Origin of the sequence: Marivivens marinus (assembly GCF_035969385.1) — a bacterium.
GTDB lineage: Bacteria > Pseudomonadota > Alphaproteobacteria > Rhodobacterales > Rhodobacteraceae > SELP01.
Genome location: NZ_JAYKKJ010000005.1, coordinates 57021 through 170006 on the forward strand (window position 1 = coordinate 57021; position 112986 = coordinate 170006).

The window sequence follows — 112986 nt, forward strand, 5'->3', positions numbered from 1 at the left end:
CTCGCCGCTCAAATGGGTGGTGATGTTCGCGCCGCTGGCCTTCCTCTGGTTCGGCATGGGCGCCGCGATGAACCGTCTCTCCGCCGCCGGGGTGCAGGTCGCCTTCTACGTCTTTGCCGTGCTCATGGGCATCTCGCTCAGCTCGATCTTCCTCGTCTTCACCGGCTATTCGATCATTCAGGTCTTCCTGATCACCTCGATCGCCTTCGCTGGTCTGTCGCTTTACGGCTACACCACGAAGAAGGACATCTCGGGTTGGGGCGCGTTCCTGATCATGGGCGTGATCGGCCTTCTGGTCGCGATGGTCGTGAACATCTTCCTCGCCTCCGAGGCCGTGGCCTTTGCGATCTCGGTGATCGGTGTGCTGATCTTTGCCGGTCTGACCGCCTATGACACCCAGAAGATCAAGGTGACCTATCTGGCCCACGCCCATCACGGCGACCAGGAATGGCTGGGCAAGGCCGCGATTTCGGGCGCGCTGAACCTCTACCTCGACTTCATCAACATGTTCATGTTCCTGCTGCAACTGCTGGGGAACCGGGAATAATCCCAACCTGAACGCGCATGATCAGGCCGCCCTTCTGGGCGGCCTTTTTCGTCTCAGGTCGGTGGGTCAAGACCCACCTTACCCGGGGGCGCTTCGCTCCCCAATCCTGAAAACTCTTGGCCCCCAGAGGATATTTATTGACCCAAAGAAGAATGGACGCTGAGTCCAGCCTCTTTCTTTGGGTCAATAAATATTCTGGGGTGAGTAAACCGGCAAAGGAAACCAATTCAGCTAATGCGGTTAACCCCCACTGGAACTTGAGACAAAGATGCTTCGAGAGCAGCTTGACAGAGAACGCGCCACGGCGGACGATTTACGGAAACGCCTAGATGGGGCGGAACGTTTGATTGAGGACCATAGGCCAGCGCGAGTTAAGGCTCGAAAGAGGTTCTGGCAGACATAGAAACTAGGACACATGCATCTTTTCAGAACCTTGGCCGCCCTTCTATTTGCCGCGTGCACGCCAGCTCAAGCGCAAGACGTGGCGTTATTGCTGTATGATGCTGAAACCCGCAGGCAATTCGCAGGATGTCTAAATTGCAATCGTCACGACGATGGTTCTGTTTGCAATAGATACGGCGACTATGGTTCGCGTTATAGCGACACGAGCATCTGGAACCGCTATGGGGGTTTCGGCTCGCGTTATGAAGATAACAGCCCATGGAACCGTTATGGTGAGGGCTTGATTATTGTTGATCCTAACGGAAACTTTTACGGGCACTTTTCTTTGAACAGGTATGCCCGGCATGGACAATCCAGGGTTCCATTAGTCCAGTCCCTTTTGCAGCTATACGAAGAGGGGGTTGAGCTAGACGAGATTAGAGACCTTCTTTGCGAATGACGACTGATCTGCAATGTCCCAAAGGGCCAGAGGGGCAGAGCCCCTGAAACGTAAGGTGGGTTTCAACCCACCATCCCCTGACGCAGCGTCGCCGCTTGTCAGAGGGACGACCGTGGCGCACGCTCGGCCCCATGATCGAACACCTCGCCCTCCCCGTGACCCTGACCGCCGCCGTGATCAACGGGGCGCTGTTCCAGCTCTTGACGTGGCGTGTGGTGCGGGGCCGCAGGCGGCACAAGATTGTTCTGGGCGACGGCGACGACCGGGCCATGGCCAAGGCGATCCGGGGGCAAGCCAATGCCGCCGAACAGATGCCCATTGCCCTGATCCTGCTTGGCCTAGCCGAAATGAACGGGGCCGCCCCCGGCCTTTTGTGGGGGCTGGCGGGGCTGTTCACGCTGGGGCGGATGTCCCACGGCGCCTATTTCGCGATTCACGGGCTGCACTGGCGGCTGCGTTTCTGGGGGATGCTGGCGACGCTTCTAGCACAGGCGGGGCTGATCCTGACCGGCGCGGCGCTGCTGATCTTCTAACACGAAAAAGGCCGCGCCCTGCGGCGCGGCCCTGATCCGTTACCGGGATCGGCGCGATCTTACTTGATCTTGCCTTCCTTGTATTCAACGTGCTTGCGCACCACCGGGTCGTATTTCTTGACGACCATCTTTTCGGTCATGGTGCGGGCGTTCTTCTTGGTGACGTAGAAATGCCCGGTCCCCGCGGTGGAGTTCAGGCGGATCTTGATGGTGGTCGGCTTCGCCATGTCTCATCTCTCCTGATCGCGGGCCCGTCGCGGGCACATCGCGTAAATCTCGTATGAAGCCCGCCTTTTACCGGGGCGCGGGGCGGAGTCAACCACGAAACCCGGCCTTGGGGATAAAATTGCCGGGTGATCTGCGCGGATGGCCTGTAAGCCGGATTTTGTTCCCCGGGTTGCCCCGGTTCGATGGCCATTCGTCTGAACGGCGTGTTGCCACGCCGCCTCTGGCTGCCAACCCGGGCCTCTCGGGTCAGGCGTCCCTGCCGGGATATCGGTTGCCCGATCACACCGGCGCGAGGCCCCTATTTGGCATTGCTCCGGGTGGGGCTTGCCGTGCCGCTCTGGTTGCCCATCGCGCGGTGGGCTCTTACCCCACCGTTTCACCCTTACCCCGGTCAAACCGGGGCGGTCTGTTCTCTGTGGCGCTTTCCCTGGGGTTGCCCCCGCCGGGCGTTACCCGGCACCCTTGCCGTTTTGGAGTCCGGACTTTCCTCGACCGGGCTTGCACCCCGCCGCGGCCATCCGGCCATCCGCGCGGCCCGACTGCTAGGCGCTTGTCCGGTCCACGTCAACGGGAAAGCGGGTGGCCATGTCGCGGGCCAGCGCCAGATCGGTCAGGTCGCACGGGCCTGCAGCGGCCGGACGCGCGCGCAGGCGAAAGGCCGCAAGCCGCACCTCGGCCGGGACATCGGCCGTGTATCCGGCCCGCACCAGCGCGGCGTCCGTGGCCGTGGCAAGGTCCTCGGGCGGGGCGTCGACAGCGACAGCCTCGGGCAGCACCGCCAGCCCCTGCCGCGCCAGCCTGCGCCAGTCGAACCGCGCGCCCGGGTCGATCTTGCGGCCCGGCGCGCAATCGGAATGGCCGATCACCCGCCCGGCCGGCACCGGCCAGCGGGCCATGATCCCGCGCAAGAGATCCTCAAGCGCGTCCATCTGCGGCGCGGCAAAGGGGGTGGCGCCGGTGTTGGACAGCTCGATCCCGATCGACCGGGAATTGATGTCCGTCACCGCGCCCCATGCCCCCGCGCCCGCGTGCCACGCGCGGTCAGCCTCGGTCACCAGCTGGGTTACATCCCCCTGTGGTGAAATCAGGTAATGGGCGGAGACCTCAGCCTCGGGCGAACACAGCGCCCGTTCCGCGGCGGCGCAGTCGGCCATCGCGGTGTAGTGGATCACGACCATGTCCGGTGTGGCCCCGTCGCGCCGGGGCCCGAAGTTCGGGCTATCGACCCTGCGCAGGGTCAGTTCCCGGCCTCTTGCTGGGCCGCGCGCACGGCGGCGCGGAAGGGTTCCGGGTCCCAGCCGCAGGCAAAACCGTCACCATCCGGGTCAATGCCCCTCGGGTCACGTTCCGGACCGCCCCGCGACAGGAAATCGCGCTGTGCCTCGTCGGGAGACGCGTATTTGGCGCAGTTCCGCTGGAACCGGCCCTGTCCCGACATGATAAAGCGGGAATACCATTCCTGCCCCTTCGCATTCGGCGCGTTCAATGCGTATTCGACAATATTCGGGCCCGCGTCCCCGTGCCGGGTCGGCACCGCGCCGGGATCGACGATCTGGTATTGATCGGCCATGCGGCTCAGGCGTTCGGCATCGGATTCGATGCTTTCACGGCCCGCAACCGCGTCGAAATCCTGTTCGTCGGAAATGCCGGAGTTGTTGATGACCGTGGGCGCCGCATTGGTGGGCGAAGCGTCGATGCCCTGCGTCCGGCCTGTTGCGGCGGCAACTTCGTCGATCTGCGCGCCGATCCCGGCGCTGGCAAGGTCGGACGACGGGATCGCCCCTTCGGACACGGTAGGTGCGGCAGGCAGGGCGCCCCGGCCTTCGGCGGCGGCGCGCTCCAGCTCGTAGGCAGTGTAATCGTCAAACCCCACGCCGCGCCCGCTGTCGGGCACTGCCGTGTCACAGGCGGCCAGCGCAAGCGCGGCTGCCCCCATCATCAAGAACTTCTTCACCGGTCTTCCCTACCTCGGGTCTGTCTGACCTTTGCCTTTACCACCACTTCTGCGGTTTGGCTACAAAGCCGGCGGCGCCTTCCAGCGCATAGGCGATGTTCAGCAAATCGGCCTCTTCCCACGGACGGCCAATCAATTGCAGGCCCAGCGGAAGCCCCTTGGCATCCAGCCCGGTCGGCACGCTGATCCCGGGCAAACCGGCAAGGTTCACCGTGACGGTGAACACGTCGTTCAGGTACATCTCGACCGGATCGGCGTGGGTCGTGCCCAGCGCGAAGGCCGCCGAGGGGGTAGCCGGGGTCAGGATTGCATCCACGCCTTCGGCAAAGACCGTTTCGAAATCCTGCTTGATCAGGGTGCGGACCCGGCGAGCGCGGTTGTAATAGGCGTCATAGAACCCGGCGGACAGCACGTAGGTGCCGACCATAACCCGGCGCTGGACCTCTGGCCCGAACCCTTCGGCGCGGGTCTTTTCGTACATTTCAGTGATGCCGTCGCCCTGCGCCAGCTTGGCGCGGTGGCCAAAGCGGACCCCGTCATAGCGGGCAAGGTTGCTGGACGCCTCGGCCGGGGCGATCACGTAATAGGCGGGCAGCGCGTATTTCGTGTGCGGCAGGCTGATATCGACCAGCTTGGCACCGGCGTCCTTCAGCATCTCGGCCCCATCGGCCCAGAGCTTTTCAATCTCGGCGGGCATCCCGTCCATCCGGTATTCCTTGGGGATACCGATGGTCTTGCCCTTGATGTCACCGGTCAGCGCGGCTTCGAAATCCGGCACGGCCAGATCGGCGCTGGTGCTGTCCTTCGGGTCATGGCCGCACATGGCCTGCAGCATGATCGCCGCATCGCGCACGTCCTTGGTCATCGGGCCGGCCTGATCCAGGGACGAGGCAAAGGCGACGATACCCCAACGGGAACAGCGGCCATAGGTCGGCTTGATCCCGGTGATGCCGGTAAAGGCGGCAGGCTGGCGGATCGACCCGCCGGTGTCGGTTCCGGTCGCGCCAAGGCACAGGTCGGCGGCCACGGCGGCGGCGGACCCGCCCGACGACCCGCCGGGGGTCAGGGCCACGTCGTCCACCTTCCACGGGTTCACCGCATTGCCATAGCAGGAGGTCTCGTTCGACGAGCCCATGGCGAATTCATCCATGTTCAGCTTGCCCAGCATGACCGCGCCATTGGCGAAAAGCTGGCTACTGACGGTCGATTCATACTCGGGCTTGAAGCCCTCCAGAATGCGGCTTGCCGCCTGGCTGGCGACGCCCTTGGTGCAGAACAGATCCTTGATGCCAAGGGGGATGCCGTTCAGCGACGGAGCATCAACACCCTTACGGGCATCCGCCGCGCGGGCCTGCTCCAGCGCGATCTCGGGGGTCTTGTGCACGAAGGCGCCCAGCGCATCCGCGGCGTCGATGGCCGACAGGCAGGCTTCGGTCAGTTCGACACTCGTCACGTCACCCTTGCGCATCGCGTCGCGGGCTTCGGAAATCTTCAGTTTGGTCAGGTCGGACATGGGGCTCACTCCACCACTTTCGGCACGGCAAAAAACCCTTCGCGGGCATCGGGGGCATTGGCCAGAACGGCGGCCTGCTGATTGCCGTCGGTCACAACATCGTCGCGCCGCTTGAGCCGCTGCGGCGTCACACTGGTCATCGGCTCCACGCCGTCCACGTCCACCTCGTTCAATTGCTCGATAAAACCAAGGATCGCACTGAATTCCTGCGCCAGCGCCGGTAGGCGATCCTCTTCCACCTTGATCCGGGCCAGCTTGGCCACCCGGCGGGCGGTTTCGATGTCGATGGACATGGGGGCATCCCTTACGTGTCGATTTCGTCGTTCCGCCCGCGTTTAACGCGCAGGACGGGGCGGAGCAAGAGAGCGCGGGCGCACGGCCCGTCTTAACCGCCCGTTAACCAAGCTTGCGCAAACCTTGCCGCCGGGACAGGTGAAAGGGCGCGGCTGGATGCTGCATCTTCTGACAACGATCGGTGACCGGAAGGACGCCACCAAAGGGCCGCAGCCCCGGACAGCGCTTGGCCGTGCGGTGTTGCGCCAGGGTGTCAGTTCCGCGCGCAAGATCGCGGATGCTGAACGGGACGCTGTCCGGCGCGACGCGCGGCTGGCCGATGCGTTCCGGCTGGGCCTTTATATCCCGGCCGCCACCATCGCCGCGGCCGAGGCCGAGGTCGCCGGAGCGGGGGTCATCGACCCCGTCGAGACCCCGCCGGATCCGCGCCTCCCGCGGCAGTTGTCGCCCGAGATTTGCCAGGCCGCCCGCGTTCTGCCCTGGCGGCGGATCGGGGGGCAGGCCGTCCTGTTGACCAGCCAGCCGGATCTGCTCGACCGGTATGGCGACCTGTTGCAACAGACATTCGGCACCTTCCGCTTTGCCGTCACGACGGACGAAGGGTTAGACGCGGCCCTGGAACGGCTTGCCAGCGGCCTGCTGATCAACCGGGCCGAAGCCCTGGTTCCCAGCCCCGAAAGCTGCCGGACATGGAACCCGGGACGCGCCACGCTCTGGACGGTATCCGTTCTGGCCGCCTGTGTTGCGTTCTGGCTGGTCGCACCGGGGGTTGCAGTGGCGGCGCTCTACGGTTGGGCGATCCTGACGCTTGTCCTTCACATGGGCCTAAAGCTGGCCGCGCTCGCCGTCATGCGCCGGGACCGGCGCGATGAGGCCTCCGCCGCCGCCGAACCGCTTCGTCTGCCGATCGTGACGGTACTTGTCCCGCTATTCAAAGAGGAAGACATCGCGGGCCATCTGGTGGCGCGGCTGGCGAAACTGGACTACCCGCGTGAACTTCTCGATATTTGCCTGCTGTTGGAAGAAGACGACCAGACCACCCGCAGCGTGCTGCGCGAAACGAACCTGCCGCGCTGGATGCGGTCCATCGTGGTCCCGCCCGGCACGCTGAAAACGAAACCGCGCGCGCTGAACTACGGGCTGGGCTTTGCACGCGGGTCGATCATCGGTGTCTACGACGCCGAAGACGCCCCCGCCCCCGACCAGATCCGGCGGGTCGTTGCCCGATTTGCCCAACGCGACCGGTCGGTCGCCTGCCTGCAGGGGGTGCTGGATTTCTACAACGCCGGGACGAATTGGCTGTCGCGCTGTTTCGCGCTGGAATACGCCACATGGTTCCGCATCGTCCTACCCGGGCTTGAACGGTTGGGGCTGGTGATCCCGCTGGGCGGCACCACCCTGTTCTTCCGGCGCGATGTGCTCGAGGAATTGGGCGGCTGGGACGCGCATAACGTGACCGAGGACGCCGATCTTGGCATCCGGCTGGCGCGGCACGGCTACCGGACCGAGTTGATCCAGACCGTCACCGGGGAAGAGGCGAACTGCCGCGCCTGGCCCTGGGTCAAACAGCGGTCACGCTGGCTCAAGGGCTATGCCGTGACCTATGCGGTCCACATGCGCAGCCCAAGGCAGCTTTGGCGCGATCTTGGGGCGTGGCGGTTCTTCGGGGTGCAACTGCTGTTCCTGGGCACGCTCACACAATTCGCGCTGGCCCCGGTGCTCTGGTCGTTCTGGCTGTTGCCCTTGGGGTTCGGTCACCCGCTTTTGGGGCTGATCCCTGGCTGGGCCTTTGTCGTGCTGGGGTCGGTGTTCCTGATGGCCGAGGTGCTGAACATCGCAACGGCGGCAACGGCCGTCACGCGGGCGGACAAGCCGTGGCTGATCAAATGGGCGCCCACCCTGCATTTCTATTTCCCGCTGGCCGCGCTGGCTGCCTGGAAAGGGCTGGGCGAATTGCTATGGAAACCCTTTTACTGGGACAAGACCAGTCACGGGATATTTCCCGGCAAGGCGCCCTGATGGCCCCCTCTTCTTTGGGTCAATAAATATCCCGGGGGAGGCCGCAGGCCGGGGGCAGAGCCCCCTTCCCAGCTATCCCTTGCGCTCAACCTCTGCCGCATCCAGCTTCAGCCGGGTCACGAAGGCCTTCGAGATATGGGCCCGCAGCGCCTTGTCGGCGGCATCGCCGTCCCCTGCCTCGATCGCGGAAACAATGGATTCATGTTCGGCCAGCGCATCCTCGCCCCGGCCCTCCGCCGCCAGCGATGTGGTGGCCAGAAGCGCCATCGACCGATGCACAAGGTCCAATTGCTGGACAAGGAACCGGTTGTGGCTGGCAAGGTGGATCTGCTTGTGGAACCGCTTGTTCGCGCGGCTCAGCGCCGAAGGATCGCCCAGAAGCGCCCGGTCCGCTTCCAGCATGTCCCGCAAGACGCGGACCTCTTCGGGTGTGGCGTGGGACGCGGCAAGGCGGGCCGCCAGCCCTTCCAACTCGCCCCGGACCACGTAAAGCTCGGCCATCTGGGTATGGTCCAGCGAGGCCACAATCAGCGACCGCCCATCGCGGGTCAGGAGGCTCTGGGTCTCAAGCCGCTGCAGCGCCTCGCGGATCGGGGTGCGGGACACGCCAAAGCGGTCGGCAAGATCGCTTTCCACCAGCCGGTCGCCCGGCTTGTAGACATGGCTGTCGATCGCTTCGAGGATCAGCGCATAGGCGTCCTTTTGCGTGGGCTTCGGGTCTTGCATGACGTCCCTTCCTACAGGTCGCGGGATGTTGCCCCGAAGGGGCGCGGCGATCAAGCGGCGATGTTGCGGCGAAACGTCAGGGGGCGTGGGTCAAGACCCACCTTACTCTGGGGGGGGCGCCGCCCGGCCCCTTCCGATGTCGTAAGGTGGGTTTCAACCCACCACGCCCGACGCTATCACTTGCGCATGGTTGCCGCGTCCTTCTCTCATGTCCGCGTCTGGGTCTTCGACCTCGACAATACGCTCTATCACCCCTCCGCCCGGCTGTTCGATCAGATCTCGGCGAAAATGTCGGTCTGGATCCAGCGCGAATTGCGGGTGGACGAGGCCCATGCCGATCGCCTGCGCGCCGATTACTGGGCGCGCTACGGCACCACCCTGTCGGGGCTGATGAATGAACACGGGGTGGACCCGGTGCCCTTTCTGGAAGAGGTTCATGACATCGACTTTTCCGGCCTGCCCGCCGATCCCGACCTAGCGGCCCGGATCACGGACCTGCCGGGTCGCAAAGTCGTTTTCACCAATGGCGACAGGCCCTATGCGCAAAAGGTTCTGCGCGCCCGTGGGCTCGAGGGGATTTTCGGTGCGGTCTACGGCATCGAACACGCCAACTACCGCCCGAAACCCGAACAGGCCGCGTTCGAAGCGGTCTTTGCCCTTGATGGGCTGTCCCCGGTCGAAGCAGCGATGTTCGAAGACGACATCCGCAACCTCGCCGTTCCCCACGCACTGGGAATGCGGACCGTTCATGTCGGCCCCGATCCCCTGCCCGCGCCGCATATCCACCACCACACAGCCGACCTGTCGGATTTTCTGTCGCAGCTGGTCTGACGGGCCTTTCGGCCGTCCCCGCGCGGGCGTAACCTGCGCCACATGACACGCATCGACACCGATATCCTGATTTCCGGCGGCGGGGTTGCCGGGCTGACCGCCGCAGCGGCCTTTGGCACAGCCGGGTTCCGGGTGATCTGCGTTGACCCCGCCCCGCCCGTCACAGCCGCCGATGCCGAGGGCGCGGACCTGCGCACCACCGCCTTTTTGCAGCCGTCGCGCGATTTTCTGGACCGCGCGGGCCTCTGGGACCGGCTGGCGCCCCATGCCATGCCGCTGGAAACCATGCGCATCGTCGATGCGGGCGGCGCGGAACCCACCCCGCGCGTCACCCGCGATTTCGTGGCCGAGGAAATCTCGGACCTGCCCTTTGGCTGGAACCTGCCCAATTGGCTGTTGCGCCGGGAAATGGCGGCGCGGCTGGCGGAATTGGACACCGTAGATTTCCGCCCCGGCACCGGGTTCAAATCCGTCCTGACCCGCACCGGAGAGGCGATTGCCACCCTGACCGACGGCACGCAAGTCCGCGCCCGGCTGCTGATCGGGGCGGATGGACGCGCCTCGCCCGTGCGGCAGGCCGTGGGCATCGGGGTGAAGACCCTGCGCTACGGTCAAAAGGCCGTGGTCTTTGCCGTCACCCATGAAGCACCGCACGGCAATGTCTCGACCGAGGTGCACCGCAGCGGCGGCCCCTTCACGCTTGTGCCCCTGCCCGATCACGGCGGGCGGCCCTGTTCTGCCGTCGTGTGGATGGATCACGGGGCCGAGGCACTGCGCCTAACCGCCCTGCCCGAGGCTGACTTCAACGCCGCCGCCACCGAACGGTCCGCCGGGGTTTACGGCCCGCTGACGCTGGCCTCGCCCCGTCAGGTCTGGCCGATCATCGGGCAGATCGCCGACCGGATGGTGGCCGAACGGGTCGCGCTGGTGGCCGAGGCCGCCCATGTGGTGCCGCCCATCGGGGCGCAGGGGCTGAATATGTCGCTGGCCGATATGATCTGCCTGCTGGACCTTGCCACGGCCCGGCCCGAAGGCTTGGGCGACGCGCAGATGCTGGCCGCCTATGACCGACGCAGGCATCCGGAGGTGGTTTTGCGCGTGCGCGGTGTCGATGCGCTGAACCGGGCCTCTATCGCCGGAAGCCCCCTACTGCGCGACCTGCGGGCCAAGGGGATCGAGGCGCTTTACGGCGCGGCGCCGATCCGCAAGACGCTGATGCAGATGGGGCTCGGGGCGCGAGGCTAGGAGCGTTCTTGTCCCCGCCGGGACACGTGCGGCCAGGCACACGCCTGCCCACCCGGGCGGCCTACACACGCCAGCCAACTGGCACATAGAGCCCCGGAACCAGCCCCTCTGCCGCGGCTTTCAGAACATCGGGCGCTGTCCCCGGCGGCAGGGGTGGGCCATAGTGGACGTCGTAGGTGCCCCCCAGCTTGGCGATCAATTCGGACCCGTAGCGCAGGGTCGCAACCCTATGGCCCACCTCTTCGTTGCCACCGCTCAGCACCTTTGCCAGCGTCCGGGTCCGGTAGAAATGCCGCGAATTGCGCATATCGGCCGAGGCCGGGACGATCAGCGCCCCTGCCTTTTCGGACACATGGGTCACCCCGGTGCGCCACGGACGTTCGACCAGAAGGCCGCCCTTTTGCCCCGGCACCCGGCCCGAGCCAAAAACCAAAAGCGCCCCGCCCGCCTGCAAATGCGCCAGCATCCCGGCCCGGGTCTGCCGCGCGGTCAGCACCTTGTCGCGCTTGTCGAAATCCACGGCAACGATACGGTCGGGGCCCAGAAACCGCTCTGCCTCGCGGCCCGCGACGACCTTCAGGTCAGGGCGATGATCCAGAAGGGCGGCGGCATGGGCGATGAAATCGAATGTGCCGATGGGATGGGTGGAGCCGATGACGACCGGTCCGGCGGTTGGCACATGTGACAGCCCATGCGGCCGGACGGTCGTGCCGCCCTTCATCTCCAGCAGGGCGCGGATCAGCGCGTCGCCAGTGCGGCCATCCAGCTCGGTCAATATCTCGGCGGTTTCGCGAAGGGCAAAGAACGGCTGCCCGGTCAGGCCCCGCGACAGACTATCCACCCCCTGCAACAGGCGGCGCAGCGCGGTGATCCGCCAATCGTTCGGGTCGGCCATCCGCAACCGGGCCTGAAGCAATTCGTTGATCGGGTGTGTCTTCCGCTCGCCTGCCACGCCTGCCCTTTCGTCGGGGTTTTCCTTATGGGCCAAAGCTATCACTGGCGAAGACGCCCGCCTATCGCTTTTGCGCGGAAATCCTTGGAGTTTTGGCAAAGCTGTATCACAGTTGCCCCTGCAGACGCTGGCCCGATCACAAGAAAAGGAACGCCAATGGACCCCACCACCCAAGCCATTGACGAGGTTGTCCTGAACTTTTCGCCGACCAGCCTGACGATCCTGAACGCGGTGCTGGCCATCGTCATGTTCTCCATTGCGCTGGAGCTGAAACCGGCGGATTTCAAACGGATTCTGCAAACGCCAAAGGCGCTGGTGACCGGGCTTGTGTCGCAATTCCTGCTTTTGCCCGCGCTAACGCTGCTTCTGGTCATGGCGACTGCGCCCCGGCCCTCTATTGCGCTGGGGATGATACTCGTGGCCGCCTGCCCGGGCGGGAACATTTCGAACTTCATCACCCATCGGGCGGGCGGGAACGCGGCGCTATCGGTGTCGATGACCGCCTTTTCAACCGTCAGCGCCATCGTGATGACCCCGCTGAACATCGCCTTCTGGGGGAGCCTTTATGCACCGACGCGGGCGATCCTGCGGGAAACCTCGATCGATCCGATGTCGGTGGCGATCACCGTGGGGCTGATGCTGGTGCTGCCGCTGTGTATCGGAATGGCGGTAAACGTGCGACGGCCCGACCTGTCGGCCCGGCTGCGGCGGCCCATGCAATATGTGTCGATGGGGATCTTCATCGCCTTCGTCGCCCTGTCGCTGGCCGCCAATTGGGCGCTGTTCCTGCAATACGCGGGCGTGGTCGCGGCGCTGGTGCTGGCGCACAACGGGCTTGCGCTGGCCACGGGCTATACCGCGGCAACCGTCGCGGGGCTGTCCTCTTTCGACCGGCGCGCGATCACCATCGAAACCGGCATTCAGAATTCCGGCCTTGGGCTGATCCTGATCTTCGGCTTCTTCGGGGGGCTGGGGGGCATGGCCGTTGTCGCAGCCTTCTGGGGCATCTGGCACATCCTGTCCGGGATCGGGCTTGCAGCGGTCATGGCGCGCAGACCCGCTGCGCGCCCCACGGCCCCGGCCTAGGCCGAAAGCGCCTCGCCGGTGGTGCTGTCGAAATAGCACAACCGCCCCGGATCAAGGTCCAGACCCACCTGATCGGCGACCTGGAAATGCCAGGGCAGCCGCGCGGTCAACGTGGTTTGACCCAGCCGGAACGACAGATAGGTATCCGACCCCGTGTTTTCCGACATGGTCGGGGCCACGGTCAGGGCGGACCCGGCGGTAAAGGTTTCGGGGCGGATGCCCAGCGTGACCCGGCCAGCCTTGCGCGCGGCTTCGGGCAGGGGTAGCCCGGCGATGCTATGGCTGTCATCCAGCCTGAGCGTATCGCCGCCCACCACCTCGGCCGGAAGCAGGTTCATCGGCGGGGAGCCCATGAAATCCGCGACAAAGGTATTCGCCGGGCGATGATAGATATCTTCGGGCGTGCCGATCTGCTGCACGATCCCGTCTTTCAGCACCACGATCTTGGTCGAAAGCGTCATCGCCTCGATCTGGTCGTGGGTGACATAAACGATTGACGCGCCTGTGGTCTGGTGCAGGCGCTTGATCTCGGCCCGCATTTCGACCCGCAGTTTGGCGTCAAGGTTGGACAGCGGTTCGTCGAACAGGAACAGGGCCGGATCGCGGACAAGGGCACGGCCCATGGCGACCCGTTGCCGCTGGCCGCCCGACAGCTGGCTGGGCTTGCGGTCCAGCAGGTGATCGATCTGCAAGAGCTTGGCCACCTCATCCACCTTGGCATCCATGTCGGCCCTGGCGATCTTGCGGATCTTCATGCCAAAGCCGATGTTTTCGCGCACCGACATGGTCGGGTAAAGCGCGTAACTTTGGAATACCATGGCGATGTCGCGGTCACGCGGCGGCAGTTCAGTCACGTCGTGGCCATTGATGTGCAACTGCCCGCCGGTGGTTTCCTCCAGCCCGGCGATGCAGTTCAGCAAGGTGGATTTCCCGCAACCCGACGGGCCAACAAGGACAAGGAACTCTCCTTTTCCCATGCTGACGGAAATATCCTTCAGCACGTTGACCGGGCCATAGGATTTGAACAGGTGATCCACGGACAGGGCTGTGTCGGTTACCATGGGGTCTCTCCTTCGGTGGGAACGGGCCCGGTGGAATTCCGGGCGATCAGGTCGACAGGGGCAAGGGTTTGCAGGGTATTGGCCGGGGCACCTTTCAGCAGCGCCTCCATCTTGGCCGCCAGCGGCTTGCAGGCGTCGCGCAGCGGCGACCGGGTAACGGTCAGCGCCGGTTCAAAATTGACGGCGCGCATCTGCGGCACCGCATCGTCATGGGCGATGACCGACAGGTCACCGGGAATGGACAGGCCAACATCCTGCGCGGCGCGGTACAGCCCCGCTGCAACCGGGGTCGAGACGCAGAAAATCGCGGTCGGGCGCGGCCCGAACCGCCCCGACAGCAGGGCAAGCCCCTTGGTATAGCCGTGGTCCTCGTTCGCTGGTCCGTATTGCACCGCGAACTCCGGCACGGTCAGCCCGGCGCGGTCCATCGCGTCGCGATAGCCCGCTTCGCGGTCCTGGGCATAGCTGCGGCCTGCCTGACCGTTCAGCAATGCAATCCGCCGGTGCCCAAGGTTCAAAAGCAGGTCGACAGAGTCCCGCGCCAGCCCCCGGTTGTCGATATCGTAATAGGCATAATCATGCCCGGCTGCCCGGCCATGGACCACGAAAGGCACATCGCGCTCTTGCAGGAACCGGATCCTCGGGTCATCCTCCTCGGGCGCGTTCAGGATAAACCCGTCAAGGATGTTCTTGTCCAACAGCCGCTTGTAGGGTTCCAGCAGATCGTCCGACGACGAAGCATGAAACACCAGATCCATGTCGCGCTGCGCCAATTGGTCGGACAGGCCGAACATGATTTCGTGCAACGTCGGATCCGCCTGCGACGAGCCATCGGGCTTGAGGACCAGCCCGATCATGCCGGACCGCCCCGACACGAGCTTTTTGGCTAGGGGGTTCGGGCGATATCCCAAACGCTCCGCCGCCTCTTCGACAGTCGCGCGGGTTCGGGCCCCCACTTCGGGGAACCCGTTCAAAGCACGGCTGACCGTCGCAGGCGACAGCCCCAGCTCTTTCGCGATGTCCTTTAGCGTCGTCATGGAAGCTATATAAAACGTTTTGATCTCAGATTTCACCTGTTTTTTTGACCATTCCAAAACTTTTGCACTGCACCGCAATGCATTATTTAAAACGTTTTGAAATTTGAGGAGACACTGCTAAAAGCATTGGGAATCAAATTGGGAGGAGGAGAGGCCAATGTCCGATTGGTGGCGCGGCGCGATTGTCTATCAGATCTACCCCCGGTCCTATCAGGACACGGACGGGGACGGTCTGGGCGACCTGAAGGGAATCATCTCCCGGCTCGATCATGTCGCCTCGCTGGGCGTCGATGCGATCTGGCTCAGCCCCATCGCCACCTCGCCGATGAAGGACATGGGTTATGATGTGTCGAACTATACCGACATCGACCCGCTGTTCGGCACGGTTTCCGATTTCGACGCGCTGGTGGACAAGGCGCATGGCCTTGGGCTGAAGGTGATCCTTGATCAGGTGCTGTCGCACACCTCGGACAAGCACCCGTGGTTCGGTGAAAGCCGCGCCAGCCGAACCAACGACCGGGCCGATTGGTATGTCTGGGCCGATCCGAAACCCGATGGCACCCCGCCCAACAACTGGCTGTCCGTCTTCGGCGGCCCCGCCTGGGAATGGGAACCCCGGCGCAAGCAGTATTACCTGCACAATTTCCTGAACGAACAGCCCGACCTGAACATGCACAATCCCGATGTGCAGGACGCGATCCTTGACGTGATGCGGTTCTGGCTGGACCGGGGCGTGGACGGCTTCCGGCTGGACACCGTCAACTACTACTTCCACGACGCCGCGCTGCGCGACAACCCCGCCAACCCGGATGCGGCCAAGAACCCGCCGCGCGAAACCTATGGCTGGCAGCTTTACAACCGGTCCAAGAACCAGCCCGAAAACATCGCCTTCCTGCAACGGATGCGGGCCCTGACCGACAGCTATGACGCCCGGATGATGGTGGGCGAGGTCGGCGACGGCGGCGAATCCGGCATGAAGATCATGGGCGAATACACCCGTGGCACCGACCGGCTGCACATGTGCTATAACTTCGAAATGCTCTCGCCCGGGTTTTCGGCAAAGCATTTCCGGGGCGCGATCGAGGCCTATAAGGCGGCGGCCCCCGATGGCTGGCCTTCGTGGAGCTTTTCCAACCATGACGTGCCGCGGCATGTGACCCGCTGGGCCGAACATTCCGCCGATCACGACGCGCTGGCCCGGCAGTCGGTCGCGCTTCTGATGGCCTTCGAAGGGACCATCGGGATCTACCAGGGCGAAGAGCTGGGCCTGCCCGAGGCCGAACTGGAATATTCCGAACTGACCGACCCGCCCGGCCTGCGCTTCTGGCCCGAGGTGAAGGGCCGCGACGGTTGCCGGACCCCAATGGTCTGGGATGACGGTGCGCATGGCGGGTTTTCCACCGGCACGCCCTGGCTGCCGGTCAAACCGCCGCATCTGGCCCGCACGGTCGTCGCGCAAGAGGCCGCAAACGACAGCGTACTACACGCCTATCGCGACACCATCGCCTTCCGGAAATCCGCCCCTGCCCTGCACAGCGGCAAGACCGAATTTCTGAACCTGCCGGAACCGGTGCTCGCCTTTCGGCGGGTTGCGAAGGGACAAGCCCTGACCTGCCTGTTCAACCTGTCGGCCACGCCCGTCACGCTGAAGATCACCGGCACGGCCACCCCCGTGGGGCCGTCGCAGGATGTCACCATCGCCGGGGGGCAATTGTCCCTTGGCGCCAATGGCTTTGCCTATCTCGATGGGGCGGGGATCACCCTCGCCGCCGCATCGAATGGCTGAAGTGCAGACCGCGGGCAGCCGCCCGCAGCTTAACAACCCTGGGAGAGAGACCATGAAACCCGCAACCAAGACCTTTGCAGCCGCCGCGCTGCTGATGACCACGGCCCTTCCGGCCGCCGCATTCGAAGATGGCGTGATCACCATCTGGATGGGTGGCGACAAGGGCAACGAGAACCTCGCGCTTGCCGCCGAGGCGTTCACCGCCGACCTTGGCATCGAAGTGAAGGTCGAAGTCGTCGACCCGCTGACCGAGAAGTTCCAGCAAGCCGCAGCCACCGGTGACGGCCCCGATATCGTGCTTTGGGCGCATGACCGCTTTGGCGAATGGGCCGCTGGTGGCCTGATTTCCCCGGTCACCCCCTCGGCCGGCGTCGTTGACGGCATCCTGCCGACCGCATGGGACGCGGTGACCTCGGGCGGGAATGTCTGGGGCTACCCGGTGTCGGTCGAAGCCATCGGCCTTGTCTACAACACCGACCTGATCGACACACCCCCGGCGTCCTTTGAAGAGATCGCCGCGCTGGACCTGCCCGAAGGTGTGGCCCCGATCCTTTGGGACTACAACAACACCTATTTCACCATGCCGATGCTGATGGCCAATGGCGGCTTCGCCTTCCAGAAGGTCGATGGCGTCTATGACGGCTCCACCACCGGCGTGAACAACGAAGGCGCGATGATCGGCGGCAATGTCCTGCGGTCACTGTTCGACAACGGCGTTCTGCCCGAGGGCGTGGATTATGGCGTCATGGACGGCGCAATGGCCAATGGCGAGGTCGCCATGGTGATCAACGGTCCGTGGTCGTGGTCCGGCTACGAAGGCGCTGGCCGCAACATCGCCGTGGCCCCGATCCCGACCGTCAACGGTCAGGTCTCCCCGGCCTTCCTTGGCGTCTATTCCGCCGCCGTCAACGCCGCCTCGCCGAACCAGGATCTGGCGGTTGAACTGCTGGAAAACTATATCCTGACCGACGAAGGCCTGGCCACCTGGAACGCGGGTGGCAACCTTGGCGCGCTGGCCGACATCTCTGCCGGTTCGGCACAGGCCGACCCCAAGGTCGCCGCGACGCTGGCCAACGCTGCCGTCGGCGTGCCGATGCCGTCCAACCCCGAAATGGGCGCCTTCTGGAGCGCGATGGGTCCGGCACTGGGCAACATCACCTCGGGTGCGGCCTCGGTCGAAGACGCGCTGAACGACGCCGCTGCCCGAATCCTCGGCGAATAAGCCGCGCGGCACGATCAAACGGGCGGGCCAGCGCGGCCCGCCCCTTTCCCGAAGACGGATGGTTCCATGTCCCAGATTGATAGCGCACAGCCGCCTGCCCGGCCGTTTTCCATAGGCACACTGGCCTATATGGCCGCCGTGGGCCTGCTCACATTGGTCCTGCTCTACGCCGCATGGACGGTCTACATGATCGGCCAGCCGCTGTTCGGCGTGGTTCTGACGCTGGTTGCACTGGGTTTGTTCTTCATCTTCGGGTTCCGGCGCTATTACTTCGCGCGGTTCATCTTTCCCGGCATCGCCACGATGGCCCTGTTCGTGGTCTTTCCCATCCTCTACACGATCTACCTTGGGTTCACCAACTACGGGTCGTTCAACCTGCTGACGTTTGAGCGGGCGCAAGAGGTGATCCTGTCGCGCAAGACGGTTGATCCCACCACCGCGCAACCTTTCGCCGTCGCCCCCGATGGCGACGCCTACCGCATCTATTTCGGCGATGACACTGGCGGCTTCCTGTCCAATCCGGTCGCGCTTGACGGCACGCCAGCCAGCGTCGCCGCATCGTCTGTGTCCGCGCCGCCTGCCGACCTTCTGGAACGTCGGGCGGCGGTGCAACTGCGGACCGGGCTGGCCGAGGTCGAGGTGATCCTTCCCGATGGAACGCCGCTGCGCAACGCGGGCCTGCGCGAGTTCGCCAGCGTCACCCCGGAATACACCTTGCAAGAGGACGGATCGCTGCTGCAGGTCGCAACCGGCGCCATCCTGACTGCCGACCACGACACCGGCTTTTACGTCACTGACGCGGGCGAAACCGTGCCGCCGGGCTGGCGCACGAACATCGGCTTCGCCAACTTCGAACGTATCCTCACCTCGGAAGGGATCCGGGCCCCGATGGCGCGCATCTTTATCTGGACGGTGGTTTTCGCCGTGGCCTCGGTCGTGCTGACCTTTGCGATCGGGCTGACGCTGGCGGTGATCCTGCAATGGGAACACATGCGGTTCAAAGCCGCCTACCGGATCCTTCTCATCCTGCCCTACGCGGTGCCGGGCTTTATCTCGATCCTCGTGTTCAAGGGGTTGTTCAACCAGAACTTCGGCGAGATCAACATGATCCTCGAAGCGCTGTTCGGCCTGCGACCGGACTGGAACACCGACGGGACGCTGGCGCGGATCATGATCCTGACCGTGAATACATGGCTGGGCTATCCCTACATGATGCTTCTGGCCATGGGGTTCCTGCAATCGGTCCCGGCAGAACAGAAAAAGGCCGCCTATCTGGAAGGGGCCGGGCCGGTGCGGGTATTCTTCACCATCACCCTGCCGCAGATCCTGCCGCCCTTCCTGCCGCTTCTGCTGGCCTCCTTCGCGTTCAACTTCAACAACCTTGTGCTGGTGCTTCTGCTGACGCGGGGCGGGCCGGATATTCCCGGCACGATCATCCCGGCGGGCGAAACCGATATCCTGGGGTCTTTCACCTACCGGATTGCCTTTATCGACAGCGGCACCCAATTCGGTCTGGCCGGGGCGATCACGCTTCTGATCTTCCTGCTCGTCTCGCTGATCGCCTACGCCAACTTCGTGGCCATGCGCCGCGCCACAGCAAAGGTCTGACCCATGATCGTCGAACACAAAGGCACGCTGCGCACCCGCAAGATCCTCGCCCATGGGTTCATGCTGTTCTTCCTCGCGCTGGTCATGTTCCCCTTCCTCGTGGTGATCTCCATCTCGTTCCGCGAAGGCAACTTCACCGTGGGGGAACTGATCCCGCGCAACCCGACGCTGGAACATTGGTATCTGGCCTTCGGGTTGGACTATACCCGCGCCGATGGGACAGTGGTCGAACCGCCCTACCCCGTCCTGTTGTGGATGTGGAATTCGGTCAAGGTGGCGCTGATCGCGGCCTTCGGGGTTCTCGGGGTCTCGACCATCTCGGCCTATGCCTTCAGCCGGATCCGGTTCCGGGGGCGGGCCGCACTTCTGGACAGCCTGTTCATCGTCCAGATGTTCCCGACCACGCTGGCGCTGATCGCCCTGTTCGCAATCTTCGACAGCATGGGTGACATATCCCCGATCATCGGGATCGACAGCCATTGGTCGCTGGTTCTGGTCTACCTCTCCGGGGTGATGATGCACATCTGGACGATCAAGGGGTATTTCGACTCGATCGACCCGGCGCTGGACAAGGCGGCGGCAATCGACGGGGCCACGCCCTGGCAAAGTTTCCGCATGATCTTCCTGCCACTGGCCGTGCCGATCATGGCGGTGGTCTTCGTTCTGGTCTTCATCGGGGTGATCAATGACTACCCGCTCGCCTCGATCCTGATCCGGTCCGAAGACAAGATGACGCTGGCTGTCGGATCGCGGCTGTATCTGAACGAATTCAAATACCTCTGGGGTGATTTCGCAGCGGCGGCGATCCTGTCGGGGGTGCCGATTACCGTGGTCTTCCTCATTGCCCAGAAATACCTCGTTTCAGGGCTAAGCGACGGCTCGGTGAAAGGCTGACCTCCCTACTTTAGCTGGCTGTCCTTCGATCCGCGGCGGTTGATCCCGCCGCGGATCTTTTTCTGTCTGTCCCGCTCTTGCTGACACTCCACGCACAGCTTCACACCGGGGATCGCCACCCGGCGCTTCTCGGGGATCTCCTCGTCGCATTCGGCGCAATGGGTCAGGCTGTCGCCCACCGGCGCGGGCCGGGCCTGCATCCGTTTCAGCTCGTCCTCGATCGAGGCTTCGATCTGTTCGGACACAGCGCCATCCCTGGCCCAGCCGCCCGCCATCAGATCACCTGATCGACGACCGCTCGCAGCCGGGCAAGGGTGCCGTCCACATCATAAAGCTTGTCCAGACCGAACAACCCAAGGCGGAAAGTGCGGAAATCTTCCGGCTCGTCACAGGCCAGCGGCACGCCAGCGGCAATCTGCATCCCCAGCGCGGCGAACTTCTTGCCGTTCTGGATGTCGGGATCGTCGGTATAGCTGACCACCACGCCCGGCGCGCCGAACCCATCGGCCGCGACCGACCGGACGCCCTTGTCCGCCAGCATCGCGCGCACGCCATCGCCCAGCGCCCATTGCGCCGCGCGCAGCTTCTCGAACCCGTAGTCGCGGGTTTCCTGCATGGTGTCCCGGAAGGCGCGCAGACTGTCGGTGGGCATGGTCGCGTGATAGGCATGGCCGCCGTTTTCATAGGCTTCCATGATCGAATGCCATTTCTTCAGATCAATGGCGAAGCTGTTCGACGTGGTCTCGACCATCCGGACCTTGGCCCGCTCCGACATCATCACCAGACCCGCAGACGGGGTTGCCGACCAGCCCTTTTGCGGGGCCGAGATCAGAACATCGACCCCGGTCGCCTTCATATCGACCCAGGCGCAACCGGACGCGATGCAATCCAGCACCATCAGCGCGCCCACCTCATGCGCGGCGGCGGCCAGCGCGGTCACGTAAGGCTCGGGCAGGATGATCCCGGCGCTGGTTTCCACATGGGGGGCAAAAACCACATCCGGCTTGGCGTCACGAATGGCCTGCGTGACCTCGTCAATCGGGGCCGGGGCAAAAGGCGCGCGGCCGTCGTTGCCGGTCTGGCGGGCCTTGAACACTGTCGTTTCGCGGGTGAATTGGCCAGCGTCGAAAATCTGGCTCCAGCGGAAGGAAAACCACCCGTTGCGGACGATCATCGCGTGCGCCCCATTGCCGAACTGGCGGGCGACCGCCTCCATCCCGTAGGTGCCGCCACCGGGGACGATCGCCACATGATCGGCCTTGTAGACCTCTTTCAGCATGGCGTTGATATCCAGCATCACCTGCTGAAAGGCCTTGCTCATATGGTTCAGGGACCGGTCGGTGAAGACGACCGAAAACTCCATCAGGCCATCGGGATCAACAGGGGGGCGGACGGTTTCTTTGGACATGAGACTTCTCCTCTTTGATCGAGTGCTAGCGGGAACGCACCGCAAGAGCAAAGGGGAAGTGTCAGATGTGCGCTTTCGCGGGAGAAACCCGATTCCAGAACGCTAGCGTTCTAGAGTTTTAGAAGAGACACTTCATCATTAGATATATTGGCATTTACGAAGGTTCGACGAACAATCAAGGGCACTGTTAACGGCTCATCAACTGGCGCCCACCACACTGGCAGCAATCAAGACGGAGCCCGACGATGACACATGACGCCATGCATGCCCGCGCCTTTCGCGCCCTTTCCCATCCTCGCCGGATGCGCTTGTTCAGGTTGCTGGCCGAACAGCCCCAGGCAGGCGAAAGCATCCACTCTCTCATCGGTCTCAGCCGCATCCCAGAAGCGTCCTTTCGCCACCATTTGCGAGAAATGGAACTGGCCGGACTGATCAAACGGCAACGCAAGGGCCCGACGGTTCGCGTCATTGTGACACCGCAAGCGTTGCAGGCAGCCATGGAGACGGTTCGGCTTCTACTGCGCCACCGATCCCACAAGGCCACCGCAAGCGTTAGACCGGGCCCGGCCGCCTTTCCTCGGACAACAGAACATTCGCCTCGACATTGCCGACCCCCGGCAGGGTCATGATCCGGCGGCGCAGCACCCGTTCGAAGTCCGCCAGATCGCGGGCCACGACCCGCAGGCGGTAGTCATACAGCCCCAGCACATGTTCGACCGTCTGCACCTCGCGAATGGCGCTGACCGCGCGTTCGAAATCTTCAAGGCTCACGCGGCCCTTTGCGGCCAGTTTCACCCCCAGAAACACCGTCACCCCAAAGCCCAGCTTTTCCCGGTCCAGCACCAGCCTGCGGCCCGCGATCACCCCCGCCTCCTCAAGCCTGCGGACGCGCCGCCACGTGGCGGGCTGCGACAGGCCAAGACGGCGGCCCAGACGGCTGGCCGTCATCTCCGCGTCATCCTGCAAGGCCCGCAGGATCGCCCGGTCGATCTCGTCAACCTCGGTCACAGCGGCAATGCCTCCTCTGCCTTGACCGTGGCCACCAGCATCAGCGCCTCGATATCGGCGATATGCGGCAGGGTCAGAATTCGGTCGCGGTAGATTGCCTGCCAATGGGCAAGGTCGCGGGCCACGATATGCAGCCGCACATCGACCCGGCCAAGAAAGGTCTGGATCTCGATCACCTCGGGCACGGCGCGGGCCCCGTCGATGAAATCGTCGAAGGCGCGCGGGTCGGTCTTGTCCAGCGTCACCCGCAGGGACACCGCCACCTCGAACCCCAGAGCTTTCCAGTCGATCACCGCCTCCTGCCCCTGCAGGATGCCATCGGCGCGCAGCTTGTCGATCCGCCGGGTCAGGCGGCCCACGGTCAGCCCGCAGCCCTCGGCCAGGTCCGGCAGCGATTGCGCGGGATCGTCCTGAAGCAGACGCAGAATGCGGCGGTCGGCATCATCAAGCATGAATTTTTCACTATTTGATTCTCCGGCGAATAACAACTTCACAATTCGCGAAAATATCAGGCCACACCATCTCGCCATTCCTGCGTGGCCCTTCTAGGGTGCGCACCAATCGAAACCCGCATGAAGGACGAAACTGATGCGCGTCTATTACGATCGCGATTGCGATGTGAACCTGATCAAGGACAAGAAAGTTGCCATTTTGGGCTACGGGTCGCAGGGCCACGCCCACGCGCTGAACCTGCGCGACTCGGGCGCGAAGAACCTCGTCGTCGCCCTGCGCGAAGGCTCCCCCTCTGCCGCCAAGGCCGAAGGCGAAGGCCTGCAGGTCATGGGGATCGCCGAAGCCGCCGCCTGGTGTGACGTGATCATGTTCACCATGCCCGACGAACTTCAGGCAGAGACCTACAAGAAATACGTGCACGACAACCTGCGTGAAGGCGCGGCGATTGCCTTTGCCCACGGCCTGAACGTGCATTTCGGCCTGATCGAGCCGAAGCCCGGCGTTGACGTGATCATGATGGCCCCCAAGGGCCCGGGCCACACCGTGCGCGGCGAATACACCAAGGGCGGCGGCGTGCCCTGCCTCGTGGCCGTGCATCAGGACGCCACCGGCAAGGCCATGGAAATCGGCCTGTCCTACTGCTCCGCCATCGGCGGCGGCCGCTCGGGCATCATCGAAACCAACTTCCGTCAGGAATGCGAAACCGACCTCTTCGGCGAACAGGCCGTTCTGTGTGGCGGTCTGGTCGAACTGATCCGCATGGGCTTTGAAACCCTGGTCGAAGCCGGCTACGAGCCGGAAATGGCCTATTTCGAGTGCCTGCACGAAGTGAAGCTGATCGTGGACCTGATCTACGAAGGCGGCATCGCCAACATGAACTACTCGATCTCGAACACCGCCGAATACGGCGAATACGTGTCCGGCCCGCGCATCCTGCCCTACGACGAAACCAAGGCCCGGATGAAAGCGGTTCTGACCGACATCCAGACCGGCAAGTTCGTGCGTGACTTCATGCAGGAAAACTCTGTCGGCCAGCCCTTCTTCAAGGCAACCCGCCGGATCAACGACGAACACCAGATCGAACAGGTCGGCGAAAAGCTGCGCGCCATGATGCCCTGGATTTCCAAGGGCAAGATGGTCGACAAGTCGAAGAACTAAGTCGATCGAAAATCAACGGAACAGCCCGCCATCCGGCGGGCTGTTTTCGTTTGGTGTGTCGGGTGGGTCAACACCCTCCTGCCCCGGTCAGATCGCGTTGACGAACCGTTCGCCCAGCACGAAATCCCAGCCCTTGTCGTAATTGTCCCGGCGCGGCCCCGCCTGATCGGCCCAGACCTCCCACCCTGTGTGGGTCAGGGTCACGGCGCAACGCCCGTCGTCGGTGGCGGCAAAGCCGACCTCGACCCGGGTCGGATTGTCGGCATTGTTGCCGGGGTGCCATGTCATCGCCAGCCGCGTCCCGGGATCGTAGATCAGCACCTCGCCCCACTCGGCGCGGCCTCCGACGTGCATCGTCTCATAGACGGCACCGCCCACGCGCGGCTCGATCGTGACCGCCAGCGCCGCTTTCCCGGCGGCCGCCGATACCACATGCCCCTCCAGCGGCCACCAGTCGGCAATCCGGTTGGCAAAGACGTCGAAGGCGCGGGCCGGGTCGCAATTCACGATCACCGTCTTGATAATGGGGTCAGTCATCTTTGGGCTCCAGAGTATTGATTTCGCTTGCAAACCTATCCATCACGTCGGTCCAGAACCCATCCAGCCAGCGGCGCAACTCCGCCAGCCCCTGCGGGTCGACGCTATAGATCCGGCGGGTTCCGTCCTGCCGCGCCACGACCAGACCGGCATCCGACAGAACCTTCAGATGTTGCGACACGGCCGGTCGGCTGACCGGCAGGCCCTTGGCGATCTCGCCAACCGGACCGGGGGCGCGTGCCAGCGTTTCGAACACCTGCCTGCGGGTTGGATCGGCAAGCGCCGCGAGTGATTCTTGGTAAGACATGACTTACGGTAAGTCATAGCTTACACCTTTGCAATCCCCTGATGACAAGCCCTTTGCGGCGCGGTATGGCGCAGCATGACACAGGCACCGACCCCCGCGAACTGGCTTTCCGTGATCTCCCTCGGGCTGATCTGGGGCGGGACCTTCATGGTCGTGTCCATCGCCCTCGAAGGATATGGCCCGCTGACCGTCGCCTGCGCCCGTACCACGCTGGGCGCGCTGGCCCTTCTGTCCCTGATGGCGGTGATGGGGCGGCCCCTGCCCAGCCGGGCGGCGATGATCTACCTCATTCCCATCGGCGCATTTAATACCGCCCTGCCCTTTTCCCTGCTCAGCTGGGGCCAGCAATATGTGCCCTCGGCCTTTGCCGGGATTTCTATGGCAGCGTTGCCGCTGATCGTTCTGCCGATGGCGCATGTGTTCAGCGATGAAAAGCTCAGCGCGCAAAAGGCATTGGGGGTGGTAATTGGCTTTGCCGGGGCGCTGGTGCTGATCGGACCGGGGCTGATGGCGCTGGGACAGGGGGCGGAACCGCTGGCGCAGCTGGCCTGCATCGGGGCCTCCGTGTCCTATGCCGTATCCTCGGTCATGACCCGGCGCTGCCCGCCGGTAGACCCGATCACGCTGGCGGCCTTCACGCTGGTGGTGGGCGCGGCGATCCTGATCCCGGCGATGCTGTTGATCGAAGGGGTCCCGACATGGACCGGCGCGCGGTCGGGCTGGGCGATCCTGTTCCTTGGCTTCGTGCCCACGGCACTGGCCGCCCTGCTGCGGGTGCTGGTCATCCGCAGCGCCGGGTCGGTCTTCATGACGCTGGTCAATTATCAGGTGCCGCTGTGGTCGGTCATCTTCGGCTGGCTGGTCCTGTCCGAGGACCTGCCGTGGCGGTTCTTCGTGGCGCTTGGGTTGATCCTGTTCGGACTGGCGGTCAGCCAGTGGCGCGGCCGACCGACCCGGATACTTGGTCCCCGGGCCTAGCCCGCCGCGGCCTGCACCTCGGCCACGATCCCCTCGACCACCTGCGCCAGCAGCCCATCGTCTTCGCATTCGGCCATGACCCGGATCAACGGTTCGGTCCCCGACCGGCGGATCAACAACCGGCCCTTGCCGGACAAAAGCCCCTCGGACTCGGCTATCACTTTTCGAACCTTCTGGTCCGAAAGCGGGTCCTTGCCGTCCGAATACCTTACGTTTTTCAACATCTGCGGGACCGTCTCGAAAACGTGGCACAGTTCAGAGGCGCGCTTGCCGGTCTCGACCATCGCGGCAAGGAATTGAAGGCCCGCCAAAAGCCCGTCACCGGTAGTGGCATAGTCGGTCATCACGATATGGCCCGACTGCTCCCCGCCAAGGTTAAAGCCTCCCGCGCGCATCGCCTCGACCACATGGCGGTCGCCGACCTTGGTGCGTTGCAGATGCAGGCCCCGCCCCTCAAGGTATCGCTCCAGCCCAAGGTTCGACATGACGGTCGCCACCAGTGTGCCATGGGCCAGCCGCCCGGCATCGGCCCAGCGCCCGGCCATCAGCGCCATGATTTGGTCGCCATCGGCGACGCGCCCGTTTTCATCAAGGATCATCACCCGGTCGGCGTCACCATCCAGGCAGATGCCGACATCCGCGCCATGGGTGACAATCGCCTCGGCCGCCGTGCGCGGGCTGGTCGATCCGCAATTGTCGTTGATGTTGGTGCCATTGGGCGTCACGCCCACAGGCACCACATCGGCGCCCAGCTCCCAAAGGACTTCGGGGGCGATCCTGTAGGCCGCGCCGTTGGCGCAATCGACCACAACCTTCAGCCCGTCCAGCCGCATCCCCGCCGGGAAGGTGCCCTTGATCCGCTCGCCATAGCGGAACCGACCATCGTCGATCCGCTTGGCCCGGCCAATATTGTTGGCCTGCGCCGGTTCCGTCCCCTCCTCGGTCAGCCGTTCGATCTCGGCCTCGGCCTCGTCCGACAGCTTGAACCCGTCGGGGCCAAAAAACTTGATCCCGTTGTCGTGGTGCGGGTTGTGACTGGCCGACACCATGATCCCCATGTCCGCCCGCAGCGAGGTGGTCAGCAGCCCCACCGCCGGGGTCGGCACCGGGCCCAGCAGAAACACGTTCATCCCGGTCGAGGTCAGCCCCGCCGTCAGCGCGTTTTCAAACATGTAGCCAGACAGGCGGGTATCCTTGCCGATCACCACCCGGTGTTCGTTCGACCCGTCGTTGCGGAAATAGCGGCCCGCAGCAGCCCCGATCCGAAGCGCCATTTCGGCAGTCATCGGATATGTATTCGCGGTGCCGCGCACCCCGTCGGTTCCGAACAGCTTCCGTGTCATATGGTCTATGCCCCACTCAATGCCATGTGCAGGCTCAGCGCCTGTCTTGTTTCCCCGGTATCATGGACGCGCAGGATCTGCACGCCCTGGGCCACCCCGGCCAGCGCCACGGCAAGCGATCCGGGCATCCGGTCGCGCGCGTCGTCCACGCCCGCGATGGTGCCAATGAACCGCTTGCGGCTGGCGCCCAGAAGTATCGGGCAGCCAAGCGCATGATAGAGGGAAAGATGGCGCAGAAGCGTCACGTTATGTTGCAAAGTCTTGCCAAAACCGATGCCGGGGTCAGTGACGATCCGGGCACGGTCGATCCCCGCCGCCTCGGCCGCTGCGATCCGGTCTTCAAGGAAATCGTAAACGTCCAGCACCACATCGTCATAGCGCGGATCGTCCTGCATGGTCTGCGGGTCGCCCTGTGCATGCATGAGGCAGACCGGCAGCCCGCTGTCGGCGGTGATCCCCGCCAGCGCCGGGTCAAAGGTGAAGGCGGCAACGTCATTGACCATGCTGGCCCCGGCCCCGATGGCGGCACGGGCGACCATGGATTTGCGGGTGTCGATGGAAATCGGAATATCGCTGCCCGCCCGGATCGACCCGATCACCGGGGCGGTGCGGCTGATTTCCTCCTCTACCCCGATCTCGCGGGCACCGGGGCGGGTGCTCTCGCCGCCCACGTCAATGATATCGGCGCCTGCCGCCTGCATTGCGCGGGCCTGCGCCAGCGCCGCCTCGGGCGCGTTGAACAGCCCACCGTCCGAAAAACTGTCCGGGGTGACGTTCAGGATACCCATGATCCGGGGACGCTCCATGGACAGGGTCCCGACATTGGCACGTGGGGCGGTCAGCCGGGCCTTCACTGTATCGGGCAGATCGGCGGCGGCGATCATCTCGGCCGCGCGATCCCGGCGCAGCACTTCCACCCGATCGAACCAGCACCAGCCCCCGGCAAGGGTCAGCGCGCCCTCGGGGCGGTGCGGGTCGGTCATCGGGATCGGGCGAAAATACTCCTTGATCACAGCAGTTTCTCCGCATCGACGGGCAGCGCCCGGACCGGCATCTCGCTTGCGGGGGCCTCGGCCCCGATCACCAGCAGTTCCGCTGCCTCCACCTGCCCGGCGAACCAGCCCATCAGGGCCAGCGCGTCGCGCGGGCTGGCCGAAGGGCCATCGAACGCATCCAACACGATCTTGGACGGGGCCCAGACACAGATCTGGCCATTCTTCATCGCCCAATCCAGCTCGGTCCGGGTGGCCACCACCATGCAGCGGCGGTCCCGCCCGGCCAGCATCCATGCGTTCTGCTCCAGCGCCAGAAGGTCGATCCGGCGCTGCGGCAGGGCGGCGGCGGCCTGTGGTGCGGGCAGGTCGGGGGCGCCCACGCAAAAGATCAGGGGCGCGCTGTCGGCCGACAATTCGTCAATCCAAGCGCCAATGCGGTCCGATCCGATGGCCGCGTTTGACAGGTAGACAAGGCGCGGATGCGGCACCTGCACGTGGTCCTGACCCGCGCGGGCCTCTTCGCCCTGCGCCCGGACGATCTCGACCCCCAGCGAAAACGGACCCCGGTCCAGTTTCTCGATCCGGACAAAGACGCGCTGCGCAAGCGGCTCCAGCAGGATCCGTTCGGCAACGCGGGCGGCAAGGGTCTCCAGAAGGTTGATCCTCTCGACGCCCAGCTCATGGGCGATGGCCTCGGTCAGCACATCATAGGAAAGGATGCGGTCCACATCGTCCTCGGCGGCACCCTGCTGCGGCGCGACCTCGACCACGATGTTGAAGCGGACGCGCTGAAGATGGCCGCGCTCCTGCTCGAAGGCGCCGATTTCCACCTCGACCACGTAGTCACGCAGAGAAATGCGGTCGCAGGGCTGGGTGGCGCTTGCCTCGGCCCGCTCGGAGGGATGGGCAAAGGCCATGCGGATATCGTCAGTCATCGGGTCTGGGTCCGTCGTTGTTCTTGTCCGGGCATACTATCCGGGGGCGGGCGTAACAAGCGCCCCAAGGCGGCAGGCGGCGGTGGAAAACCGGCGAAGGTCAAGGGGTGGTGGGTTAAAACCCACCTTACCCGGGGGCGCTTCGCCCCCCGGACCCCCCGAGGATATTTTTGACCCAAAGAAGAAAGGACCCTGAGTCCAGCCCCTTCTTTGGGTCGATAAATATCCCGGGGTGAATGGCACGGAACGGGCCAGAGGGGCAGAGCCCCTGAAACGTAAGGTGGGTTTCAACCCACCATCCACCTTCCCCGCAATTCTTTTCTTGCCGCGAATCGCTTGCGGGCTATGGTGCGCCTATCCGGAGGATGCCGCATTGCAGCAAGACACGATCTACCCACCCGTGACACTGATCACAGCTGACGCGCCGATGTCGCCGTCGGTCCATGGTGGCCGCGCGAAATGCCTGCAGCGGCTGATCCGGCTGGAGATGCCGGTACCCACCACCGTCGCCCTGTCCTTCGACGCGGTGCGCGGGATCGCGCAGGGCCAGATGCCCGACCTGAAACAGGTGCTTGCCCCCTTCGGGCCAGACCCGCTCTTGTCTGTCCGCCCGTCGAGTGAAGACCCCGATTGGGGCGGGCCCGGCGCAATCCTGAACATCGGCATGACCGACGCCCGCCATGCCGAAATGTGCGCCCGCATGGGCGAGGCAGAGGCGACCGCCATCTATCTTCGGTTCATCCAATCCTACGCGGTCCATGTGGCGCGCCTGGACCCCGAAGTTTTCGACATCCCCGAACATCCCACCGGCGCCAATCTGCGCGCCGCGCTGGATGCCTATGAATACGAGATGGACGAGGCCTTCCCGCAGGACCCGGCCTGCCAGCTGGCCGAGGTCCTGCGATCCATGGCGCGGGCCTGGGACGGCACCTCGGCCCGGCTGTTGCGGCAGGCCAAGGGCGCCCCCGCCAACGCCGGGCTTGGCCTTGTCGTGCAGGCCATGGCGCTGGGGGTGGGTCCGGGCGAATGCGGCTCTGGCGTGATCCAGTTCATCGACGAGACGACGGGCGGCCAGCGGATCAAGGGCCGCTATCTTGCCCAAAGTCAGGGGCGCGAGGCATTGGGCGCCGGAACCGGGGCGATGTTCCTGACCCGCGATCCGCGCGGCCCGTCAGTCGAGGAAACCCAGCCCGAGATTTTCGAGGCCCTGACCCGCTTTGGCGAGATCTGCCGCACCCGCCTGCGCGAGGAAATGCAGATCGAATTCACTATCGAGGACGGCAGTATCGCGATCCTTGATGCGGTCCGCGTGCCCCGGTCGTCCCGGGCAGCGGTCCGGGTGGCCGTGGCCCTTGCCGACGACGGGATCATCGCCCGCGAAGAAGCGGTGATGCGGGTCGACCCCGCGGCCCTGTCGGAAATGCTCCACCGGCAGGTGGACCCCACTGCCCCACGTGACCGGATCACCAGCGGCATCGCCGCCAGCCCCGGCGCGGCATCGGGCCGGATTGTCTTTACCGCCAATGACGCGCAGGCCAGCGCGGCCCGGTCCGAGCCTTGCGTTCTGGTCCGCTGGGAAACCTCGCCCGAAGATATCCGCGGGATGCATGCCGCACAGGCAGTCCTGACCATGCGCGGCGGGATCACCAGCCACGCGGCGGTGATCGGCCGGGGCCTTGGCCTGCCCTGCGTCGTGGGGGCCTCGGACCTGACCATCGACCGCAAGAAGAAACGCCTGATCGCCCCTGACGGCCGCAGCTTTGCCGAAGGTGACGTGATTACCGTCGACGGCACCAGCGGCGACATCCTGGCCGGTGAGGCGCCAATGATCGAGGCGGCGCTGGATGAAGAGTTCCGCGCCCTTCTGGCCTGGGCGGACGAGTTTCGCGATATCGGGGTCCGCGCCAACGCCGACACCCCCGCCGACGCCCAGACCGCCCGCAACTTCAAGGCGCAGGGGATCGGCCTGTGCCGGACCGAGCACATGTTCTTTGAGGGCGACCGACTTGTCGTCATGCGCGAAATGATCTTTGCCGACAGCGCCCCCGAACGGCGCGCGGTGCTGGACCGGCTGTTGCCGATGCAGCGGGCCGATTTCGCCGCCCTGTTCGAGATCATGCAGGGCAAGCCGGTCTGCATCCGCCTATTCGACCCGCCGCTGCACGAATTCCTGCCGGTGGACAAGGCCGGCATGCGCGACCTTGCCGAACAACTGGGCCTTGCGCTGGCCGATGTGAACGCGCGGGTCGAGGCCCTTTCGGAATATAACCCCATGCTGGGGATGCGCGGCGTCCGGTTGGGTCTGACCTATCCCGAGATCTACGACATGCAGGCCCGCGCGATCTTCGAGGCCACGGTCGAGGCCAGCGCCAAGGGCGCCCCAGTGGTGCCCGAAATCATGATCCCGCTGGTCAGCGCCATGCGCGAGGTCGAGATCGTCAAGACGCGGATCGATGCGGTGGCGGCGGCGGTCAAGGCCGAAACGGGGGCCGAGTTCGACTACCGGCTGGGGGTGATGGTGGAAACGCCCCGCGCCTGCCTTCGGGCCGCCGATATCGCGGAACACGCGGCCTTCCTGTCTTTTGGGACGAACGACCTGACCCAGATGACCTACGGGCTGTCGCGCGATGATGCGGGCCGCTTCATGTCGGCCTATGTCAAGGCGCATGTCTACGAGGAAGACCCGTTCCACACCCTTGATATCGACGGGGTCGGAGAGCTTTTGTCGATGGCCGCCGAACGCGGCCGGGCCGGCCGTCCAGAGGTGATCCTGTCAGTCTGTGGCGAACATGGCGGCAGTCGGTCGGCCATTGCCTTCTGCCGGAAGCAGGGGTTCGACTATGTCTCCTGCTCGCCGTTCCGGGTCCCGCTTGCGCGGCTTTCCGCTGCACAACTGGCGATTGCGGACCGGCTTGATCCCAAGATTTCGTAGTTATATCAGGACTTTCCGCATCATATTGAATGTGCCCGGACACACATAGCGGAAATGCGTCTGACGCAGAGCCAAAAGGGTAGACGGATCGACACCTGTCGTTTAGGGGAAGCGGGCCTGCGTGGGGGCTGACCGCGCGGAACCTGGGATGGGCGGATGACCCTGCAACGCGGACTTCGGACACTCCGCACGGCGATGATTGCCGTGCTCGGAACTGGGCTTCTTGCGGCGCCTGTCGCGGCGGAAGAGCTTCTGGCGACCCGGTTGGGCGAGCTTCTGGGACAGGAGCGGCAGTCCATCGGGGTCGTGCCCTCGGCCCGATTGTCCGCACTGACCGCACCGCCCCGCACCGATGCCGCCGACACTGTCGTCGCACCCAGCGGCTTTGCCTATGACGAGGGCTATCTTGCCTCGGTCCCGGCGGCGAGCGGCGGCGACCAGTGGCAATGCCTTGCAGAGGCCCTGTATTTCGAAGCCCGCGGCGAAAGCGTCCGTGGTATGTTCGCCGTTGGCGAAGTGATCCTGAACCGGGTCGAAAGCTCCAGCTTCCCCGGGTCGGTTTGTGGCGTCGTGCATCAGGGGACCGGGCGGCGCTATGCCTGCCAGTTCACCTATACCTGCGACGGAAATGCCGAAACGATTCATGAACCCGCCGCATGGGTGCGGGTTGGCAAAGTGGCCCGGCTGCTTCTGGACGGGGCGCCGCGCAGTCTGACCGATGGGGCGACCCACTACCACACCCGCGCGGTCAGCCCGCGCTGGGCCCGCAGCTTCCCCCAGACCGCCGCGATCGGGTCGCACCTGTTCTACCGGCAACCGACGCGGACCGCATCGAACTAGGACGGTGGGTTAAAACCCACCCTACTTTTGAGGGGCTCTGCCCCTCTGGCCCTTTCGGGCCATTCACCCCGGGATATTTTTGACCCAAAGAAGGGGGCTGGACTCAGGGTCCATACTTCTTTGGGTTAGAAATATCCACTGGGGGTCCGGGGGGCGACGCGCCCCCGGGTAAGGTGGGTTTAGACCCACCGTCGCCAGTTCAGGCCGCCCTGCCCCTACCAGCAGCTCACCAGAACCGTCATATCGGCGGCCCGAAGGGTCAAGGTTTCGGGCGGCATATAGGCAAGGCTGTCGGTGGTCTGCACCTCGACCCCTGCAGCCTCCAGCGCCGCGACAATAGTATCGCTGTCGAGCGTAAAGCTGACCTCTGGCGGCAGCATCTGGCCGTTCAGCTCTGCCTTGGGCAGGAGCATCCCCAGCACCGCGCCGCCGTTGTCGAAGACCGGCCCGCCCGCGTCGCCCGGCTGCGCGGTCAGCGCCAGCCGCTTAAGTTCTTCTTCGCCGTTCAGGCCCCGGATGTCGGCCAGTTTGCCAAAGGTAAGGGTCGGCAGGGACAGCACGCCACCATAGGGGAAGCCGCCTACGGCGACCTGATCCTGCAGGCGCGGTATGGCGGTTTGGAATTCCGCCACGCCCATCGGTGCCAGATCGTCCCGCGCCCGCAATACGGCGATGCCAAGGCCCGCGTCCACATGGGTCACTTCGGCCTCGTGGGTTTCGTCGATGGTCAGGCTCGCGCACTGCCCGACCGCCTCTGCCGTGGTCAGGACCGCGCCGTCGTCGGTCACGTAGAACCCCGACCGCGACAGGCGCGGCTGCCGGATCTGTAGCCCCGACACAAGGTCGATCGCCTGATCGTCGTCCGCAGGCGCGATGGCGGGGTCAAGAACGCCGTCGATCGCCGCATAGCTGCCGATCATCTCGGCCAGAATGCGGCTGCGCCGTTCGTCGTCCCCGGCGGGCCAGACAAGGATGAACCCCTTGATCTGCCCGTCCTGCAGGCTGGCCTGGGCATAGCTGTGCAGGTCCGCGTCCTGCCCGTCGATGGTAAAGCTGTCACTGTCGCGGGACCGTGGGCCTTCTGTCGGGATGATTTCCAGCGTCTGCAGGATCTCATAAAGACCGAAAAGCCGGTTTTGGTCGCCTTCCTGGCTGATCAGCAGAAGCTGCGCACCGATATCGCCCGTCGGCCCGTATTTGGCGAAGGGCGGTTCGTATTCGTCAAAGGCCAGAACCCCGGCAGGCACCAGCATTTCGATCCCGGCGGCGGTGTCGCGGGTCAGGGTCAGGTTCATCCCGTTTAGAACGGCGTTATATTGCGCGAAAAGCTCGGCCCGTTGGCCGGTGGTCAGAACGCCAGTCGGCTCGTGGTTGTTGGCTTCCTGCCAGGACTGCATGGAGGCGCGGGTGCCGCGTCCGAAGGCTCCGTCGATGGCGCTGTTGTAGAAACCCGCCCATTGCAGGGCGACCTGCAGGTCCATCCGTTCTTCCCGTGTCAGTGCGGCCTCCGAGGCGCGGGCCTCGCGCGGGGTCTCATCCGGGATCGCAATTTCGGGCTCCGGCTCTACCAGTGCGACAGGTTCCTCCGCCGCGACGGGGTCATCGACGGTGGACGGCAGCGGCTGCGCGGTGGTCTCCGCGCCTACGCCCACCGGCCAGAACTGCTGCTGAAAGCGGCGCCCATCGGCGATGAAACTGTCGGTGGGAATCTGGCCGGACCGGCGCAGATCGGCCAGCAGCTGTTCGGCGTCCGCCGCCCCATAGGGCCCAAGCGCGATCCCGTACCAACCCGAGCCGAGGTAGTAGCCATTCACATTGTCCAGCCGCTGCGCATAGGCGCGCGCCCGGTCCTGTGCCTGCGCAAGGGTCGGCTGGGCCTCGACCTGGACCCAGGCGATGTCCTGCGCCAAGGCCTGCACGCCGAAGAAAACCGTCACAATGAAAACCGCGAATTTCCGTATCATACCCGTTCCCGAATGTCCTGTTTCGCCCCGTGCCGGGCGTTGTTCGCCGGACAAACTAGCAGACCAGACGGCCTGTGCAGCAGGAATCTGCCCCGCAACCGCATTTGCCTGTAATTTCACGGCGGCGCGTCCGATTGACCCCATCCGCCGCCCGTCCTATTGAGGCGCCAAGCAGAAGCAGGAAGCGAAAGCCCCATGTCCGACAAACCCCGTTCGTTCCAGGAAATCATCCTGCGGCTTCAGTCCTACTGGGCCGCCAAGGGATGCGCCGTCTTGCAACCCTATGACATGGAGGTCGGCGCGGGCACCTTCCACCCGGCCACAACCCTGCGCAGCCTTGGATCACGGGCCTGGGCAGCGGCCTATGTGCAGCCCTCGCGCCGTCCGACAGACGGGCGCTATGGCGAAAACCCGAACCGGTTGCAGCACTACTACCAGTATCAGGTCATCATCAAACCCAGCCCGCCGGATCTTCAGGACCTTTATCTTGGATCGCTTCAGGCGATCGGGATCGACGCGACCCTGCACGACATCCGCTTTGTCGAAGACGACTGGGAAAGCCCGACACTCGGCGCCTGGGGTCTTGGCTGGGAGGTCTGGTGCGACGGGATGGAAGTCAGCCAGTTCACCTATTTCCAGCAGGTCGGCGGCCACGATTGCCACCCGGTCTCGGGCGAGCTGACCTATGGTCTGGAACGTCTGGCGATGTATGTTCTGGGCGTCGATCACGTGATGGACATGCCGTTCAACGACCCCGACGCGCCCATCGCCCTGACCTATGGCGACATCTTCCGCCAGACCGAGGAAGAATACAGCCGCCACAACTTTGACGCCGCCGACACCGACCAGCTGTTCCAGCACTTCAAGGACGCCGAGGCCGAGTGCCAGCGCATTCTGGACAATCCCGTCGATGACCCGAAAACCGGCAAGCGGATCGTCATGGCCCACCCGGCCTATGACCAGTGCATCAAGGCATCCCACCTGTTCAACCTGCTGGACGCGCGGGGCGTGATCTCGGTCACCGAACGGCAGGCCTATATCGGGCGGGTCCGGGCGCTGGCCAAGCTATGCGCCGATGCCTTTGTCCAGACCACCGCCGGGGGCTACACCGCCGGGGCGGCCCAATGAACGCAACACGTCTAGCCATATCGGGGATCGTCTTGAGCGCGCTTATCGCTGGCCTTGCCATGTATTACCTGCAGGTCTACGCCTTTTATGACGAAGTCACCGCCGAAGACGCGGGCGGGGTCGAACTGACCCTTGTGGGCACCGATGCCCGCGACCCGATCAACTTTGACAACTTTCAGGCCATCGACAGCGACAGCAGCCCCCTGCGGTTCCGCGCCTGTTTCACCACCGGCCATTCGCTGGCGATGCTGACCGAAACCTATGAAATCTACGACGCCGCCGAACCGCTGGTCGCGCCCGCGTGGTTTTCCTGCTTCGACGCCCGCGCCATCGGCGAGGCCCTTGAAAGCGGCGAGGCTGTCGCCTTCCTGAGCCGCGAAAACGATCCCTATGGCTTTGACCGGGTCGTCGCCGTCTTTCCTGACGGGCGCGGCTATGTCTGGCCCCAAATGAACCACTGCGGAGAGGTCGTTTTTGACGGCGACCCGGCCCCCGAAGGCTGCCCCCCTGTCCCCGAAGGACTGCAATAATGCCCGATCTGCTGATTGAACTCTTCTCGGAAGAAATCCCCGCCCGGATGCAGGCGCGCGCCGCCGATGACCTGCGGCGGCTGGTCACCGATGGGCTGGTCGAGGCCGGTCTGACCTACAAAGGCGCCGCCGGCTTTGCCACGCCGCGCCGTCTGTGCCTGTCGATCGAGGGGCTGGACGCGGAATCGAAACCCGTGCGCGAAGAGCGCAAGGGCCCGGCAACCACCGCCCCTGACAAGGCGATCGAGGGCTTCCTGCGCGCGACCGGCCTGTCGAAGGAACAGCTGGAAGTTCGCCCGGCGGGCAAGGCCGAGGCCTATTTCGCCGTGATCGAAAAACCGGGACGCAAAGCGGCCGAAATCATCGCCGAGCTGCTGGAACCCACCATCCGCAACTTCCCCTGGCCCAAGGCGATGCGCTGGGGCGCGGGGTCTTTGCGCTGGGTCCGCCCCCTGCATTCCATTATCTGCCTGCTGACCGACGAGGCCGGGGCCGAGATCGTGCCGTTTGAAATCGACGGGATCACCGCCGGAAATACCACCCGCGGCCACCGCTTCCTGTCCGAGGGCGCGATCACCGTCAGCGGCTTTGACGACTACGAGGCCAAGCTGAAGAAGGCCCATGTCATCCTGCGGACCGAGGAGCGGGCCGACCACATCTGGCACGACGCCACCAACTTGGCCTTTGCGCGCGGCATGGAAGTGGTCGAGGACAAGGGCCTTCTGGCCGAGGTTGCGGGGCTGGTCGAATGGCCCGTGGTCCTTCTGGGCGAGATCGGCGCGGATTTTCTTGGGCTGCCGCCCGAGGTGCTGCAAACCTCGATGAAGGAACACCAGAAGTTCTTCTCGGTCCGCAACCCCAAGTCGGGACGGATCGAAGGCTTCGTCACCGTCGCCAACATGGAAACCGCCGACAAGGGCGCGACCATCCTTGCGGGCAACCAGAAGGTACTTTCGGCGCGGCTGTCGGATGCGAAATTCTTCTGGGAAAACGACCTGCGGGTGGCCAAGGCGGGCATGGGCGACTGGACCGACGGTCTGGCAAATGTGACCTTCCACGCCAAGCTGGGCAGTCAGGCCGACCGGATCGCCCGGATCGCCGCCCTTGCGCGCGAGATTGCCCCCGCCGTGGGCGCCGATCCGGACAAGGCCGAAGAGGCCGCAAAGATCGCCAAGGCCGACCTGCGGTCCGAAATGGTCGGCGAATTCCCCGAGCTTCAGGGGGTCATGGGCCGCTACTATGCGCTCGAGGCAGGGCGGGCGACGGATGTTGCCAATGCCGCCCGCGACCACTGGAAACCGATGGGGCAAGGCGATGATGTGCCGTCCGATCCCGTGGCCGTCGCCGTGGCGCTGGCCGACAAGCTGGACACGCTGACCGGGTTCTGGGCCATCGACGAAAAGCCCACCGGGTCGAAAGACCCCTTCGCCCTGCGTCGCGCCGCGCTGGGGGTGATCCGGCTGGTGCTGGAAAACGATCTGCGCCTCTCGCTGGACCGCTATTTCGATGCGCAACTTCTGCGCCTGCGGGCACGGCAGAATGGGCATGACGAAACCGCGCATCAGCTGTTGAACGAAATGCTGGACGAAATCGCCGATCATGGGGTCTTTGGGGCCGCCGTGCGCACGGTGATCGAACGGTTCGACGGGGACACCCCCGACGCAGTCGAACAGGCCCGGACCGAGATTCCGGACACTTCCGAAAACCTTCTGGCCTTCTTCCACGACCGCCTGAAGGTGTTCCTCAAGGACCAGGGCATCCGCCACGATGTGATCGACGCCTGCGTGGCCATGCAGGGCAATGACGACCTGACCCTCTTGGTCAAACGCGCGCAGGCCCTCTCGGCCTTCCTTGCGACCGAGGATGGCGAGAACCTGATCCAAGGCTTCAAGCGGGCCAACAACATCCTGTCTCAGGCCGAGGAAAAGGACGGGGTGGAATATTCCTTTGGCGCCGATGTGAAGTTCGCGGAAGGGCCCGAGGAAACAGCGCTCTTTGCCGCGCTGGACGGGGCAGAGGCCGCGATTGGCCCGGCGATGGAGGCCGAGGATTTTGGCGCCGTCATGGGGGCGATGGCCGGGCTGCGCGCGCCCATCGACGCCTTTTTCGAGGCAGTGCAGGTCAACGCCGACAACGCCGTGGTGCGGCGCAACCGGCTGAACCTTCTGTCCCGGATCCGGACGATCTGCCTGTCGGTCGCCGATCTGACCCGGATCGAAGGCTAGGGGTGGTGGGTTAAAGCCCATCCTACACTCAGCTTTTGTCACAGCCGCCGGGTCGCGTAGCGGCCCGGCACACGCCCGCCCGCCCCCAAGGCGGGCGTGTTCCACGCCCACCCGGGTGGGCGCGTGCCTGCATTGGAGATGTCCCGTAAGGTGGGTTTCAACCCACCCTTCCCCTATCGGGCGATCCGCACCGTGTGCAGCCAGAACCGCGCCGACAGGCTGATCGCCGCACAGCCCAGCCCGACGGTCAGACCCAGCCAAAGGCCCACCTCTTCCCACCCCAGCACGAAGGCCATGATGTAGGACGCGGGCACGCCGATCACCCAGTAGCTGAGCGTGGCCAGCCACATGGGCACATTGGTGTCCTGCACCCCGCGCAACAGCGACAGGGCCACGATCTGCCCGGAATCGACGAACTGGAACAGCGCCGACAGCAGGATCAGCACGATCCCGATCTCGATAATCGCGTCGCGGGCCGGGTCGGTCGGGTCCAGGAAGGCCCCGGCCAGCGGGCCGGGGATGGCGACGAAAATCACCACAACCGCGACCCCGAAGGTAAAGGCGATCAGATGGGCGGCCTTGCCCACGGTGCGCAGCGCCGCCTCGTCCCGCCGCCCGAATGCCCCGCCCGCGCGGATCGTCGCGGCCTGGCTCATGCCAACATGGAACATGAAGGTCAGCGCGGTGACCTGCAGCGCGATGCCATGGGCCGCCAGTTCCTTTTCTCCGATCCAGCCCATCATGATGGCAGAGGCGTTGAACAGCCCCCCTTCGGCCAGCGAGGTCAGCCCGATCGGCACACCCAGCACGAACAGCCGCCACAGTGCCTGCCAATCGGGCCGCCATATCCGCTGGAACAGGGCGTAGTCGGGCAGTTTGATCTGGGCATAGATGGCCAGCACGATCAGGGTGAAGCACTGGATCAGAACCGAGGCGATGGCCGCCCCTTCGATCCCCAGTTCCGGCGCCCCAAGGTTGCCGAAGATCAACGCATAGTTCACCACGGCGTTCAGGAACACGCCCGACACGGTGACCCAGAGCTGCACCCCGGTCAGCTGCAACCCCGACAGGTAGGATCGCAAGACCTGCGCCAAAAGCGCGGGCACCATGCCAAAGACCGCGATCCGCAAGTATTTCTGCCCTTCCGCCGCCACCTCTGCCGTCTGGCCCAGCCACAAGAGAACCGCCTCGGACCACCAGAGCGGCGGGAAGGCCAGCGCGAAATAGGCGACGGACAGCCACAGCCCCATGCGGGTGGCCCGCCGCGCCTGCGTCGTGTCGCCCTCGGCCTCGGCCGCGGCGACCAGAGGCATCACCGCATGGGCAAACCCCGCCCCCATGATGAACAGGATGAACCAGGTCGAGGTCGCAATGGTCGCCGCCGCGAGGCTGAGGATGGAATACCATCCCAGCATCACCGTATCGGTCATATGGATCAGGAAACCCGCGACGAAACTGCCCACCAGCGGCAGGCCAAGCCCCAGAAGGCTTCGGGTTTCGGTCCGAACGGAATGAGAGATCGCAGTCATCACCAAGCCTTAGGCCGGGACCGCGCCATGGTCCAGAGGCGTCGTGCCCCGGCTGTCAGATCACGCGCAGCGCGAGTTGCAGCGCAAGCACAGCAACAACCGCCCCGGCCAGAATCTCCACCCCGGCCATGGCCCGCGCAGCGCCCCGGCTGGCCGCGACCTGCGCCAGCGCGCTTTCGCGAAACCCCACCGCCGCGATGGCGACCACGACGGTGATTGTCGCCGTCCCCAGCCCCATGGCGAAGGCACCGATGATCCCGGCCCAATCCGCGCCGATCCGCCAGCACAGGATCAGAAGGAACAGCGCCCCGGTGCAGGGCCGGATGCCGATGGTGCCGATCACGGCCAGCGCGTCCCACAGGCTGCGCGTGTCCTGCGCCTGTTGCAGGCTTGGGCCGTGGGCATGGCCGCAGTGGTCGCAGGTCTCTCCCTCGCCGTGGTGGGCGTGGTCCGCCACGCCGCCCGCACGCCGCCAGTGCCGCAGCCCGCGCCAGACCAGCCACAGTCCCACCAGCCCGATCAGCCCATAGGACAGCGGCGCCATGACCCGGTCGGCCAGCCCCTGCATATAGGTCCGCGACCAGCCCAGCAGCAGGACACCGGCATAGACCAGCACCACCGCGCTGGCCGCCTGCGCCAATGATCCGCCCAGCGCCAGAAGCGACAACCGCCCGACCGGCACCCGGCTGCCGACGCCGACCCCGCCGATCACCAGCTTGCCGTGCCCCGGCCCCGCCGCATGGACCACACCATAGGCAAAGGCCACGCCCCACAACCCCCAGACAGCCGCCAGATCGCCCGCCTTCAGCGCCCGCAGCGCACCGGCCATCGCATCCTGCGCCTCGCGCTGACCGGACGCCGCCCAGAAGGCGACCCTATCAGCCCCACCAAAGCCCCAGAGCCAGACTGCGACGCCCAAAAGGGCCACGGCCGGTAGCGCGATCAGGGCACGCATGTGACCTCGACCCGGTCAGCGAATAGATGGCCCACCTCGGGCAGGTTTTCCTCGGGCCCGAACTGGTCGATCGACCGGCCGAACAGGATCTGTTCGGCCTGTGTCTGGGCAGCGGCGATATCGGCCGGGTGCAGCCGGGCGGCACAGCCCGCGCCGCCCTCCAGCCCGATCACCTCGTCCACGATATGGGCGGTGTAGTAATAGGGGTCATAGGGGGCGACGATCAACGGCGCGTCGCTGGCCGAAACCGGGGTTTGCAGCGGGCGGTAATGGCTTTCCTCCATCCGCCCGTCGACAAGACGCACCTGCGCCGCCTGCCGCGGTCCAAGGGGCAGTGCCACGCCCCCCTGCTCCAGCGTCAGGTCGCCGGCAAACCCCTCGGGCCAGTCCAGGACAAAGTCCGACAATTCCTGCAATTCCGCCTCGGTCAGGGCCATGTCGCCATCGGGATCAAGGCCCATATCCTCGGTCAGAAGAAGCGAGAAGAAGTCATCGTAAAGCCAGACCAGCCGGACCCCCGCGACACGGCCCGCGTCATCGAAGACAACGGTGACCGAGGTGTCGATGAAGACATGGGGATGCGCCTGCAGGGGCGCGGCCAATGTGGCAAGGGCAAGGGTGGCGGCAATCAGCGTTGGTTTCATGATGGGCAAGCTAGTGCCAAGCGCGCCGATCCTCAATGGACAGCGGGCGCGCGGTTGGCCATGATCGGCGGGGAACTGCCAGACGCCGGAAAGGGCGGGAATGACCGATTATGACCTGATGATCGACACGGGCCGGGCGTTTTATGCCCGCCTTGCGGAAAACAACACCAAGGACTGGTGGGAGGCGAACCGGCAGACCTATGACACGATCCTGAAACCGTCGGCAGAGGCGCTGTTAAAGGAACTTGCAGGGCCGCTATCGGACATCGCGGGGGCACCGGTCCGGCCCAAGCTGTTCCGGCCCCATCGCGACGTGCGGTTTTCAAAGGACAAGACCCCCTACAAGCCGCATCTTCACATGCTCTGGCAGGTCGAAGACGCACAGGCCCCCGCGTCGCCCGCTTATTTCTTCGGGCTTGCGCCTGACTACGTGATCGCGGGCGGCGGCATCCTCGGCTTTGACAAGCCAGTGCTGGAAAACTGGCGCAATTTCGTGGATCTGGACGCCGACCGCGTGGCCGACATTTTCGGCGGTCTGGCCAAGGCCGGGTTTACCCTGCGCGAACCCGCGCTGAAACGGGTGCCCCCGCCCTACCCTGCCGATCACCCGCAGGCCGATCTGTTGCGGATGAAGGCCTGTGTCGCCACCCGGCCCCTTGGGGTTGGTCCGGTACCCGACGCGATCCTGTCAGCCTTCCGCGACCTGAAACCGATGAACGATTTCCTGCTGCAGGTGGCCTGCGCATGATCGACAAGCTGGAAATGTTCATCGCGCTGGCGCGTGAGGAACACTTTGGCAAGGCCGCTGAAAGCCTCGGGATCACACAGCCGACCCTGTCGGCGGGGATCAAGGCGCTGGAAGCGCAGCTTGGGGTGCAGCTTGTCTGGCGCGGGTCGCGCTATGGCGGGCTGACGCCCGAAGGGGCGCGGGTGCTGGATTGGGCGCGGCAGATCGTGGGCGACGTCCGCACCATGCGGCAGGAAATGCGCGCCGTGAAAATGGGGCTGTCGGGCGACCTGCGGCTGGCCGCCATCCCCACCGCGCTGACCAAGGCGGCAGAGCTATCCGCGACCTTTCAGGCGCGCCACCCGGGCGTCCATTTCACCATCCTGTCGCGGACCAGCGCCGAGATCCTGTCGATGCTCGACAACCTCGAGATCGACGGCGGGATCACCTATCTGGACAATGAACCGCTGGGGCGGGTCACCAGCGTGCCGCTTTACCGCGAGGACTATACGCTGGTCTGCGCCGAGACTTCGGAATTCGCGGGCCGCGAGGGGGTGAAATGGGCCGAACTGGAAGGCCAGCCCCTGTGCCTGCTGACCCCGGACATGCAGAACCGCCGGATCATCAACCAACATCTGGCAGAGGCCGGGGTGACCCCCGGACCGACCGTGGAAAGCAATTCCACAGTGGTCCTTGTGGCCCATGTGGCGACGGGCCGTTGGATGACGATCCTGCCCACCAAGATGGCCGAATTTCTGTCGGTCGGAAAACCCTTGCAGGTGGTGCCCCTGACCGGGCGGCGGCAGCATCACGCCGTAGGTCTGATCGCCCCCTACCGCGAACCGCATACCCCGGTGATGGCCGCCCTGCTAACCGAGGCGCAGAAGGTCGCGGACGGATAGGGGGCGGGCGGTGGGTTGAAACCCACCTTGCGTTCAGGGGCTCTGCCCCTCTGACCCTTTCGGGCCATTCACCCCGGGATATTTATTGACCCAAAGAAGGGGACTGGACTGAGCGTCCGTTCATCTTTGGGTCTCAAATATCCTCTGGGGGCCATGAATTATCTGGTGTGGGGGCGAAGCACCCCCGGGTAAGGTGGGTTTTAACCCACCATCCCATCTAGCTTCCGGCAGAGCGGAATTTCTCCATCAGGTAGGGGCCGGACCGGACTGGCGGATAGGTATCCGATCCGTCAAGGGGTGTGATTTCTGCCTCCCAGTCGGGTTGGTGAAAGAAGGCAAGGCTTTGACGGGCAGGCTGATCCGGCAGCGCCACCACCCGGTGCAGCGTTGACACCCAGCGGTCCGCCGTCCAGCGCGCCATCAGATCGCCGATGTTGATGACGAAGGCGCCTGCCTCGGCCGGAACATCAACCCAGTTCCCGTCCGACATCACCTGCAATCCCCGCGACCCCGCCTGCGGCTGCAGAATGGTGAGCGAGCCGTAGTCCGTATGCGCCCCGGCTCGTTGCTGCCGGTCCAGCGCCGCGCCCTGCGTCGCCGGATAATGCAGCGCCCGCAGGGCCGAGATGGGGTTGCCGATGAAAGGCGCGAAGAACCCCCGGTCCAGCCCCAGCGCCTCGGCGAAGGCGGCCATGATCCGCGCGGCCAGCGCCTCCATTTCGGCGTAATAGGCCTCCCACGCAGGTCGGAACCCCGGCAAGTCGGGCCATAGCGTGGACTGGTAGCAAAAGGCATGGGCGTCCGGGTCTGTCACCCCGTCCGGCACCCGCAGCGGGCCGCCGTTGAAGCTTTCCTTCAGGTCGGGCGGCGTGTCTTCGCCCTTGGATTTCGCCAGCGCCTCCTTGTCCGGGCCAAGGTAGCCGTAGGGGTAGCCCGGATAGGGTGCAGCGACCGCCTGCTTCGCATCGACCCGCTGGGCAAAGAAGGTCTGCGCCGCCTGCCAGACCCCGCGGGTCACGTTTTGCGGCACCCCATGGCCGCGCAGGATCAGAAACCCGCTGTTGCGACAGATCGCATCCAGACGAGCGGCTTCCCCGGCGCGCTCTGCGCCGGTCGCGGCCTCGAACCGGGCCAGGTCAAGCGTGGCGAAGTCCACCGCCCTAGCCCTTCAGCACGTCGCGCCAGCTGTGGCGCGGCTGGAACCCCAGCATGGCCTTGGCCTTGGCGTTGGAATACATCGGCTCGGCCTCGCCCATTTCACGTTTGACCGGGACACCCTGATAATAGCGAGCCTGCACCTCGGCATTGGTCAGCCCGACGCTCATGTCGTCATTGGCCACGTTGAACACCTCGTGCCCCAGGCCATCCTTCTTCAGGCAAAGGTCAACCATCTGCCCAAGGTCGCGCCCGTCGATATAGGCAAAGAAGTTGCGGCGGCGCATATCGGGGTTTTCGATGAACTGTGGGAAGAGCGTGCGGTAATCGTCCTCTTCCATCACGTTGTTCAGCCGCAGCCCGTAGATATCCGCCCCCGACCGGGCCTGGAACGACCGGGCTGTCGCCTCGTTACAAACCTTGGACATGGCATAGCTGTCTTGCGGCAGGGTCGGGTGATCTTCGTCCACCGGGATATAGTCGGGTTGCTTGTGCCCATCCCAGAAACAGACGCCGTAGGTGGTTTCCGAACTGGCGTAGATCACCTTGCGCACGCCCATCCGCAGGGCCGCGTCGATCACGTTGTAGGTGGACAGGGTGTTGATCCGAAAGGTTTCATTATCCGGAACGATCATGATTCGGGCGATGGCCGCGAAATGCACGACCGCGTCGAAGCCCGGCATCCCCGTCCCCGCCTCAAGGTCCGGGAAATCGCCATAGGCCCGCATCGCGTTGAACACCTGGCCCGCGTCGGTCAGGTCCACCCGCAGGGTCGGAACACCTGGAATATCAAGTGGTTGCAGGTCAAGGTTGACGACCTCATGCCCCTGATCCAGCAGGTAGGGGATCACCTGCCGCCCTGCCTTGCCGCTGCCACCTGTGAATAGAATGCGCATGGTTTCGTCCTTTCGTTCAGGTCAATTGCCGGATCGGCGACCCGGCCTGATAGGCCCGGATCGCATCGACCGTCTGTTGGTAGAAAAGCTTGAAGGTTGCCGTTGTGGTATAGCCCAGATGCGGCGTCAGCAGAAGTCGCCCGTCGGCGATCAGCCCGGCATCGCGCAGCGGGTCGTCGGCTGGCAGCGGCTCGGTGTCGAACACATCCAGCCCCGCCTTTGCCGGCCGTCCCCGCCGCAGCGCCGCCAAGAGCGCCGCGCTGTCCACGATCGGCCCGCGTGAGGTATTGATGAACACCTGCCCCTCTTTCGCGGCGACCAGTGCGTCGGCGTTGATCAGGTGCCGGGTCCGGTCCGACAGCACAAGATGCACGCTGACCACATCCGACCGCGCCATAAGGTCGTGCAGGCTGTCCGCCTTTTCCACGCCCACCCCGGCGCAGCGGTCGTCGGTCAGATTCTGCGACCAAGCCAGCGGCTCCATCCCCAGCGCCCGGCCGATGGTCGCCATCTGTGCGCCGATATTGCCCAGCCCCACCAGCCCAAGTGTCAGCCCAGCCACATCGCGCCCCAGCCCCGCCTGCCAGCCAACCGGCCCGTGCAGCGCCGCCACCTCTGGCATCAGCCGCCGGTTCAGCGCCAGCATCATCAGGGTGGCCAGTTCCGAGGTGGTTGTCTTGCGGCTTTCGGTGCCGCAAACGGTGATCCCCCGGGCCCGCGCGGCGGCAAGGTCGATGGCGGCGTTTCTCGGCCCCGAGGTCACCACCAGCCGCAGATTCGGCAGCGCGGCGATCAGATCGGCCCCAAGCGGCGTGCGTTCCCGCATCAGGCACAGGCAGTCGAAGGGGGCCAGCCGCGCGGCCAGCGCCGCCGGATCATGCAACGTGTCGCGAAACACCGTCACCTTGCCCAGCCCCGACCAATCGGCCAGATCGGTCGCCACATCTGCGTAGTCATCCAGTATCGCGATTTTCATGCCACCCCACCCCCGTTTTCGACAGTTGACCCCGCCCGGACAAGAAATGCAATCGGCCGGGTCGACGGTGGGCGCAAACCGCTTCCCCCTCTGCAACCGACCTGCCATAATGACCGCCAATCAAGAGAAACAAGAGCAGCTGCCATGCCGAACGATCTCCTCTCCGGGGCCGAACCCACCGACTACGACGCCTCCTCCATCGAAGTGCTGGAGGGGCTTGAGCCCGTTCGCAAACGCCCCGGCATGTATATCGGCGGCACCGATGAACGGGCGTTGCATCACATGGTGGCCGAAATTCTCGACAACTCCATGGACGAGGCGGTGGCAGGCCACGCCAACCGGATCGAGGTGGAACTGCACGAGGATTATTCGATCTCCGTGCGGGACAATGGGCGGGGCATGCCTGTCGATCCGCACCCCAAATTTCCGGGCAAATCCGCGCTCGAGGTGATCCTGACCGTACTGCACGCGGGCGGCAAGTTTTCGAACAAGGCCTATTCCACCTCTGGCGGTTTGAACGGGGTCGGGTCGTCGGTTGTGAACGCCTTGTCGGACCGGATGGTGGTGCAGGTCGCCCGCAACAAGGAACTCTACGAACAAAGCTTTGTGCGCGGTGTGGCACAGGGGCCCATCGCCGTGATCGGCGCGGCCCCGAACCGGCGTGGCACGACAGTGACCTTCCACCCCGACCCGGAAATTTTCGGATCGCTGAAACTGAAACCGGCGCGGCTGTTCAAGATGGTCCGGTCCAAGGCCTATCTGTTCTCGGGGGTCGAAATCCGCTGGAAATCGGCGGTCGCGGATGGCGAAACCCCGACCGAGGCGACGTTCCATTTCCCCGGCGGACTGGCGGACTTTCTGAACGAAACCCTTGCCGGCATGTCCACCTATGCGGACAGGCCGTTTTCCGGGAAGGTCAGTTTCGAAGAGAAATTCAACGTCCCCGGATCGGTCGAATGGGCGATCAACTGGACCCCGTCCCGCGACGGGTTCATCCAGTCCTACACCAACACCGTCCCCACGCCCGAGGGCGGCACGCATGAGGCGGGGTTCTGGGCTGCGATCCTCAAGGGGATCCGCGCCTATGGCGAATTGGTGGGCAACAAGAAGGCGGTGCAGATCAACCGCGACGACCTTCTGACCGGCGGCTGCGCGCTTCTGTCCATTTTCATCCGCGAACCGTCTTTCGTGGGCCAGACCAAGGACCGGCTGTCGACGGAAGAGGCGCAGCGCTGGGTCGAATCCGCGGTCCGCGACCATTTCGACAATTGGCTAGCGGCGGATACGAAATCGGCGGGCGCGATCCTTGATTTCCTTGTGCTGCGGGCCGAGGAACGGCTGCGGCGCAGGCAGGAAAAGGAAACCGCGCGCAAGACCGCGACCAAGAAACTGCGCCTGCCCGGCAAGCTGACTGATTGTTCCGCCAAATCGCGCGAAGGGACCGAACTGTTCATCGTCGAGGGCGACTCGGCCGGCGGCTCGGCCAAGGGCGCGCGGTTCCGCGAGTTTCAGGCGCTCTTGCCGCTGCGGGGCAAGATCCTCAACGTGCTGGGCGCGGCCTCGTCCAAGCTGGGCCAAAACGCCGAGATTAACGACCTGTGCGAGGCATTGGGCGTGCGGATGGGGACCAAGTTCAACCTTGATGACCTGCGTTACGACAAGATCATCATCATGACCGACGCGGACGTGGACGGGGCGCATATCGCCTCGTTGCTGATGACGTTCTTCTTCACCCAGATGCGGCCCCTGATCGACCACGGGCACCTCTACCTCGCCTGTCCGCCGCTGTATCGGCTAACGCAGGGGGCGCGGCGGGTCTATGTGGCCGACGACGCAGAGAAAGAGGCGGTGCTGGCCCGCGGGCTGGGCGGCAAGGGCAAGATCGACGTGCAGCGGTTCAAAGGGCTTGGCGAAATGGACGCCAAGGACCTGAAGGAAACCACAATGGACCCGGCCACGCGCAAGCTGATCCGGGTGACGATCGACGAGGACGAACCGGGCGAAACCGGCGACCTGGTGGAACGGCTGATGGGGAAAAAGCCGGAACTGCGGTTCCAATACATCCAGGAGAACGCGCGGTTCGTTGAGGAGTTGGATGTTTGAGTATGGAGTATAAGATGACAACACTTTCAGATCATTACTTTGGCGACCTCGAAGCATTTGATGAGGCAACCTTGTATCCGGACTTCTTCAAAAGGACGTTCATTATACCAAAGTCCTTGGGGGTCAGCACGCTAAGAAACAATCGAAAATTCATTATTATTGGAAGAAAGGGGACGGGGAAAACTGCTATCCAAATGCATCTCGCAAGCATCGCCCGAGATGAAGGGTACATGACACATCATTTTAGATTTTTTTATGACTTAAGAAGCGACGACTACAAAGAAATATCTCAGACCCAGTCAAAGATTTCATATACGGGAACAATCAATGACAAAAGTCTATTCTTGAATTATGACTTTAGAGACGTATGGGAGAGAGCCTTTTTTCGTAGAATTGCAGAAACAATGCGCGACCGAGGTATTGAGAACGCCTTTACGGACCTTGTAGCGCCAAGAGCTTCTAGGTTTTCAAATATCTTTGCAGGCTTGTCACGATCACTTGGAATCAAAATCACCGCCAGCATGGGCCCCATACTAGCAGAGTGTAATATTGATCCGTCGGAATTTTCCGACAAGGAAGGCATGCCACTTAAGACATTTAATAGAATAGCTAGAGAACTTTTTATCAAGACATCCAAAGGCTCCAAGATTTACTTTTTTGTTGACGAGCTCGTCTTTTCGAAACTTGACGCCAAAGAAGACGAGATCACTCTCCGAGCAGCAATGGTTCGTGATGTCCTTAGGACGTCTTGGGAAATAAACGGCTTTTTCGCGGTCAACAAGGTTGACATACACTTCATTTGCTCCCTGCGACCGGAGGTTAAACAACTCATTAGCGATTTCGACACCGAGTCTGGAAAATTTCTCGACGGAAAAGATGTAGAGTTATCTTGGATGGCAGGCGATGGCGATGAAGCAAAGTTAATCCTTGAAGTTCTGCAATCCAAAGTCCGCTTTAGTTTGCCTGAGAAGGAAGTTGAATTCGAAGATTTCTTCGCGAAAACAATTAAATTTGGAAACAGAACTGATACGATTGAAGAATTTCTAACCAAGAACACTTGGGGGCGACCTCGCGACGTCGTGCGCCTATTGAATGCGATAGCGAAGAAAAACCCCAATGCCAACAAGATAGGCGAGGAAGAGATCAAAGCCTCAATACACGAGTATTCGAGATCGTCATCAAAGGAACTATTTGATGAACTGGGTGTAAAGCATGGAGGCGCAGTACTCGATGCGCTGCGGAAAGGCATACGCAAGCAAGTTTATCGAGACAGCAACCAGCTCTGGGAAGATATTTCTCCCTACTTGGTAAGTACAAATATCAAAGGACTTATTGAGGAATTGTTCTATTTGGGTGTGATTGGTGGATACGATCCAGACAAGAAGCGGCACTATTGGGTTTATCGCGGCAATACCTATCTTCATCCAAGTAGGAAAATTCGAATTCATCCTGCCCTATGGAGTGAGTTTCAGGTACAATAGCCTATTGGGTTTGCACCGCTTCCAGATAGGCCACCAGATCGGCGATGGCTTGTGTCGTGTTAATCTCTTGTCCGGTCTCGATCCGCAGCGTGGCGGGCGTTCCGGCCTCTTCGAAATAGCCGCCCCAGACCGGCATCGGCGATCCGTGCGCCACCAGCGGGTCGCGTCCGTCGATCCGCATCACCACCCGCAGCACTGGGAACACCCCGTCATTGGACAGCGCCAGCGTGGTCAGCGCGGGCGGTTGCAGGATCAGCATCGCGGCCATCGGCCCGCCGCCCGTGGCCTCGGCCCCGTGGCAGGTCGCGCAGGAGTTCATGTAGATCTCCGCCCCCCGCGTGGCCGCCCCCTCCTCGGCCAGTGCCGCGCCGCCCAGAAGCGCCAGACCAAGCGCCAGCTCGCGCATCACTCGGCCTCGCGCTGGATGGATTGCAGGTAGCTGGCCAGCGCCCAGAGCCGCGCCGGAACCGGGGTGGCGCCGACCATGATCGTCTCGCCCATGTCGCCCGCGCCAAACTCGGGCATGGCTGCCGAAAAACTGCCGTCGCGGTGGAACCCGTCAATCGTGCTCATGACGTAGTCGGTCGGGAAGGTGCCGCCGTTGCGGGCCGCCAGCGTGGTCAGGTCCGGGGGCTGCTTGATCAGCATTTCGCCGAACTCTCCGGACCCGCGCGCGTCGGCGCCATGGCAGGCCGCGCAATCCTCCATGAAGGCCTGCCGCCCGTCCACGGTTTCCTCGACACAGGCGCCAAGCGCCAGAACCCCGATCAGAACTGCTGTTTTCTTCATTTCCGGTCTCCCTGTTCGCTATGGTCATCCTGCGCCCCGGATCGACGGGACGCCTTGATCTGCGTCAGACAAGCCGCCCCGCATCAAGCCGCAGCACCCGGTCCATCCGGGCCGCGAGGTCAAGGTTATGGGTGGCGATCAGCGCGCCAAGCCCCGATCCCCGCACAAGGGACATGAGCGTGTCGAACACCACCTCTGACGTCGCCGGATCAAGGTTGCCGGTGGGTTCATCCGCCAAGAGCAGACGCGGCGCATTGGCCAGCGCCCGGCAGAAGGCCACCCGCTGCTGTTCCCCACCCGAGAGCGCGGCAGGCCGGTGGTCGGCCCGGTGTCCGACGCCCACACTGTCCAGAAGCCCACGCGCCCGATCCGCCGCCGCCCCCGGCGCCGTGCCATTGGCAAGCTGCGGCAGGGTCACGTTTTCCAGCGCGCTGAATTCCGGCAGCAGGTGGTGAAACTGGTAGATGAACCCCACGTCCGTGCGCCGGATCGCGGTCCGCTTGCGGTCAGACAATTGCCCGGCGGCGACCCCACCGATACTCACCTGCCCGGCGTCGGGCGTGTCCAGCAGCCCGGCGATGTGCAGAAGCGTCGATTTCCCCGCGCCCGAGGGGGCGACCAGCGCCACGACCTCGCCCGGATGGATCACCAGATCGGCCCCGGTCAGCACGGTCACCTCGTTCGGTTTGCCGTGGTTGTAGCCCTTGGTCACGCCGGACAGTTCAAGAATGGGTTCACTCATAGCGCAGCGCCTCGACCGGGTTCATGCGGGCCGCGCGGCGGGCCGGGAAGATGGTGACCGTCCAGGACAGGCCAAGGGACAGCGCGATGGAGGACAGGACGTCATCCAGTTCCAGTTTCGCCGGCAGGCTGTAGATGCCCCGGATCGACGGGTCCCAGACGCCGCCGCCCGCGACGTAGTTCACAAAGGAAAAGATCGGATCGATGTAGATCGCGAACAGGCAGCCCGCGATTAGCCCCAGAACCGTGCCCAGCGTCCCGATCCCAGCCCCGCAGATGAAGAAGATCCGCAGGATCGACCCTTCGGTCAGCCCCATGGTCCGCAGGATGCCGATATCGCGCCCCTTGTTCCGCACCAGCATCACCAACCCGGAAATGATGTTGAGCGAGGCGATGAGCACAAGGATCGACATGATGACAAACATCACGTTGTCTTCGACCGTCAGCGCCCGCAGGAACGACCCCGACGCATCCCGCCATGTCCAGACCAGCGCCCGGTCCCCGGCGGCGGCCACGATCTGCGGGATCAGGGTATCGACCGCGTCGGGATCGTCCACCATCACCTCGATCTCGTCGGCGACCCCATCCTTGTTGAAGAACAACTGCGCCTGATCCATCGGCATATAGATGCGGGTCCGGTCAATGTCCCAGCGCCCGGCGGTGAAGATATAGGCGACCTCATAGGCCGACACGCGCGGGCTGGTACCAAAGGCAGTGCGGGTGCCGTTGGGCGAAATGATCCGGATCTTGTCGCCCACGGTCACGCCCAGTTCCCGTGCGACACCGGACCCGATGGCGATCCCTTCACCAAAGTTTGCGATATCGCCGAGGCTGCTGATCGGTTCGACGATTCTTGGAATAGTGACAAGATCACTGGCAGAAATGCCGTAGACCTCTACCCCATTGTTCGAATTTTGAAAGTTTGCCATGACCTGCCCCTTGACCAGAGGGGCGGCGCGGGTGACGCCGGGGATCTCGCGCAGGGCGGCGGCCATGGTGTCATAGTCGGAAATCGCGCGGCTGGTGCGGCCGTTCTCGTCCACCTCGATCGACTGGTAAACAGTCACATGGGCGTTCGAGCCAAGGATCGTATCAACGAATTCGGCCCGGAACCCGGACCGGACGGCCAGCGTCACGATCAGGGCAAAGACCGCCAGCGAGACGCCGATCAGGCTGATCCATGTCATGACCGACACGCCGCCTTCGGCGCGGCGGGCGCGGATATAGCGCCAGGCGATCATGAATTCGAAACGGGCGAAAGGGGCGGTTGCGCCTTTTGACATTGGTCGTCCTGCTGCTCTTTGGCCAAGATATACCGCAGGCGCGGGCGCGGGACCAGTGGCAGCGGCGGCGGCGGTGCTTGCCCGCCTATGGCAGACCGGGGGCCCGTTCGCCCACCGATTGCGTTTCCGGCCCTATCGTGCAACCTGTTGTCCGGAAACGATTTGCCCCGGTATCAGCACATGCGCGTCATCTGGAAATTCTTTCGGTCGATCTGGGACCACTTCATGTTCTTCCAGATCCGCCTGTCATCGCATCCCCGCGCATTGATCCTGATCTGGGCAGGCGCAATCGCGCTGTCTTCGGTTTTGACACAATCGCGCGGGCCAAGCGCGCTTGGCCTGTTCGCAAGCCTTGGCATCGGTCTGATCGCCCTGCCCACCCTTCAGTTCCTGAAAAACCAGATGCAGGCAGGCACGGCGGGCCGGGTCGATTTCCAGGTTCCGCCGGGCCTGCTGGACGAGGTCGAGACTGCGCAGCAGGCGGTGACGGACAAACCCGACGGGATGGTGATGGTGCCGCGCGGACCGAACCCCGGGCCGATCATGCATTCGGTTGCTTTTGACAAAGGTCTGCGCAAGCCCGGGCAAGATTGGACCATCCAGACGACCGACGACAGCCCGACCTATGCCCGTGTCATTGACCATCTGCGCAACCGCGCCCCGCAATGGCGCAGCTATGGCCAGACCAAGTTTCTGGATCAACTGTTCACCAAGCAGCCGCTGATCAACGAAAATAAGATCATCTTCGAAACACCGCTGGACCTTGCGGCCAAGGAGATCACGCTGGGCAAGTCCGACTATTTCGTGGGCATGTGCACGGCCGATCTGTGCCTGCGCACGGGCTTCAGCATCGGCGGCGAACATGACGCGGTGCTGCCCGCGCGGGACCGCTGGGGCTATCAACGCCTGTCCGACCGGCTGATCGCGCCGGCGCTGGTCAATGCCACGACCCCGGCGTCGCTGCATCTGGGCGTTGACGTGGTTGTCGTGACCCGCGACAACCGAATGCCGCTGGCGGTTCAAGGCAAGCACAACCTGCAAAGCCCCAATCGCATTGTCCCCTTCGCCACCGGGTCGATGGATTGGGAGGACATCGGGGATAACACGACGCTCAAATCCGTTGTCCTGTCCGCCGCGCGGCGCGAGTTGAACGAGGAATGGGGCGGCCCCGATCACAATGCGGCCGCGTCGCGCGCCTGCAAATCGGCGCCATTGCAGGTGATTGGTATGTATCGGGAAATGCTGCGCGGCGGGAAACCGCAATTCGTGGTCGCGGGGCGGGTCGATATCGACTTTGCCCATATGGTGCCCGACGCGGCCGAGGTTGTCCGGTCACGCCACCCCGAAGCGGTCCCGATCGTCGAAAGCCTGCAAGATGTCCAAAGTGTCGCCTCTCAATTGGCAAATGGTGGCTTCGAAGACCTGCTGGGTCCGTCGCAAGCCCTGTTTGGGACGTTTCACTGTTTGAAAATGGCGGTCGAACATGACCCCAAGATCATGTCCGACCTGCTTGGATTGCCAGAGGCCTAGGCCTTTGCCAGCAGCGAGGCGATCTGGTCTTTCAGATGCAGCCGTTCCTTGCGCATTTCCTGCATGTGCAGATCGTCGGTCGGCTCGACATCGGTTTCGGCCCGGTGCACCGCGCGGTTCACCTCGTGGTATTTGTCCGCAAGGGCGGCGAAATGCGCGTCCTTGGTCTTCAGATCATGGATCGCGTCAGCCTTGTCCGGGAATTCCTCGTGCAGCTCGTGCGGGGTGTGCGACATGCGTGTGTCCTTTCTTCGCTCTGTTCCCCTTGACCCTAGCCCGGGGAATCGCGCCGCACTTTGACACGGGTCAAATCACCGCTGTTGGATCTTCCAATCCGGGTGCATCCAGGGCTGAAGGTTCGACCGGGGCAGCATCCCCCGCCCAAGGATGTGATCGGCAGCCTTTTCGCCGGTCATGATCGAGGGCGCGTTCAGGTTGCCGTTGGTGATCCGGGGGAAGATCGAACTGTCGGCGACCCGCAAACCGTCCACCCCGATCACCCGGCATTCCGGATCGACCACGGCGCGGGGATCATCCGCCGCGCCCATCTTGCAGGTGCCGCAGGGGTGATAGGCGCTTTCGGCGTGTTCCCGGATGAAGTCGTCCAGCGCCTCATCAGACTGAACCGCGTCGCCCGGCTGGATCTCATGCCCCCGGAACGGGGCAAAGGCCTCCTGCGCGAAGATTTCGCGCGTGAGGCGGATCGCGGTGCGGAATTCTTCCCAGTCGTCTGGGTGCGACATGTAGTTGAAGAAGATGCGCGGGTCGTCGGCCGGGTCGGCGGAGCGCAGGGTGATCTCGCCCCGCGACTTGGACCGCATCGGGCCGACATGGGCCTGAAACCCGTGCCCTTCGGCGGCGACCTGCCCGTCATAGCGCACGGCGATGGGCAGGAAATGGAACTGGATGTCCGGATAATCCACCCCAGCCTTCGACCGGATGAAGCCCGCGCTTTCGAACTGGTTCGACGCGCCAAGGCCGGTCTTGGTGAACAGCCATTGCGCCCCGATCAGCCCCTTGCCCCAAAGGTTCCAGTATTTGAACAGGCTGACGGGTTTGGTCGCGGCCTGCTGGATGTAGAGCTCCAGGTGGTCCTGAAGGTTCTGGCCCACGCCCGCCCGATCCGCGACCACGTCGATCCCGTGCTCCGCCAGATGCGCGCCCGGCCCGATCCCCGACAGCATCAACAGCTTGGGCGAGTTGATCGACGAGGCGGCAAGGATCACCTCGGCCCTGGCCCGGATCACCGTCCGTTCTCCGCCCATGTCGACCTCGACGCCGACGGCACGGCCCTCTTCGATCGCCACGCGGCGGGCAAAGGCGCGCACCAGATCGCAGTTGTCCCGTTTCAGCGCGGGCCGGAGATAGGCATTGGCCGCAGACCAGCGCCGCCCTTTCCAGATGGTCGCGTCGAAGGGACCGAACCCTTCCTGCTGTTCGCCGTTGTAGTCGCCGGTGACCTGATAGCCCGCCTGCCGCCCGGCTTGAACGAAGGCACGGGTCAACGGGTTGGTGCGCGGGCCGCGGGTGACATGAAGCGGCCCATCCTTGCCACGCCAGGCCGGATCGCCGCCGTGTCCGCCGCTGTGCCAATGTTCCATCCGCTGGTAGTAGGGCAGCACGTCCGCATAGGACCAGCCGCGCGCGCCGCTTTCGTCCCAATGGTCGAAATCGCGGGCATGGCCGCGCACATAGATCATCCCGTTGATCGACGATGACCCACCGATGACCTTGCCGCGCGGGGTGGCCAGTCTGCGTCCGCCCAAATGCGGTTCCGGGTCCGACCGATACCCCCAGTCGTACATCTTCATGTTCATCGGGTAGGACAGCGCGGCGGGCATCTGGATGAACGGCCCGCCGTCCCAGCCGCCGTGTTCGATCACCAGAACGGATTTGCCCGCCTCGGACAACCGATAGGCAAGGGCGCAACCGGCGCTGCCCGCGCCCACGATAACGTAATCTGCCTGCATGTCAGAACGGCGCCTCGCAGGGGTTCATCGCCACATAGACGGATTTGACCTGACTGTAGTGCTTGATCGCTTCCTTGGAGTTCTCGCGCCCGACTCCGCTGGCCTTGACCCCGCCAAAGGGGGCCTCAACCGGGGCAAGGTTGTAGGTGTTGATATAGCAGGTGCCGGCCTCGAACCCGGCGGAGACCCGGTGCGCGCGGGTCAGGTCATTGGTAAAGACCCCGGCTGCCAGCCCGAATTCGGTGGCATTGGCGCGGGCCATCACCTCTTCTTCTGTGTCGAAATCAAGGACCGACAGGACCGGGCCGAAAATCTCTTCTCGGGCGATGGTCATGTCGTCGGTCACATCGGCAAAGAGCGTTGGTTCGATGAAGAACCCCTCGTTGCCGATCCGCTTGCCGCCCGCGACCAGACGGGCACCTTCTTCCTGCCCGATGCGGATGTAGTTTTCGACAATCTCAAGCTGCCGTTCGCTGACCATCGGGCCGATGGTGGTGGCCATATCCATCGGGTCGCCGATCACGGCCTTGCCCATCCGTTCGGCCATGCGGGCAAGGAACGCGTCCTTGATCCCCTTTTGAACGAACACGCGGGTGCCGTTGGAACAGACCTGCCCGGTGGAATAGAAATTGCCAAGGATCGCCCCCGACACGGCGCTGTCCAGATCCGCGTCGTCGAAGATGATCAGGGGCGATTTGCCGCCCAATTCCATCGTCGCGTGCTTCATGTTCTGGGCGGCCATGGCGTAGACCTTGCGCCCGGTCGGAACCGACCCGGTCAGCGACACCTTGGCCACGCGCGGGTCCTGGACCAGCGCCGCACCGACGTTCCCCAGCCCCTGCACCACGTTGTAGACGCCCGGTGGGGCACCCGCCTCGGACAGGATTTCGGCGACCTTCAGGGCACAAAGCGGCGTTGCCTCGGACGGCTTGAAGACCATCGTATTGCCACAGGCCAGCGCCGGGGCGCCCTTCCACGCGGCGATCTGGGTGGGGTAGTTCCACGCGCCGATGCCGACACAGACGCCCAGCGCCTCGCGGCTGGTATAGACGAAATCCCCCCCGGCCAGCGGGATATGTTCGCCGGTCAGGCTACCCGCCAGCCCACCGAAATATTCCAGAGCGTCGGCAGCGGATGTGGCATCGGCCACGGTGGTTTCGGACAAAGGTTTGCCCGTGTCCCATGTCTCCAGCACCGACAGGACGTGGTTCCGTTCGCGCATGATGTCGGCGGCGCGGCGCAGGATACGGCCCCGTTCGGTGCCCGACATCGCGGCCCAGTCCTTTTGCGCGCGCTTGGCGCTGGCCAGCGCCAGTTCGACAATCTCCGGGGTGGCGGCATGAACCTTGCCGATCACCGCGCCGGTGGCCGGGTAGATCACCGGGATTTCCGGGCCGTTCGTATCCTCGACATATTGGCCGTCGATGAAATGGCTTGCGGTGGGTTGGGTCGGATAAGTCATGTCGTCACCTTCGGGATCATGTCATTCGCCGCGCGGGAAGCGCTTGCTTTCTTCAAGGATGTTGAGATCCATGTGGTTGCGCATGTAGCGCTCGGACGCTTTTTGCAGGGGCTGGTAGTCCCATGGGTAATAGGCGCCATTGCGCAGCGCCTCGTAGACCACCCAGCGGCGGGCCTGGCTTTCGCGCACCTCGGCGTCGTAGCGGGCGAGGTCCCAGCGGGCCTCTGACTTGGCGCGTAGGCTGTTCAACGTGCCCTGATGGGCCGGGTCATCGGCAAGGTTGGTCAACTCGTGCGGATCGGCGTCCAGATCGAACAGCTGGTCGGGGTCCAGCGCGCAGCGGTTGTATTTCCACTTGCCATAGCGCAGCGAAACCATGGGGGCATAGGATGCCTCGGCCGCGTATTCCATGGCCACAGGGCTTGTGCGTTCACCGCCCTGCCCCAGATGAACAAGGCTTTCGCCGGTGGTCCAGGGCATCACCTCGTACATGCTGACGCCCGCCAGATCACAAAGCGTCGGGCAGACGTCGATGATCGAAACGGGCGTATCGACCCGCCCGGGCTCCATCCCCGGCGCAGAGATCATCATCGGCACCCGCGACGAGCCTTCATAGAAGGTCATCTTGAACCACAGCCCGCGCTCGCCAAGCATATCGCCGTGGTCGGACACGAACAGGATCACCGCCTCTTGCCGGGTGTCTTCCAGCACCTGCAGGATTTCCCCGATTTTGTCATCGAGATAGCTGATGTTCGCGAAATAGGCGCGGCGCGACCGGCGGATGTCTTCTTCGGTGATGTCAAAGCTGCGCCAGTCGTTGGCGCCGAAAATCCGTTTCGAATGCTGGTCCTGATCGTCGTAGGGAATCGCCGGGACCTGCGGCAGCAGGTGGTCGCAGTCCTCGTATAGATCCCAGTATTTCTTGCGCGCCACGTAAGGATCGTGCGGGTGGGTAAAGCTGACAGTCAGGCACCACGGCCGGTTGTCCGCCCCCCGCGCAAGGTCATAGATCTTGCGGGTGGCGTTATAGGCGACCTCGTCATCGTATTCCATCTGGTTGGTGATCTCGGCCACACCGGCACCGGTCACCGACCCCATGTTGTGATACCACCAGTCGATCCGCTCGCCCGGTTTGCGATAATCCGGGGTCCATCCAAAATCGGCCGGGTAGATATCCGTGGTCAGCCGTTCTTCGAACCCGTGCATCTGGTCGGGGCCGACAAAATGCATCTTGCCCGACAAAGCGGTGTGATAGCCCGCCCGGCGCAGGTGATGGGCATAGGTCGGCAGGGACGAGGTGAACTCTGCCGCGTTGTCATAGACCCGCGTGGCCGAGGGCAATTGCCCGGTCATGAAACTCGCCCGACCCGGCGCGCAGAGCGGGCTGGCCGTATAGGCGTTGCGGAACCGCGTGGACCGCGCGGCGAGCTTCTTCAGGTTCGGTGCGTGCAGCCAGTCGGCCGGACCATCGGGGAACAGGGTTCCGTTCAGCTGGTCCACCATCAGGATCAAGATATTGGGGCGGTCGGTCATGTGCTGTGGGCTCCGATTTCAAGGTCGAGGGCGGTCAGGACATGGGCTACGGCATCGGCGCCGGTGGGCTGGGCCTGACCCAACACTTCCCGCAGATACAGCCCGTCGATCAGACCGGCGACACGGTCCGCGACGGCATCCGCCCTGTCCCCGACAAGTGGACGCAGGTCATGGGTCAGGTTCGAATGCAGCCGCCCCTGATAAACCGCCAGAAGCCGCCGCGCCTCTTCATTCGTTTGCGCCAGCACGTAGAAATTCAGCCAGGCCGCGACCACTTCGCGCCGGAAGTTGGAGGATGTGAACCCGGCGCGCACGATCGCCTCCAGCCGGGCGCGGTGCCCCCGCGCCATGGCCAGCGCGCCGCGCACCTCTGCCCCGTATAGCGACAGCGTGTGGCGCATCGCGGCCAGGAAAATCTGGTCTTTCCCGCCAAAGTAGTGATGCGCAAGGGCCGAAGACATGCCTGCCCGCTTGGCGATCTGGCTGACCGTCACGTCCAGCGACCCGGCGGCGCCGATCTCTGCGATCGTCGCTTTCACCAGCGCCGCGCGGCGTATAGGCTCCATCCCAAGCTTGGGCACGGTGATCCCCCTTTTTCACTTGCCAAGCGAGACTGGAGGTTTTTAATTGACTCGTCAATCAACAAAAAACCATAAACCCCTAATGCTGACCTCACAGGGAGACTTCAGATGAAACTTCGCACCACCCTTTCCGCCGCCGCGCTTGCCGTGGCCGCCGCCCCGGCCTTTGCCGCCGGGCACGCCGATTGTGGCACTGTCACCTTTTCCGACGTGGGCTGGACCGACATCACTGCCACCACCGCCGCGACCACGGTCGTGCTGGATGCGCTCGGCTATGACACCGACGTAAAGGTCCTGTCGGTGCCGGTGACCTATACCGGTCTGGCCGAAGGCGACATTGACGTGTTCCTTGGCAACTGGATGCCGACGATGGAGGCCGACATCGCACCCTACCGCGAGGCGGGCACCGTCGACACCGTCCGTGCCAACCTTGAAGGCGCGAAATATACGCTGGCCGTCAACAAAGCCGCCGCCGATCTTGGCATTGCCGATTTCGCCGACATCGCCGCCCACAAGGACGCGCTGGAAGGCCAGATCTTTGGTATCGAGCCCGGCAATGACGGCAACCGCCTGATCATGGACATGATCGCCGCCGACGCCTTTGGCCTGACCGGGTTCGAAGTGGTCGAAAGCTCGGAACAGGGGATGCTGGCGCAGGTTGCCCGCGCCGATGAACGGGGCGAGCCGGTCATCTTCCTTGGCTGGGAACCGCACCCGATGAACGCCAACTTCGACATGTCCTACCTGACCGGCGGTGACGACTGGTTCGGCCCCAACCTTGGCGGCGCGACCGTGTACACCAACACCAGCGCGGGCTACGTCGACGCCTGCCCGAACGTGGGCAAGTTGCTTCAGAACCTTGAATTCACGCTGGCCATGGAAAACGAGATCATGGGCGCGATCCTGAACGATGGCGAAGACCCGGAAGACGCCGCCACCGCTTGGCTGGCCGCCAACCCCGACGCTTGGGCCGGTTGGCTGGACGGCGTAACCACGATGGACGGGGGCGATGCTGCCGCCGCCGTGGCCGCGGCCCTTCAGTAAGAAACCACCCGGACGGGCGGCCCCGCGTGGGCCGCCCGTTCCGCATATGACGGCAAGAGGGGCCAAAGCCCCCGAAAGGACAGGGAATGGAGTGGCTTGAGGACAACAAGATCCCCGTAGGCAAGATTGCCGGGGATGCCTTCGACTGGCTGGAATCGAAGGGCGCGTTCTTTTTCGATGCGCTGTCAAACCTGCTGGAGGCGATGATCGACGGGTTTCTCTGGCTCCTGCAGACGCCGCACCCGCTGATCATCATCGCCCTCTTTGCGGCACTGACCTTCTGGCTGCAACGCAGCTGGAAACCCGCCCTGTTCACAGTGCTGGGCTTCCTGTTCATCATCAATCAGGGGTATTGGGAGGAAACCACGGAAAGCCTGACGCTTGTGCTGTCGGCCTGTGTGGTCTGCATGGGTGTGGGCGTACCGATCGGCATCGCCGCCGCGCACCGGCCCCGCCTGTATCAGTGGATGCGCCCGGTGCTGGACCTGATGCAGACCCTGCCCACCTTCGTCTACCTGATCCCGGCGATCGTCTTTTTCGGGATCGGCATGGTGCCGGGGCTGATCGCGACGGTGATCTTCGTTTTGCCCGCGCCGATCCGACTGACTTATCTTGGGGTCTCCTCGACCCCACAGCCGCTGCTGGAAGCTGCGCAGGCCTTTGGCGCGACCAAGCAACAGGTGCTGTGGAAGGTCGAACTGCCCTCGGCCCTGCCGCAGATCATGACCGGGTTGAACCAAACCATCATGTTGTCGCTGTCGATGGTGGTGATCGCGGCCCTTGTCGGCGCCGACGGATTGGGCGTTCCGGTGGTCCGGGCCCTGAACCAGGTGAACACTGCCAAAGGCTTTGAAAGCGGGTTCGTCATCGTGGTGGTGGCGATCCTTCTGGACCGGATGCTGCGGATGGAGCGGAAGTGATGACCAAGACAACCGACCCGACCGCGACCGCTGGCGTGGCCGTCGAATTCGACAACGTGTCCATCGTCTTCGGCGACAAGCCGGAAGTGGCCCTGCCCCTGATGGACGAGGGGCTTGAACGCCCCGAGATCCAGCAGAAGACCGGGCAGGTTCTGGGCGTGCATGACTGTTCCCTGACCGTGGCCGAGGGCGAAATCCTTGTGCTCATGGGCCTGTCAGGTTCTGGCAAATCCACCCTGCTGCGCGCGGTCAACGGGCTGAACCCGGTCTGCCGTGGCGCGGTGCGAGTCTGCGACGGTAACGCGCTGGTTGACGTGACCCACGCCGACAGCGCCACCCTGCGCCGGATGCGCCTGTCCCGCGTGGCCATGGTGTTTCAGCAGTTCGGCCTGCTCCCCTGGCGCACGGTGCGCGAAAACGTGGGGCTGGGGCTGGAACTGGGCGGCATGTCCGCCGCCGACCGCCGCGACCGGGTCAATACGCAGTTGCAGCTTGTGGGCCTTTCGGACTGGGCCGACCGCAAAGTCGGCGAATTGTCCGGTGGGATGCAGCAGCGCGTGGGTCTTGCCCGCGCCTTCGCGACCGAGGCCCCGATCCTGCTGATGGACGAGCCGTTTTCGGCGCTCGACCCGCTGATCCGCACCAAGTTGCAGGATGAACTGCTGGAGCTTCAGCAAACCCTGAAACGTACAATCATCTTCGTCAGCCACGATCTGGACGAGGCCTTCAAGATCGGCAACCGCATCGCGATCTTGGAGGGCGGGCGCATCGTGCAATGCGGCACCCCGCGCGACATCTTCAGCAAACCGGTGAACGAATATGTGGCGGATTTCGTGGCGCATATGAACCCGCTGGGCGTCCTGACCGCGCGTGACGTGATGGTCGATGGCGCGGCCGACGGGCCAGAGGTCGGGCCGGAAACCCCGGTGAAGGACCTTATCGACCAGCTACATGGCGTACCTGCCCTGTCGGTCGTTGATGGCAGCACGCGGCTGGGGGTGGTCACCCAAAGCTCAGTTCTGGCCCGGATCGGCTAGGCCACCGCATCCCTAGGCCGGATCGAATCCGTATCCGAACCGCGCGATATCGGCGGCGCAAAACCGCGCCACCAATGCCGCGTCCGCGTCGCTGTAATAGGGCCGCCAATCACGGCCCCGGTCCGAGGCGTTCACCCGGTCGATGGACAGGGAAAAGCCAAGATGCGCCTCGAACGGGCGGATATCATCGGCAAGTTGTTCGAGCCGGATGTAGAGGTTTGCAAGTTCCACCCCTGCCCCATCGGTCAGGTAGTGGGCGTAGGGGTTAGCCTGAAAGCTTTGCCCGACCATCGGCGCGTTGAGAAAGGTGCTGAAATCCGTGGCCTGTGCCAGACGGACGGCGGGATGGTCGAAGGTCTGGGTTTGCAGCCAATGGTAATAGCTCACCAGCCGGTCCCAAGGGTTGCGCACCAATGACACGCAGTAAAGCTCTGCCATTTCTGCGCGGCTGATCAGCCCCTCTACATCGGCAAGGGTCGAATGTTTCCACAACCGCCCCGCCGCCTGCACCCCTTTGAGCCGCCTGCGCCGTCGCAGCGCCTTTGGCGTGTCGCCGATCAGGATATCGTCGGCCTTGGCCCGCGCCTCGAGCGCTAGCGCCAGCGCCGTTCCCCCGGTCTTGGGTGCATGGGCAAAGATATATCGACGACCGCGCGAAATGATCATGCCCCAAGGCTAGCGGGCCGGGCCCTTGCCCTCAAACGAAAACCGCCCGGACCTGAGAGGTCCGGGCGGCGTTCCGTAAGCGGAAACGGTGGCTTAGCCGACCAGTTCCAGGCCCGAGAAGAAGAATGCGATTTCTTCCTTGGCGGTTTCCGGGGCGTCCGACCCGTGGACCGAGTTTTCGCCGACCGACTGGGCGAACTCGGCGCGGATGGTGCCAGCGGCGGCGTCAGCCGGGTTGGTGGCGCCCATCACTTCGCGGTTCTTGGCAATCGCGCCTTCACCTTCCAGGACCTGCACCACGACCGGAGCAGAGGCCATGAATTCGCACAGTTCGCCATAGAAGGGGCGTTCGGCGTGCACGGCGTAGAACTGGCCAGCCTGGGCCGGGGTCAGCTGGATCCGCTTCTGGGCGACGATACGCAGGCCGGCATCTTCGAACTTGGCGTTGATTTTGCCGGTCAGGTTGCGGGCGGTGGCATCGGGTTTGATGATGGAAAGGGTGCGTTCAACAGCCATCTGTCTAGCCTCTTCTTTGCATGGGCGGTTGGCCCGGGTTGGAATTTGGCGCCGCCCTATCACGGGCAGCGGCGCAGGGGAAGGCCAAGAAACGCGATTGCGGCGCGGCAGGAGGGCGATAGTCTGCGTCCCATGATCCGTATTTTGCGACACCCCGTCTTTGCCCATCTCTTTGCCGCGCAGGTGGTGGCCCTTCTGGGCACCGGCCTGTTGACGGTCGCGCTGGGGCTATTGGCCTATGACCTTGCCGGGGACCGGGCGGGGCTGGTGCTGGGCACGGCCTATACGATCAAGATGGTGGCCTATGTCGGCCTTGCGCCCTTGTCTGCGGCGATCCTGTCGCGTGTCCCGTGCAAGCCGCTGTTGATCGGCGCGGACCTGATCCGCGCGGGCGTCGCCCTGTCGCTGCCCTTTGTCACCGACATCTGGCAGATTTACCTCTGCATCTTCCTGCTCCAGACAGCCTCGGCCACCTTTACGCCCGCCTTTCAGTCGACCATCCCCGAGGTTCTGACCGACGAGGCCGACTATACCCGCGCCCTGTCCCTGTCGCGGCTGGCCTATGACATCGAAAACCTTGTCAGCCCGGCACTGGCCGGGGCGCTGTTGCTGGTCGTGTCCTACGGCAACCTGTTTCTGGGCACAGTGGCGGGGTTTGTCCTGTCGGCCCTGCTGATCTGGCGGGTGGCCCTGCCTGCCCTGCCCCGCCCCAAGGATGCCCCGTTTCGCGAACGGCTGCTGGGTGGGCTGGCCCGCTATCTGGCAACGCCCCGGCTGCGCGGGCTGCTGGCGCTGACCCTGACCGCCGCTGCCGCAAGCGCCTTAGTCATCGTCAACACGGTGGTGATGGTGCGGGGCACCTACGGGCGGGACGAAGGCGCCGTGGCGCTTGCACTGGCGGCCTATGGCGCGGGGTCGATGCTGGCCGCGCTGGTTTTGCCGCGGCTGCTGGACCATCGACCGGACCGCCCGGTGATGCTGGCGGGCGGTGTGGGGCTGGTGGCGCTGATGGGCTTGGCCGCCGCTGGCTTCGCGGGCGGGCCGCCGGGCTGGGGCGTGCTGCTGGGGCTGTGGTTCGGGTTGGGGCTGGCCTATTCGGCGGTGCTGACTCCCTCCGGCCGGTTGCTGCGCCGCTCCGCCCCGCCCGAGGCACGCCCGCCCCTGTTCACCGCGCAATTCGCCCAGTCCCACGCCTGCTGGCTGCTGACCTACCCGCTGGCGGGATGGGCGATGACCACCCTTGGCCCGGCAGGGGCCTTCGCGGCGCTGGGGCTTCCGGGCGCGCTCGGGGTCGGACTGGCCCTCTGGCTTTGGCCGAAGGGCGATTGACGGCGCCCCCGACCTCTGGCAAGGCGCGGTCATGCTCAAAATCCGCGACATTTCCTACTCCATCGACGGGCGCACCCTGATCGACACGGCCAGCGCCACCATTCCCACCGGCCACAAGGTCGGGCTTGTGGGCCGCAACGGCACCGGCAAGACCACCCTGTTCAAGCTGATCCGGGGAGAGTTGATCCTTGATACCGGCGAGGTGGAATTGCCCCGCGGCTGGAAGATCGGCGGCGTCAGTCAGGAAGTGCCCGGCAATGAGGTCTCGCTGATCGACACGGTGCTGGCGGCGGATGTGGAACGCGCGGCCCTTCTGGCCGAGGTGACCGAGGACGCCAACCGGATCGCCGAAATCCAGACCCGGCTGGCCGATATCGACGCCTGGAGCGCCGAGGCGCGGGCCTCGTCTATCCTCAAGGGGCTGGGCTTCACTGACGCGGAACAGAAAATGCCATGTTCGGCCTTCTCGGGCGGCTGGCGGATGCGGGTGGCTCTTGCCGCCGTGCTGTTTTCCGAACCGGACCTGTTGCTGCTCGACGAACCGACCAACTATCTGGATCTTGAAGGCGCGCTCTGGCTGGAAAGCTACCTGCGGACCTATCCCCATACCGTGCTGATCGTCAGCCACGACCGGGAGCTTCTGAATCGGTCGGTGACGGGCATCCTGCACCTCGAAGATCTGAAGCTGACCTATTACTCCGGCCCCTATGACAGTTTCGCCCGGCAGCGGGCCGAAAAGCGGGCGCTGATGTCGGCGGCGGCGAAAAAGCAGGATGCAAAGCGGGCGCATCTTCAGAAATTCGTGGACCGGTTCAAGGCCAAGGCATCGAAGGCCAAACAGGCGCAAAGCCGGGTCAAAATGCTGGAAAAGATGGAAACCATCCGCGTCCCCGAGGACGCCGCGCGCACCGTTTTCACTTTCCCCGCTCCCGAGGAGCTGTCGCCCCCGATCATCGCGACCGAAGGCGCCTGCACAGGCTATGGCGACACCATCGTGCTGCGGGATCTGAACCTGCGGATTGATCAGGACGACCGCATCGCACTTCTGGGCCGCAACGGCGAAGGCAAATCGACCCTGTCGAAGATGCTGTCGGGCCGACTAGAGGTCATGGCGGGCCGGATGAGCATGTCGAACAAGCTGCGCATCGGGTTCTTCGCCCAGCATCAGGTCGAAGAGCTGCGGGTCGAGGAGACCCCGTTGCAACACATCATCCGCGCCCGCCCCGGCGAGGCGCAGGCCAAGTTGCGCGCGCGGCTGGCGGGCTTTGGCCTGATGGCGGCGCAGGCGGAAACCGAGGTGGGGCGCCTGTCGGGCGGGCAAAAGGCGCGTCTGTCGCTTCTGCTGGCCACGCTGGACGCGCCGCATCTGCTGATCCTCGACGAACCGACCAACCACCTTGATATCGAAAGCCGCGAGGCGCTGGTCGAGGCCCTGAACGCCTATACCGGCGCGGTGATCCTTGTCAGCCACGACATGCACCTTCTGTCGATGGTGGCCGACCGGCTGTGGCTGGTGAAGGACGGGCGCGTCGGCCCCTATGACGACGACCTAGAGGCCTATCGCCGGCTGCTGTTGCAGGTGGAAAAGCCCACCGAGAAAGCGAAGCCGGAAAAGCCGAAGGCCCCAAAGCCGACCCGCGATCAGATCCTCGCCCTGCGGGCAGAGGTTCGCAAGGCCGAGGAGCGCGTCGCCAAGATCGAGGAAATGCGCGAGCGGCTGGCCAAGAAACTGGCCGATCCAGAGCTCTACGAGGATACCAAGAAGGGTGAACTCGAGACCTGGAACCGCAAATACGCCGAGATCATGGACGGGCTGGAACGGGCCGAGGCGCTGTGGGTGTCGGCAAGCGAAAAGCTTGAAAAGGCGGAAAGCGCCTAAGGCCGCGCATGGCCTGCCCGCCGGGACGGGCAGGCGATGCGCGGGCGGCCTTTGGCCTTGTTTCCGCGCAAGTCACGGATGTGGCCAAAACCAGTGGCCCCCCTGCCCGACCCATGCCATGATGCCCAAAACCGACCGAGCAGAGGCCCCATGTCCGATCTTGCCGCCCTCATTACCGCCTTCACCACGCTGTTCGTGATCATCGACCCGATCGGGCTTGCCTCGATCTTCATCGCGATGACGCAGGGCCAAAGCAATGCGGCACGGCGCCGGATGGCGCTGCGGTCCTGCCTTGTGGCCTTTGGCCTGATGCTGGTGTTCCTGTTCCTGGGCGAGGCGGTCCTGAGCTTTGTCGGCATATCCATGCCCGCCTTCCGCATCGCGGGGGGCGTCCTGTTGTTCCTGACCGCGCTGGACATGCTGTTCCAGCGCCGCCAGCAACGCCGCCGGGAAAACGCGGAAGAGGCGGAACAGGATCACGCCGACGACCCTTCGGTCTTTCCACTGGCGATCCCGCTGATCATGGGGCCGGGCGCGATCACGACGCTCATCCTGTTGACCGGACAGGCGCGTGGCCCGCTGGAGTTTGCCGCCGTGGGCGCGGTTGCCACGGTGATCCTGGTAATCGTCTTCCTGACCTTCCTTGCCGCGCCCTTCATCGAACGGGTTCTGGGCAAAACCGGCATCAACGTCGTCACCCGGCTGTTGGGCATGTTGCTGGCCGCTTTGTCGGTGCAGTTCATCCTTGATGGGCTGCGCAGCTTTGGCATCGCAGGGTAGGCCCACGCCATGACCGAAAACGAAATCGGCCGCCTCATCTACCTTGTTGTCCTGCTGACCGCCATTGTCGGCTGGGGCTGGAGCCGGGGACGCGGCGCCATGGGCCAGCAGCTGCAATACCTGCTGATCTGGGGGTTCCTGTTCATGGGGGTGATCGGAATCTACGGCTTGTGGCCCAGCCTGCAAGAGGTGATCTCGCCCCGTCAGGGGATCAGCACCGATGGCGCGATCACCCTGCCCCGCGCGCGGGACGGGCATTTCTATATCACCGCCGATGTGAACGGAACGCCGGTCCGCTTCGTGGTGGATACGGGGGCATCCGACATCGTCTTGCGACAGGAAGACGCCCGGCGGGCGGGGATCGACACCGGAAGCCTCAGCTACCTTGGCTCGGCCCAGACCGCCAATGGGATCGTCGCAACCGCGCCGGTGATACTGGACAGCCTGAGCGTGGAAGGGATGACCGACCGAAACGTGCGGGCCGTGGTCAATGGCGGAGAGCTGTTCGACAGCCTGCTGGGCATGTCCTATCTGAACCGCTTCGAGAGTGTGGAAATCCGCGGCGACCGGTTGATCCTGAACAGGTAAGCAGCACGGGCTGATCGCCCGCGCCATGGGTCAAGGCTTGATCACAACTCTTTCGCGATCTTGCGCAGTTCGAACTTTTGGATCTTGCCGGTCGAAGTCTTGGGCAGTTCCTGAAACACGACCTTTTTCGGGGTCTTGAACCCGGCCAGCCGCTCGCGCGCAAAGCCGATCAGCGCGGCCTCGTCCACCTCGGCCCCGTCTTTCACCTCGACAAAGGCGCAGGGCACCTCGCCCCATTTGTCATCGGGTTTAGCCACGACAGCACAAAGCAGAACCGCAGGGTGGTGCATCAACGCGCCTTCCACCTCGACCGACGACACGTTCTCGCCCCCGGAAATGATTATGTCCTTCGCCCGGTCGGTGATCTTGATATAGCCGTCGTCGTGCTGAAAGGCGATGTCGCCAGAGTGGAAATAGCCGCCTGCGAAGGCCTCTTCACTGGCCTCGGGGTTCTTGAGATAACCCTTCATCACCGAATTGCCGCGCAGCATGATCTCGCCCACGGTTTCATTATCCCATGGCACGGGCGTCATGGTGTCGGCGTCCATCACCACGGCCTCTTCCATCATCGGCTGGATCACACCGGTCCGGGCCTTGATGGCGTAGCGCTCTTCGGTCGGCAGCTCGTTCCAGCCGTCTTTCCAATAGCATTCGGTGACATGTCCATAGGTTTCGGTCAGCCCGTAAACCTGCGTGACCTTGAAGCCCAGCGGTTCGATCCCGGCCAGCGTCGCGGCGGGCGGCGGGGCGCCTGCGGTATAGGTGGTGACGATATGGTCGAACGGGCGACGGTCGCTGTCCTTGGCGTTGATGATCGTATTCAGCACGATCGGCGCGCCGCCCATATGGGTGATGCCTTCGTCCGCGATGGCGTCATAGATGCCCTTGGCGGTCACATCGCGCATGCAAACGACGGTGCCGCCCACCGCCGGGATCGACCATGTGTGGATCCAGTTGTTGCAGTGAAACAGCGGCACGATGGTCAGATATTTGCTGGCCTCGGTCAGCCCGAAGGTCATGCAGGTACCCATCGAATGCAGATAGGCCCCCCGGTGCGAATAGACCACGCCCTTGGGCCGCCCTGTCGTGCCCGAGGTGTAGTTCAGCGCTAGGCTTTCCCATTCGTCTTCGGGCATGATCCAGTCGAACGCCGGATCGGCGGCGGCAAGGAAATCCTCGTATTCGGTGTATGTGCCAGAGGCTGGGAATCCCGCGTCGGGATCGGCCACTTCGATGATGCGGGGGCCGTCGCCCTCCATCGTGTCAATCGCCGCCTCGGCAAGGGGAAGAAGCGCAGTATCGACCAGCGCCACCTTGGCCCCGCCATGGCCGAAGATATAGGCGACCGTATCCACGTCCAGACGGGTGTTGATCGTGTTCAGCACGGCGGCGCAGGCGGGCACGCCGAAATGCGCTTCGGCATGGGCGCCGACGTTGGGCAGCAGCGTCGCCACCACATCGCCCGGCGCAACCCCCGCCCCCACAAGGGCCGAGGCCAGCCGCGTGCAGCGGTCGTGATATTGCCCGTATGTCAGGCGGCGGGCGCCATGCACCAGTGCCTCGCGTTCCGGGAAAATCAGGGCCGCGCGGCGCAGGTGGCTTAGCGGCGTCAGCGGGACAAAGTTCGCCCTGCGCCGTTCCAACCCGGTTTCATCTGCCATCCAGCCCATCGCCAACCTCCCCTGAATGTCGTTTTCGGACGAGAGTATTGCGGCGGCGCAGCGGAAAAGAAAGGGCAAAAGAACAAAGGGTCCGGCGAATGGACAAAAATGTAAGACATTTTGCAGCTGCGGGATACATCTTCTGCGGCATGGCCGTGATTGGGTTGTCGGACAACGCCATGCCGCTCCTGACGCCGGTGACCAGCCTTTGGGTGTTCCACCTGATGCGGTCGGCCATGGTCATCGCGATGCTGTTGGGGATTGCCCTGATCGCCGGTCTGCCCCTTCTGCCGAAAAACTGGCTGCGGGTCACCGGGCGGAACCTGTTTTCGGGCGGGGCGATGTTCCTTTATTTCGGGGCGCTGGCCTTTGTTCCCATCGGGGTTGCGGTGGCGGGGCTGTTCACCGCGCCGGTCTGGGTTCTGTTGTTTTCTGTCGTGTTCCGGGCCGAACGGGTCGGCTGGGTCCGCTGGCTGGCCGTGGTCATGGGCTTTGGCGGGGCGGTTCTGGTCATCAACCCGGCAGCGGGCGGGCTGTCGCTGGCCGCCGTGGTGCCTGTCATGGCCGGAGTTCTTTACGCAATCGGGGCGCTGGCCACCCGCAGCTGGTGCGAGGGCGAAGGCACCGCGCCAATGCTGTTTTCCTACTACCTTGTCATCGGGATCGGGGCGCTGATCGGGTTGGGCGTTCTGGCGTTGAACCCCATGCAGGCCGCGCCGGGGGCCGCTGGTTTCGTTGCCCGGGGCTGGGTTACGCCAGACCTGCCCACCTGGGGCTGGATCGGGTTTCAGGCCGTCACCTCGATCATCGGGGTGGGCTGCCTGACCAAAGGCTACCAATTGGGCGAGGCAACCTATGTCGCCATCAACGAATACGCGCTGCTGGTCTTTGCCTCGGTCTTTGCATGGGTCCTGTGGGGCCAGACGCTCTCGTGGACCGAACTGGCCGGTATGGCGATGATCGTCGGATCGGGCGCGGCGATTGCGCTGCGGACCCCTCGTTAGGCCGGGGTCAGCGCGCCGACCGTCCAGCCATCGGTGGTGTTGAAAGGGATCGCCTTGTTCTCGGCCCGGGTTTCGCAGGTCACCCCTGCCCCGGTCGTGGTCATCCGCACATCGACCCCGCTTGAGGGGGTCATCAGGAAATAGGATGGCAGGCCCTTGCTACCGACCTGCTTGCGCACGGCCTTGGCCTGTTTGCCCCATTGCATCTTGGACTTGCTGTTCCAACCCGACCCGGAAGCGGTCAGCGCGCCCACGTGATAGATGGAATGGACACCGCCCGCCGATCCGGCCTCGACCTGCGAGAGCAGATTGTCAAAATCCGCCGTGCTGTCGGCGATGGTCAGGTGCATCCCCATCAGCCGCCCACTGTTCAGTCGGAAGGTGATCGTGGTGCAGGACGACACGCCGGGAAAGAACAGCTGCGTCGGGTGCCAACCCATCTGGGTTTCGCGAATGATATTGACATCGCCCATCTGCCGCCACGTGCCGCGGCTGGCCAGAAACTTCATCCCCATCGTCGATCCCTCCCCCTGCGATCCTGCCTTCACTATGGCAAGTTTGCAGGCATCGGAAAAGAGCGTTGGCGTCAGGCCCCGACCGGGCAGTCGCGGCGGATTTCGCGGTCCAACAGGCCGGTTTCAACCAGAAGGCAACGGTCGCGTGCTTCGTAGTAGTAGCCGCGGGCATACCACATGACCGCCGCGTCGATATCGCCATCCGACACCAGCCACGCGCCGCGCAGGTAGCGCCCGGCGTACATCAGGTTGGTTTCCGCATCCAAAAGCTCGGACGCGGGGCCATTGTGCCCCATCTGCCGGGCCGTGGCGGGCAGCACCTGCATCAGCCCCCAATAGGGGCCGTTACGGGCGCCCGGCCGGTAATCGCTTTCGCGCTGGATGACCCGGTGCAGTAGTTCCGCCGGGATGCCATGGATCTGGGCGTACTTGTTGACCAGCGCCCGCATTTCGGCGGTTTCGCCGGGGTAAAGGGCGGGTTCGGACCGGACCGGCGCCTTGTCCGCATGCGGGGCGGAACAGGCGGCCAGAAGGCCAAGGAGGCAGACAAGGGCAAGGCGGCGCATGGCAGTGCGATCCAATTGTTCAGGGTGCGCGTCTTCTAGGCTGGTCCGGCGCACAAGGCAAAGCGTACAGGCCCGATCGGCGGAACGGCGCCTGTGGTTCAGGCGGGCATGATCCGACGGGTGGGCGGCGGGGTTACCTGTTCGGCCCGCGCCGCGACCTTGGCCAAGTTCTTTTCCAGCAGCCGGTAGTTGCGGATATTGGCGTTATAGACCACGTCGAAGATATCCCCCACCAAGGGGATCGACCCAATCAGCAGGTCCGCCAACAGGTTGCAAGACATGTAGGCCAGCGCCCCGGGCGTGGCCCCCAACTGGCGCGCCTTCCAGATCATCCAGACCGAAGGCGCCAGTGTCGCCACATCGCCCACAACCGGCACCAGCCCAAGGATATTATCCAGCCCGACGGACCAGTTGGTGCCCGGAATGTAGAACAACGCATCCATCCGCCACGCCACACGGCGCAGGCGGGCCAGTTCGGAATCGATGGTTTGTGGCTCAATGTTCATACCATTAACATAATGCTGAAACGGGCGCCGCGCAATCGGAATCGGTATTGGCGGCGCGGGATGCCTAGGGGATCGGCGGGACAGCGTCGGGAAACCGCCACAGGGCCCAGGCGATGCGCACATCCAGTTGGCCAGCGCTGGACAGCACCCCCGATTGGCGCAGCGTGCCCGAAGGTCTGCCCCACATCTCACGCGGGGCGGCCATGTCGAAACTCAGGTCGGGCTGGCCTGCGCTGCGGCAGGTGATCCGGCCCGCCCCATCCGTCCCCAAAGCAGACCGTGTGACCGTGCCTCGGCAATCCGGGCTACCGCCCGGCCCTTCGGCCCAGACAAAAACCCGTGTCATTTCTTCGGCGATCATAAACCCGTGCAAAACAACCGGCGTCCCGGTCCTAGGGGATAGTTGGACCGTCAGGTGCACCGATGGCCCCTGCCCCCGGACCTGCCCGTCGTGATCGGCGGTGGGGATTTCCGCCCGGCGCGGCGGGTCATCGGCCAGCGCCGCCCCGGCGATCAGGCAGGCAAGGATCGCAGCGCCCGGTTTCATCCCGGTTTCACCAAGCCGATCCGGTTCATGAACTCTTCCAGCTCGGACCGGCCAGCATCGAAGCTCTCGGCCTTGATCGCATCGAATTCCTTGCGCAGCGTCGCCTTTTCCGCCCCCTTGCAATCGTTCCACGGACGGCCCTGCAATCCCATCACCAGGACGTAGTAGCCGATGAAGTGGGGACGGGTTCCGGCGGCCAGAAGGCGGCGGTAGGCCTCTTTCGCGCCCAGCGCCCGAATCTCCTCGGCCGTGGTGATGCCAGCTTTGGCGAATTCCGCCGCGGTGGCCGGCCCGAGATTGGGAATGGTGGTGATATCGCTGCACATGGGCGCAGAATGCCCCGGTCGCCGCGCATGGAAAAGCCGGAAAAATGGCCAGCCCTGCGCAGCAATGGGAGGATCCCGCGCAACGGGCTGGCCGGTCAGGATACCGGACCCCGAGGGAGAGGCGGGGCCACGGCGGAGGTTCTGCGTGCCTCAGATCGAGGCGTAATCCTTGAAGAGCGGAACCGGCGCCCCGGTCTGCCCCTTGGTCGGGGGCTTCGGGGCCGGCTTCGGCGCGCTCTTGGTCTTTGACGGACGGGTCATCATGTCGGACCCCTTTTCTGTCTGCCTGCCTTGAACACGGGCGATCTGCGCCGCCTCGTTCCTTGACCATAGGGTCCAAAACAGGCGCCGCGACGGCAGAAATGTGGCGAAAACATGGCACTGTCGCCAATCGCGAAACGATCAGATCAAGGAGGGAATATTGGCTCCGGCGGTAGGGATCGAACCTACGACCAATTGATTAACAGTCAACTGCTCTACCGCTGAGCTACGCCGGAACACGGGGCGGTATGTAGCAATGGTCTTTCCCGGCGTCCAGAGCTTTTCGCGGAAAAAATGCACATTGGTGGCGGAAAGTTCAGATGATCGAAAAACGGGCGTCGATGGCGGGCTGGGGATCGGCGGATATCAGGTTTTTTCCCACCAGATCAATAAGATGCGCAAAGACGTTCCGTTCGGCCATGCCCAGCATCCCCTTGGGGATGTCGGTGTAGATGGCCAGGGTCAGGTCCCGTGCCGTGGCCGCGCCGCGTTCCAGATTGGCCAATATCTGCGCCTCGCGGCCCCTGCGGTGCCCGATCAGCCAATCGATCCGCTGGTCCGGGTCCGGCACCGGATGCCCGTGCCCGGGCAGATGCCGCGACACGCCGATCCCCCGCAGCTTTTCGCAAGACGCCATGAAATCGGTCAGGTCGCCATCGGGCGGGGACACCAGCGTGCTGGCCCAGCCCATGACGTGATCCCCCGACAGGAGCGAATCGCCGACCCGCAGGCAGATGTGGTTGCCGAAATGGCCGGGGGTGTGGATTGCCTCGGCCTCCCACCCCGCCCCTCGCAGCAGCCCGCCATCCCCGATGGTCTGGTCGGGCCGGAACAGCGGGTCTACCCCCTCGCCGCCCCCGGTCAGCCCATCGGCAGCCAGCCTGTCCATCACCTCGGACCGCCCCGCCCTGCTGTCGCCAAAGGCCACGACGGGCGCATTGACGCGGCCTGCCAGCCGCGCGGCAAGGGGCGAATGGTCCACATGGCTATGGGTGACAATAACATGGGATACGGGCCGACCGCCGATCGCGGCCAGAAGTGCCTCCAGATGGCTCGGGTCATCCGGGCCGGGATCGACCACCGCAACCTCCTCCCTGCCAATTAGATAGCTGTTGGTGCCAAACAGCGTCATCGGCGACGGGTTCGGGGCCAGCACCCGCGCAATCCCGCCCCCCAGATCGACCCGTTTGCCTGTCTCGTCCTGCATTCTCTTCCCTCTTGCCCCGGCCCAAGCTAGCCTGCCCGTCATGGTCTTCCAATGGCTCAAACGCTACATGCCCCGAGGGCTTTACGGACGCGCGGCGCTGATCCTCGTGTTCCCCGTCGTCATGTTGCAGCTGATTGTTTCGCTGGTCTTCATCCAGCGCCATTTCGAAGGCGTGACCGAGATCATGTCCCGCGCCGTGGTGCAGGAGATCACCTTCCTGCTGGACGAAATGGCGGCCGCCCCGGACAGCGCCGCCGCGCGAGCCGAGGCCGGGCGGATTGCCGAAGCCCTCGATTTCGAACTGGCGTTCGATGCCGCCCCCGATGCGGTTGTCGCCGCCCGCCCCTTCTATGACCTGTCGGGCAGGGTGATGCTGGACATCTTCAGCGCCGCGATCCCCGGGCTTGGCCCGACCGACCTGTCCAACTTCCGCGAGGTGCATATCCTGCTCGACACCCCGGAAGGGCCGGCCGTTCTGACTTTTGGCCGATCGCGGGTGTCGGCGTCGAACCCGCACCAGCTGATCGTGATCATGGTGGTAATGGGTGCCCTGATGACGCTGATCGCCTATTTCTTTCTGCGCAACCAGCTGCGCCCGATCAAGCGGATGGCCGATGCCGCCGCGGATTATGGCAAAGGCCGGGTCGTGCCCTATACCCCGTCGGGCGCGGTCGAAGTGCGGGCCGCCGGGATGGCGTTTCTGGAAATGCGCGCCCGGATCGAACGCCAGACACAGGCGCGGACGATGATGCTGTCGGGCATCAGCCACGATCTGCGCACCCCCCTGACCCGGCTGCGCCTTGGCCTGTCGATGATGGACGAAGAGGAAGCCGAACCGATGGTCCGCGACGTTGCCGATATGGAGCGGCTGGTGGATGCCTTTCTTGACTACGGGCGCGAAGACGCCGCCGACGCCCCGGAACCGACCGACCCGGTCGCCTTTCTGCGGCAAGTGGCCGGGGATTCGGCGCGCGCGGGGCGCGCTGTCGACCTTGGACAAATCGACGGGATCGAAGAAGGCGCGCAGGTTATGCTGCGGCCGATGGCGCTGCGCCGGGCGCTGGAAAACCTAATCGGCAACGGGCTGCGCTATGGTGGCAAGGTGCGCCTGTCGCTGACCGCGAGCGACCGCACCCTTCGGTTCCGGGTCGAGGATAACGGCCCCGGCATTCCCGCCGACCAGCGGGACGAGGCGATGCGCCCCTTCACCCGGCTGGACCCGGCCCGCAACCAGAACCGGGGCACCGGTGTGGGCCTTGGCCTTGCCATCGTGGCCGACATTGCCCGACTGCACGGGGGCACCCTGCGACTGGGCGAAAGCGCCGATATGGGCGGGCTTTGCGCCGATATTGTCGTTGCGCGCTAGGCCCGGCGCATCCACGTCTTTCATCCCGCGCCATGCTCCACTATGAAAGCGCGGAACGATTTTGGCAGGCATGGATATGGCACGGCATCTGATCACCTCTGCGATCCCTTACATCAACGGGATCAAGCACCTTGGGAACCTCGTGGGCAGCCAGCTTCCCGCCGACCTGTTCGCCCGGTATCAGCGCGGGCGCGGCAATGAGGTGCTGTTTCTCTGCGCCACCGATGAACACGGCACCCCGGCAGAACTGGCCGCGGCCAAGGCGGGCAAGCCGGTTGCGGAATACTGCGCGGAAATGCACGAGGTGCAGTCGCGCATCGCCGAAGGCTTTCGCCTGTCATTTGACCATTTCGGCCGCTCGTCCAGCCCCCAGAACCACAAGCTGACCCAGCATTTCGCGGGGCGACTGGCCGAGGCCGGGCTGATCCGCGAAGTCAGCGAAACCCAGATGTATTCCCACGCAGACGGGCGGTTCCTGCCCGACCGCTATATCGAAGGCACCTGCCCCAATTGCGGGTTCGACAGCGCCCGAGGCGACCAGTGCGACAACTGCACCAAGCAGTTGGACCCCGTCGACCTGATCAACCCGCATTCGACCATCTCCGGCTCGACCGACCTTGAGATGCGGGAAACCAAGCACCTGTATCTCTGCCAGTCCAAGCTGAAGGATCAATTGGAAGACTGGATCGACACCCGCGAAGGCTGGCCGGTGCTGACCACGTCGATCGCCAAGAAATGGCTGAACGACGGAGACGGATTGCAGGACCGCGGCATCACCCGCGATCTGGACTGGGGCATCCCGGTCAAGAAAGGCGACGCGGATTGGCCGGGCATGGAAGGCAAGGTCTTCTATGTCTGGTTCGACGCGCCCATCGAATATATCGCCTGTGGCTCGGAATGGGTCGAAGCGGGCAAGGGCGACGACTGGGAACGCTGGTGGCGCACCGACAAGGGCGCCGAGGACGTGACCTATACCCAGTTCATGGGCAAGGATAACGTGCCCTTCCACACCCTGTCCTTCCCCGCCACGATCCTTGGGTCCGGCGAGCCGTGGAAGCTTGTCGATTTCATCAAATCGTTCAACTACCTCAACTATGACGGAGGCCAGTTCAGCACATCGCGCGGGCGCGGCGTCTTCATGGATCAGGCGCTCGAGATCCTGCCCGCCGACTACTGGCGCTGGTGGCTTCTGTCCCATGCGCCGGAAAGCTCGGACAGTGAATTCACCTGGGAGAACTTCCAGACCTCGGTGAACAAGGATCTGGCCGATGTGCTGGGCAATTTCGTGTCCCGCGTGACCAAGTTCTGCCGGTCGAAGTTCGGCGAAGTGGTCCCCGAAGGCGGCGCCTATGGCCCGCGAGAAGAGGCGCTGATCGCGGCGCTTCAGGACCGGATCACCGCCTATGAAGGGTTCATGGACACCATCGAAGTCCGCAAATCTGCCGCCGAACTGCGGGCGATCTGGGTCTTGGGGAATGAATACCTGCAAGAGGCCGCGCCCTGGGCCACCTTCAAGGAAGACCCGGAGACCGCCGCCGCGCAGGTCCGCTTTGCGTTGAACCTGATCCCGCTTTACGCGGCCCTGTCTGCCCCGTTCATCCCAGACGCGGCAGAGGCGATGGCGACCGCAATGGGCGTTTCCGCCGACTGGCCCGAAAGCGCCGCTTCGGCGCTGACCCGGCTGGCCCCCGGCCATGCCTTTACGGTGCCCGACAACCTGTTCTCCAAGATCAGCGACGAGGCCCGGGAAGACTGGCAGGTCCGCTTTGCCGGAACCCGCGACTGACCGGTTCCATATCCATGCGGCGGCCCGGCTGACCGTCGCCGGGCAGCCCGTGGCCCTGCGCAGCAGCGCCACGCCCTGCCCGCCCGGCCCGGTGCCTGTGCGCGACATCGCCCCCCTGCCCCTTGCCGACGCGCTGCACGCGCTGGTGGGCTGTCTGGCAAGCGGAGCGCCATTTTGCCTCTCTTCAACCCCGGCGGGGCTGCACGAGCAGGCGGGGATATTTCACACCGCCACCTCTGGCTCGACCGGCGCGCCGAAACGCATTCGCCGCAGTCACGCATCATGGATTACCAGCTTTCGGGAAACGGCGCGCCGATGGGACGTCACCCCCGACGACCGGCTGGCAGTTCTGGGCGGGCTGGATCAATCCCTGTCGCTTTACGCGCTTGTCGAAGGGCTGCATCTGGGCGTGGCCGTCGATGTCCTGACCGGCCTGCGCCCGGACCGACAGGCCGCTGCGCTGGACGGGGTGACGTTGCTTTACGCGACGCCCACCCAAGTGGGGCAGATCGTGCAAGCCGCCCGGCCCCTGCCCGCCCTGCGCCATGTGTCGGTGGGTGGCGGGGCCTTTGGTGCAATCCAACGCGCCGCCCTTACCCGTCTTGCCCCGAACGCATCGGTCGAGGTGTTCTACGGCGCGGCAGAAACCAGTTTCGCCACCCTGTCCGATGCGACCACCCCCGAGGGGTCGGTCGGACGCCCCTATCCCGGCGTTGACCTGCGGGTGGACGCTGCGGGCCTCGTCTGGCTCCGAAGCCCCTATCTGTTTGACGGCTATGCGGTGGGACAGTCGAACAGCATACAGGTCGTCGACGGATGGGTGACGGTCGGGGAAACCGGGCATCTGGACGCCGCCGGAAACCTGTTCCTGACGGGCCGCGCCGACCGCATGTTCACCGTGGCCGACCGCAACCTGCACCCCGAGACGATCGAGGCGGTGCTGACCGCCCAGCCCGGCGTGACCCATACCGCCATCCTGCCCCTGACCGACCCCAAACGTGGCGCGGTGCCGGTGGGGTTTTACGCAGGCGACGCCGCGCCCGAGGTGCTGATGGCCGCCTGCCGCGCGGCCCTTGGCCCCGGCCTCGCCCCCCGCTGGCTGCGCCCCCTGCCCGACTGGCCCCTGCTGCCCGGCGGCAAGACGGACTTGCACGCGCTGGCCCGATTGGTCGAGGGTGGCGCATGACCGCCCGTATCCTAGCCGCCCGCCGCACCGCTGTCTGCCCAAGGGGCGGGGCGCTGTCGGCCCTGTCCATCCACGCCCTTGCCGCGCCGGTGATCCGGGCGCTTCTGGACGATGCGGGGATCGCGCCCGAACTGGTGGACGAGGTGATCCTGTCCAATGCCATGGGTGGCGGCGGAAACCCCGCGCGGCTGACCGCCCTTGCCGCCGGTCTGCCCGAAACCGTCGCGGGGCTGAGCATCGACCGGCAATGCGCCGGGGGGCTGGACGCCATCGGACTGGCCAAGGCACTAGTCGAAAGCGGACAGGCCCGCGCCGTGATCGCGGGCGGGGCCGAGAGCTATTCCCGCCGCCCCTTGCGGTCCCATGTGCCGGTGTCAGGCGACCCGATCCCCTATGACCGCCCGCCCTTCACCCCCTTCCCCGACCGCGACCCCGAGATGGAGGAGGCCGCCGCCACGCTTGCCCTCCCGCTGGACATTGGCCGCGACCGGCAGGACGCCTGGGCCGTGGCAAGCCATTTCAAGGCCCAGGCAGCGCGCGACAGGCTGGCGTCCGAGATCGTTCCCGTGGCTGGCGTGGTGGCCGACAGTTTCACCCGCAACCTGACCCCGGCGCTGGCCGCGCGGGCCAAGGTGATTGCCGGGCCGATTACCCACGCCAATGCCGCCGTCGCCGCCGACGGGGCAGCGTTCTGCCTTGTCGTCGCGCCGGACCTCGCCCCGGATGCGCCCCGGATCACTGGTTTTGCCTCGGTCGGAGGGGTGCCGGACATGCCCGGTCTGGCCCCGGTGGCGGCGATTGAGCGGGCGCTGGCGGGGCGGGCTGCGGCGGACCTGTCGGTGGCGGAGGTGATGGAGGCCTATGCCGTGCAGGCCATCGCCTGTGTCGAGGGCGCGGGGCTGGACCCTGCCATCGTCAATCCCGGCGGCGGGGCGCTGGCGCGGGGACACCCGGTCGGGGCCTCCGGCGCGGTTCTGGCCGTGCGCCTGTTTCACGAGGTCACACGGACGGGCGGAGCGGGGGTCGCCGCCATCGCGGCGGCAGGAGGGATTGGATCGGCGCTGGTTCTGGAAATCTAGGTTAATCGCAAAGCACGCGCCGGTCCTGCCGCTAGTCAAACCCCCGGAAGGTCGCGATCTCTACGACCGAAAGCCGCTCGGTCCGGAACTGGTTCACCGGGTGATCCCAGTCAGGGTGCCCCAGCGCGATACCGCAGACGACCAGCTCGTCCGCGCCCAGCCCCAAATGGTCGTGCACCAGCCGCCCGTGGTTCGCCAGTGCCCCGATCCCGCAGGCCCCAAGCCCGGCCTCGGTCGCGGCCAGGAGGAAGGTTTGCAGGCACATGCCCAGATCCATGAAGCACCCCTTGCCCATGTCGGGCCGGATGGTGACGACAACGCCCACAGGCGCATCGAAGAACCGGTAGTTGCGGTCGAACTGCGCCCGCCGCCCGTCAAGATCGCGCTTGTCGATATCAAGGGCGGCGTAAAGGGCAAAGCCCGCCGCCCGTTGCAGCGCCTTCAATTCGGCGGGCATCGGACGGGGAAAATAGGAATAATCGGCGTCATGTGGTCTGCCCGCCGCCTCCGCGCCGGTCAGTGCGGCAGAAAGCGCGGCCAAGGGCCTGCCGGTCAACACATGGAACCGCCCCGGTTGCAGGTTGGCCCCGCTGGGGGCCATGCGGGCGAGGCGCAGAAGGTCGGCGACCTCCGCCTTGCCAACGGGGCGGTCCAGAAATGCCCGGACCGAGGTGCGCCGTTCAAACAGGCTGTCGCCGCCCGGCGCCATATCAGCCCCGCGACAGGATCGCGCCGGGCCGGGCCTGATACAGCCCACGCAGGATCAACCCGGTTACCACGACCTTGACCAGATCGCCGGGGATATAGACCCACAGGATGCCGATGGCGGCAAACAGGGTCCTATCGGTGAGCAGGTAAAAGCCCACCATGCCAAAGACATAGAGGACCAGAACCCCGCCAATGGCCGCAGCCACCCCGGCCGACAGCGCGATCGACCCGCGCAGCCGTTCCATCACCAGACCGGTGACAAAGGCGGCGATCGGAAAGCCCACGACGAACCCGGCGGTGGGCGAGGCAAAGACGCCCAGCCCCCCGCGCCCGCCAGCCAGAAGAGGCAGACCAAGGGCGACCAGCCCCACGAAGAGAAGCATCGACAGCCCGCCCCGTTTGGCACCCAGAACCGCCCCGGCCAGCATCACCCCAAGGCTTTGGGCGGTGATCGGCACGCCCCAGGGCATGGTGAACTGCGGGATCAGCCCCAGCGCGGCGGTCAGCGCGGCAAAAAGGGCGATGAGGGCGATGGATTTCTCGGGGCTGTGCATCGGGGGTCCTCCGTAATGTCAGCGGTGGTGTATCAGGGGCGGAAGTCTCCCGCCACCCCGCCGCGCGCGCGCAGCGCCTCGGCCACATGGTCGGCGTCGTCAAGGGCAGACAGGGTCAGGGGCAGGACGATCCGCCATGCGGGCGGGCGGGTGGACCGGGCCTTCCACGCCTGTGTCAGGCTGCGCGCCCGGTCCCCCAGAACTGGGACAAAGCGCACCACCAGCGCGATGGCCAGCGCCAGCGGCGCGGTGCGCAGACCAATCGCGCGGAGGGGCGACAGCAGCCAAATCAGCACGTCGATCATGTCAGATAGTTTCGTGGTCAGCGTCACAAGGTTGGCCAGCGCCACCGCCGTGCCCAGCCGCAGGCAGATGGCTGTCCCGCGTGCCCAGTCCCCGGTCACTACATGCCACAAAAGGATCAGCGCGAGGACCAGCCAAAGGGGCCGCAGCATCCTCAGACCGAGTTGAGCGAAACGCACACCGCCAGTCAGGTAGAACCCGACGGTGACAGCCGCCGCGCCCGCCAGCCATAGGGGCGATTGCAGGGCGAACAGCCCAACGGTGGACAGCGACAAAGCGGCGAGTTTCCATCCCGCCCGCAACCGGTGAAACGGCGTCTGAATGTCAGAGGTCAGCGCCAGCATCGGGCCTCTCCTCCTCCATCGCGGCGCGGTAGGCGGGCAGCACCGTTTCCGGGGCACCATCCCCCGCGACCTTGCCCCGGTCCAGCCAGATCACCCAGTCATATCCGGCGATCACAGCCGGATCATGGGTGATATGCACCAGCGTCTGCGGCAGCGCGTCCAGATAGCGGGTCAACGCCCGCGTGGTCGGGATATCGAGCCCGGAAAACGGTTCGTCCAACACGATTACGGCCGGGTCCATCGCAAGTACCGCCATCAGGCAGACAAGGTGCCGCTGGCCCTGGCTGAGGGTGGCGACGGACCGCCCCGCCCAATGAGATTTGCCAAATTGCGCCAGCATCCGCGCCGTGGCATCTGCTGCCGCCTCCTTGCCCTGCCCCAGTTGTCGCAGGCCAAAGGAGATCTCTTCGTCGACGGTCGGGAAGATGATCTGGTGGTCAGGGTTCTGGAACAACAGGCCCACCGTGCGGATCGCCGCCTTGCGGTCGGTCAGAACGTCAACGCCGCCCACCCGGGTTTGGCCCGCCTCGGGGGCGATCAGACCACACAGCACCCGCGCCAGTGTTGATTTGCCAGAGCCGTTGCGCCCCACGATCCCGATCCGTCGGTCAGCGGTTTGCACCGTCAATCCGTCCAGCGCCCGCACCTCGCCCAGCTGCACGGTCACACCGTCGATGCTGATCTGTGCCGGGGTGGCGGTGGTCATGGCTGTCCCTTGTCCCTTGGCCGCGCGAAGGTCGGCGCGGACTGAATGGCGCAAGGGGGCGGTGATATCAACGGTTTTCGGGGATCAGGGGTGGTACCCGCGGCCGGACTCGAACCGGCACGGCCTTTCGGCCAAGAGATTTTAAGTCTCCGATGTCTACCATTCCACCACGCGGGCCACGGACCGGGGCTTAGCAGAGGTGCCGCGCCCCGCCAAGGGATCAGAACAGCCGGATCATCTGCAGCCCCCAATAGGCGAACATCAGATCAAGGCCGGTGAGGGTATAGAGGAACCGGGCCGCCTCCCAAAGAAACCCGAACAGGTCGCGGGCAAGGAAAAACACCGCCATCAGGATCATGAACCCCGCCTGTGCGCGGATCCGATACATGGCTTCGCGGATGCGGGCCGGTGCCAGCTCGGCCAGCGCCGAATAGCCATCCAGCGGCGGAATCGGCAAGAGGTTGAACAGGATGAAGCCGATCGACAGGTAAATCGCCGTCGACATCAGCGCGACATAGGTTTTCGACCCAAAGGGAAACGTCGCATAGGCGATGAAAATCAGGGCGATCAGGGTCAGGATATCCATGATGATCCCGCCCAGATCGACCCAAAGCTTCTTTTTCTGGTCGATCAGCGCAGGGTTCAGATAGACGGCACCGCCGGGCAGGAAGATGCCCGACCAGATGAAGATCAGCCCCGGCAGCAGGATCGAGGTGAAGGGGTCGGAGTAACGCAGGATATTGAGCGTGAGGTAACCGGAACTGCGCACCGTATAGTCGCCGGCCCGATAGGCGATGATCGCGTGGCCAAATTCGTGAAAGGCCACTTTCAGCGTCATCAGAAGCAGCATGAACAGGATACCCAGCGCCTTTTCGGCCATTCCGGAAAAGACGCCGAGAAACAGCAAGAGGCCGCTTAGGACGACCGCCGAAGAATGCAGGATGAAGGGCAGCCATTCCCGCTGACCAATCCGGCGCGGCCGGTGACTCATACGCTGTTTCACTGGTTACTCCCTGAATCTTGCCGCATTAGGTCAGGCCGGCGCGGCGGGGGCAAGCCCCTCTTCCTTGACGGCCTGCATGGCCACATAAGTGGACGTATTGGCAAGATAGGGCAGCGTGGAAATCTTTTCCGCAAGAACCAGCCGATACCCGGACATCGACGCGGTGCGCACCTTCAGTAGGTAGTCGAAGGCCCCGGCGATCAGGTGGCATTGTTCCACCTCGGCGATCTTAAGAACCGCGGCGTTGAATTCGGCCAAGGCGCTTTCGCGGGTATCCGTCAGCTTCACCTCGACAAAGGCGACGTGATCGCGGCCCAGCCGGATCGGATCGAACAAGGCGCGATAGCCCCGGATCACACCTGTTTCTTCCAATCGTTTCAGCCGCGCCTGCGTGGGCGATTTGGACAGGCCGATCCGGCGGGCGAGTTCGGTCACGCTGATCCGGCCCTCGACCGCAAGCACGTCCAGAATCTTGCGGTCGAATGTGTCCATATCGGAAAATCGTTCGGTCATGTTTTGGCCCGTTATTCGGATCAAATGGCTTTCAAATATTTCAATAGCAGGCGAACCGCCCCGCAACAATGCGGTATCTTGGGCGGATCATCTATGGAGTGATTCATGCCCCACGCCCCGCTTGACCAGATCCGCACCGAAATCGACGCGGCGATCTATGCCCCCGAGGCCCCAGTTATCGATCGGCTGACCCAGACCGCCGCCCTGACCGCTGCGGACCGCGCCCAGATCGCCGCGAAGGGGGCCGACTTTGTGCGCCAGATCCGCGCCGCCGCAGATCCCGGCCTGATGGAAGTGTTTCTGGCCGAATACGGCCTGTCAACCGAGGAGGGCATCGCGCTAATGTGCCTGGCCGAGGCCCTGTTGCGGGTGCCGGACGCCGATACCATCGACGCGCTGATCGAGGACAAGATCGCCCCGTCCGATTGGGGCAAGCACCTTGGGCATTCAGCCTCGTCGCTCGTCAATGCCTCGACCTGGGCGCTTTTGCTGACAGGCAAGGTTCTGGACGACGAAGGCACCGGCCTGAGCCGGGTCATGCGCGGCGCGATCAAGCGGCTGGGCGAACCGGTGATCCGCACCGCCGTGGCCCGCGCGATGAAGGAGATGGGCCGCCAGTTCGTTCTGGGCGAAACCATTCAGGCCGCGATGAAACGCGCGCAGGGAATGCAGGCCAAAGGGTTCACCTATTCCTACGACATGCTGGGCGAAGCGGCCCGGACCGAGGATGACGCCAAGCATTTCCACCTTGCCTATTCGCGCGCGATTTCTTCGATCGCGGACCATTGCGACAAGGGGTCGGTGGCGGAAAACCCCGGCATCTCGGTCAAGCTGTCGGCGCTGCACGCCCGCTATGAACAGGCCCAGAAGTCGCGGGTGATGGATGAACTGGTTCCTCGCCTGCGGTCTCTGGCCCTGCTGGCGAAGTCGGCGGGCATGGGGTTGAACGTCGACGCGGAAGAGGCCGACCGGCTGTCCCTGTCGCTGGACGTGATCGAAGCCGTCCTGTCCGAACCGGCTCTGAAGGGGTGGGACGGGTTCGGCGTGGTGGTGCAGGCCTTTGGCCAGCGCGCCAGCCATGTGATCGACTGGCTGCACGCCATGGCCGAAAAGCATGACCGCCGGATCATGGTTCGTCTGGTCAAGGGGGCCTATTGGGACGCCGAGATCAAGCGCGCACAGGTCGAAGGGATGGACGGCTTCCCGGTCTTCACCCGGAAAGAGGCCACCGACATTTCCTATATCGGCAACGCCCGCAAGCTTCTGGGCATGACCGACCGCATCTATCCGCAATTCGCCACCCATAACGCCCATACGGTCGCCGCGATCCTGCACATGGCCCGCGACATGGGCCGCACCCCCGCCGACTATGAATTCCAGCGGCTGCACGGAATGGGTGAGGCGCTGCACACGATCGTGCTGAAATCTGAGGGCACCCGCTGCCGCATCTATGCCCCCGTCGGCGCCCATGAAGACCTTCTGGCCTACCTTGTCCGGCGGCTGTTGGAAAACGGGGCCAACTCCAGCTTCGTTAACCAGATCGTCGACGAGGATGTCCCGGCCGAGGTGGTTGCCGCCTGCCCGTTCGACGCGCTGGGGCAAAGGTTGCACCTGCCAACAGGGCCAGAGTTGTTCGCACCGCATCGGCGCAATTCCAAAGGCTGGGATATTACCCATGTGCCGACGCTGGCCGGGATCGACGCGGGCCGTGCCCCCTATCAGGCGCACCGCTGGACCGCCGCGCCGATGGTCGCCACCGGCGGAACCGGCGCCGACCCGCGCCCGATGCCCAACCCCGCCGATCTGTCGGATGTGGTGGGCGAGGTGCGCGAAGCCACCCCCGATGATATCGCCACAGCACTTGCCGCCGCCCGTCCCTGGCAGGCCAGCGCGGCGGAGCGGGCCGATGTGCTGGACCGCGTCGCCGACCTTTACGAAGAGAACGCCGAGGAGATCTTCGCCCTTGTCGCCCGCGAGGCGGGAAAGATCATTTTCGACGCCGTGGGCGAGGTGCGCGAGGCGGCGGATTTCCTGCGCTACTACGCTGCCGAGGCCCGCGCGGCGGGCGACGCCACCGACCCGCGCGGCGTCTGGACCTGTATCAGCCCATGGAACTTCCCGCTGGCGATCTTCACCGGACAGGTGGCCGCTGCGCTGGCGGCCGGGAATGGCGTGCTGGCGAAGCCCGCCGAACAGACGCCCCTGATCGCCGCCCGCGCGGTGACGCTGATGCATCAGGCGGGGGTGCCGGGCACGGCGCTGCAACTGCTGCCCGGCGGCGGCGCTGTAGGCGCGGCCCTGACATCGGACGCGCGGGTGAACGGCGTGGCCTTCACCGGGTCCACCGCCACGGCGATGAAGATCCGCGCCGCGATGGCCGCGCATTGCGCCCCCGGCACACCGCTGATCGCCGAAACCGGCGGACTGAACGCGATGATCGTCGATTCCACCGCCCTGCCGGAACATGCGGTCCGCGACATCGTCATGTCCGCCTTCCGGTCGGCCGGGCAACGCTGTTCGGCGCTGCGCTGCCTTTATGTGCAGGAGGACATTGCCGACAAGCTTTTGAAAATGCTGAAGGGCGCGATGGATGAACTGTCCATCGGCAACCCCTGGCACCTTGCCACCGACATCGGACCGGTCATCGACGCCCCGGCCCTGAAAACCATACGCGACCATATTGAGGCCGCCCGGGCCGAGGGCCGCATCCTGCATGAACTGCCGGAACCCAAGGGCGGGCATTTCGTGTCGCCCACGGTGATCCGGGTCGACGGCATCAACGCGCTGGAGCGGGAGATCTTCGGCCCAGTCCTGCATGTGGCCACCTTCCGCGCCGATGAGATCGAGACGGTTATCGATACGATCAACGCCACCGGCTACGGGCTGACCTTCGGGCTGCACACGCGGATCGACGACCGGGTGCAGACCATCGTGGAGCGGGTCCATGCGGGCAACATCTATGTCAACCGCAACCAGATTGGCGCCGTTGTCGGCAGCCAGCCCTTCGGGGGCGAGGGGTTGTCGGGAACCGGGCCAAAGGCCGGGGGGCCGCACTACCTGCCACGGTTCCGCGCGCCTTCGGCTGCCGGGCCGGTGGGCAGTTGGGACGGGGCGGCGGACACCGGCGCGCTGGCCGGGGCACTGATGCAGGCCGCACCCTCTGGTGCAATGCCTGACCCGGTGGCGATGCCGGGGCCGACCGGGGAATCCAACCGGCTGGGCGTCTCGCCCCGGGGTCCTGTTCTGTGCCTTGGGCCGGGGACTGCCGCCGCGAAGGCGCAGGCCGACACCGTGCGCGCCCTCGGCGGAATCGCGGTCGAGGCCGGGGGTGATGTGCCGCCCGAGGCGCTGACCGTGCTGGGCCCCTTAGCGACCGTGCTGTGGTGGGGCGACGCGGACACCGCCCGCGCCTATGAGGCCGCCCTGGCCCGGCGCGAAGGCCCCATCGTGGCGCTGGTCACCGCCCAGCCCGACGCCGCCCATGTGCTGCACGAACGGCACGTCTGCATCGACACCACCGCCGCCGGGGGCAACGCCGCCCTTCTGGCCGAGGTGGCCGCAAGCAGCGCGGCCTAGGTCCGCAGGCGGAGGCCCTTGGTCGGGAACCGGTCAAAATAGGTCCGGTTCCCAAGCCCTGCCAATGCGATGGGATTGAAGGGGGCACAAGAATGTCGCTAGGGTTGCATCGGCGGACAAGCTAGTGCCCGTCGTAGGGGCCTAGCCTTACAGGTGAACGCTAGCTGGTCTCGCTCAAGGAAGGACAGTCGTGGCAATCGAAGTGTCAGAAAGCCAAGGCAATTTCTATACCATGATGGGCCACGACATGCGGGCCAGCGTGATTGTCGTGGAAACAGATCGCATTGACGAATGCATCGCCGAATATGTTGCGAACGGATACACCGGGGTCGCCATTCGGCCGTCGTCTTTTCAAGGGGAAGATTTGTCCGTCCTGCTCCACTTTCCGAACCTGTTGTAGGTGTCAATTTCTGACATGGGCAGGCTGAACATTGATGCCCTCTCGACGATTGTGGGCCTTAAACATCTTGCTCTTCACATTGATGGACGCAAGGAACCCGTCGACTTCGCTCGTTTCCCCGATCTTGAAACATTGTCCTTTTCCTATCGAACGGGCGATTGTGGCTTTGAATGTTTGGACCGGCTGCACTGGATAAGCCTTTGGAAGTACAAGCGTGACACGTCGCTGCGCGAGCCATGGCTCAGACTGCCGTCCAGTATTCGAACATTGGAGTTGATCTCGAGCAGCGTTGAAAACCTTGACCTGCTTTATCCATCTGAAACCCTCGAACGCCTCAAGGTAGCGCGATTTCGCAAGCTCGAAGCGCTCCCTGATCTTGCGCACCTTTTCCCCCGGTTAAACCACCTTTGGTTTGAGGCGAGCGGCAGATTGTCCGTCGACGAAGTGAACCGCGCGACCAAGGAATGCCGGGATTTGGAATTTCTCTGTTTGGGAAAGAACGTCCTGATTTCCGCAATGTCGTCGAATTAGCGGAAACATCTTTCGCCTCCTTACCCTGTCCAATCCCTTTTCAATGGTGACGCGGCGGGCCAATCCGTTAGTCTGGCCGCGACCCAATTGCCGGAAGACCGATGTTCCCGATCCGCGACCATAACCCCTCTGACAAGGTGGCCTATGTCACCTATGCCCTGATCATCCTGAATATCTCGGTTTTCATCCTTACGGTGACGGTTTTTCAGACCGACCGCGATCTGGCCAAGCTTTACTGGCATTACGCCCTGATCCCTGACCGGCTGTCCTCCGGAGACAACCCGCTGGCGCTGATCACCTCGCAGTTTCTGCATGGCGGGTTCCTGCATCTGGCCGGTAACATGCTGTTTCTATGGATTTTCGGCGACAACATGGAAGAGGAGATGGGCCATCTCGGCTTCCTCCTGTTCTACCTGACCGCGGGTGTGGGCGCGGGGCTGGCGCAATATGCCTCGGCCCCCGCCTCGAACGTGCCGATGATCGGGGCCTCGGGGGCGATTGCGGGGGTGATGGGGGCCTATCTGCTGTTCTTCCCCAAGGCGCAGGTCGATGTGCTGATCATCATCATCTTCTTTTTCCGGATCATCCCGATCCCCGCTTGGATCGTGCTGGGGGTCTGGTTTGGGCTGCAGCTGTTCAGCGGGGTCGGCGACAGCGGACAGGCGGGCGGGGTTGCCTATTGGGCCCATGCGGGTGGATTTCTTGTCGGGATTGCCCTTGCCCTGCCGCTCTGGCTGCGCAAGGGGGCCACGGCCTTCTGGTCGCGCACCGACGGGCACCCGCCCCACCCCGAAGCCCGCTATGCCCGGATCGACAGCCGCATTCCCACCGTTCGCCGCCGCAAGTAGAGGACCCCGCCATGCCCCGGCCCCGTATCGACGCCGTCGCCGTCACTGCCCGCGACATGGCCCGCTCTGCCGCCTTTTACCGCTGTCTTGGGTTTGACATCCCCGAGGTGGCCGCCGACGCCCAGCATGTAGAGGCGGTGCCGCTGCCCGGCGAGGCGCGCCTGATGATCGACAGCGCGACACTGGCCAAGGAACTGACGGACCGACCGCCCTCCCCGGCCACCCATTCCGCCTTTGCCCTTCTCTGCGATAGCCCGGCCGAGGTGGACGGCGTTACCGCGCGGGTGGCGGATGCGGGGTTCACGGTCAAGACGCAGCCCTGGGACGCCTTCTGGGGTCAGCGCTATGCAACCGTCGTGGACCCCGACGGGTACGAGGTTGACCTGTTCGCGCCTTTGGCTGGGTAAGGGATGGTGGGTTGCCCGCCCTACGAGGTCCGTTCACAAAGGACCCACCTCACATTGTTCCAATAAGCCAAATCAACCATTTGACTGATTGTCTTTTGGCTGCTCGATCAATCGTCCGCGTCTGCTTGATCGAGCAAAGTTGAAAGCAGCGCATTCTCGCTTTCCAGTTCCGCTATTCTAGCAAGTGCCGAGGCCAAACGTGCTCGAACCTCATCGAGTCTAACGGAGCAGGTCTGCGACAAGCCTTCGGTCGAGGATTCGCAGCTCAGTCGTTCCAAGGCGTTCTGAACGGCGAGTTCCTTGAGGAAGTCCTGTTCAACCTCATTTAATAGGTCCGCTAGTGGAACACAGGAGCCGGCAATAGTCGACTTATCTGCTCGGACTAGCACAAATTTGTTATCAGGCCAAAAAACGAAGATCCCGGTATTACTAAGGAAGGAAGCAAGCCCTCCTGCTAGGTCAAGCGGTTGAGGTTCCCCATACCCAACTACTTGAATTTGATACTGCTCCACCTCTAGAGAACCGCCCCTGACAATAAAGGCCGGTAATTCCGCCGTGCTCACTTCTGGAATACACACCAGCCTTGGGCCAAAGCTTGCGTCATCGATCCGCGTTTGCGCCTGCAGGGTGTTCGCCGCCACAACAAAGACTATCAAACATATGAAAGACAATTGGTGTCCGGCCAACCGGCAGCGGCTCTGGAACACGCTAGGTAGTTTTTGCGTTTTCTGACTACATTTCAACATTGGTGAACTCCCTGTGCCGCTGGGTTTGATAGAACTCGCGTGTCCCCACGATAGTCAATCCGACGCTCGCGCGCGTGATGCATTTTTTGGCCGCTCAATAGGAATTGTGTTGCCCAAAGAGAACCACTTCGGCCGTTGAAATGGCCGGTATTTCCGTAATGTTCTGGGCAAACAGAGGATGTGGAAGCTGGCAACAGACCGGGTCGCACATTGCGTTGACGGGCTGTAAGGTGGGTATTGACCCACCCTGCCTGTCAGAAGCCGCCGGTTTCTTCCGGCACCCAGGTGAACTCGATCCCGGCGATGGTGGCCGAGATCTTGTCGGCCAGCGCCTTGGCCCCGTTGCCGACCGAATTCATCACCGCGATTCCAAGCATCACGGCGGCAGCGGTGCCCACGACCCAATCAACGGTCGCGGCCCCGTCTTCTTCGGCGTAAAAACGGTGCAGAAAAGACAAAAGGCGGTCCATGCGGGCCGCCTATCATCGGATTGGGACGAAATTTTGACCGATCAGGCGCCGCGAATGACCTTGGCGAATTGCGGGAAGATCGGCTCGTTGGCGCAGATCACCTCGCCATCGGCAAGGATGTCGCCCTCGGGGTTCAGCGGTTCGACGAAGGCGCCCGCCTCTTTCGCGATCACCAACCCGGCGGCCATGTCCCATGCGTTCAGCCGTCGTTCCCAAAACCCGTCGTAGCGGCCGGCCGCCACATAGGCGAGGTCCAGCGCCGCAGACCCGAACCGGCGCACGCCGGCCACAGCAGGCAGAAGCCGCCCAAGGTCTTTCAGCGTGGCGGGAAGGTCCGACCGGCCGCCGAAGGGCAGCCCGGTGGCGAAGATGCATTCGATCATCCGCGACCGGCCCGACACGCGGATCCGGCTTTGGTTCATCCAGGCGCCCGCGCCCTTTTCCGCGTGGAACAGTTCGTCCTTGACCGGGTCATAGATGACCCCGGCAACGATCTGCCCCTTGTGTTCAAGCGCGATGGACACGGCCCAATGCGGCAACCCGTGCAGGAAGTTCGTGGTCCCGTCCAGCGGATCGACGACCCAGCGGCGGGTCGGGTCCTCACCGTCGATTTCCTTGCCCTCCTCACCCAGAAAGCCATAGGTCGGGCGGGCTGTCATCAGCGCCTCGCGGATGATCTCTTCGGCCCGGTGATCGGCCTTGCTGACAAAGTCGCCCGGCCCCTTGGAAGAGACCTGCAGGTTCTCCACCTCGGTAAAATCCTTCAGCAGCGACCGGCCGGCGGTACGGGCGGTCTTCATCATCACGTTGAGATTGGCGCTGAATTGCATGGGGCAGGCTCCGCAAGAGGGGTCAGGCCGGGCGTATAGGCGCTTGACCCGCCCGGGGCAAGGGGGCGTGGTTCGGGTCCGGTCGTTAACCATTTGGTTATTCCCTTGCGTCACAGTCCAACCGGGACAAGACGGGCCGGTGACATGTTCGGGTTAACGATCGACAAGCTTCGGTATCAGACGAGTATCGTCGTTCACATCGAAGCGCGGGACCGAGTGAAACGGGTGGCATCGGCACTGATGCTGGCCGCGCTTCTTCAATTCATCGGCCAAGAGACCGTCGCGCTGTTGTTCCTTGCGCTCGTGGGCGCCGCGGAAGTTGCCTCTTTTCTCATGTATCGACAGCTTCCGTCGAATTTTCGCGAGATCCCCGTGGTGTTGATGTCAGCAATTTGGCTGCTCAACCTTGCAAGCACCGTGGTCTACGTCTCTCCCGCGCTTGTGCTGGTGTCGGTTCCGACCACCGCGATGTTACTGGCGGGATACCTTTGGATATTTGGAGTCTTCGTTCATACGACGAACAATTTCGCGACCTTGCCACTGTATAACTGGACCCTGATGGCACCGACCTTCCTGACGGCCTTTGGGATGTTCTGGGTCGCCGCACGGATGGACTATGCGCCAGCAAGCGCAAGTGAATGGCTAATCGCCTCCGGGTTTATGGTCGTCTATTGCTTCAACACCGTCGAAACCCTGCACAAGCAAAAGGACACGCGTCGCGCCCTGAACGCCGCGCGAGACGAGGCGAACAGCAGGCTCCGCGCGCTAGAACATATATCGCGCCATGATCCCCTGACCGGGCTTCTTAATCGCAATGCCTTTGACGAAGCTTTGGAAAAGATGCTTTCGGCAAGGAGCGGCCGGACAGAGGTTGCGGTATTCTTCGCCGATCTGGACGGGTTCAAGCCGATCAACGACACCTACAGCCACGACGCGGGCGATCAGGTTTTGCGCACAATCGCACAACGACTCCAAGCCAAGGTCGGAGAGACCGGGATCGCCGCGCGACTTGGGGGCGATGAATTCGCCTTGGCCTTTTCATCGATCCAGTCTGAATCCGCCGCCCGCCGCCTGGCCGAATACATATCGCGCGACATCCAGAAACCGATCATCGTAGAGGACAAGCACCTGACCGTTGGGGCCAGCATCGGGATCGGGCTGACACGCTATGCGGGGAACAAGGTGGATACGCTTTGCAAGGCTGCGGACCAGGCGATGTACCGCGCAAAATCCCTGCGCGACAACGCCCACAGCGTCGTGCTGTTTCGCCCGGAAGACTTTGAAGAGCGCGCCAGCCTTGAGGATCGCAAGGTCCTGATCGCCGCGATGGCCGCGCGCGAGATTAAACCCTACTACCAGCCCAAGGTCTGTTTTCAGACCGGAACGACCATCGGGTTCGAGGCGCTGGCCCGCTGGGACCACCCGATGCGGGGGCTGCTGACCCCGGACCGGTTTTTGCCGCAGATCGACGAACTGGGCCTTCAGGGGGATTTCCTTCAGCACATGGCCCAAACCGTTTTGCAGGACCTTGAGGACATGGTCGCGGAAGGGCTGTTCCCCGGACAGGTGTCGATCAACGTGCCAGAGGTAGCGCTTGCCACCCGGTCTGGTCGCGAGGGCCTAGATGAACTGCTGGCTCGGCATTCGGGGGTGCGCCACTTGATCACGCTCGAAATTACCGAGGATGTGTTCTTTGCCCGTTCAAGCGATGCAATCCGGTCTGCGATCAACCATTTCCGCGCCGCGGGGCAGCGGGTATCGCTGGACGATTTCGGAACCGGTTTTGCCTCTTTCCAACACCTACGAGAGCTGGAGTTCGACGAATTGAAGATCGACACCAGTTTTGTCAGGGACCTTGGCCGCGATCCAAAGGCCGAAGTCCTGGTGCGGGGCTTTCTGTCGATGGCAAGCGGGTTGCGTGTGACCACCATCGCCGAAGGGGTCGAGACCGAAGCCCAGATGAACCACCTGTGGCAGCTGGGCTGTCGGTACGGCCAGGGATTCCTGTTTGGGCGCGCCCGGCCATTGGCCGAAACCAAGGTGCGGCTTTATGCCGAACGGCAACCGGCCAATGCCGCATCCGACGGCCTGACCCGACCGCCTTTCATGCAGACCGCTGTAACTTCACAGCTTCCTGCCGGGCCAATCGGGCGAAGTGCGCCATGAAAGGCCGCGCTGTGTCTTCTTCCCGCGTGGCCGCGAACAGGCGCCGGGTGATCCCCTCGGGCCGGACCAACGGGCGGGTGACATAGTCGGACGAGGTTTTCACCTGCCGCACCACCCAGTCAGGCAGCACCGATACCCCCCGGTCCGACGCCACCAGCATCAGGATCACCGCCGTCAGTTCCACCTGTCGGATTGCCGTTGGCTCCACCTTGGCCGGACTTAGGAGCATTTTGAAAATATCGAGACGTGACCGGTCCACGGGATAGGTTATCAGGGTCTGGCCCCGGAAATCCTCGGCCTCGATGACCGCCTTTTCGGCCAGCGGGTTGTGCGAAGAGGCTACGAAGACCGGGGCGTAGTCGAAAAGCGGTGTGAATTCGACCCCCGGCAGGGTTTCCGGGTCCGAGGAGATGACAACATCCACCTCCTCTTTGCGCAAGGCGGGCATGGCATCGAAGGCAAGGCCGGGACGGATGTCCACGTCCACCTCGGGCCAGGCCTTGCGGAACTGCTCCAGCACCGGGAATAGCCATTCGAAGCAAGCGTGGCATTCGATGGCGATATGCAAGCGCCCCGCCTTGCCCGAGATCAGCCCGGCGAATTCCGCCTCAAGTGCGGCCATGCGGGGCAGGATGTCGTCGGCGGCGGAGAGGAGTTTCTTGCCCGCCGCGGACAATTTCAACGGTTTCGACCGGCGCACGAATAGTTCGACGCCGGCCTGATCCTCGATCCCTTTGATCTGATGCGACAGGGCCGACTGGGTGATCCCCAGAACGTCTGCCGCCCGGGCCAGCCCCCCGGTTTCATGGATCGCCTTGATGGTGCGCAGGTGTCGGAACTCGATATACATTCCCAAACTCGATTCATAATCTTTGTGAAAGTTATGAATTTGTCTCATGTGGAGAAATCGGTGACAAGGGGGCAACTCAAGTCACACAGGTGTCCCATGACTCGCCCCAAGGTTTCTTTCGAATTCTTCCCGCCCAAATCGCTCGAAGCGTCGTTCCGCCTTTGGGATTGTGTTCATGCCCTGTCCCCGCTGGAGCCGGAGTTCGTCTCGGTTACCTATGGCGCGGGCGGCACCACCCGCACCCTGACCCACGAGGCCGTGGGCACGATCCACAAGGCAACGGGCCTGACTGTTGCGGGGCATCTGACCTGCGTCGATGCCAGCCGGGCCGAAACGCTGGAGATCGCCGAAAGCTATGCTGCCGCCGGCGTGACCGAAATCGTCGCCCTGCGCGGCGACCCGCCGAAAGGTGCGGGCGGTTTCCGCGCCAACCCCGACGGGTTCGGCTCGTCTGTCGAACTGATCGAAGCGCTGGCCGACACCGGGAAATTCACCATCCGCGTCGGAGCCTATCCTGAAAAACACCCCGAGAGCGCCGATGCGAAGGCCGATATCGACTGGCTCAAGCGCAAGATCGACGCGGGCGCGACCAGCGCGATCACCCAGTTCTTCTTCGAGGCCGAGACCTTTTTCCGGTTCCGCGATGCCTGCGTGAAGGCCGGGATCGACGCGCCGATCATCCCCGGCATCCTGCCGATCGAAAACTGGGAAGGTGCGCGCCGGTTCGCCAAGTCCTGCGGCACGTCGATCCCGCAGGTGGTCGAGGACGCTTTTACCAATGCGACCCGCGATGGCACGACCGATCTGCTGGCCACGGCGCTGGCGACTGAATTGTGTGATGATCTGCTGCAGGGTGGCGTCGATCACCTGCATTTCTACACGCTGAACCGTCCCGAATTGACGCGCGATGTCTGCCACGCCTTGGGAATCTCCCCCCGGGTCCGGCTACAGCAGGTGGCCTGAGGGCCCCTGTTCAGCGGGGCACCATTCCCGTGTCACTCGCCCCGCCCGCGTCCTTCAGCCCGCCTGTCCCGCCAGGCGGGCTGTTTTTGTCAGATCGAGTGTTTGCCCCTTGGGGTGCCCCTGCGCCGTGACATGCAGCCGTTCGGACGGGTCACGGCCAACGATCCGACGCCGCCGCGACAGGAAAAGTTTGCCCCAGCCGCGCCAGGTCCCGATCGACGGCGCGCCAACATCACAGGGAAACCTGTCGCGCCAGCCGTCCGGCAGGTCCAGCCCGCAGTCTTCCAGCCGACCCAGAAGCCAGACCAGCGGGATATTCGCCAGTGGCCGGGCCGCGTGGTCGCCGCCCAGCTGCCCACCCACGTCCCCGTGCGTGCCCCGGAACCAGACCTGTTCCATCACGCCGGGCCAGTCTGGCGGGGTTTCCCACATGACCGGGGCATAGGCCTCGCGCGTTTCGTCCAACGCGAGCGCGTGGAACCCGTGCAGTACATGGTTCGACAGTCCGTGGTTGTGGAAATGATGGGTCGCCTCGGCCCAGCGCCAGATGATCGGCAGCCGCATCCCCAGCGCCTTGACCGTGTCCCAGCAGGCCACGGCCTCGATCTCGGTATCGGGGTGACAATAGAGGTCGCGGAATTTGGCGGCGTATTTGCTGCGGGCGCCGGTTCGGTAATGGCGATAGGCCTGCCGGATATTGCGGACCGTTGCCTGATCGTGGCGCACCAGTCCGACCATGCCGATGACCCCCGCCAGGGAGCGCACCGCATAGGCGCCACGGGAATAGCCGATCAAAATGATCTTGTCCCCCGGGCGGTAGCGCGAGGCCAGCACCCCATAGGCCCGTTCGATCTGCCGGTTGATCCCCTTGCCGGTCATCACCCCATAGGTTCCGGCCCAATCGCGCCACTGAATACCCGCCTCGTAATAGACGGTCAGGTTGGCCCTGATCCCCGCCTCGCGCAGCAGCTTGAAGGTGATCCCGGCGTTGGTTTCATCGCCGTCGTCTAGCGTGGACATGGTCCCGTCCAGAACGATCACATGGGTCGCAGGCCCCCGGTGCCGCCCCTGCCCTTCTTCATGGCGGGGCCCACGGCCGATCAGGCCGAACAGCCAGTCACGCAGAGAGGCCATTGCCGCGCCCCTTTCCGCCGATGGCGGGATATGTCGCCATACGTCTCATGCCCCCAGTCTGCCCAAGCCGGCTGAAGAATCCATGAAAAACCGCGTGAGCCTGCGTTACAGCCCCTGCATGGCCTGCCAGACCCGCTGCGGTGTGAACGGCATATGGGCCTGTTTTCCGTCCAGCGCGTCGATCACCGCGTTTGTCACGGCGGCCAGCGCGCCGACTGTCCCGGCCTCGCCACAGCCTTTCATCCCAAGCGGGTTATAAAGCGACGGGGTCGGTTCCGAAGTGAAAGAGATCATCGGCAGATCATCGGCCCGCGGCATGGCGTAGTCCATGAAGGTCGCGGTCAGAAGCTGGCCGCTGTCGTCAAAGACGACGTACTCGGTCAGGGCCTGCCCCACCCCCTGCGCCACCCCGCCGTGCACCTGCCCTTCGGCCAGCATCGGGTTGATCAGGTTGCCGAAGTCGTCAACGACCGTATAGCGGGCAAGCGTGACCTGTCCCGTCTCTCCGTCGATCTCCACCTCGGCCAGATGCGCGCCGTTCGGGAAGGACCGGTTGTCCAGACGGATGGTCTTTGATTGCGACAGAAGGTCGGTCCGGCCAGCGGCGCGGGCCATCTCGGCCACCTCGAGCATGGTCGGGGTCAGGTTTGACCCCGGAATGCGGAACCGTTCATCGTCAAAGCGGATGGTCCCCGCGACGGCCCCTTCGTGATCGGCCAGAAAGGAGGTGAAGGTTTCGATGATCTGCCCCACCGTGGCCAGCGTGGCCGTGTTCTGAACGGTCACTGACCGCGACCCGCCGGTGCCGCCACCCGTCGCGATCAGGTCGCTGTCGCCCTGCACGATGGTGATTGCCTCCATCGGGATGCCGGTCTGGTCGGACAGATAGGCGGCATAGACGGTTTCATGCCCCTGCCCGTTCGACTGGGTGCCGACAAAGACCGACACGGTGCCGTCTGCGTTGAAATCAACACGGGTCGTTTCCTCGGGGTCGCCAAGGATGCTTTCGATGTAATAGCACAGCCCGATCCCGCGTCGGTTGCCCTTGGCCGCGCTGTCGGCGCGGCGCGCGGCAAAGCCCTGCAGATCCGCCTTTTCCACGGCCCGGTCCAGCACGCGGGCAAAATCGCCCACGTCATAGGTGACCCCGGCGCGGGTGGTATAGGGAAACTGGTGGGGCCTGATGAAATTGATCCGCCGCAAGTCCAGCGGATCGACCCCCAGTTCTCGCGCGGCCTGATCCATGGCCCGTTCCAGCACAAAGATCGCCTCGGGCCGGCCCGCGCCGCGATAGGCATCGACGGGTGTCGTGTTGGTATAAACGCCCGTGCATTGCAGCCACATGGCCGGGATATCGTAGGTGCCCGGCGCGACCTTGGTGAACAGCTCTGTCTGGATACCTTGGGCGAACTGGCTGTTGTAGGCGCCCATATTGGCAATGCTTTCCACCTTGTAGCCGATAATGCGGTTGCCCGCGTCAAAGGCCAACGTCGCGGTCGAGGTCAGGTCACGCCCGGCATTGTCGGACAGCATCGCTTCGGTCCGGTCGGACATCCAGCGAACCGGGCGGCCCAACGCGCGGGCCGCATGGGCCACCAGCACCATTTCGGGATAGCGCATCGCTTTCATCCCGAAACCGCCGCCGACATCGGGGTTCGTTACACGGACCAGCGTGGGGTCAAGCTTCAGGTGGAAACAGATATCCTTTTTCGATTCCCAGACCCCTTGCCCGTTGACCGAGACATGCAGCCGGTCGCCTTCGGGTTCCGCGAAACAGCCGCGCGGTTCCATCGAATTCACGATCACCCGGTTGTCGGGTATCTCGACCCGGACAACGCGGGCAGCACGGGCGATCGCCATCTCGACCTCGGCCTCCTCGCCAAACCCCCAGTCAAAGGCGATATTGTCCGGGGCCTCGGCGTGGATCTGTGGGCCGCCCGGGGCAAGGCCAAGATGCGGGTCGGCCTCGTCGATATCCAGCAGGATCATCTCGGCCGCATCGCGGGCCTCTGCCATGGTGTCGGCGACGATCATCGCCACCGCCTCGCCCAGATGGCGGACCCGGTCGCGGGCCAGTAGCGGGCGTTCGGGCGCGGCGCCCTTGGTTCCGTCGCGGTTTGTGGCGCGGCTGCCTTTCAGGCCCATGTTCAGCCCCGCCGCTTCCAGATCGGCGGCGGTCAGCACCAGACGCACGCCCGGCGCCTCGCGGGCGTCGGCCACGTCCAGTTCAGTGATGGCCCCATGCGCCATGGGCGACCGCAGCACATAGGCCACCAGCGCGCCATCGGGCGCGATGTCGTCCACATAACGGCCCTGCCCGGTCAGGAACCGGATATCCTCGACCCGTTTTACCGATTTGCTGCGCCCGAATTTTTCCATGTGCTCTTGTCCGCTCTTCTATTGAGGGCACCTTGTGCAGTTTGTTTCGACCATACCACTCTGTACCAGCCGTCCGCGGGTGGCGCGGAACGCGCCGCCCATGGGGGCGGACGGCGCGTGGCCTTGTCTACGAAAGGCCGGGGCGAAGCACGGTATCGTTGGAAATCTTGCCCAAGCACCCCGTCTGACTTGCCAGTAGCGTAGCGGGCGGGGCGGCACTGTCCAGCCCCGCAGGGTCAGTTCAGGTCCAACTCGGCCAGAAGCGGGGCCCAGCCCGCGCCGTGCATGTCCCTGTCCTCCGCCATCCCCTGCACCTTCGGGCGCGGCATGGAGAATTTCACCACGTTCAGGTCTGGGATATCAAACCGCTTGAGCAGCGCCGGATCGACCTTGAACAGGGCCGCGATCCGGTCGGTGGAAAGGCCCGCGCTGACCCTTGCGAATGCCTCTGGCGAGCCGCAGAAGATATCGACGGTCAACCAGAACGGCCCCGCGTTCTTGGACCGCACCTTTTCAACGATCTGTCCCAGTTCAGGCATGGATCACCTCCAGCCGGAAGGCTTCCATCGGGTCGGACAGGGTCAGAACGTGATTGAGGCAGAATTCATAGGCCGCCCCCCGGTCGATCTCGGCCGGGGAGAAGGGGAAGGCAAAGGTCGGCTGCTCCTCTTCCCGCGTCAGCGGATGATGCAGCAGGAAGGGATTCAGCAGTTTGCCAATCTCGTTGGCGCGGTCCTGCGTGGGCGCGGTGATGATCCCCAGAACCCCGACCTCGACCGGCGGCGCGGCGCGGTTTTCCAGTTTGCCCAGTGTCGCGTCAACCCCGATCACCCGCAGTTCCACGCTGAACTCCTCCGGTGACAGGCCAAGGCGGTTCTGCACCCGCGCCCCGTGCTTGGCCAGAATGTCTTCGCACCAGGCATGGATGTTTTCGACATAGCGACGGTCGCGGATCGTGGCCATCAGGATGGTCTGGAACCCGGCAGTCCGCGCCCCTTCCAATTTGACGGTATAGCGGTCCGACGGCACCCAGACCGATCCCTCCACCCGAACCGACCGGTCGTCTTTCTGGACATAACGCGCGGCGGTCACATCCAGATGCCCGCCCGGTTCATGCAGGATGAAGGGGTCAGAGTTTTCGTAAAGCATATGCGCCGACACGGTATGAGGCGTGCAATAGGCCCCGTCGGCCAGTGGGGTCACAGTGAACCCGGTCGCGTCAAAGTCGATCACGATCACCCCGGATTGCGGGTTTGTGGCACAAAGCGCGCCGCATTCCCCAATCTTCGCCCCGTGCCACGCGCCCCCGGCATGATCGCCCCGCATCAGGGGCAGGGCCGCGATGGTGGCCGTGTCGGTGGTCCGGCCCGCGATGATGATCTCGGCCCCGGTGTCGATCGCGGCGGCGATCTGTTCGGCCCCGGCAAGGGCCACGATATGGGTGCAGCTTTCGATCAGGATCGCGTCGATCTCGGGCGCGGCTGGCAGGGCGGCAACCCGCCCGGCGGCAAAGGCTTTGGCGACCTCGGTCGGGTTCTGTTCAGACCGCAAGACGGCGATCTTGGCGGTCTGCCCCAGTTCGGCCAGACATTCGCGGGTGATATCAAGAAACCAGTCGACAGTGCTCTCGGTGCCGCAGGTGCCTGCCGTGCCGATGACCAGCGGACAGCCCGCCTGTGCCCGCGCTTCGATCAGGCCCTTCCATTCGGCCTTGGTTCCCGCACGGGAATATTTCGACACGCCCCGCCCAAGGTAGGACGGGCCGCTGTCGGTCGATCCGCCGTCGATGGCGATCAGGTCGGGGTTCAGGGCGATGCCACGGGCAAGGGCCTCGGCATCATAGCCGAGGCCCAGCGCGCCCGAAGGGATGAGGACGCGGGTTGGCATCAGTCGGTGACCGCTGGAGGCCTGCGAATAAACTTTCGCAGGAACAACGGTGCGACAAAGCCCGCAACCGCGAACAGCCACAAGACAATGGCAATGCTCGACGAGAACAGGTAGGTCCATTCGCCACCGGAAAGTGTCATCGCGTGCCGCAGATTGTTTTCCATCTGATAGCCCAGCAGAATACCGAGAATGACCGGCACCGTAGGAATATCCATCTTGCGGAAGATATAGCCCACCATGCCGAAGATGATCATCAGAAGTAGATCAAAGTAGCTTCCCGACAGCGAGTAGATTCCGACGAAAGACACCATTGTTACACCGGGCATCAGAACCGCCGGAGGCACCGAAAGAACCTTCACGAAGATCTTCACCATCGGCACGTTCATCGCCAGAAGGACGAAATTCGCGATCAGAAGCGATGCCACCAACCCCCAAACAACATCCGGGTTGTCGCGAAACAACGTCGGGCCCGGCGTGATGTTTAGCGTCATCAGCACGGCCAGCAGAACCGCCGTGGTCCCCGATCCGGGCACGCCCAGCGTCAGCATCGGCACCAGCGCCCCACCAGCGGCGGCGTTGTTGCCCGCTTCGGGCGCTGCGACACCTTTGGCCACCCCGGTTCCGAACCCGCCCTTGGGACCGGCAATGGCTTTTTCCATCATGTAGGTCAGGAATGAGCCGAGCGAAGCCCCCGCCCCGGGCAGAACGCCCGCGATAAAGCCGACCAGAGAGGACCGAAGCATGGTCCAGCGTGTCGACCAGATCTCCTTCCACGGAACAATGACTTTTCCGAGCTTGATCCCGACTGCGGTTCCCTTTCCATGGCTCTCGATGAAAAAGAACACCTCAGACACGGCGAACAGACCCACGATGGCCACCAGAAAGTCGATCCCGTCAGATAGATGCATGTTGCCGCCGGTAAACCGCTCGAACCCGGCATTATTGTCGATGCCGACCAGGGCAATTGCCAAACCGATAAAGGATGCAATCGCTGCCTTGGCCTGATTGTTCGAAGCCATGCCCCCAAGGGTCGCAAACGCAAGTGCATAAAGCGCAAAGTACTCCGCGGGTCCAAACCTGTATGCAATTTTGGCAAGGTATGGGGCAACAAGGGCAAGACCGAGAGTCGCCAGAAGCGCGCCCACGAACGACGCGACCCCGGAGATCACCAGCGCGTCCCCGGCCCGGCCTGCCTTGGCCATGGGATAGCCATCCAGCGTTGTCATCATTGCCGGTTCATCGCCAGGGATGTTGAGGAGGATCGAACTGATCCGGCCACCATACATGGCGCCGTAGTAGACAGAGGTCAGCAGCACCAGCGCGGCGGTGGCGTCCAGCCCCATGGTGAAGGTGATCGGGATCAGGATCGCGACCCCGTTCGACGGCCCAAGTCCGGGCAAGGCGCCTACGATGGTGCCGATGAAGCACCCCATGACCGCCAGCATCAGAGTGTAGGGCGACAAGGCGACACTGAAACCCAGCGCAAGATTAGCGAAGAAGTCCATTTTTTCTCCTAGCCGAAGAATCCGCGTGGCACTGCGAACAGGCTGAGCCCGAGTACATAGCGAAAGATCACGAACAGGCCGACCGACAGGCCGACCCCGGTCAGCACCGAAGCAACGGGTTTGGGCGTGATCTGAAAACTGAGGATCGAGGCGGCAACCGCTGTTGGCAGCAGGAAACCGAGCGGTTTTAGCGCATAGGCATAGACAAGAAGGACAACGGCCGCGAACGCGATGGAAAGGGCCGTCCGGGGTTCAGGCCACACCGGGTTGTCGTCCGGACGCAGGATCATGGCCGATGCAAAAAGCAGCAGCCCGCATCCGATCACGATCGGAAACGCTTTGGGTCCAAGTTTGTCGAAGAGGCTTCCCGGAGGCAGGTTGTAGGCGCTCGCGATATACGCGAGCGCCCCCAGGATCACGACCACTCCGAAGATGCGGTCGGTTTTCATCACTGGATCACACCAATCTCGCGGCTCAACGCCTCGGTATCGGCGATCACCTGATCGACCCAGCCCTGGAAGTCACCACCCACCTTGGTGAAGGGGGCAAGACCGTTGGCGGCCATGGTTTCAGCCCATTCCGGGCTGTCGGCGACGGCCTGGATCTTGGCGGCCCATGCGTCGAACTCTTCGTCCGAGATGTCATGCGGGACATAGAAGCCGCGCCAGTTCACGGCGACCACGTCATAGCCCTGCTCCATCGCAGTCGGGATGTCTTCGAACCCCGGGACGCGTTCTTCGGTCAGCACCGCAAGGGCGCGCACTTCACCGGATTCAAGGAAGCCAACAATTTCCGACATGTCGCCGGTCATGGCCTGGGTGAAACCGCCCACGGTCTGGGTGATTGCATCCGCGCCACCATCGACGCCGATATACTTGACCTGCGTGATGTCCGAGAAGCCACCGGCCTGAAGCACCATCAGCGGCTTCATGTGGTCGAACCCGCCCGCCGCAGAGCCACCGGCAAAGGCGACCGAACCGGGATCGGCCTTGATCGCGTTGACCATGTCATCCAGCGACTGCATCGGGCTGTCTGCCGCCACGACGATCACGCCCGGATCGGCACCGATGGCCCCGACCCAACGCACCTGATCGGCGCTGGCATCGCCATAGGCCTGTTGCGCAAGGCGGGTTGTGGTGGCGGAAGAGGCGGCGACGATCAGTTCGGCATCAGTGGCGCGTTCGGCGACCACATGGGCAAAGGCAAGCCCGCCACCGGCACCGGCCATGTTGGTGACCTGCACAGGGCTGTCGACCTGACCCAGATCATACAGAAGCTTGCCCACCTGACGGCAGGTGAAGTCCCAGCCGCCGCCGGGGTTGGCGGGCGCGATGCATTCGGCCGCAAAGGCAGTGCTGGCGGTGATCGACAGGGCGGCGCCCGTCAGAAGGGCGCGTAGGGTCTTGTTCATTGGTTTCCTCCCAAAGTTCCAAAGCAGCGGGTGGCGCGGCCCCCCTTCCTCCGGGAGGGCAAAGCGCCCCTTGCGGAATGCAGACTTCGCCCCCAACCTGACACCAACCTGTCACCGCCGCACTTTTTTCAGGCAAGGGAGAACCGCGTGCGCTTTCTTCTGGTCGAGGATAACCCGGATCTGGCCCGGTCGGTCGCGGACCGGCTGGCGCTGGACGGGCATGGGGTGGATATCGCCGGAACCCTGTCCGAGGCAGAGGACCATCTGGCCGCAGCGACCTATGACCTGATCCTTCTGGACATCATGTTGCCCGATGGGGACGGACGCGATTTTCTTGCCGCCCACAGACGGGCCAAGCGAGACACACCGGTGATCGTGATGACCGCCCGGTCGGCGGTATCGGACAGGGTTGCCCTGCTGGATACAGGCGCGGACGACTACGTCACGAAACCCTTTGATTTCAATGAACTGGAGGCCCGTGTCCGCGCGGTTCTGCGGCGGCGCATGGGCACATCTTCCCCCTCGGTCAGCTTTGCCGATCTGACGTTCGATCCGCTGTCGGCTACGGTCCGTGTCGCGGGGGCGGAGCGGGAATTGCGCAACCGCGAACTGCGCCTGTTCGAGATCCTTCTGGCCGCCCCCGGCCGCATCTATTCGAAGGGCCAATTGTGCGACCGGTTGTTCTCGGCAACCGAGGCTGTGACCGACAACGCGATCGAGGTTTACGTGGGCCGGTTGCGCAAGAAGCTGGACGGATCGGCGGCCCGGATCGAAACGGTGCGCGGGGTCGGATATCGGCTGGTGGCGGATTAGGCGGGTGGTGAACCGCCCCCATCTCCGCCCCGCTACCGGGGGATCGATTCGCCGCCAGCTGGTGGTGCAACTGCTGATCGTGGCGGCGGTTCTTTCGGGGCTGTTGTATCTGTCCGTCCGGGGCGTGGCCGATACGGCGGTCGAAACCACGCAGGACAGCATCCTTGGCGCGGCCACCATCGCCATTGCCGAGGAATTGCGCGGCGGCGAGGACGGGGTGTCCATCGACATCCCCTACACCGCCTTTTCCATGCTCGGGTCCATCGGCGAGGACCGGGTGTTCTACCGCATCCTTGTGGGCGGCGAGACGGTCACCGGCTACCCCGACCTTGCCCTGCCCGAAAGCCCGCCGGGCAGCGGGCTGGACCCCCGGTTCTTTACCACATCCTACGATGGGTCCGAGGTGCGGGCGGCGGCGGTCGTCCGGTCGGTGCTGGTCGAGGGGCGCAATACCGAGGTCATGGTGATCGTTGCCCAGACGCGCGGTGCCAAGGACGCGATTGTCGCGCAGATGGCCAACCGGGCGGCGCTGCTGGGGCTGGGGTTCTTTGCCCTTGCCGCGGTGCTGTCCGTCATCACCGCGCGGTCGGTCCTGAACCCCGTGCAGCGGCTGGCCGAAGCTGTCGGGCGGCGCGGCCCGGATGATTTGCGCCCGGTCGAACGGCCGGTTCCGTCGGAACTTGCGCCGCTGGTGCGGGCCCTGAACGGGTTCATCGCGCGGCTGTCGGGGGCCCTGTCGCGGACCGAAACCTTTATCGCAGAGGCCGCCCACCATATCCGCACACCGCTGGCCACCCTGCGCACCCAGGCCGAGATTGCCCTGCGCAAAACCGATGACGAATCCACCCGCGACAGCCTGCGCGCGATGATCCGCGCCGCCGACGACAGCGCCCGGTCGGCGGGCCAGTTGCTGGACCATGCGGCGGTCGTCTATCGCACCGACCAGCGGACCGAGGAACGGATCGACCTGTGCCAGTTGGCCCGCGACATGTCGGACAGTTTCGGACCGACCGCCGACATCCGCGACATCGACCTGACGACAGACCTTTGCGCCCCGCCGGTCGAGATCACCGCCGACCGGCTTTTGGTCGAATCCGCGCTGCGCAACCTGCTGGACAACGCGATCAAATATTCCCTGCCCGACGGGTCTGTCGACGTTACGGTCGGCACCGACGGGGGGCGGGCCGTGATCCGCGTGCTGGACCGGGGGCGCGGGCTGTCGGGCGCGCGCACGACGCAGTTGACGGGCCGGTTCCGGCGCGGCACCAACGTGGCCGATGTGGTGGGATCGGGCCTTGGCCTGACCATCGTGCGCGAGGTAGCCCGCGCCCAGGGCGGAGAGTTCCGCATCACCGAACGGGAAGGAGGTGGCACATGCGCCGAATTATCGCTGCCCTTGTAGTCGCGGCAACCGTGGCCCTGCCCCGGACGGCCCTTGCCTTCGACGTGGAAGAGGAACAGCTGTTCCCCGCCCCGTCTGGTGCACCTGCTGCCCCCCTGCACATCCTGTCGACCACCGACACCGAGATTTTCGCGCCCCTCTTGGACGCATTTCAGGCCGACAATCCAGATGTGCCCATTCACTACACCGTGGCCAGCACGCAAGAGGTTTATAAGGCGCTGCACGATGAAGGGGCCGCCTTTGACCTTGCGGTGTCCTCAGCGATGGACCTGCAAATGAAGCTGGCCAATGACGGGTTTGCCCTGTCGCACCGCAGTGCGCCCACGCAGGCCCTGCCCGGTTGGGCCCGTTGGCGGGATCAGCTTTTTGCTTTTGCGCAGGAACCAGTGGTGATGATCGCCTCGGCCCGCGCCTTTGACGGCCCCCTGCCCCGCACCCGGTCCGACCTGATCCGCACCCTGCGCGACCGGCCAGAGGCCTTCGACGGGCGGATCGGCACCTATGACCCGAACCGGTCGGGCGCGGGATACCTGTTTGCCACGCAAGACGCTCGTCAGTCCGATACCTATTGGCGGCTGTCCGAGGTGATGGGCGGCCTGTCGCCCCGCCTCTATGACACCACCGGCGCGATGATCGCCGATGTGCAATCAGGCGATCTTGCGCTGGCCTATAACGTGCTGGGATCCTACGCCGAGGCGCAGCTGGACCCGGACGGCGACGCGCGGATCGTCGCCTTCGAGGATTTCACCCATGTGCTGCTGCGGACCGCATTGATCCCCCGCACGGCGTCCAACCCGGATGCGGCCGGGGCTTTCGTGGATTTCCTGTTGTCCGGGGATGGGCAGGCACTCATCGCATCGGAAACCGGCCTGCCCCCGATTTCAGAGGCGGCGCTTGCTGCCGACCCCTACCTGCGTCCGATCCGGCTGGACCCCGGGCTTCTGGTCTTCGTCGACCCGCTGAAACGGCAGCGTTTCCTGAACGAATGGACAGCGGCGGTGGTGCAGCCCTAAAGCCGCGCCACCTCGACCGTGTCGCGGGCGCCGTAGCCGTTGAACCGGGTCGTAACCCCGGTCAGATAGGCCCCCATGGACCCGAACAGGATATAATCCCCTTCGGCCAGGTCACCGGGCAGGTCGAGCGGCGCGGGAAGTTGATCAAGACTGTCGCAGGTCGGGCCAAAGACGATCCGGGCCGTGGACGCGGCAGCCCGCGTGGTGCCTTCGGGCGCGAAGACTCGGAACGCGGGCAACACCATCGACGGGAATTCGGACAGCCCGCCATAAATACCGTCGTTCAGATAGGCGCGGCCCGACCGCAGGGATTTGACCCGCACCGCATAGGCAAAGCTGTCCGCGACCAACCCGCGCCCCGGTTCGCAGACGAGCGCTGGTGGCGTTTCGAAGTGGGCCAGAGCGCCCCGGATCGCGTCGAAATAGGGGGTCAGGTCCAGCGGCTGGCCATTGCGGGCCGACGGGAACCCGCCGCCCACGTTGACCCGGGCCACCTGAACGCCCGCGGCGCGGGCAATACGCGCGGCGGCGGCAAGATAGGTGGCATAGGCCTCCGGATCACCGCATTGGGTGCCGACATGGAACGTCAGCGCCGGGGTCAGGCCGGCCGTGGCGACACGGGATAAGAGCGCCACGGCCTCGGCCTCCTCGGCGCCGAACTTGGCCCCGAAATCGTAATGCGCGCCGGCGACCGGCAGCTTGAACCGCACCGCCACCTCTCCGCCGATCCCGGCGGCGATTAGCTTGTCCAGTTCCGCCCTGTCATCAACCGACCAGGATGCAACCCCGGCGGCAATCCCCGCCGCGATCTCCTCGGTCGACCGAACCGGGTTGTTGTAATGCAGTACAGCACCCGGGCAGATCTTGCGGATCGTCGCGATCTCTTGTGGTGAGGCGACGTCGAACCCTTCGATCCCACCCGCGCAAAGTTCGGACAGGACCAGCCGCGAGGGGTTGGCCTTGACCGCATAGGTCACCATGCCGGGAAAGCCGTCCTGAAAGGCGCACAGCCGATCGCGCAGGGCGACGGGCGAAAAGAAATGCACCGGCACATCGGGCCGGGTGGCCGCCAGCCAGTTGATCGGATCGGTCGGAAGAAGGGGGCGCTGCAACATTGTCGGAACCTGCCTGCTGGTTTTCTTTTACTTTGCAGCAGGTCTTGGTCGATTCATCGCAGCACTTTGTGCAAATCGTTTGTATTTTTGGTCATTTCGACGTTAGCCTTGTCAGTATGACGGAACTTGATGAAATCGACCGGCAGCTACTGGCCCTTCTGGGGGCCAATGCCCGGCTGCCCGTGGCCAAGATCGCGACGAAACTGGGCATCGCCCGGACCACGGCGCAGGCGCGGCTGGACCGGCTGGAACGGGCCGGGGTAATCGCGGGCTATACCGTGAAACTGACCGAGGCGGCAGAGCGGAACATGATCCGCGCCACGGTGCTGATCCACATGCGGCCCACGGCGCAGGCCGCCGTGCTGCGGGAACTGGGGCGGCTGCCTGCAGTGGAACGGGTGCACACGACCTCGGGCCGGTTCGATCTGGCCTGCCAGCTGCGCACAGATAACACCATGGCGCTGGACGAGGCGCTGGACCGGATCGGCGCGATCGACGGGGTCGAGGTCATGGAAAGCCTGATCCACCTCTCGACACGGATCGACCGGACCGTGTGACCGGGGATGGTGGGTTGAAACCCACCTTACACCCCCACTCTCATTTTGCCCCAAATACTCCGGGGTAAATGGCCCGGCACGGGCCAGAGGGGCAGCGCCCCTGAAAAGTAAGGTGGGTTTCAACCCACCGCCCCCTTCCCGCTTCCCCTTGCCGCGAACTTTCGCTAACAGACCCCGGACGCGAAACCTGCCGCGCGAAAGGGACGATCATGCCGATGGAAAAGACATTCAACGCCGCCGAGGCCGAGGCCCGCATCTACAAGATGTGGGAGGACGCAGGCGCGTTCAAAGCCGGGGCCAATGCCTCGCGCGATGACACCTTCACCATCATGATCCCGCCCCCCAACGTGACCGGCGCGCTGCATGTGGGCCATGCCTTCAACAACACGCTTCAGGACATTCTGGTGCGCTGGCACCGGATGCGCGGCTTTGACACCCTCTGGCAGCCGGGGCAGGACCACGCGGGCATCGCCACCCAGCTTCAGGTCGAAAAGAAGCTGAAGGCCGAAAGCAACCTGCGCCGCACCGACATGAGCCGCGAGGATTTCCTGGCCAAGGTCTGGGAATGGAAGGGCCAATACGGCAACACCATCATCGACCAGCTGAAACGGCTCGGGTCGTCCTGCGACTGGTCGCGTAACGCCTTCACCATGTCCGGCGCCCCCGGTGCGCCCGAGGCCGACGCGCAGGGCAATTTCCACGACGCGGTGATCAAGGTTTTCGTCGACATGTACGAGAAGGGCCTGATCTATCGCGGCAAGCGGCTGGTCAACTGGGACCCGCATTTCGAGACCGCGATTTCCGACCTAGAGGTCGAGAATATCGAGGTCGACGGTCACATGTGGCACTTCAAATACCCGCTCGCCGGCGGCGCGACCTATACCTATGTCGAGAAGGACGAGGATGGAAATATCGTGCTGGAGGAAGAGCGCGATTACATCTCAATCGCCACCACGCGCCCCGAAACCATGCTGGGCGACGGCGCGGTCGCGGTTCATCCATCGGATGAACGGTACGCCCCAATCGTCGGAAAACTTTGCGAAATTCCGGTCGGACCGAAGGAACACCGCCGGTTGATCCCGATCATCACCGATGAATATCCGGACAAGGATTTCGGGTCGGGCGCGGTGAAGATCACCGGCGCGCATGACTTCAACGACTATCAGGTGGCCAAGCGCGGCGGCATCCCGATGTATCGCCTGATGGACGTAAAGGGTGCGATGCGGGCCGATGGCGCGTCCTACGAAGACTGCGCGACCACCGCCATGGCCGTGGCCAAGGGCGAGCGGACCCTGACCGAGGCCGAGGCCGACGCCATCAACCTTGTCCCCGATCACCTGCGCGGGCTGGACCGGTTCGAGGCGCGCGAAAAGGTGATTGCCGAAATCACCGCCGAGGGGCTGGCCGTGATGACCCGCGCCGACAACCCGGTTCTGGGCCGCAAGCTGGGCGAGGATGACGACCCGGCGGCGCTGGTCCCGCTGGTCGAGGCCAAGAAGATCATGCAGCCCTTTGGCGACCGGTCGAAGGTTGTGATCGAGCCGATGCTGACCGACCAATGGTTCGTCGACGCCGAAAAGGTCGTCGGCCCCGCGCTGGACGCGGTCCGCAATGGCGATGTGAAGATCATGCCGGAGTCCGGCGAAAAGACCTATTACCACTGGCTGGAAAACATCGAGCCCTGGTGCATCTCGCGCCAACTGTGGTGGGGGCATCAGATTCCGGTTTGGTATGCTCCGTTGACGGCTCTTGTCGTCGATCCAAAGGAGATCCCAGGCGTCACGGTGCACGAGTCGTCTATGACCGTAGCGATCTGCGCAGCAACCGAGGCCGAGGCCGTCGAAAAAGCCAGCTCATTTTTTGAACAACCCTGTAAGGCCGTGGCCGACATGGAAGAAGCTGTTGAATCGCTTGATGCGTTTGACGACGAACTCCCGATCTACCGCGACCCGGACGTCCTCGACACTTGGTTCTCCTCCGGCCTCTGGCCCTTCGGCACCCTAGGCTGGCCCAATTGGGACGATAGCACGTCGAAATACTTCCCCACCGACGTTCTGATCACCGGGCAGGATATCCTGTTCTTCTGGGTCGCGCGGATGATGATGATGTCCCATGCGGTCATGGGCCAGAACCCGTTCCACACCGTTTATCTGCACCAGCTTGTCCGCGACGAGAAGGGCAAGAAGATGTCGAAGACCACAGGCAATGTCATCGACCCGCTGGTGATCGTCGATGAATACGGGGCCGATGCGCTGCGCTTTACCAATGCCTCTATGGCGGCGATCGGCGGCGTGCTGAAACTGTCCGAGGACCGGATCAAGGGCTTCCGCAACTTCGGCACCAAGCTGTGGAACGCCTTTAGCTTTGCCGATCATTACGACGTGGCCTTTGCGGGCGAAAACGCACGGCCCGACGCGCAAAATACGCTAAACAAATGGATCATCGGTGAAACCGCCAAAACGCTGAGCGAGGTCGACGAGGCCCTGACCTCTTATCGCTTCAACGACGCGGCGCAGACGCTCTACGCCTTTGTCTGGGGCAAGGTCTGCGACTGGTATGTCGAGCTGTCAAAGCCGATTCTACAGGGCGAGGACGCCGCCGCCAGGACCGAAACCGAGCAGACGCTTGCCTGGGTTCTGGATCAATGCCTGATCCTGTTGCACCCGTTCATGCCCTTTATCACCGAAGAGCTGTGGGGCATCTCGAAT

At 64.1% G+C, this 112986-nt stretch carries 108 protein-coding genes, 2 tRNA genes and 1 other RNA gene (2 of these 111 running past the window's edge); 47 read left to right on the top strand and 64 right to left on the bottom strand.

Translation table 11 applies throughout. The annotated features are described in order from the left end of the window. On the top strand, positions 1-547 hold the 3' portion of the coding sequence (locus tag U3648_RS09330; protein WP_420858966.1) for a Bax inhibitor-1/YccA family protein. 233 nt of this gene lie to the left of the window's left edge; 547 of the gene's 780 nt are visible here — the last part of the coding sequence; the start codon falls outside the window, past its left edge; the stop codon is at positions 545-547. A 972-nt stretch (positions 548-1519) separates the two neighbouring features. Continuing rightward, positions 1520-1921 (top strand): MAPEG family protein, encoded by a 402-nt coding sequence (locus U3648_RS09335; RefSeq protein ID WP_420858967.1) that lies wholly within the window; start codon positions 1520-1522, stop codon positions 1919-1921. A gap of 59 nt (positions 1922-1980) precedes the next feature. Here U3648_RS09335 and rpmG read toward each other — a convergent pair whose 3' ends face one another. The 6 genes from rpmG to gatC all read right to left on the bottom strand — a co-directional run bounded on the left by rpmG (position 1981) and on the right by gatC (position 5909). Continuing rightward, a complete protein-coding gene (rpmG, locus tag U3648_RS09340; protein WP_058315632.1) occupies positions 1981-2148 on the bottom strand; it encodes a 50S ribosomal protein L33 in 168 nt (55 codons plus the stop codon). A 131-nt stretch (positions 2149-2279) separates the two neighbouring features. Further along, positions 2280-2679: RNase P RNA component class A (gene rnpB / locus U3648_RS09345), an RNA gene on the bottom strand. Positions 2680-2691: 12 nt separating this feature from the next. After that, on the bottom strand, positions 2692-3327 hold the full coding sequence (locus U3648_RS09350) for an N-acetylmuramoyl-L-alanine amidase (RefSeq protein ID WP_420858968.1): 636 nt from the start codon (positions 3325-3327) through the stop codon (positions 2692-2694). A 59-nt stretch (positions 3328-3386) separates the two neighbouring features. Further along, positions 3387-4103, bottom strand: coding sequence for a hypothetical protein (locus U3648_RS09355; protein WP_420858969.1), 717 nt, complete (start codon positions 4101-4103; stop codon positions 3387-3389). Positions 4104-4140: 37 nt separating this feature from the next. Further along, a complete protein-coding gene (gene gatA / locus U3648_RS09360) occupies positions 4141-5616 on the bottom strand; it encodes an Asp-tRNA(Asn)/Glu-tRNA(Gln) amidotransferase subunit GatA (RefSeq protein WP_420858970.1) in 1476 nt (491 codons plus the stop codon). A gap of 5 nt (positions 5617-5621) precedes the next feature. Next, the gene (gene gatC / locus U3648_RS09365) at positions 5622-5909 is read right to left on the bottom strand and encodes an Asp-tRNA(Asn)/Glu-tRNA(Gln) amidotransferase subunit GatC (RefSeq protein ID WP_129679553.1); all 288 of its coding nucleotides are present in this window, start codon (positions 5907-5909) and stop codon (positions 5622-5624) included. Between the two features lie 157 nt (positions 5910-6066). Here gatC and U3648_RS09370 point away from each other — a divergent pair, with 157 nt between their 5' ends. Further along, positions 6067-7929, top strand: a complete 1863-nt coding sequence (locus U3648_RS09370) for a glycosyltransferase (protein ID WP_420858971.1) — start codon at positions 6067-6069, stop codon at positions 7927-7929. 72 nt (positions 7930-8001) lie between these two features. On the opposite strand, the gene U3648_RS09375 is transcribed toward U3648_RS09370, so the two are convergent. Next, positions 8002-8655: a GntR family transcriptional regulator gene (locus U3648_RS09375; protein ID WP_420858972.1), complete on the bottom strand. Its 654-nt coding sequence runs from the start codon at positions 8653-8655 to the stop codon at positions 8002-8004. A gap of 186 nt (positions 8656-8841) precedes the next feature. Here U3648_RS09375 and U3648_RS09380 point away from each other — a divergent pair, with 186 nt between their 5' ends. Next, complete coding sequence (locus tag U3648_RS09380; protein ID WP_420858973.1) at positions 8842-9486, top strand: pyrimidine 5'-nucleotidase; 645 nt, start codon at positions 8842-8844, stop codon at positions 9484-9486. A gap of 42 nt (positions 9487-9528) precedes the next feature. Further along, a complete protein-coding gene (locus U3648_RS09385) occupies positions 9529-10731 on the top strand; it encodes a UbiH/UbiF family hydroxylase (RefSeq protein ID WP_420858974.1) in 1203 nt (400 codons plus the stop codon). A 61-nt stretch (positions 10732-10792) separates the two neighbouring features. Here U3648_RS09385 and U3648_RS09390 read toward each other — a convergent pair whose 3' ends face one another. Then, positions 10793-11683, bottom strand: coding sequence for a lysophospholipid acyltransferase family protein (locus tag U3648_RS09390; RefSeq protein ID WP_420858975.1), 891 nt, complete (start codon positions 11681-11683; stop codon positions 10793-10795). Positions 11684-11839: 156 nt separating this feature from the next. Between U3648_RS09390 and U3648_RS09395 the strand changes: the two genes are divergently transcribed. After that, positions 11840-12769: a bile acid:sodium symporter family protein gene (locus U3648_RS09395; RefSeq protein ID WP_420858976.1), complete on the top strand. Its 930-nt coding sequence runs from the start codon at positions 11840-11842 to the stop codon at positions 12767-12769. Here U3648_RS09395 and U3648_RS09400 read toward each other — a convergent pair. Together U3648_RS09400 and U3648_RS09405 are read right to left on the bottom strand one after the other, a co-directional pair. Beyond that, the gene (locus U3648_RS09400) at positions 12766-13830 is read right to left on the bottom strand and encodes an ABC transporter ATP-binding protein (RefSeq protein WP_420858977.1); all 1065 of its coding nucleotides are present in this window, start codon (positions 13828-13830) and stop codon (positions 12766-12768) included. The two genes, U3648_RS09395 and U3648_RS09400, sit on opposite strands and share 4 nt — an antisense overlap. Further along, positions 13824-14867, bottom strand: a complete 1044-nt coding sequence (locus U3648_RS09405; RefSeq protein ID WP_420858978.1) for a substrate-binding domain-containing protein — start codon at positions 14865-14867, stop codon at positions 13824-13826. The genes U3648_RS09400 and U3648_RS09405 overlap by 7 nt, the downstream gene beginning before the upstream one ends. Positions 14868-15024: 157 nt before the next feature. Here U3648_RS09405 and U3648_RS09410 point away from each other — a divergent pair, with 157 nt between their 5' ends. From U3648_RS09410 to malG, 4 genes are all read left to right on the top strand, one after another. Next, positions 15025-16653 carry an alpha-amylase family glycosyl hydrolase gene (locus tag U3648_RS09410; protein WP_420858979.1) on the top strand — a complete coding sequence of 543 codons (1629 nt, stop codon included), beginning with the start codon at positions 15025-15027 and terminating at the stop codon, positions 16651-16653. A 52-nt stretch (positions 16654-16705) separates the two neighbouring features. After that, on the top strand, positions 16706-17875 hold the full coding sequence (gene malE / locus U3648_RS09415; RefSeq protein WP_420858980.1) for a maltose/maltodextrin ABC transporter substrate-binding protein MalE: 1170 nt from the start codon (positions 16706-16708) through the stop codon (positions 17873-17875). Between the two features lie 66 nt (positions 17876-17941). Continuing rightward, positions 17942-19483, top strand: coding sequence for a maltose ABC transporter permease MalF (gene malF / locus U3648_RS09420; RefSeq protein ID WP_420858981.1), 1542 nt, complete (start codon positions 17942-17944; stop codon positions 19481-19483). Between the two features lie 3 nt (positions 19484-19486). Beyond that, positions 19487-20377, top strand: coding sequence for a maltose ABC transporter permease MalG (malG, locus tag U3648_RS09425; protein ID WP_420858982.1), 891 nt, complete (start codon positions 19487-19489; stop codon positions 20375-20377). Positions 20378-20382: 5 nt separating this feature from the next. Here the strand turns inward: malG and U3648_RS09430 are convergent, their stop codons facing one another. Both U3648_RS09430 and U3648_RS09435 read right to left on the bottom strand, forming a co-directional pair. Next, positions 20383-20652 carry a DksA/TraR family C4-type zinc finger protein gene (locus U3648_RS09430; RefSeq protein ID WP_420858983.1) on the bottom strand — a complete coding sequence of 90 codons (270 nt, stop codon included), beginning with the start codon at positions 20650-20652 and terminating at the stop codon, positions 20383-20385. Next, positions 20652-21785 carry an aminotransferase class V-fold PLP-dependent enzyme gene (locus tag U3648_RS09435; protein WP_420858984.1) on the bottom strand — a complete coding sequence of 378 codons (1134 nt, stop codon included), beginning with the start codon at positions 21783-21785 and terminating at the stop codon, positions 20652-20654. Before U3648_RS09435 ends, U3648_RS09430 begins: the two co-directional genes overlap by 1 nt. 260 nt (positions 21786-22045) lie before the next feature. On the opposite strand from U3648_RS09435, the gene U3648_RS09440 reads away from it, so the two are divergent. Further along, on the top strand, positions 22046-22414 hold the full coding sequence (locus U3648_RS09440) for an ArsR/SmtB family transcription factor (RefSeq protein ID WP_420859206.1): 369 nt from the start codon (positions 22046-22048) through the stop codon (positions 22412-22414). Here U3648_RS09440 and U3648_RS09445 read toward each other — a convergent pair. Then, complete coding sequence (locus U3648_RS09445) at positions 22338-22793, bottom strand: Lrp/AsnC family transcriptional regulator (protein WP_420858985.1); 456 nt, start codon at positions 22791-22793, stop codon at positions 22338-22340. The two genes, U3648_RS09440 and U3648_RS09445, sit on opposite strands and share 77 nt — an antisense overlap. Further along, entirely contained in the window at positions 22790-23245 is a 456-nt protein-coding gene (locus tag U3648_RS09450; RefSeq protein WP_420858986.1) for an Lrp/AsnC family transcriptional regulator, read from the bottom strand. Before U3648_RS09450 ends, U3648_RS09445 begins: the two co-directional genes overlap by 4 nt. A gap of 136 nt (positions 23246-23381) precedes the next feature. Here U3648_RS09450 and ilvC point away from each other — a divergent pair, with 136 nt between their 5' ends. Further along, complete coding sequence (gene ilvC / locus U3648_RS09455; protein ID WP_420858987.1) at positions 23382-24404, top strand: ketol-acid reductoisomerase; 1023 nt, start codon at positions 23382-23384, stop codon at positions 24402-24404. A gap of 87 nt (positions 24405-24491) precedes the next feature. Here ilvC and U3648_RS09460 read toward each other — a convergent pair whose 3' ends face one another. Together U3648_RS09460 and U3648_RS09465 are read right to left on the bottom strand one after the other, a co-directional pair. After that, the gene (locus U3648_RS09460) at positions 24492-24941 is read right to left on the bottom strand and encodes an SRPBCC domain-containing protein (RefSeq protein ID WP_420858988.1); all 450 of its coding nucleotides are present in this window, start codon (positions 24939-24941) and stop codon (positions 24492-24494) included. Continuing rightward, on the bottom strand, positions 24934-25248 hold the full coding sequence (locus tag U3648_RS09465; protein ID WP_420858989.1) for an ArsR/SmtB family transcription factor: 315 nt from the start codon (positions 25246-25248) through the stop codon (positions 24934-24936). The genes U3648_RS09460 and U3648_RS09465 overlap by 8 nt, the downstream gene beginning before the upstream one ends. 75 nt (positions 25249-25323) lie before the next feature. On the opposite strand from U3648_RS09465, the gene U3648_RS09470 reads away from it, so the two are divergent. Then, a complete protein-coding gene (locus U3648_RS09470) occupies positions 25324-26226 on the top strand; it encodes a DMT family transporter (protein WP_420858990.1) in 903 nt (300 codons plus the stop codon). Here the strand turns inward: U3648_RS09470 and glmM are convergent. The 3 genes from glmM to U3648_RS09485 are packed head-to-tail and all read right to left on the bottom strand — an operon-like array spanning position 26223 to position 29499. Further along, the gene (gene glmM / locus U3648_RS09475) at positions 26223-27569 is read right to left on the bottom strand and encodes a phosphoglucosamine mutase (protein ID WP_420858991.1); all 1347 of its coding nucleotides are present in this window, start codon (positions 27567-27569) and stop codon (positions 26223-26225) included. The genes U3648_RS09470 and glmM overlap by 4 nt on opposite strands. Positions 27570-27574: 5 nt before the next feature. Beyond that, positions 27575-28552, bottom strand: a complete 978-nt coding sequence (gene folP / locus U3648_RS09480; RefSeq protein ID WP_420859207.1) for a dihydropteroate synthase — start codon at positions 28550-28552, stop codon at positions 27575-27577. Between the two features lie 26 nt (positions 28553-28578). Further along, positions 28579-29499: a dihydroneopterin aldolase gene (locus tag U3648_RS09485; RefSeq protein WP_420858992.1), complete on the bottom strand. Its 921-nt coding sequence runs from the start codon at positions 29497-29499 to the stop codon at positions 28579-28581. A gap of 427 nt (positions 29500-29926) precedes the next feature. Here U3648_RS09485 and U3648_RS09490 point away from each other — a divergent pair, with 427 nt between their 5' ends. Beyond that, entirely contained in the window at positions 29927-32431 is a 2505-nt protein-coding gene (locus U3648_RS09490) for a putative PEP-binding protein (protein WP_420859208.1), read from the top strand. Between the two features lie 156 nt (positions 32432-32587). Then, the gene (locus tag U3648_RS09495; RefSeq protein WP_420858993.1) at positions 32588-33271 is read left to right on the top strand and encodes a cell wall hydrolase; all 684 of its coding nucleotides are present in this window, start codon (positions 32588-32590) and stop codon (positions 33269-33271) included. Positions 33272-33486: 215 nt separating this feature from the next. On the opposite strand, the gene U3648_RS09500 is transcribed toward U3648_RS09495, so the two are convergent. Next, positions 33487-35235: a serine protease gene (locus U3648_RS09500; protein ID WP_420858994.1), complete on the bottom strand. Its 1749-nt coding sequence runs from the start codon at positions 35233-35235 to the stop codon at positions 33487-33489. Between the two features lie 195 nt (positions 35236-35430). On the opposite strand from U3648_RS09500, the gene U3648_RS09505 reads away from it, so the two are divergent. Genes U3648_RS09505 through glyS form a run of 3 tightly spaced genes read left to right on the top strand, consistent with a single transcriptional unit; the run spans position 35431 to position 39118 of the window. Next, positions 35431-36363 carry a glycine--tRNA ligase subunit alpha gene (locus U3648_RS09505; RefSeq protein ID WP_420858995.1) on the top strand — a complete coding sequence of 311 codons (933 nt, stop codon included), beginning with the start codon at positions 35431-35433 and terminating at the stop codon, positions 36361-36363. Beyond that, entirely contained in the window at positions 36360-36893 is a 534-nt protein-coding gene (locus tag U3648_RS09510) for a DUF6446 family protein (RefSeq protein ID WP_420858996.1), read from the top strand. Before U3648_RS09505 ends, U3648_RS09510 begins: the two co-directional genes overlap by 4 nt. Then, complete coding sequence (glyS, locus tag U3648_RS09515) at positions 36893-39118, top strand: glycine--tRNA ligase subunit beta (protein WP_420858997.1); 2226 nt, start codon at positions 36893-36895, stop codon at positions 39116-39118. The genes U3648_RS09510 and glyS overlap by 1 nt, the downstream gene beginning before the upstream one ends. Before the next feature lie 173 nt (positions 39119-39291). Here glyS and U3648_RS09520 read toward each other — a convergent pair whose 3' ends face one another. From U3648_RS09520 to U3648_RS09530, 3 genes are read right to left on the bottom strand one after another with little or no spacing between them, the layout of a single operon-like run. Further along, a complete protein-coding gene (locus U3648_RS09520) occupies positions 39292-40647 on the bottom strand; it encodes an MATE family efflux transporter (RefSeq protein WP_420858998.1) in 1356 nt (451 codons plus the stop codon). A 55-nt stretch (positions 40648-40702) separates the two neighbouring features. Then, entirely contained in the window at positions 40703-41602 is a 900-nt protein-coding gene (locus U3648_RS09525) for a nickel/cobalt transporter (RefSeq protein ID WP_420858999.1), read from the bottom strand. Continuing rightward, positions 41590-42246 (bottom strand): DUF1007 family protein, encoded by a 657-nt coding sequence (locus U3648_RS09530; RefSeq protein ID WP_420859000.1) that lies wholly within the window; start codon positions 42244-42246, stop codon positions 41590-41592. Before U3648_RS09530 ends, U3648_RS09525 begins: the two co-directional genes overlap by 13 nt. A 100-nt stretch (positions 42247-42346) precedes the next feature. Here U3648_RS09530 and U3648_RS09535 point away from each other — a divergent pair, with 100 nt between their 5' ends. Further along, positions 42347-42994, top strand: a complete 648-nt coding sequence (locus U3648_RS09535) for a DUF2461 domain-containing protein (RefSeq protein ID WP_420859001.1) — start codon at positions 42347-42349, stop codon at positions 42992-42994. Next, positions 42991-43875: a LysR family transcriptional regulator gene (locus U3648_RS09540; protein ID WP_420859002.1), complete on the top strand. Its 885-nt coding sequence runs from the start codon at positions 42991-42993 to the stop codon at positions 43873-43875. The genes U3648_RS09535 and U3648_RS09540 overlap by 4 nt, the downstream gene beginning before the upstream one ends. A gap of 217 nt (positions 43876-44092) precedes the next feature. On the opposite strand, the gene U3648_RS09545 is transcribed toward U3648_RS09540, so the two are convergent. Genes U3648_RS09545 through U3648_RS09555 form a run of 3 tightly spaced genes read right to left on the bottom strand, consistent with a single transcriptional unit; the run spans position 44093 to position 46902 of the window. Next, positions 44093-45031: an isopenicillin N synthase family dioxygenase gene (locus U3648_RS09545; RefSeq protein ID WP_420859003.1), complete on the bottom strand. Its 939-nt coding sequence runs from the start codon at positions 45029-45031 to the stop codon at positions 44093-44095. A gap of 4 nt (positions 45032-45035) precedes the next feature. Continuing rightward, positions 45036-45926, bottom strand: coding sequence for an NAD-dependent epimerase/dehydratase family protein (locus tag U3648_RS09550; protein ID WP_420859004.1), 891 nt, complete (start codon positions 45924-45926; stop codon positions 45036-45038). Positions 45927-45942: 16 nt separating this feature from the next. Further along, entirely contained in the window at positions 45943-46902 is a 960-nt protein-coding gene (locus U3648_RS09555; RefSeq protein WP_420859005.1) for a D-2-hydroxyacid dehydrogenase family protein, read from the bottom strand. A 144-nt stretch (positions 46903-47046) separates the two neighbouring features. On the opposite strand from U3648_RS09555, the gene parE reads away from it, so the two are divergent. Both parE and U3648_RS09565 read left to right on the top strand, forming a co-directional pair. Next, positions 47047-49005, top strand: a complete 1959-nt coding sequence (parE, locus tag U3648_RS09560; protein ID WP_420859006.1) for a DNA topoisomerase IV subunit B — start codon at positions 47047-47049, stop codon at positions 49003-49005. Positions 49006-49019: 14 nt separating this feature from the next. Continuing rightward, positions 49020-50486, top strand: coding sequence for a P-loop ATPase, Sll1717 family (locus tag U3648_RS09565; protein WP_420859007.1), 1467 nt, complete (start codon positions 49020-49022; stop codon positions 50484-50486). Position 50487: 1 nt separating this feature from the next. Here the strand turns inward: U3648_RS09565 and U3648_RS09570 are convergent, their stop codons facing one another. The 4 genes from U3648_RS09570 to U3648_RS09585 all read right to left on the bottom strand — a co-directional run bounded on the left by U3648_RS09570 (position 50488) and on the right by U3648_RS09585 (position 53299). Next, positions 50488-50892, bottom strand: a complete 405-nt coding sequence (locus tag U3648_RS09570; protein ID WP_420859008.1) for a c-type cytochrome — start codon at positions 50890-50892, stop codon at positions 50488-50490. Next, the gene (locus tag U3648_RS09575; protein ID WP_420859009.1) at positions 50892-51275 is read right to left on the bottom strand and encodes a c-type cytochrome; all 384 of its coding nucleotides are present in this window, start codon (positions 51273-51275) and stop codon (positions 50892-50894) included. Before U3648_RS09575 ends, U3648_RS09570 begins: the two co-directional genes overlap by 1 nt. Before the next feature lie 64 nt (positions 51276-51339). Further along, positions 51340-52017 carry an ABC transporter ATP-binding protein gene (locus U3648_RS09580; protein WP_420859010.1) on the bottom strand — a complete coding sequence of 226 codons (678 nt, stop codon included), beginning with the start codon at positions 52015-52017 and terminating at the stop codon, positions 51340-51342. Beyond that, positions 52010-53299 carry a lipoprotein-releasing ABC transporter permease subunit gene (locus U3648_RS09585; RefSeq protein WP_420859011.1) on the bottom strand — a complete coding sequence of 430 codons (1290 nt, stop codon included), beginning with the start codon at positions 53297-53299 and terminating at the stop codon, positions 52010-52012. The genes U3648_RS09580 and U3648_RS09585 overlap by 8 nt, the downstream gene beginning before the upstream one ends. Before the next feature lie 147 nt (positions 53300-53446). Between U3648_RS09585 and U3648_RS09590 the strand changes: the two genes are divergently transcribed. Next, entirely contained in the window at positions 53447-54829 is a 1383-nt protein-coding gene (locus U3648_RS09590; RefSeq protein ID WP_420859012.1) for a hypothetical protein, read from the top strand. Here the strand turns inward: U3648_RS09590 and U3648_RS09595 are convergent. From U3648_RS09595 to betI, 5 genes are all read right to left on the bottom strand, one after another. Continuing rightward, positions 54826-55065: an HP1242/YdcH family protein gene (locus U3648_RS09595; protein WP_420859013.1), complete on the bottom strand. Its 240-nt coding sequence runs from the start codon at positions 55063-55065 to the stop codon at positions 54826-54828. The genes U3648_RS09590 and U3648_RS09595 overlap by 4 nt on opposite strands. A gap of 75 nt (positions 55066-55140) precedes the next feature. Next, positions 55141-56799, bottom strand: a complete 1659-nt coding sequence (gene betA / locus U3648_RS09600) for a choline dehydrogenase (protein WP_420859014.1) — start codon at positions 56797-56799, stop codon at positions 55141-55143. A gap of 1 nt (position 56800) precedes the next feature. Further along, complete coding sequence (gene betB, locus U3648_RS09605; protein ID WP_420859015.1) at positions 56801-58261, bottom strand: betaine-aldehyde dehydrogenase; 1461 nt, start codon at positions 58259-58261, stop codon at positions 56801-56803. 21 nt (positions 58262-58282) lie between these two features. Beyond that, positions 58283-59794 carry a choline-sulfatase gene (gene betC / locus U3648_RS09610; protein WP_420859016.1) on the bottom strand — a complete coding sequence of 504 codons (1512 nt, stop codon included), beginning with the start codon at positions 59792-59794 and terminating at the stop codon, positions 58283-58285. Further along, entirely contained in the window at positions 59791-60360 is a 570-nt protein-coding gene (gene betI, locus U3648_RS09615; protein WP_420859209.1) for a choline-binding transcriptional repressor BetI, read from the bottom strand. The genes betC and betI overlap by 4 nt, the downstream gene beginning before the upstream one ends. Positions 60361-60483: 123 nt before the next feature. Between betI and choX the strand changes: the two genes are divergently transcribed. The 3 genes from choX to choV all read left to right on the top strand — a co-directional run bounded on the left by choX (position 60484) and on the right by choV (position 63376). Next, a complete protein-coding gene (choX, locus tag U3648_RS09620; protein WP_420859017.1) occupies positions 60484-61419 on the top strand; it encodes a choline ABC transporter substrate-binding protein in 936 nt (311 codons plus the stop codon). An 86-nt stretch (positions 61420-61505) separates the two neighbouring features. Continuing rightward, a complete protein-coding gene (choW, locus tag U3648_RS09625; RefSeq protein WP_420859018.1) occupies positions 61506-62339 on the top strand; it encodes a choline ABC transporter permease subunit in 834 nt (277 codons plus the stop codon). Next, the gene (gene choV, locus U3648_RS09630) at positions 62339-63376 is read left to right on the top strand and encodes a choline ABC transporter ATP-binding protein (RefSeq protein WP_420859019.1); all 1038 of its coding nucleotides are present in this window, start codon (positions 62339-62341) and stop codon (positions 63374-63376) included. The genes choW and choV overlap by 1 nt, the downstream gene beginning before the upstream one ends. A gap of 12 nt (positions 63377-63388) precedes the next feature. Here choV and U3648_RS09635 read toward each other — a convergent pair whose 3' ends face one another. Further along, complete coding sequence (locus U3648_RS09635; RefSeq protein ID WP_420859020.1) at positions 63389-64042, bottom strand: Type II secretory pathway, pullulanase PulA; 654 nt, start codon at positions 64040-64042, stop codon at positions 63389-63391. A gap of 93 nt (positions 64043-64135) precedes the next feature. Then, positions 64136-64558 (bottom strand): nucleoside-diphosphate kinase, encoded by a 423-nt coding sequence (ndk, locus tag U3648_RS09640; protein ID WP_129684838.1) that lies wholly within the window; start codon positions 64556-64558, stop codon positions 64136-64138. Positions 64559-64690: 132 nt separating this feature from the next. Between ndk and U3648_RS09645 the strand changes: the two genes are divergently transcribed. From U3648_RS09645 to U3648_RS09660, 4 genes are all read left to right on the top strand, one after another. After that, complete coding sequence (locus tag U3648_RS09645) at positions 64691-65887, top strand: MFS transporter (protein ID WP_420859021.1); 1197 nt, start codon at positions 64691-64693, stop codon at positions 65885-65887. A 31-nt stretch (positions 65888-65918) separates the two neighbouring features. Then, positions 65919-67766 (top strand): ABC-F family ATP-binding cassette domain-containing protein, encoded by a 1848-nt coding sequence (locus tag U3648_RS09650; RefSeq protein WP_420859022.1) that lies wholly within the window; start codon positions 65919-65921, stop codon positions 67764-67766. A gap of 150 nt (positions 67767-67916) precedes the next feature. Continuing rightward, positions 67917-68546, top strand: coding sequence for a MarC family protein (locus U3648_RS09655; protein ID WP_420859023.1), 630 nt, complete (start codon positions 67917-67919; stop codon positions 68544-68546). Positions 68547-68555: 9 nt separating this feature from the next. Continuing rightward, a complete protein-coding gene (locus U3648_RS09660) occupies positions 68556-69134 on the top strand; it encodes a retropepsin-like aspartic protease family protein (protein ID WP_420859024.1) in 579 nt (192 codons plus the stop codon). A 41-nt stretch (positions 69135-69175) separates the two neighbouring features. Here the strand turns inward: U3648_RS09660 and U3648_RS09665 are convergent, their stop codons facing one another. After that, positions 69176-70804 carry an AMP-binding protein gene (locus U3648_RS09665; RefSeq protein ID WP_420859025.1) on the bottom strand — a complete coding sequence of 543 codons (1629 nt, stop codon included), beginning with the start codon at positions 70802-70804 and terminating at the stop codon, positions 69176-69178. A gap of 89 nt (positions 70805-70893) precedes the next feature. Between U3648_RS09665 and U3648_RS09670 the strand changes: the two genes are divergently transcribed. After that, positions 70894-71799, top strand: coding sequence for a DMT family transporter (locus U3648_RS09670; protein WP_420859026.1), 906 nt, complete (start codon positions 70894-70896; stop codon positions 71797-71799). Here the strand turns inward: U3648_RS09670 and U3648_RS09675 are convergent. From U3648_RS09675 to U3648_RS09705, 7 genes are all read right to left on the bottom strand, one after another. Further along, the gene (locus U3648_RS09675) at positions 71796-72314 is read right to left on the bottom strand and encodes a hypothetical protein (protein ID WP_420859027.1); all 519 of its coding nucleotides are present in this window, start codon (positions 72312-72314) and stop codon (positions 71796-71798) included. The two genes, U3648_RS09670 and U3648_RS09675, sit on opposite strands and share 4 nt — an antisense overlap. A gap of 71 nt (positions 72315-72385) precedes the next feature. Further along, entirely contained in the window at positions 72386-72880 is a 495-nt protein-coding gene (locus U3648_RS09680; protein WP_420859028.1) for a transglycosylase SLT domain-containing protein, read from the bottom strand. Positions 72881-72978: 98 nt separating this feature from the next. Further along, complete coding sequence (locus tag U3648_RS09685; protein WP_420859029.1) at positions 72979-73386, bottom strand: DUF4112 domain-containing protein; 408 nt, start codon at positions 73384-73386, stop codon at positions 72979-72981. 64 nt (positions 73387-73450) lie between these two features. Beyond that, on the bottom strand, positions 73451-73933 hold the full coding sequence (locus tag U3648_RS09690) for a hypothetical protein (RefSeq protein ID WP_420859030.1): 483 nt from the start codon (positions 73931-73933) through the stop codon (positions 73451-73453). Continuing rightward, on the bottom strand, positions 73930-74259 hold the full coding sequence (locus U3648_RS09695; RefSeq protein WP_420859031.1) for a TfoX/Sxy family protein: 330 nt from the start codon (positions 74257-74259) through the stop codon (positions 73930-73932). Before U3648_RS09695 ends, U3648_RS09690 begins: the two co-directional genes overlap by 4 nt. Positions 74260-74681: 422 nt before the next feature. Next, positions 74682-74756, bottom strand: a tRNA-Asn gene (locus U3648_RS09700). A gap of 80 nt (positions 74757-74836) precedes the next feature. Next, on the bottom strand, positions 74837-75727 hold the full coding sequence (locus U3648_RS09705; protein WP_420859032.1) for an MBL fold metallo-hydrolase: 891 nt from the start codon (positions 75725-75727) through the stop codon (positions 74837-74839). A 40-nt stretch (positions 75728-75767) separates the two neighbouring features. Here U3648_RS09705 and U3648_RS09710 point away from each other — a divergent pair, with 40 nt between their 5' ends. From U3648_RS09710 to U3648_RS09725, 4 genes are all read left to right on the top strand, one after another. Then, on the top strand, positions 75768-77093 hold the full coding sequence (locus U3648_RS09710; RefSeq protein ID WP_420859033.1) for an ATP-binding protein: 1326 nt from the start codon (positions 75768-75770) through the stop codon (positions 77091-77093). Positions 77094-77169: 76 nt separating this feature from the next. Then, positions 77170-78879 carry a methionine--tRNA ligase gene (gene metG, locus U3648_RS09715; protein ID WP_420859034.1) on the top strand — a complete coding sequence of 570 codons (1710 nt, stop codon included), beginning with the start codon at positions 77170-77172 and terminating at the stop codon, positions 78877-78879. Next, positions 78860-80065 (top strand): AMP-binding protein, encoded by a 1206-nt coding sequence (locus U3648_RS09720; RefSeq protein ID WP_420859035.1) that lies wholly within the window; start codon positions 78860-78862, stop codon positions 80063-80065. Before metG ends, U3648_RS09720 begins: the two co-directional genes overlap by 20 nt. Next, on the top strand, positions 80062-81144 hold the full coding sequence (locus U3648_RS09725) for an acetyl-CoA C-acyltransferase (RefSeq protein WP_420859036.1): 1083 nt from the start codon (positions 80062-80064) through the stop codon (positions 81142-81144). The genes U3648_RS09720 and U3648_RS09725 overlap by 4 nt, the downstream gene beginning before the upstream one ends. Positions 81145-81175: 31 nt before the next feature. Here U3648_RS09725 and U3648_RS09730 read toward each other — a convergent pair whose 3' ends face one another. From U3648_RS09730 to U3648_RS09760, 7 genes are all read right to left on the bottom strand, one after another. Next, positions 81176-81853 (bottom strand): nitroreductase, encoded by a 678-nt coding sequence (locus tag U3648_RS09730; protein ID WP_420859037.1) that lies wholly within the window; start codon positions 81851-81853, stop codon positions 81176-81178. Position 81854: 1 nt separating this feature from the next. Beyond that, entirely contained in the window at positions 81855-82406 is a 552-nt protein-coding gene (locus tag U3648_RS09735) for a biotin transporter BioY (protein ID WP_420859038.1), read from the bottom strand. 32 nt (positions 82407-82438) lie between these two features. After that, entirely contained in the window at positions 82439-83053 is a 615-nt protein-coding gene (locus U3648_RS09740) for an energy-coupling factor transporter transmembrane component T family protein (protein ID WP_420859039.1), read from the bottom strand. Then, positions 83034-83759, bottom strand: a complete 726-nt coding sequence (locus tag U3648_RS09745; protein ID WP_420859040.1) for an energy-coupling factor ABC transporter ATP-binding protein — start codon at positions 83757-83759, stop codon at positions 83034-83036. Before U3648_RS09745 ends, U3648_RS09740 begins: the two co-directional genes overlap by 20 nt. A gap of 91 nt (positions 83760-83850) precedes the next feature. Beyond that, positions 83851-83936 (bottom strand) — tRNA-Leu (locus U3648_RS09750). A 43-nt stretch (positions 83937-83979) separates the two neighbouring features. Continuing rightward, positions 83980-84762: a site-2 protease family protein gene (locus U3648_RS09755; RefSeq protein ID WP_420859041.1), complete on the bottom strand. Its 783-nt coding sequence runs from the start codon at positions 84760-84762 to the stop codon at positions 83980-83982. A 30-nt stretch (positions 84763-84792) separates the two neighbouring features. Next, positions 84793-85275 carry an Lrp/AsnC family transcriptional regulator gene (locus tag U3648_RS09760; RefSeq protein ID WP_420859042.1) on the bottom strand — a complete coding sequence of 161 codons (483 nt, stop codon included), beginning with the start codon at positions 85273-85275 and terminating at the stop codon, positions 84793-84795. A gap of 105 nt (positions 85276-85380) precedes the next feature. Here U3648_RS09760 and putA point away from each other — a divergent pair, with 105 nt between their 5' ends. The 5 genes from putA to U3648_RS09785 all read left to right on the top strand — a co-directional run bounded on the left by putA (position 85381) and on the right by U3648_RS09785 (position 91037). Further along, on the top strand, positions 85381-88851 hold the full coding sequence (gene putA / locus U3648_RS09765) for a bifunctional proline dehydrogenase/L-glutamate gamma-semialdehyde dehydrogenase PutA (protein ID WP_420859043.1): 3471 nt from the start codon (positions 85381-85383) through the stop codon (positions 88849-88851). Between the two features lie 190 nt (positions 88852-89041). After that, on the top strand, positions 89042-89251 hold the full coding sequence (locus tag U3648_RS09770) for a hypothetical protein (protein WP_420859044.1): 210 nt from the start codon (positions 89042-89044) through the stop codon (positions 89249-89251). 15 nt (positions 89252-89266) lie between these two features. Then, complete coding sequence (locus U3648_RS09775; RefSeq protein ID WP_420859045.1) at positions 89267-89782, top strand: hypothetical protein; 516 nt, start codon at positions 89267-89269, stop codon at positions 89780-89782. Between the two features lie 101 nt (positions 89783-89883). Next, positions 89884-90630, top strand: a complete 747-nt coding sequence (locus tag U3648_RS09780) for a rhomboid family intramembrane serine protease (RefSeq protein WP_420859046.1) — start codon at positions 89884-89886, stop codon at positions 90628-90630. A gap of 11 nt (positions 90631-90641) precedes the next feature. Then, positions 90642-91037 carry a VOC family protein gene (locus tag U3648_RS09785; RefSeq protein WP_420859047.1) on the top strand — a complete coding sequence of 132 codons (396 nt, stop codon included), beginning with the start codon at positions 90642-90644 and terminating at the stop codon, positions 91035-91037. Between the two features lie 107 nt (positions 91038-91144). Here the strand turns inward: U3648_RS09785 and U3648_RS09790 are convergent, their stop codons facing one another. The 3 genes from U3648_RS09790 to U3648_RS09800 all read right to left on the bottom strand — a co-directional run bounded on the left by U3648_RS09790 (position 91145) and on the right by U3648_RS09800 (position 93083). Next, positions 91145-91783 (bottom strand): hypothetical protein, encoded by a 639-nt coding sequence (locus U3648_RS09790; protein ID WP_420859048.1) that lies wholly within the window; start codon positions 91781-91783, stop codon positions 91145-91147. Between the two features lie 254 nt (positions 91784-92037). Continuing rightward, positions 92038-92253 carry a Flp family type IVb pilin gene (locus U3648_RS09795; protein WP_420859049.1) on the bottom strand — a complete coding sequence of 72 codons (216 nt, stop codon included), beginning with the start codon at positions 92251-92253 and terminating at the stop codon, positions 92038-92040. A 41-nt stretch (positions 92254-92294) separates the two neighbouring features. Beyond that, positions 92295-93083, bottom strand: coding sequence for an inositol monophosphatase family protein (locus U3648_RS09800; protein WP_420859050.1), 789 nt, complete (start codon positions 93081-93083; stop codon positions 92295-92297). A gap of 144 nt (positions 93084-93227) precedes the next feature. On the opposite strand from U3648_RS09800, the gene U3648_RS09805 reads away from it, so the two are divergent. Further along, positions 93228-95249: a putative bifunctional diguanylate cyclase/phosphodiesterase gene (locus U3648_RS09805; RefSeq protein ID WP_420859051.1), complete on the top strand. Its 2022-nt coding sequence runs from the start codon at positions 93228-93230 to the stop codon at positions 95247-95249. On the opposite strand, the gene U3648_RS09810 is transcribed toward U3648_RS09805, so the two are convergent. Continuing rightward, positions 95188-96099, bottom strand: a complete 912-nt coding sequence (locus tag U3648_RS09810) for a LysR family transcriptional regulator (protein ID WP_420859052.1) — start codon at positions 96097-96099, stop codon at positions 95188-95190. The genes U3648_RS09805 and U3648_RS09810 overlap by 62 nt on opposite strands. A gap of 96 nt (positions 96100-96195) precedes the next feature. Between U3648_RS09810 and metF the strand changes: the two genes are divergently transcribed. Then, complete coding sequence (gene metF / locus U3648_RS09815; protein ID WP_420859053.1) at positions 96196-97062, top strand: methylenetetrahydrofolate reductase [NAD(P)H]; 867 nt, start codon at positions 96196-96198, stop codon at positions 97060-97062. 54 nt (positions 97063-97116) lie between these two features. Here metF and U3648_RS09820 read toward each other — a convergent pair whose 3' ends face one another. The 7 genes from U3648_RS09820 to U3648_RS09850 form a co-directional block, all read right to left on the bottom strand. After that, the gene (locus U3648_RS09820; RefSeq protein WP_420859054.1) at positions 97117-98196 is read right to left on the bottom strand and encodes a DUF2235 domain-containing protein; all 1080 of its coding nucleotides are present in this window, start codon (positions 98194-98196) and stop codon (positions 97117-97119) included. Positions 98197-98301: 105 nt separating this feature from the next. Continuing rightward, the gene (locus tag U3648_RS09825; protein ID WP_420859055.1) at positions 98302-100575 is read right to left on the bottom strand and encodes a xanthine dehydrogenase family protein molybdopterin-binding subunit; all 2274 of its coding nucleotides are present in this window, start codon (positions 100573-100575) and stop codon (positions 98302-98304) included. A gap of 236 nt (positions 100576-100811) precedes the next feature. Next, positions 100812-101114 (bottom strand): DUF4387 family protein, encoded by a 303-nt coding sequence (locus U3648_RS09830; protein ID WP_420859056.1) that lies wholly within the window; start codon positions 101112-101114, stop codon positions 100812-100814. Further along, the gene (locus U3648_RS09835) at positions 101107-102462 is read right to left on the bottom strand and encodes an acyclic terpene utilization AtuA family protein (protein WP_420859057.1); all 1356 of its coding nucleotides are present in this window, start codon (positions 102460-102462) and stop codon (positions 101107-101109) included. Before U3648_RS09835 ends, U3648_RS09830 begins: the two co-directional genes overlap by 8 nt. Continuing rightward, positions 102462-103967, bottom strand: coding sequence for a tripartite tricarboxylate transporter permease (locus U3648_RS09840; RefSeq protein ID WP_420859058.1), 1506 nt, complete (start codon positions 103965-103967; stop codon positions 102462-102464). Before U3648_RS09840 ends, U3648_RS09835 begins: the two co-directional genes overlap by 1 nt. An 8-nt stretch (positions 103968-103975) precedes the next feature. Then, entirely contained in the window at positions 103976-104416 is a 441-nt protein-coding gene (locus tag U3648_RS09845) for a tripartite tricarboxylate transporter TctB family protein (RefSeq protein WP_420859059.1), read from the bottom strand. Beyond that, positions 104416-105378 (bottom strand): Bug family tripartite tricarboxylate transporter substrate binding protein, encoded by a 963-nt coding sequence (locus tag U3648_RS09850; RefSeq protein ID WP_420859060.1) that lies wholly within the window; start codon positions 105376-105378, stop codon positions 104416-104418. Before U3648_RS09850 ends, U3648_RS09845 begins: the two co-directional genes overlap by 1 nt. Positions 105379-105525: 147 nt before the next feature. Between U3648_RS09850 and U3648_RS09855 the strand changes: the two genes are divergently transcribed. The 3 genes from U3648_RS09855 to U3648_RS09865 all read left to right on the top strand — a co-directional run bounded on the left by U3648_RS09855 (position 105526) and on the right by U3648_RS09865 (position 108606). Next, positions 105526-106191, top strand: coding sequence for a response regulator transcription factor (locus U3648_RS09855; protein ID WP_420859061.1), 666 nt, complete (start codon positions 105526-105528; stop codon positions 106189-106191). A 61-nt stretch (positions 106192-106252) separates the two neighbouring features. Beyond that, complete coding sequence (locus tag U3648_RS09860; RefSeq protein WP_420859062.1) at positions 106253-107593, top strand: sensor histidine kinase; 1341 nt, start codon at positions 106253-106255, stop codon at positions 107591-107593. Next, positions 107566-108606 carry an ABC transporter substrate-binding protein gene (locus U3648_RS09865; RefSeq protein ID WP_420859063.1) on the top strand — a complete coding sequence of 347 codons (1041 nt, stop codon included), beginning with the start codon at positions 107566-107568 and terminating at the stop codon, positions 108604-108606. Before U3648_RS09860 ends, U3648_RS09865 begins: the two co-directional genes overlap by 28 nt. On the opposite strand, the gene U3648_RS09870 is transcribed toward U3648_RS09865, so the two are convergent. Next, a complete protein-coding gene (locus U3648_RS09870) occupies positions 108603-109721 on the bottom strand; it encodes a type III PLP-dependent enzyme domain-containing protein (protein WP_420859064.1) in 1119 nt (372 codons plus the stop codon). The two genes, U3648_RS09865 and U3648_RS09870, sit on opposite strands and share 4 nt — an antisense overlap. 116 nt (positions 109722-109837) lie before the next feature. Between U3648_RS09870 and U3648_RS09875 the strand changes: the two genes are divergently transcribed. After that, a complete protein-coding gene (locus U3648_RS09875; protein ID WP_420859065.1) occupies positions 109838-110278 on the top strand; it encodes an Lrp/AsnC family transcriptional regulator in 441 nt (146 codons plus the stop codon). Positions 110279-110487: 209 nt separating this feature from the next. Further along, positions 110488-112986 carry the 5' portion of a valine--tRNA ligase gene (locus U3648_RS09880; protein WP_420859066.1) on the top strand. It continues 549 nt past the right edge of the window, so 2499 of the gene's 3048 nt are visible here — the first part of the coding sequence; it begins with the start codon at positions 110488-110490; its stop codon lies off the right edge, out of view.

Bases quoted from the DNA above. Each gene is read 5' to 3' on its own strand.
- U3648_RS09335 (WP_420858967.1), top strand. From the start codon at position 1,520: ATGATCGAACACCTCGCCCTCCCCGTGACCCTGACCGCCGCCGTGATC.
- rpmG (WP_058315632.1), bottom strand. From the start codon at position 2,148: ATGGCGAAGCCGACCACCATCAAGATCCGCCTGAACTCCACCGCGGGG.
- U3648_RS09350 (WP_420858968.1), bottom strand. From the start codon at position 3,327: ATGGTCGTGATCCACTACACCGCGATGGCCGACTGCGCCGCCGCGGAA.
- gatA (WP_420858970.1), bottom strand. From the start codon at position 5,616: ATGTCCGACCTGACCAAACTGAAGATTTCCGAAGCCCGCGACGCGATG.
- gatC (WP_129679553.1), bottom strand. From the start codon at position 5,909: ATGTCCATCGACATCGAAACCGCCCGCCGGGTGGCCAAGCTGGCCCGG.
- U3648_RS09370 (WP_420858971.1), top strand. From the start codon at position 6,067: ATGCTGCATCTTCTGACAACGATCGGTGACCGGAAGGACGCCACCAAA.
- U3648_RS09375 (WP_420858972.1), bottom strand. From the start codon at position 8,655: ATGCAAGACCCGAAGCCCACGCAAAAGGACGCCTATGCGCTGATCCTC.
- U3648_RS09380 (WP_420858973.1), top strand. From the start codon at position 8,842: ATGGTTGCCGCGTCCTTCTCTCATGTCCGCGTCTGGGTCTTCGACCTC.
- U3648_RS09385 (WP_420858974.1), top strand. From the start codon at position 9,529: ATGACACGCATCGACACCGATATCCTGATTTCCGGCGGCGGGGTTGCC.
- U3648_RS09395 (WP_420858976.1), top strand. From the start codon at position 11,840: ATGGACCCCACCACCCAAGCCATTGACGAGGTTGTCCTGAACTTTTCG.
- U3648_RS09400 (WP_420858977.1), bottom strand. From the start codon at position 13,830: ATGGTAACCGACACAGCCCTGTCCGTGGATCACCTGTTCAAATCCTAT.
- U3648_RS09405 (WP_420858978.1), bottom strand. From the start codon at position 14,867: ATGACGACGCTAAAGGACATCGCGAAAGAGCTGGGGCTGTCGCCTGCG.
- U3648_RS09410 (WP_420858979.1), top strand. From the start codon at position 15,025: ATGTCCGATTGGTGGCGCGGCGCGATTGTCTATCAGATCTACCCCCGG.
- malE (WP_420858980.1), top strand. From the start codon at position 16,706: ATGAAACCCGCAACCAAGACCTTTGCAGCCGCCGCGCTGCTGATGACC.
- malF (WP_420858981.1), top strand. From the start codon at position 17,942: ATGTCCCAGATTGATAGCGCACAGCCGCCTGCCCGGCCGTTTTCCATA.
- malG (WP_420858982.1), top strand. From the start codon at position 19,487: ATGATCGTCGAACACAAAGGCACGCTGCGCACCCGCAAGATCCTCGCC.
- U3648_RS09430 (WP_420858983.1), bottom strand. From the start codon at position 20,652: ATGGCGGGCGGCTGGGCCAGGGATGGCGCTGTGTCCGAACAGATCGAA.
- U3648_RS09435 (WP_420858984.1), bottom strand. From the start codon at position 21,785: ATGTCCAAAGAAACCGTCCGCCCCCCTGTTGATCCCGATGGCCTGATG.
- U3648_RS09440 (WP_420859206.1), top strand. From the start codon at position 22,046: ATGCATGCCCGCGCCTTTCGCGCCCTTTCCCATCCTCGCCGGATGCGC.
- U3648_RS09450 (WP_420858986.1), bottom strand. From the start codon at position 23,245: ATGCTTGATGATGCCGACCGCCGCATTCTGCGTCTGCTTCAGGACGAT.
- ilvC (WP_420858987.1), top strand. From the start codon at position 23,382: ATGCGCGTCTATTACGATCGCGATTGCGATGTGAACCTGATCAAGGAC.
- U3648_RS09460 (WP_420858988.1), bottom strand. From the start codon at position 24,941: ATGACTGACCCCATTATCAAGACGGTGATCGTGAATTGCGACCCGGCC.
- U3648_RS09465 (WP_420858989.1), bottom strand. From the start codon at position 25,248: ATGTCTTACCAAGAATCACTCGCGGCGCTTGCCGATCCAACCCGCAGG.
- U3648_RS09470 (WP_420858990.1), top strand. From the start codon at position 25,324: ATGACACAGGCACCGACCCCCGCGAACTGGCTTTCCGTGATCTCCCTC.
- glmM (WP_420858991.1), bottom strand. From the start codon at position 27,569: ATGACACGGAAGCTGTTCGGAACCGACGGGGTGCGCGGCACCGCGAAT.
- folP (WP_420859207.1), bottom strand. From the start codon at position 28,552: ATGACCGACCCGCACCGCCCCGAGGGCGCGCTGACCCTTGCCGGGGGC.
- U3648_RS09485 (WP_420858992.1), bottom strand. From the start codon at position 29,499: ATGACTGACGATATCCGCATGGCCTTTGCCCATCCCTCCGAGCGGGCC.
- U3648_RS09490 (WP_420859208.1), top strand. From the start codon at position 29,927: ATGTCGCCGTCGGTCCATGGTGGCCGCGCGAAATGCCTGCAGCGGCTG.
- U3648_RS09495 (WP_420858993.1), top strand. From the start codon at position 32,588: ATGACCCTGCAACGCGGACTTCGGACACTCCGCACGGCGATGATTGCC.
- U3648_RS09500 (WP_420858994.1), bottom strand. From the start codon at position 35,235: ATGATACGGAAATTCGCGGTTTTCATTGTGACGGTTTTCTTCGGCGTG.
- U3648_RS09505 (WP_420858995.1), top strand. From the start codon at position 35,431: ATGTCCGACAAACCCCGTTCGTTCCAGGAAATCATCCTGCGGCTTCAG.
- U3648_RS09510 (WP_420858996.1), top strand. From the start codon at position 36,360: ATGAACGCAACACGTCTAGCCATATCGGGGATCGTCTTGAGCGCGCTT.
- glyS (WP_420858997.1), top strand. From the start codon at position 36,893: ATGCCCGATCTGCTGATTGAACTCTTCTCGGAAGAAATCCCCGCCCGG.
- U3648_RS09520 (WP_420858998.1), bottom strand. From the start codon at position 40,647: ATGACTGCGATCTCTCATTCCGTTCGGACCGAAACCCGAAGCCTTCTG.
- U3648_RS09525 (WP_420858999.1), bottom strand. From the start codon at position 41,602: ATGCGTGCCCTGATCGCGCTACCGGCCGTGGCCCTTTTGGGCGTCGCA.
- U3648_RS09530 (WP_420859000.1), bottom strand. From the start codon at position 42,246: ATGAAACCAACGCTGATTGCCGCCACCCTTGCCCTTGCCACATTGGCC.
- U3648_RS09535 (WP_420859001.1), top strand. From the start codon at position 42,347: ATGACCGATTATGACCTGATGATCGACACGGGCCGGGCGTTTTATGCC.
- U3648_RS09540 (WP_420859002.1), top strand. From the start codon at position 42,991: ATGATCGACAAGCTGGAAATGTTCATCGCGCTGGCGCGTGAGGAACAC.
- U3648_RS09550 (WP_420859004.1), bottom strand. From the start codon at position 45,926: ATGCGCATTCTATTCACAGGTGGCAGCGGCAAGGCAGGGCGGCAGGTG.
- U3648_RS09555 (WP_420859005.1), bottom strand. From the start codon at position 46,902: ATGAAAATCGCGATACTGGATGACTACGCAGATGTGGCGACCGATCTG.
- parE (WP_420859006.1), top strand. From the start codon at position 47,047: ATGCCGAACGATCTCCTCTCCGGGGCCGAACCCACCGACTACGACGCC.
- U3648_RS09565 (WP_420859007.1), top strand. From the start codon at position 49,020: ATGACAACACTTTCAGATCATTACTTTGGCGACCTCGAAGCATTTGAT.
- U3648_RS09570 (WP_420859008.1), bottom strand. From the start codon at position 50,892: ATGCGCGAGCTGGCGCTTGGTCTGGCGCTTCTGGGCGGCGCGGCACTG.
- U3648_RS09575 (WP_420859009.1), bottom strand. From the start codon at position 51,275: ATGAAGAAAACAGCAGTTCTGATCGGGGTTCTGGCGCTTGGCGCCTGT.
- U3648_RS09580 (WP_420859010.1), bottom strand. From the start codon at position 52,017: ATGAGTGAACCCATTCTTGAACTGTCCGGCGTGACCAAGGGCTACAAC.
- U3648_RS09585 (WP_420859011.1), bottom strand. From the start codon at position 53,299: ATGTCAAAAGGCGCAACCGCCCCTTTCGCCCGTTTCGAATTCATGATC.
- U3648_RS09595 (WP_420859013.1), bottom strand. From the start codon at position 55,065: ATGTCGCACACCCCGCACGAGCTGCACGAGGAATTCCCGGACAAGGCT.
- betA (WP_420859014.1), bottom strand. From the start codon at position 56,799: ATGCAGGCAGATTACGTTATCGTGGGCGCGGGCAGCGCCGGTTGCGCC.
- betB (WP_420859015.1), bottom strand. From the start codon at position 58,261: ATGACTTATCCGACCCAACCCACCGCAAGCCATTTCATCGACGGCCAA.
- betC (WP_420859016.1), bottom strand. From the start codon at position 59,794: ATGACCGACCGCCCCAATATCTTGATCCTGATGGTGGACCAGCTGAAC.
- betI (WP_420859209.1), bottom strand. From the start codon at position 60,360: ATGGAGCCTATACGCCGCGCGGCGCTGGTGAAAGCGACGATCGCAGAG.
- choX (WP_420859017.1), top strand. From the start codon at position 60,484: ATGAAACTTCGCACCACCCTTTCCGCCGCCGCGCTTGCCGTGGCCGCC.
- choW (WP_420859018.1), top strand. From the start codon at position 61,506: ATGGAGTGGCTTGAGGACAACAAGATCCCCGTAGGCAAGATTGCCGGG.
- choV (WP_420859019.1), top strand. From the start codon at position 62,339: ATGACCAAGACAACCGACCCGACCGCGACCGCTGGCGTGGCCGTCGAA.
- U3648_RS09635 (WP_420859020.1), bottom strand. From the start codon at position 64,042: ATGATCATTTCGCGCGGTCGTCGATATATCTTTGCCCATGCACCCAAG.
- ndk (WP_129684838.1), bottom strand. From the start codon at position 64,558: ATGGCTGTTGAACGCACCCTTTCCATCATCAAACCCGATGCCACCGCC.
- U3648_RS09645 (WP_420859021.1), top strand. From the start codon at position 64,691: ATGATCCGTATTTTGCGACACCCCGTCTTTGCCCATCTCTTTGCCGCG.
- U3648_RS09650 (WP_420859022.1), top strand. From the start codon at position 65,919: ATGCTCAAAATCCGCGACATTTCCTACTCCATCGACGGGCGCACCCTG.
- U3648_RS09655 (WP_420859023.1), top strand. From the start codon at position 67,917: ATGTCCGATCTTGCCGCCCTCATTACCGCCTTCACCACGCTGTTCGTG.
- U3648_RS09660 (WP_420859024.1), top strand. From the start codon at position 68,556: ATGACCGAAAACGAAATCGGCCGCCTCATCTACCTTGTTGTCCTGCTG.
- U3648_RS09665 (WP_420859025.1), bottom strand. From the start codon at position 70,804: ATGGGCTGGATGGCAGATGAAACCGGGTTGGAACGGCGCAGGGCGAAC.
- U3648_RS09670 (WP_420859026.1), top strand. From the start codon at position 70,894: ATGGACAAAAATGTAAGACATTTTGCAGCTGCGGGATACATCTTCTGC.
- U3648_RS09675 (WP_420859027.1), bottom strand. From the start codon at position 72,314: ATGGGGATGAAGTTTCTGGCCAGCCGCGGCACGTGGCGGCAGATGGGC.
- U3648_RS09680 (WP_420859028.1), bottom strand. From the start codon at position 72,880: ATGCGCCGCCTTGCCCTTGTCTGCCTCCTTGGCCTTCTGGCCGCCTGT.
- U3648_RS09685 (WP_420859029.1), bottom strand. From the start codon at position 73,386: ATGAACATTGAGCCACAAACCATCGATTCCGAACTGGCCCGCCTGCGC.
- U3648_RS09690 (WP_420859030.1), bottom strand. From the start codon at position 73,933: ATGAAACCGGGCGCTGCGATCCTTGCCTGCCTGATCGCCGGGGCGGCG.
- U3648_RS09695 (WP_420859031.1), bottom strand. From the start codon at position 74,259: ATGTGCAGCGATATCACCACCATTCCCAATCTCGGGCCGGCCACCGCG.
- U3648_RS09705 (WP_420859032.1), bottom strand. From the start codon at position 75,727: ATGCAGGACGAGACAGGCAAACGGGTCGATCTGGGGGGCGGGATTGCG.
- U3648_RS09710 (WP_420859033.1), top strand. From the start codon at position 75,768: ATGGTCTTCCAATGGCTCAAACGCTACATGCCCCGAGGGCTTTACGGA.
- metG (WP_420859034.1), top strand. From the start codon at position 77,170: ATGGCACGGCATCTGATCACCTCTGCGATCCCTTACATCAACGGGATC.
- U3648_RS09725 (WP_420859036.1), top strand. From the start codon at position 80,062: ATGACCGCCCGTATCCTAGCCGCCCGCCGCACCGCTGTCTGCCCAAGG.
- U3648_RS09730 (WP_420859037.1), bottom strand. From the start codon at position 81,853: ATGGCGCCGGGCGGCGACAGCCTGTTTGAACGGCGCACCTCGGTCCGG.
- U3648_RS09735 (WP_420859038.1), bottom strand. From the start codon at position 82,406: ATGCACAGCCCCGAGAAATCCATCGCCCTCATCGCCCTTTTTGCCGCG.
- U3648_RS09740 (WP_420859039.1), bottom strand. From the start codon at position 83,053: ATGCTGGCGCTGACCTCTGACATTCAGACGCCGTTTCACCGGTTGCGG.
- U3648_RS09745 (WP_420859040.1), bottom strand. From the start codon at position 83,759: ATGACCACCGCCACCCCGGCACAGATCAGCATCGACGGTGTGACCGTG.
- U3648_RS09760 (WP_420859042.1), bottom strand. From the start codon at position 85,275: ATGACCGAACGATTTTCCGATATGGACACATTCGACCGCAAGATTCTG.
- putA (WP_420859043.1), top strand. From the start codon at position 85,381: ATGCCCCACGCCCCGCTTGACCAGATCCGCACCGAAATCGACGCGGCG.
- U3648_RS09775 (WP_420859045.1), top strand. From the start codon at position 89,267: ATGGGCAGGCTGAACATTGATGCCCTCTCGACGATTGTGGGCCTTAAA.
- U3648_RS09780 (WP_420859046.1), top strand. From the start codon at position 89,884: ATGTTCCCGATCCGCGACCATAACCCCTCTGACAAGGTGGCCTATGTC.
- U3648_RS09785 (WP_420859047.1), top strand. From the start codon at position 90,642: ATGCCCCGGCCCCGTATCGACGCCGTCGCCGTCACTGCCCGCGACATG.
- U3648_RS09790 (WP_420859048.1), bottom strand. From the start codon at position 91,783: ATGTTGAAATGTAGTCAGAAAACGCAAAAACTACCTAGCGTGTTCCAG.
- U3648_RS09795 (WP_420859049.1), bottom strand. From the start codon at position 92,253: ATGGACCGCCTTTTGTCTTTTCTGCACCGTTTTTACGCCGAAGAAGAC.
- U3648_RS09800 (WP_420859050.1), bottom strand. From the start codon at position 93,083: ATGCAATTCAGCGCCAATCTCAACGTGATGATGAAGACCGCCCGTACC.
- U3648_RS09805 (WP_420859051.1), top strand. From the start codon at position 93,228: ATGTTCGGGTTAACGATCGACAAGCTTCGGTATCAGACGAGTATCGTC.
- U3648_RS09810 (WP_420859052.1), bottom strand. From the start codon at position 96,099: ATGTATATCGAGTTCCGACACCTGCGCACCATCAAGGCGATCCATGAA.
- metF (WP_420859053.1), top strand. From the start codon at position 96,196: ATGACTCGCCCCAAGGTTTCTTTCGAATTCTTCCCGCCCAAATCGCTC.
- U3648_RS09820 (WP_420859054.1), bottom strand. From the start codon at position 98,196: ATGGCCTCTCTGCGTGACTGGCTGTTCGGCCTGATCGGCCGTGGGCCC.
- U3648_RS09825 (WP_420859055.1), bottom strand. From the start codon at position 100,575: ATGGAAAAATTCGGGCGCAGCAAATCGGTAAAACGGGTCGAGGATATC.
- U3648_RS09830 (WP_420859056.1), bottom strand. From the start codon at position 101,114: ATGCCTGAACTGGGACAGATCGTTGAAAAGGTGCGGTCCAAGAACGCG.
- U3648_RS09835 (WP_420859057.1), bottom strand. From the start codon at position 102,462: ATGCCAACCCGCGTCCTCATCCCTTCGGGCGCGCTGGGCCTCGGCTAT.
- U3648_RS09840 (WP_420859058.1), bottom strand. From the start codon at position 103,967: ATGGACTTCTTCGCTAATCTTGCGCTGGGTTTCAGTGTCGCCTTGTCG.
- U3648_RS09845 (WP_420859059.1), bottom strand. From the start codon at position 104,416: ATGAAAACCGACCGCATCTTCGGAGTGGTCGTGATCCTGGGGGCGCTC.
- U3648_RS09850 (WP_420859060.1), bottom strand. From the start codon at position 105,378: ATGAACAAGACCCTACGCGCCCTTCTGACGGGCGCCGCCCTGTCGATC.
- U3648_RS09865 (WP_420859063.1), top strand. From the start codon at position 107,566: ATGCGCCGAATTATCGCTGCCCTTGTAGTCGCGGCAACCGTGGCCCTG.
- U3648_RS09870 (WP_420859064.1), bottom strand. From the start codon at position 109,721: ATGTTGCAGCGCCCCCTTCTTCCGACCGATCCGATCAACTGGCTGGCG.
- U3648_RS09875 (WP_420859065.1), top strand. From the start codon at position 109,838: ATGACGGAACTTGATGAAATCGACCGGCAGCTACTGGCCCTTCTGGGG.